The organism is Variovorax sp. CAN15 (assembly GCF_030462475.1).
In the GTDB taxonomy this organism is placed as follows: Bacteria; Pseudomonadota; Gammaproteobacteria; order Burkholderiales; family Burkholderiaceae_C; genus Variovorax.
Genome location: NZ_JASMRZ010000015.1, coordinates 1 through 106,251, shown reverse-complemented (window position 1 = coordinate 106,251; position 106,251 = coordinate 1). Strand labels below are relative to the sequence as shown.

The 106,251-nt window shown below is 66.9% G+C and carries 104 protein-coding genes, 1 tRNA gene and 3 pseudogenes; 57 read left to right on the top strand and 51 right to left on the bottom strand.

The window, feature by feature from the left end; all coding sequences use genetic code 11:
• Both QMO14_RS13405 and QMO14_RS13400 read left to right on the top strand, forming a co-directional pair.
• Positions 1-184 (top strand): hypothetical protein (locus QMO14_RS13405; RefSeq protein ID WP_301507700.1); only part of this gene is annotated, 184 nt, incomplete at its 5' end.
• Between the two features lie 214 nt (positions 185-398).
• Positions 399-3,707 (top strand): VPA1262 family protein, encoded by a 3,309-nt coding sequence (locus tag QMO14_RS13400; RefSeq protein WP_301507699.1) that lies wholly within the window; start codon positions 399-401, stop codon positions 3,705-3,707.
• 451 nt (positions 3,708-4,158) lie between these two features.
• Here the strand turns inward: QMO14_RS13400 and QMO14_RS13395 are convergent, their stop codons facing one another.
• The 6 genes from QMO14_RS13395 to QMO14_RS13370 all read right to left on the bottom strand — a co-directional run bounded on the left by QMO14_RS13395 (position 4,159) and on the right by QMO14_RS13370 (position 11,366).
• Entirely contained in the window at positions 4,159-4,512 is a 354-nt protein-coding gene (locus tag QMO14_RS13395; RefSeq protein WP_301507698.1) for a DUF4148 domain-containing protein, read from the bottom strand.
• A 183-nt stretch (positions 4,513-4,695) separates the two neighbouring features.
• Entirely contained in the window at positions 4,696-5,598 is a 903-nt protein-coding gene (locus QMO14_RS13390) for a LysR family transcriptional regulator (RefSeq protein ID WP_301507697.1), read from the bottom strand.
• A 38-nt stretch (positions 5,599-5,636) separates the two neighbouring features.
• Positions 5,637-6,443, bottom strand: a complete 807-nt coding sequence (locus tag QMO14_RS13385; RefSeq protein ID WP_301507696.1) for an oxidoreductase — start codon at positions 6,441-6,443, stop codon at positions 5,637-5,639.
• A 40-nt stretch (positions 6,444-6,483) separates the two neighbouring features.
• Positions 6,484-9,561 carry an efflux RND transporter permease subunit gene (locus QMO14_RS13380; RefSeq protein ID WP_301507695.1) on the bottom strand — a complete coding sequence of 1,026 codons (3,078 nt, stop codon included), beginning with the start codon at positions 9,559-9,561 and terminating at the stop codon, positions 6,484-6,486.
• Positions 9,558-10,667: an efflux RND transporter periplasmic adaptor subunit gene (locus QMO14_RS13375; RefSeq protein ID WP_301507694.1), complete on the bottom strand. Its 1,110-nt coding sequence runs from the start codon at positions 10,665-10,667 to the stop codon at positions 9,558-9,560. The genes QMO14_RS13380 and QMO14_RS13375 overlap by 4 nt, the downstream gene beginning before the upstream one ends.
• An 81-nt stretch (positions 10,668-10,748) precedes the next feature.
• Positions 10,749-11,366, bottom strand: coding sequence for a TetR/AcrR family transcriptional regulator (locus QMO14_RS13370; RefSeq protein ID WP_301507693.1), 618 nt, complete (start codon positions 11,364-11,366; stop codon positions 10,749-10,751).
• A 105-nt stretch (positions 11,367-11,471) separates the two neighbouring features.
• Here QMO14_RS13370 and QMO14_RS13365 point away from each other — a divergent pair, with 105 nt between their 5' ends.
• Together QMO14_RS13365 and QMO14_RS13360 are read left to right on the top strand one after the other, a co-directional pair.
• Complete coding sequence (locus QMO14_RS13365; protein WP_301507692.1) at positions 11,472-12,932, top strand: efflux transporter outer membrane subunit; 1,461 nt, start codon at positions 11,472-11,474, stop codon at positions 12,930-12,932.
• 31 nt (positions 12,933-12,963) lie between these two features.
• A complete protein-coding gene (locus QMO14_RS13360) occupies positions 12,964-13,158 on the top strand; it encodes a hypothetical protein (protein WP_301507691.1) in 195 nt (64 codons plus the stop codon).
• Positions 13,159-13,511: 353 nt separating this feature from the next.
• On the opposite strand, the gene QMO14_RS13355 is transcribed toward QMO14_RS13360, so the two are convergent.
• The 3 genes from QMO14_RS13355 to QMO14_RS13345 form a co-directional block, all read right to left on the bottom strand.
• Positions 13,512-14,486: an IS5 family transposase gene (locus QMO14_RS13355; protein ID WP_301507690.1), complete on the bottom strand. Its 975-nt coding sequence runs from the start codon at positions 14,484-14,486 to the stop codon at positions 13,512-13,514.
• A gap of 187 nt (positions 14,487-14,673) precedes the next feature.
• Positions 14,674-15,135 carry an isoprenylcysteine carboxylmethyltransferase family protein gene (locus QMO14_RS13350; protein WP_301507689.1) on the bottom strand — a complete coding sequence of 154 codons (462 nt, stop codon included), beginning with the start codon at positions 15,133-15,135 and terminating at the stop codon, positions 14,674-14,676.
• 225 nt (positions 15,136-15,360) lie between these two features.
• On the bottom strand, positions 15,361-16,254 hold the full coding sequence (locus QMO14_RS13345) for an NAD(P)/FAD-dependent oxidoreductase (RefSeq protein WP_301507688.1): 894 nt from the start codon (positions 16,252-16,254) through the stop codon (positions 15,361-15,363).
• 51 nt (positions 16,255-16,305) lie between these two features.
• On the opposite strand from QMO14_RS13345, the gene QMO14_RS13340 reads away from it, so the two are divergent.
• The 3 genes and pseudogenes from QMO14_RS13340 to QMO14_RS13330 form a co-directional block, all read left to right on the top strand.
• Positions 16,306-16,989 carry a TetR/AcrR family transcriptional regulator gene (locus QMO14_RS13340; RefSeq protein ID WP_367618157.1) on the top strand — a complete coding sequence of 228 codons (684 nt, stop codon included), beginning with the start codon at positions 16,306-16,308 and terminating at the stop codon, positions 16,987-16,989.
• A gap of 564 nt (positions 16,990-17,553) precedes the next feature.
• Positions 17,554-18,063: a DUF1993 family protein gene (locus QMO14_RS13335; RefSeq protein ID WP_301507686.1), complete on the top strand. Its 510-nt coding sequence runs from the start codon at positions 17,554-17,556 to the stop codon at positions 18,061-18,063.
• 54 nt (positions 18,064-18,117) lie between these two features.
• Positions 18,118-18,291, top strand: a pseudogene (locus QMO14_RS13330) (hypothetical protein); the annotation flags it as partial.
• Positions 18,292-18,348: 57 nt separating this feature from the next.
• Here QMO14_RS13330 and QMO14_RS13325 read toward each other — a convergent pair.
• The gene (locus tag QMO14_RS13325) at positions 18,349-18,912 is read right to left on the bottom strand and encodes a hypothetical protein (RefSeq protein WP_301507685.1); all 564 of its coding nucleotides are present in this window, start codon (positions 18,910-18,912) and stop codon (positions 18,349-18,351) included.
• 514 nt (positions 18,913-19,426) lie between these two features.
• Here QMO14_RS13325 and QMO14_RS13320 point away from each other — a divergent pair.
• From QMO14_RS13320 to QMO14_RS13305, 4 genes and pseudogenes are all read left to right on the top strand, one after another.
• A pseudogene (locus tag QMO14_RS13320) lies at positions 19,427-19,495 on the top strand (SEC-C metal-binding domain-containing protein); the annotation flags it as partial.
• A gap of 87 nt (positions 19,496-19,582) precedes the next feature.
• Entirely contained in the window at positions 19,583-21,043 is a 1,461-nt protein-coding gene (locus QMO14_RS13315; RefSeq protein WP_301507702.1) for a hypothetical protein, read from the top strand.
• Positions 21,044-21,940: 897 nt separating this feature from the next.
• Positions 21,941-22,813 carry a site-specific integrase gene (locus tag QMO14_RS13310; protein ID WP_301507684.1) on the top strand — a complete coding sequence of 291 codons (873 nt, stop codon included), beginning with the start codon at positions 21,941-21,943 and terminating at the stop codon, positions 22,811-22,813.
• 9 nt (positions 22,814-22,822) lie between these two features.
• The gene (locus tag QMO14_RS13305; protein ID WP_301507683.1) at positions 22,823-24,019 is read left to right on the top strand and encodes an IS91 family transposase; all 1,197 of its coding nucleotides are present in this window, start codon (positions 22,823-22,825) and stop codon (positions 24,017-24,019) included.
• Between the two features lie 765 nt (positions 24,020-24,784).
• Here QMO14_RS13305 and QMO14_RS13300 read toward each other — a convergent pair.
• Both QMO14_RS13300 and QMO14_RS13295 read right to left on the bottom strand, forming a co-directional pair.
• Positions 24,785-24,859, bottom strand: a tRNA-Arg gene (locus QMO14_RS13300).
• A gap of 43 nt (positions 24,860-24,902) precedes the next feature.
• Entirely contained in the window at positions 24,903-25,574 is a 672-nt protein-coding gene (locus QMO14_RS13295) for a TetR family transcriptional regulator (RefSeq protein ID WP_301507682.1), read from the bottom strand.
• A 178-nt stretch (positions 25,575-25,752) separates the two neighbouring features.
• On the opposite strand from QMO14_RS13295, the gene QMO14_RS13290 reads away from it, so the two are divergent.
• The 4 genes from QMO14_RS13290 (at position 25,753) to QMO14_RS13275 (ending at position 32,432) form a co-directional block, all read left to right on the top strand.
• Positions 25,753-27,012: an efflux RND transporter periplasmic adaptor subunit gene (locus tag QMO14_RS13290; RefSeq protein ID WP_301507681.1), complete on the top strand. Its 1,260-nt coding sequence runs from the start codon at positions 25,753-25,755 to the stop codon at positions 27,010-27,012.
• Positions 27,013-27,030: 18 nt separating this feature from the next.
• A complete protein-coding gene (locus QMO14_RS13285) occupies positions 27,031-30,198 on the top strand; it encodes an efflux RND transporter permease subunit (protein ID WP_301507680.1) in 3,168 nt (1,055 codons plus the stop codon).
• Positions 30,191-31,636 carry an efflux transporter outer membrane subunit gene (locus QMO14_RS13280; protein WP_301507679.1) on the top strand — a complete coding sequence of 482 codons (1,446 nt, stop codon included), beginning with the start codon at positions 30,191-30,193 and terminating at the stop codon, positions 31,634-31,636. Before QMO14_RS13285 ends, QMO14_RS13280 begins: the two co-directional genes overlap by 8 nt.
• 175 nt (positions 31,637-31,811) lie before the next feature.
• Positions 31,812-32,432, top strand: a complete 621-nt coding sequence (locus QMO14_RS13275) for a cytochrome c5 family protein (protein ID WP_301507678.1) — start codon at positions 31,812-31,814, stop codon at positions 32,430-32,432.
• Positions 32,433-32,488: 56 nt separating this feature from the next.
• Here QMO14_RS13275 and QMO14_RS13270 read toward each other — a convergent pair whose 3' ends face one another.
• From QMO14_RS13270 to QMO14_RS13260, 3 genes are read right to left on the bottom strand one after another with little or no spacing between them, the layout of a single operon-like run.
• Positions 32,489-33,052, bottom strand: a complete 564-nt coding sequence (locus QMO14_RS13270; RefSeq protein ID WP_301507677.1) for a DUF2946 family protein — start codon at positions 33,050-33,052, stop codon at positions 32,489-32,491.
• 4 nt (positions 33,053-33,056) lie between these two features.
• Positions 33,057-34,079 (bottom strand): YheT family hydrolase, encoded by a 1,023-nt coding sequence (locus tag QMO14_RS13265; protein WP_301507676.1) that lies wholly within the window; start codon positions 34,077-34,079, stop codon positions 33,057-33,059.
• 59 nt (positions 34,080-34,138) lie between these two features.
• Positions 34,139-34,591, bottom strand: coding sequence for a nuclear transport factor 2 family protein (locus QMO14_RS13260; RefSeq protein ID WP_301507675.1), 453 nt, complete (start codon positions 34,589-34,591; stop codon positions 34,139-34,141).
• 217 nt (positions 34,592-34,808) lie between these two features.
• On the opposite strand from QMO14_RS13260, the gene rutA reads away from it, so the two are divergent.
• Genes rutA through rutF form a run of 6 tightly spaced genes read left to right on the top strand, consistent with a single transcriptional unit; the run spans position 34,809 to position 39,133 of the window.
• The gene (gene rutA / locus QMO14_RS13255) at positions 34,809-35,921 is read left to right on the top strand and encodes a pyrimidine utilization protein A (RefSeq protein ID WP_301507674.1); all 1,113 of its coding nucleotides are present in this window, start codon (positions 34,809-34,811) and stop codon (positions 35,919-35,921) included.
• A gap of 13 nt (positions 35,922-35,934) precedes the next feature.
• Positions 35,935-36,726, top strand: a complete 792-nt coding sequence (rutB, locus tag QMO14_RS13250) for a pyrimidine utilization protein B (RefSeq protein ID WP_301507673.1) — start codon at positions 35,935-35,937, stop codon at positions 36,724-36,726.
• Positions 36,727-36,763: 37 nt separating this feature from the next.
• Positions 36,764-37,156, top strand: a complete 393-nt coding sequence (gene rutC, locus QMO14_RS13245; RefSeq protein WP_019657601.1) for a pyrimidine utilization protein C — start codon at positions 36,764-36,766, stop codon at positions 37,154-37,156.
• Between the two features lie 5 nt (positions 37,157-37,161).
• Positions 37,162-37,968 (top strand): pyrimidine utilization protein D, encoded by an 807-nt coding sequence (gene rutD, locus QMO14_RS13240; RefSeq protein WP_301507672.1) that lies wholly within the window; start codon positions 37,162-37,164, stop codon positions 37,966-37,968.
• Positions 37,965-38,561, top strand: coding sequence for a malonic semialdehyde reductase (locus tag QMO14_RS13235; RefSeq protein WP_301507671.1), 597 nt, complete (start codon positions 37,965-37,967; stop codon positions 38,559-38,561). The genes rutD and QMO14_RS13235 overlap by 4 nt, the downstream gene beginning before the upstream one ends.
• A 14-nt stretch (positions 38,562-38,575) precedes the next feature.
• A complete protein-coding gene (rutF, locus tag QMO14_RS13230) occupies positions 38,576-39,133 on the top strand; it encodes an NADH-dependent FMN reductase RutF (RefSeq protein ID WP_301507670.1) in 558 nt (185 codons plus the stop codon).
• A 107-nt stretch (positions 39,134-39,240) separates the two neighbouring features.
• On the opposite strand, the gene rutR is transcribed toward rutF, so the two are convergent.
• Complete coding sequence (gene rutR / locus QMO14_RS13225) at positions 39,241-39,945, bottom strand: HTH-type transcriptional regulator RutR (protein ID WP_301507669.1); 705 nt, start codon at positions 39,943-39,945, stop codon at positions 39,241-39,243.
• A 209-nt stretch (positions 39,946-40,154) separates the two neighbouring features.
• On the opposite strand from rutR, the gene QMO14_RS13220 reads away from it, so the two are divergent.
• The 12 genes from QMO14_RS13220 (at position 40,155) to QMO14_RS13165 (ending at position 51,984) form a co-directional block, all read left to right on the top strand.
• Positions 40,155-41,156, top strand: coding sequence for an isopenicillin N synthase family oxygenase (locus QMO14_RS13220; protein ID WP_301507668.1), 1,002 nt, complete (start codon positions 40,155-40,157; stop codon positions 41,154-41,156).
• Between the two features lie 4 nt (positions 41,157-41,160).
• A complete protein-coding gene (locus QMO14_RS13215) occupies positions 41,161-41,547 on the top strand; it encodes a VOC family protein (RefSeq protein WP_301507667.1) in 387 nt (128 codons plus the stop codon).
• Between the two features lie 117 nt (positions 41,548-41,664).
• Positions 41,665-42,732: a BMP family ABC transporter substrate-binding protein gene (locus QMO14_RS13210; RefSeq protein ID WP_301507701.1), complete on the top strand. Its 1,068-nt coding sequence runs from the start codon at positions 41,665-41,667 to the stop codon at positions 42,730-42,732.
• A gap of 18 nt (positions 42,733-42,750) precedes the next feature.
• Positions 42,751-44,277 (top strand): ABC transporter ATP-binding protein, encoded by a 1,527-nt coding sequence (locus QMO14_RS13205; RefSeq protein WP_301507666.1) that lies wholly within the window; start codon positions 42,751-42,753, stop codon positions 44,275-44,277.
• Positions 44,270-45,412 carry an ABC transporter permease gene (locus QMO14_RS13200; protein WP_301507665.1) on the top strand — a complete coding sequence of 381 codons (1,143 nt, stop codon included), beginning with the start codon at positions 44,270-44,272 and terminating at the stop codon, positions 45,410-45,412. Before QMO14_RS13205 ends, QMO14_RS13200 begins: the two co-directional genes overlap by 8 nt.
• Positions 45,409-46,341 (top strand): ABC transporter permease, encoded by a 933-nt coding sequence (locus QMO14_RS13195; protein ID WP_301507664.1) that lies wholly within the window; start codon positions 45,409-45,411, stop codon positions 46,339-46,341. The genes QMO14_RS13200 and QMO14_RS13195 overlap by 4 nt, the downstream gene beginning before the upstream one ends.
• The gene (locus tag QMO14_RS13190; RefSeq protein WP_301507663.1) at positions 46,338-47,066 is read left to right on the top strand and encodes a cysteine hydrolase family protein; all 729 of its coding nucleotides are present in this window, start codon (positions 46,338-46,340) and stop codon (positions 47,064-47,066) included. The genes QMO14_RS13195 and QMO14_RS13190 overlap by 4 nt, the downstream gene beginning before the upstream one ends.
• Positions 47,067-47,079: 13 nt before the next feature.
• Positions 47,080-48,054, top strand: coding sequence for an isopenicillin N synthase family oxygenase (locus QMO14_RS13185; RefSeq protein ID WP_301507662.1), 975 nt, complete (start codon positions 47,080-47,082; stop codon positions 48,052-48,054).
• Between the two features lie 36 nt (positions 48,055-48,090).
• A complete protein-coding gene (locus tag QMO14_RS13180; RefSeq protein WP_301507661.1) occupies positions 48,091-49,137 on the top strand; it encodes an ABC transporter substrate-binding protein in 1,047 nt (348 codons plus the stop codon).
• Complete coding sequence (locus QMO14_RS13175) at positions 49,134-50,249, top strand: ABC transporter ATP-binding protein (RefSeq protein WP_301507660.1); 1,116 nt, start codon at positions 49,134-49,136, stop codon at positions 50,247-50,249. The genes QMO14_RS13180 and QMO14_RS13175 overlap by 4 nt, the downstream gene beginning before the upstream one ends.
• Positions 50,246-51,169 (top strand): ABC transporter permease, encoded by a 924-nt coding sequence (locus QMO14_RS13170; RefSeq protein WP_301507659.1) that lies wholly within the window; start codon positions 50,246-50,248, stop codon positions 51,167-51,169. Before QMO14_RS13175 ends, QMO14_RS13170 begins: the two co-directional genes overlap by 4 nt.
• A complete protein-coding gene (locus QMO14_RS13165) occupies positions 51,166-51,984 on the top strand; it encodes an ABC transporter permease (RefSeq protein ID WP_301507658.1) in 819 nt (272 codons plus the stop codon). The genes QMO14_RS13170 and QMO14_RS13165 overlap by 4 nt, the downstream gene beginning before the upstream one ends.
• Positions 51,985-52,000: 16 nt before the next feature.
• On the opposite strand, the gene QMO14_RS13160 is transcribed toward QMO14_RS13165, so the two are convergent.
• Positions 52,001-52,774 carry a hypothetical protein gene (locus QMO14_RS13160; RefSeq protein ID WP_301507657.1) on the bottom strand — a complete coding sequence of 258 codons (774 nt, stop codon included), beginning with the start codon at positions 52,772-52,774 and terminating at the stop codon, positions 52,001-52,003.
• A gap of 46 nt (positions 52,775-52,820) precedes the next feature.
• On the opposite strand from QMO14_RS13160, the gene QMO14_RS13155 reads away from it, so the two are divergent.
• The 3 genes from QMO14_RS13155 (at position 52,821) to QMO14_RS13145 (ending at position 54,977) form a co-directional block, all read left to right on the top strand.
• Positions 52,821-53,420 carry a LemA family protein gene (locus QMO14_RS13155; protein ID WP_301507656.1) on the top strand — a complete coding sequence of 200 codons (600 nt, stop codon included), beginning with the start codon at positions 52,821-52,823 and terminating at the stop codon, positions 53,418-53,420.
• Positions 53,421-53,508: 88 nt separating this feature from the next.
• A complete protein-coding gene (locus QMO14_RS13150) occupies positions 53,509-54,423 on the top strand; it encodes a YgcG family protein (RefSeq protein WP_301507655.1) in 915 nt (304 codons plus the stop codon).
• A 5-nt stretch (positions 54,424-54,428) separates the two neighbouring features.
• Positions 54,429-54,977, top strand: a complete 549-nt coding sequence (locus tag QMO14_RS13145; protein WP_301507654.1) for a TPM domain-containing protein — start codon at positions 54,429-54,431, stop codon at positions 54,975-54,977.
• Positions 54,978-55,092: 115 nt separating this feature from the next.
• Here the strand turns inward: QMO14_RS13145 and pdeM are convergent, their stop codons facing one another.
• Positions 55,093-55,770: a ligase-associated DNA damage response endonuclease PdeM gene (gene pdeM, locus QMO14_RS13140; RefSeq protein WP_301507653.1), complete on the bottom strand. Its 678-nt coding sequence runs from the start codon at positions 55,768-55,770 to the stop codon at positions 55,093-55,095.
• 65 nt (positions 55,771-55,835) lie between these two features.
• Here pdeM and trxC point away from each other — a divergent pair, with 65 nt between their 5' ends.
• Positions 55,836-56,285 carry a thioredoxin TrxC gene (gene trxC, locus QMO14_RS13135; RefSeq protein ID WP_301507652.1) on the top strand — a complete coding sequence of 150 codons (450 nt, stop codon included), beginning with the start codon at positions 55,836-55,838 and terminating at the stop codon, positions 56,283-56,285.
• Positions 56,286-56,293: 8 nt separating this feature from the next.
• On the opposite strand, the gene QMO14_RS13130 is transcribed toward trxC, so the two are convergent.
• From QMO14_RS13130 to QMO14_RS13035, 20 genes are all read right to left on the bottom strand, one after another.
• The gene (locus tag QMO14_RS13130) at positions 56,294-59,062 is read right to left on the bottom strand and encodes a ligase-associated DNA damage response DEXH box helicase (RefSeq protein WP_301507651.1); all 2,769 of its coding nucleotides are present in this window, start codon (positions 59,060-59,062) and stop codon (positions 56,294-56,296) included.
• On the bottom strand, positions 59,059-60,714 hold the full coding sequence (locus QMO14_RS13125; protein ID WP_301507650.1) for an ATP-dependent DNA ligase: 1,656 nt from the start codon (positions 60,712-60,714) through the stop codon (positions 59,059-59,061). The genes QMO14_RS13130 and QMO14_RS13125 overlap by 4 nt, the downstream gene beginning before the upstream one ends.
• Positions 60,711-61,829: a ligase-associated DNA damage response exonuclease gene (locus QMO14_RS13120; protein WP_301507649.1), complete on the bottom strand. Its 1,119-nt coding sequence runs from the start codon at positions 61,827-61,829 to the stop codon at positions 60,711-60,713. The genes QMO14_RS13125 and QMO14_RS13120 overlap by 4 nt, the downstream gene beginning before the upstream one ends.
• A 100-nt stretch (positions 61,830-61,929) precedes the next feature.
• Complete coding sequence (locus QMO14_RS13115; protein WP_301507648.1) at positions 61,930-62,469, bottom strand: DUF3617 family protein; 540 nt, start codon at positions 62,467-62,469, stop codon at positions 61,930-61,932.
• Between the two features lie 77 nt (positions 62,470-62,546).
• Positions 62,547-63,263, bottom strand: a complete 717-nt coding sequence (locus tag QMO14_RS13110; protein WP_301507647.1) for a phosphatase PAP2 family protein — start codon at positions 63,261-63,263, stop codon at positions 62,547-62,549.
• 25 nt (positions 63,264-63,288) lie between these two features.
• Complete coding sequence (locus tag QMO14_RS13105; protein WP_301507646.1) at positions 63,289-64,455, bottom strand: Gfo/Idh/MocA family protein; 1,167 nt, start codon at positions 64,453-64,455, stop codon at positions 63,289-63,291.
• 149 nt (positions 64,456-64,604) lie between these two features.
• Positions 64,605-65,567 carry a substrate-binding domain-containing protein gene (locus QMO14_RS13100; protein ID WP_301507645.1) on the bottom strand — a complete coding sequence of 321 codons (963 nt, stop codon included), beginning with the start codon at positions 65,565-65,567 and terminating at the stop codon, positions 64,605-64,607.
• A gap of 43 nt (positions 65,568-65,610) precedes the next feature.
• Entirely contained in the window at positions 65,611-66,621 is a 1,011-nt protein-coding gene (locus QMO14_RS13095; protein ID WP_301507644.1) for an ABC transporter permease, read from the bottom strand.
• Positions 66,622-66,788: 167 nt separating this feature from the next.
• Positions 66,789-68,309, bottom strand: a complete 1,521-nt coding sequence (locus tag QMO14_RS13090) for a sugar ABC transporter ATP-binding protein (protein WP_301507643.1) — start codon at positions 68,307-68,309, stop codon at positions 66,789-66,791.
• Complete coding sequence (locus QMO14_RS13085) at positions 68,306-69,475, bottom strand: ROK family protein (RefSeq protein WP_301507642.1); 1,170 nt, start codon at positions 69,473-69,475, stop codon at positions 68,306-68,308. The genes QMO14_RS13090 and QMO14_RS13085 overlap by 4 nt, the downstream gene beginning before the upstream one ends.
• Positions 69,476-69,710: 235 nt before the next feature.
• Positions 69,711-70,130, bottom strand: a complete 420-nt coding sequence (locus QMO14_RS13080) for a F0F1 ATP synthase subunit epsilon (RefSeq protein ID WP_125952254.1) — start codon at positions 70,128-70,130, stop codon at positions 69,711-69,713.
• A 12-nt stretch (positions 70,131-70,142) separates the two neighbouring features.
• The gene (gene atpD / locus QMO14_RS13075; protein ID WP_301507641.1) at positions 70,143-71,543 is read right to left on the bottom strand and encodes a F0F1 ATP synthase subunit beta; all 1,401 of its coding nucleotides are present in this window, start codon (positions 71,541-71,543) and stop codon (positions 70,143-70,145) included.
• A gap of 149 nt (positions 71,544-71,692) precedes the next feature.
• Entirely contained in the window at positions 71,693-72,079 is a 387-nt protein-coding gene (locus QMO14_RS13070) for a hypothetical protein (RefSeq protein WP_301507640.1), read from the bottom strand.
• An 88-nt stretch (positions 72,080-72,167) separates the two neighbouring features.
• Positions 72,168-73,043, bottom strand: a complete 876-nt coding sequence (gene atpG, locus QMO14_RS13065; protein WP_301507639.1) for a F0F1 ATP synthase subunit gamma — start codon at positions 73,041-73,043, stop codon at positions 72,168-72,170.
• A 33-nt stretch (positions 73,044-73,076) separates the two neighbouring features.
• On the bottom strand, positions 73,077-74,630 hold the full coding sequence (gene atpA / locus QMO14_RS13060; protein ID WP_301507638.1) for a F0F1 ATP synthase subunit alpha: 1,554 nt from the start codon (positions 74,628-74,630) through the stop codon (positions 73,077-73,079).
• Between the two features lie 48 nt (positions 74,631-74,678).
• Positions 74,679-75,209: a F0F1 ATP synthase subunit delta gene (locus tag QMO14_RS13055; RefSeq protein WP_301507637.1), complete on the bottom strand. Its 531-nt coding sequence runs from the start codon at positions 75,207-75,209 to the stop codon at positions 74,679-74,681.
• Between the two features lie 8 nt (positions 75,210-75,217).
• Positions 75,218-75,688 (bottom strand): F0F1 ATP synthase subunit B, encoded by a 471-nt coding sequence (locus QMO14_RS13050; protein WP_301507636.1) that lies wholly within the window; start codon positions 75,686-75,688, stop codon positions 75,218-75,220.
• 82 nt (positions 75,689-75,770) lie between these two features.
• The gene (atpE, locus tag QMO14_RS13045) at positions 75,771-76,037 is read right to left on the bottom strand and encodes a F0F1 ATP synthase subunit C (protein ID WP_170855569.1); all 267 of its coding nucleotides are present in this window, start codon (positions 76,035-76,037) and stop codon (positions 75,771-75,773) included.
• Positions 76,038-76,094: 57 nt separating this feature from the next.
• The gene (gene atpB, locus QMO14_RS13040) at positions 76,095-76,964 is read right to left on the bottom strand and encodes a F0F1 ATP synthase subunit A (RefSeq protein ID WP_301507635.1); all 870 of its coding nucleotides are present in this window, start codon (positions 76,962-76,964) and stop codon (positions 76,095-76,097) included.
• Between the two features lie 4 nt (positions 76,965-76,968).
• On the bottom strand, positions 76,969-77,454 hold the full coding sequence (locus tag QMO14_RS13035; RefSeq protein WP_301507634.1) for an ATP synthase subunit I: 486 nt from the start codon (positions 77,452-77,454) through the stop codon (positions 76,969-76,971).
• Between the two features lie 157 nt (positions 77,455-77,611).
• Between QMO14_RS13035 and QMO14_RS13030 the strand changes: the two genes are divergently transcribed.
• Genes QMO14_RS13030 through QMO14_RS12995 form a run of 8 tightly spaced genes read left to right on the top strand, consistent with a single transcriptional unit; the run spans position 77,612 to position 84,850 of the window.
• The gene (locus tag QMO14_RS13030) at positions 77,612-78,520 is read left to right on the top strand and encodes a D-amino acid aminotransferase (RefSeq protein ID WP_301507633.1); all 909 of its coding nucleotides are present in this window, start codon (positions 77,612-77,614) and stop codon (positions 78,518-78,520) included.
• A complete protein-coding gene (locus tag QMO14_RS13025; RefSeq protein ID WP_301507632.1) occupies positions 78,517-78,828 on the top strand; it encodes a YbeD family protein in 312 nt (103 codons plus the stop codon). Before QMO14_RS13030 ends, QMO14_RS13025 begins: the two co-directional genes overlap by 4 nt.
• 31 nt (positions 78,829-78,859) lie before the next feature.
• On the top strand, positions 78,860-79,561 hold the full coding sequence (gene lipB / locus QMO14_RS13020) for a lipoyl(octanoyl) transferase LipB (RefSeq protein WP_301507631.1): 702 nt from the start codon (positions 78,860-78,862) through the stop codon (positions 79,559-79,561).
• 7 nt (positions 79,562-79,568) lie between these two features.
• Entirely contained in the window at positions 79,569-80,573 is a 1,005-nt protein-coding gene (lipA, locus tag QMO14_RS13015; RefSeq protein ID WP_301507630.1) for a lipoyl synthase, read from the top strand.
• Entirely contained in the window at positions 80,570-81,970 is a 1,401-nt protein-coding gene (locus QMO14_RS13010; RefSeq protein ID WP_301507629.1) for a glycosyltransferase, read from the top strand. Before lipA ends, QMO14_RS13010 begins: the two co-directional genes overlap by 4 nt.
• A gap of 8 nt (positions 81,971-81,978) precedes the next feature.
• Positions 81,979-82,773 (top strand): hypothetical protein, encoded by a 795-nt coding sequence (locus QMO14_RS13005; protein WP_301507628.1) that lies wholly within the window; start codon positions 81,979-81,981, stop codon positions 82,771-82,773.
• Entirely contained in the window at positions 82,770-83,714 is a 945-nt protein-coding gene (locus tag QMO14_RS13000; RefSeq protein ID WP_301507627.1) for a Gfo/Idh/MocA family protein, read from the top strand. Before QMO14_RS13005 ends, QMO14_RS13000 begins: the two co-directional genes overlap by 4 nt.
• Positions 83,711-84,850, top strand: coding sequence for a DegT/DnrJ/EryC1/StrS aminotransferase family protein (locus tag QMO14_RS12995; RefSeq protein ID WP_301507626.1), 1,140 nt, complete (start codon positions 83,711-83,713; stop codon positions 84,848-84,850). The genes QMO14_RS13000 and QMO14_RS12995 overlap by 4 nt, the downstream gene beginning before the upstream one ends.
• A 33-nt stretch (positions 84,851-84,883) precedes the next feature.
• Here the strand turns inward: QMO14_RS12995 and QMO14_RS12990 are convergent, their stop codons facing one another.
• Both QMO14_RS12990 and QMO14_RS12985 read right to left on the bottom strand, forming a co-directional pair.
• Complete coding sequence (locus QMO14_RS12990; protein WP_301507625.1) at positions 84,884-85,375, bottom strand: hypothetical protein; 492 nt, start codon at positions 85,373-85,375, stop codon at positions 84,884-84,886.
• A gap of 40 nt (positions 85,376-85,415) precedes the next feature.
• Positions 85,416-85,658: a GlsB/YeaQ/YmgE family stress response membrane protein gene (locus QMO14_RS12985; RefSeq protein WP_301507624.1), complete on the bottom strand. Its 243-nt coding sequence runs from the start codon at positions 85,656-85,658 to the stop codon at positions 85,416-85,418.
• Positions 85,659-85,890: 232 nt separating this feature from the next.
• Here QMO14_RS12985 and QMO14_RS12980 point away from each other — a divergent pair, with 232 nt between their 5' ends.
• The 10 genes from QMO14_RS12980 to QMO14_RS12935 all read left to right on the top strand — a co-directional run bounded on the left by QMO14_RS12980 (position 85,891) and on the right by QMO14_RS12935 (position 96,468).
• Complete coding sequence (locus QMO14_RS12980; RefSeq protein ID WP_301507623.1) at positions 85,891-87,423, top strand: class I adenylate-forming enzyme family protein; 1,533 nt, start codon at positions 85,891-85,893, stop codon at positions 87,421-87,423.
• 52 nt (positions 87,424-87,475) lie between these two features.
• Positions 87,476-88,957, top strand: a complete 1,482-nt coding sequence (locus tag QMO14_RS12975; protein ID WP_301507622.1) for a HAMP domain-containing sensor histidine kinase — start codon at positions 87,476-87,478, stop codon at positions 88,955-88,957.
• Positions 88,942-90,303 (top strand): sigma-54 dependent transcriptional regulator, encoded by a 1,362-nt coding sequence (locus tag QMO14_RS12970; protein ID WP_301507621.1) that lies wholly within the window; start codon positions 88,942-88,944, stop codon positions 90,301-90,303. Before QMO14_RS12975 ends, QMO14_RS12970 begins: the two co-directional genes overlap by 16 nt.
• Before the next feature lie 175 nt (positions 90,304-90,478).
• Entirely contained in the window at positions 90,479-91,189 is a 711-nt protein-coding gene (locus QMO14_RS12965) for a hypothetical protein (protein WP_301507620.1), read from the top strand.
• Positions 91,190-91,205: 16 nt separating this feature from the next.
• Entirely contained in the window at positions 91,206-92,471 is a 1,266-nt protein-coding gene (locus QMO14_RS12960) for an MFS transporter (RefSeq protein WP_301507619.1), read from the top strand.
• Positions 92,468-93,652, top strand: a complete 1,185-nt coding sequence (locus QMO14_RS12955) for an SLC13 family permease (protein WP_301507618.1) — start codon at positions 92,468-92,470, stop codon at positions 93,650-93,652. The genes QMO14_RS12960 and QMO14_RS12955 overlap by 4 nt, the downstream gene beginning before the upstream one ends.
• 43 nt (positions 93,653-93,695) lie before the next feature.
• Complete coding sequence (locus QMO14_RS12950; protein WP_301507617.1) at positions 93,696-94,247, top strand: hypothetical protein; 552 nt, start codon at positions 93,696-93,698, stop codon at positions 94,245-94,247.
• 50 nt (positions 94,248-94,297) lie between these two features.
• Positions 94,298-95,005, top strand: a complete 708-nt coding sequence (locus QMO14_RS12945; RefSeq protein ID WP_301507616.1) for an AraC family transcriptional regulator — start codon at positions 94,298-94,300, stop codon at positions 95,003-95,005.
• Positions 95,006-95,209: 204 nt separating this feature from the next.
• Positions 95,210-96,052: a DMT family transporter gene (locus QMO14_RS12940; RefSeq protein WP_301507615.1), complete on the top strand. Its 843-nt coding sequence runs from the start codon at positions 95,210-95,212 to the stop codon at positions 96,050-96,052.
• A gap of 98 nt (positions 96,053-96,150) precedes the next feature.
• Positions 96,151-96,468, top strand: coding sequence for a hypothetical protein (locus QMO14_RS12935; RefSeq protein ID WP_301507614.1), 318 nt, complete (start codon positions 96,151-96,153; stop codon positions 96,466-96,468).
• Between the two features lie 30 nt (positions 96,469-96,498).
• Here the strand turns inward: QMO14_RS12935 and QMO14_RS12930 are convergent, their stop codons facing one another.
• The 11 genes from QMO14_RS12930 to QMO14_RS12880 form a co-directional block, all read right to left on the bottom strand.
• Positions 96,499-97,542: an NADP-dependent oxidoreductase gene (locus QMO14_RS12930; protein ID WP_301507613.1), complete on the bottom strand. Its 1,044-nt coding sequence runs from the start codon at positions 97,540-97,542 to the stop codon at positions 96,499-96,501.
• A 120-nt stretch (positions 97,543-97,662) separates the two neighbouring features.
• On the bottom strand, positions 97,663-99,018 hold the full coding sequence (locus tag QMO14_RS12925; RefSeq protein ID WP_301507612.1) for a HAMP domain-containing sensor histidine kinase: 1,356 nt from the start codon (positions 99,016-99,018) through the stop codon (positions 97,663-97,665).
• A 62-nt stretch (positions 99,019-99,080) separates the two neighbouring features.
• Positions 99,081-99,776 (bottom strand): response regulator transcription factor, encoded by a 696-nt coding sequence (locus QMO14_RS12920; protein ID WP_301507611.1) that lies wholly within the window; start codon positions 99,774-99,776, stop codon positions 99,081-99,083.
• 50 nt (positions 99,777-99,826) lie between these two features.
• Positions 99,827-100,219 (bottom strand): hypothetical protein, encoded by a 393-nt coding sequence (locus QMO14_RS12915; protein WP_301507610.1) that lies wholly within the window; start codon positions 100,217-100,219, stop codon positions 99,827-99,829.
• On the bottom strand, positions 100,213-100,611 hold the full coding sequence (locus QMO14_RS12910) for a DUF4260 domain-containing protein (protein WP_301507609.1): 399 nt from the start codon (positions 100,609-100,611) through the stop codon (positions 100,213-100,215). Before QMO14_RS12910 ends, QMO14_RS12915 begins: the two co-directional genes overlap by 7 nt.
• Positions 100,612-100,705: 94 nt before the next feature.
• Positions 100,706-101,170 carry a Spy/CpxP family protein refolding chaperone gene (locus tag QMO14_RS12905; RefSeq protein ID WP_301507608.1) on the bottom strand — a complete coding sequence of 155 codons (465 nt, stop codon included), beginning with the start codon at positions 101,168-101,170 and terminating at the stop codon, positions 100,706-100,708.
• Between the two features lie 157 nt (positions 101,171-101,327).
• On the bottom strand, positions 101,328-101,702 hold the full coding sequence (locus QMO14_RS12900) for a DUF4148 domain-containing protein (protein WP_301507607.1): 375 nt from the start codon (positions 101,700-101,702) through the stop codon (positions 101,328-101,330).
• 219 nt (positions 101,703-101,921) lie between these two features.
• On the bottom strand, positions 101,922-103,724 hold the full coding sequence (ptsP, locus tag QMO14_RS12895; protein ID WP_301507606.1) for a phosphoenolpyruvate--protein phosphotransferase: 1,803 nt from the start codon (positions 103,722-103,724) through the stop codon (positions 101,922-101,924).
• A gap of 146 nt (positions 103,725-103,870) precedes the next feature.
• Positions 103,871-104,140, bottom strand: coding sequence for an HPr family phosphocarrier protein (locus tag QMO14_RS12890; RefSeq protein WP_301507605.1), 270 nt, complete (start codon positions 104,138-104,140; stop codon positions 103,871-103,873).
• Positions 104,109-104,564, bottom strand: a complete 456-nt coding sequence (locus QMO14_RS12885) for a PTS sugar transporter subunit IIA (protein WP_301507604.1) — start codon at positions 104,562-104,564, stop codon at positions 104,109-104,111. Before QMO14_RS12885 ends, QMO14_RS12890 begins: the two co-directional genes overlap by 32 nt.
• Before the next feature lie 148 nt (positions 104,565-104,712).
• The gene (locus tag QMO14_RS12880) at positions 104,713-105,267 is read right to left on the bottom strand and encodes a hypothetical protein (protein ID WP_301507603.1); all 555 of its coding nucleotides are present in this window, start codon (positions 105,265-105,267) and stop codon (positions 104,713-104,715) included.
• A 99-nt stretch (positions 105,268-105,366) separates the two neighbouring features.
• On the opposite strand from QMO14_RS12880, the gene QMO14_RS12875 reads away from it, so the two are divergent.
• Positions 105,367-105,864 (top strand): TlpA disulfide reductase family protein, encoded by a 498-nt coding sequence (locus QMO14_RS12875; protein ID WP_301507602.1) that lies wholly within the window; start codon positions 105,367-105,369, stop codon positions 105,862-105,864.
• A 196-nt stretch (positions 105,865-106,060) separates the two neighbouring features.
• Positions 106,061-106,251, top strand: a pseudogene (locus tag QMO14_RS12870) (IS5/IS1182 family transposase); the annotation flags it as partial.

Sequence of the window (106,251 nt, the reverse complement as noted above, 5' to 3'; positions counted from 1 at the left end):
CATCACCCTCGGCGCGATCCACCCGATCGAATGTGCAGCCACTGCTGCCGACGGCCACAACTGCGTGGCCATGCTCGTTCGTCGGGAAGGTGAAACGCTCAAAGCGCTACTCAAGCGGCTTGATCAAGCCATCGCACAGTTCTATGCCGATGGGGAAACCATCGACGAGATCAACGGCGCCTGACTCGATAGCTGTGGGTGTCAAGATGACATGCCCGAACGCTTACGGAGCCACGGCAGCTTCTGCGGCCCTAGCTGTCCATTTCTGGACGAGGCAGTCCACCCTGGCCACGACGTTTGACTGATGCTCCATGTCCCTCGCCCCTGTCGGGGACGTCGCGCTCGGCGCATCAGCGCGAGCATGAGGTTTGAAGATTTATTGAAAGGCGCCGAAATCAATGTCTCCTGTACTCGATGATCTCCTCAATGACGACAGATTGGCACGTCTTTTCTCGCGAGAGGCCCTCCCGTGTGCCCTACAGTTGTGGGTCTTGCAGATCAAGACGGACCAGTCCATCGAGAACCGCGTGATTTATGGCCGCTTGCTGCCTTACACCTATGCAAACGAGCAATGGGCTGCAGGGCACAAGGACTATTTTGAGAAGTTCGAGGGTTTCCAAGCGCAGATTGCTCGGCTCACCCTCTATGTCAGCAGCACCCAATGTCCAGAACTCTTGCGGCAGCTGAGCGCTGGCCAGCCTGTCACCGCGATCAGCGAAGAACTCAAGCTCGAATTGTCCGATCAGCTTAAGAAACGGTTCGGAACGACTGCGCTCGAGGCCTCCGGACTGGTTTACCGACCGGTGGCATATTTGCTCAACAAAGACGCCTACAAACGGGGGGCGCCGTCGAGCCCGCATGGCGGATCGGGAGCCCTCAGCGCTTCAATCACTCAAACGACCAAGCAGGCGTTGTTTCGCATTGGCCAGGACTACGATGCCGCTCTGACGGCATTGGTGGCGAAGCAACTAGACACCGATACAGGCTTGGATTTTGGAGGAACCGACATTAGTCGACTCGGCGACCTTGAACTGCTGGTCTTCCCTGCCCTGGACGAAGAAGAGCGGCAACTGCTCGACGTGAGCTGGATTGATGTTCCGCCTACGCTGGTCGTGCGGTTCAACCCGGCGCAAGTGCCGAACTTCAAAGGCTTTCAATTCAAGCTGAGTATCACGAACGGCAACCAGCTCATTTACGCCAGCCTCACGTCGGCACAGCAAGATGCAGAAGGAGCGTTCGAAGGGCGGTTCGAACTGAGCGAACAAATTCGAAGCAGGACAGACAGCACTGAGCTGGAGATCTTCGGCTTCAATGTCGAGAACCCACGCGAGAGTCTCTTGTGCTGTCGTTGGCGTGTTTCATACGTCCGGGAGATCCATATTCAAAGCCACGCGCTGGGGCATAGCAGGAATGCGGTCAAGTTCGACTGGCTCGAGAGAGCCGTTAGGCCTTCTGCCGCTGACCGTGTGAAGGCCGCCTTGACGATCAATCGCGGCAGCTTGGGATTCGCCAACCGTATCGGTGAACGCAAAGCGGACCCCTGGGTCCCAGTCAACCGCGATCTTGCATCGCTTTTTGCGCGACTCAGTCCCCCCAGGTCGGAAGGACAGTTCTTTCTGCGTCGGAATCAGGGTGACGGCGATGGAAAGTTGCAGTTCGTGGAGTGGTTCAAGGCACTGCTGCAGAAGTATCGAGAGCATCAGGTCGTGATCTTCGACCCCTATTTTGAAGCGGCCGGGCTGGGCTTGATCACGATATCTGCAGCACCGGACGCCGACTACATCGTCTTCACCTCCCTGCCCAAGGCATCCAAGGACAAAGAGGAGACCTCCGATGAGTCCAAAGATCGAGCTCTGGGGCGGATCAACAACTTGATGATGGGTTGCGAGCAGAGCCGACCTTTGCTCAGAAGCATCAAGCTGCGCATCTTCGGCCTGACGGCAGGCCGGCTGCATGATCGTTATATCCTGGTACTGGGGCAGGACGGGCTACCGGTCGCGGGTTTCAACCTGTCGAACTCACTCCAAAAGGCGACCGAAAACCATCCGTTGCTGGTAACTCCAATTCCCGCAGATGTTCTGCTCGAGGTCGAGCAATACAAGTCAGGATTGATGCGGGAAGCCCAGGCTAAGCAGTTCGACAGTGAAGCCGATGGCCCCGCCATACCTCTTCTCTTCGACTCAGCGCTGCCGCCTACTGCGATGCGGCGTTACGAACCTCTGCGCTTTCTCGAGATGCGCCAAGCAGGCGATGTGCTCGGCGCGTGGGCCGGCGAGCCGTCGCTCAAGGGTTTGAGCGGTGATCTCTTGAAGGAAAAGATGGATGCGCTGGGGCTGCTCAAGGAAAACTCGCTCGCACTTCCCCAGGCGGACGGTCTGCGCAACTGCTTGCGCCACGATGCCGGCGCCTTCGCAGATTTCTCTGCGAACTGGGGAGTTATCGGCGAGGTGCTCGCTCACTCACACGTAGAGGACTCGCGATTCCCCGAACTCGCGTTGGAGCATGAATTCCTGAACTTCCTGGCGCAATTCCTTGAGGCATCCTTCAATCGCACGCATGATGAAGTGGAAAAAGAACTGGCCGTGGCGAGAGCTTGGTTCTTTCGAGTACCCATCGAGTCTCTGCTATACAGCTCTTATCGCCCAAATGACTTGATCCATGCGACAAAGTATGCAGCTCTGACATGGGCGGAGTTCTACGCCATCAAATTTCTATGGTGGTTTGCTCCAGACGCACTGCAGGCGATCTTCGAGACCCAAGGCGTTGCTGTTCCAGCAGAGGCCGAAGCCGCGGACGTTGTAAGACTATCCCTTTTGGGCCAGATCGCCAGTGAAGTTTCGTTGTCGATTCAATTCGACATCAGTTCGGTGCAGCTGAATCACCTCACTCGCAGTAGCAGCGGCCTGCTGCAATGGATGGGTCTGAATGCGATCAAGCGGCAACTTGAAGCACCGAACGGGACAACCACCGTGGTTCAGTCCCTTGCCACCTTTCCGGCCTCCGAGAAGATACGGGCCTTGGGCTGGATGCTCAATCATGCTGCGGGAGATCCGGCGGAAGCTGAAACCTACAAGGACTTGGTCACTGCAGTGCACGAGGCGTTGCCGGCAGAAATACTTGCCCCTGATCTGAGCCGTCTGGTCGACTCCATGCGCGGTCATATGAAGAGATTGGCATGGGCCGAACCCTGGCTCTTCCGGGATGTAGTCTTACCTTTGCTCGAGGGTGAGCGCGCCAAGAACGACGACGCATGCGAGATCTGGATTCAGGAACTTGATGTCTTGCTGGAGCCGGATCCGAAGCACAGGCCTCGGCTGTTTGTTGCGGCACGCGAGGGTCAGACAACCAATGTCGCCGCATTCCTGTTTGCGTACAGCAGCCCCCCTCGACAGCGAGAGAGTCTCAGCTTGATGCGAGCACACTTGGCACGACAGAAGCGGATCTTGCATCAGCCCCTCGCAAGCACGTCAAACTGGGCTCGATGGGACGACGCCTTGACGGTTTCGATGTGGGTTCTGAGCTTCGCCCGATGGGGGCAGTATTACCTGCAAGGGCGTGGTCTGGTTGATCAGCAGTTGGAGAAGCTATCAGCTGATGCTCGCCAACTTGCGATGGTCAGACCGATTGACGAATGGCGGTCAACGAGTACGGGCAAACAGGGCGAACTGGCGATTTTCCTCGACCAAATCGATCAGCTCTTGGCCTGAAGCGACGGATCGCATCTGGATTCTGATCATCCGTCGAGCCGGTTAACAAACCTCTATGACCTGTTGGCGCCGACCGGAATCTGAGCCACTTTTACTTCGGCGCCGACAGCTCTGCAGCGGTTGCGGTCAAAGACGCCAGCCGTCAAGCGCGCGGTCTCCATCGCATTGCGGTCATTGCGCAGTCCTGCTTCAACGGCCTCGACGAATGAAGGCCATCGGGACCGCTAGGCGAATTGCATCTGTTGATGCATGCGTCTGGCTTAGAGTTTCTTGATTGGCCGGTTGATTAGACCGACTCATCGTGCTGCCGCCCTACCCTCCAAGAGGCCTCGACCGAAGCGCAAGACGGCGTAACCGGTGCGGCCTGCATGGGGTACGCAAAGACAGAACAACTGAGCCGTGCCGGAATCAAGCTCTGAGGGGCGGTCCATCTTTGCCTGGCGAACGGTACTTAGTTGGCTTTTGCCCGTACGTCAGCAGGGTGGGGCATCGTCGAAATGACCTTGCTGTTCACGCGCGAGCCGGAACCCACGTTCTGATCGGGTGCCCAGGCCGCACGAATGGCTTCGGCTTCAACGATGGAACGATCCTTTGACATTGCCATCGTTTCAGCACCCCGCGAGCCTCTCACCACGTTCTGGTTCGGGGCCGAAGCAGTCTGCACGGCCTCGATATTCACCTCATCGCGTGTCTTGGTGGAGAGAGCGTTGTGAACGCCGTCATATGCTTCTGCATGCGCGCCAGCCGCGACCAGAAAGGAAAGAACGGGGACAGAAGCGATCTTCATGACTTTTGTGAATTGCATGGCGGTTCCAAAGAAAGGAGATTAAGGAGAGTGCAAGCCTCATCACAAGAACCTGCAACTCAAGTCTTGCGCAAGAAGTGACGTGGGAGATCACGCAATCGAGAGACACCGCGTTTCCGCTGCCGAAACCTTCACTTGATAGAGAACGGTTGACTCGCGCACTTGCTGCACGAACCGAAGCAATCAATCGTGTGTAGCCTTGTGAGGCTTGATCCGATCTTCCAGAAAATCAAGGAAAGCACGCTGCACCGCCGTACTGTGCCGCCGCTGTAAATAGACTGCCGAGAGCCACATGTCGCTGCGAGCAAATTCCGATAGAACGGGCACGAGACGCCCACTCTCAAGATACGGCTCGAGCATCAACGAAGGCAGATAGAGCACACCCGCTCCCAGCAAAGCCGCCTGAATCAAAGGGCTGGCTTCCGTTGCGTTCAGGCGTCCTCGCACCGTGACTTCCAATGGTTCGCCATCAACTTCAAAACGCCACTTCGACATCGGAGTGAGATGCGTGCTGACCAACGCGTTGTGGTCAGCCAGTTCGTTGGGATGGGCTGGAACCCCGTGCGCCTTCCAGTACATCGGTGCAGCACACACACTCAGGTTCATCAGGAGCAGTTTTCGAACAATGAGATTCTCATTTGCCGTGGGCGCAAAACGTAGGGCGATGTCAATGCCATCCTCCGCCAGATCGACGATGTGGTTGGTGAGGACAAGGCTAATACTCACCTCCGGATAGTGGCCAAGGAAGGTATTGATAAGCGCTGGAAGTTGTGTCTGGTCTATGCCATGCGGCGCGGAGACGCGCAGGCGCCCACGGGGATTCGACGCTCGATCCTGGAGTTCTGCTTGAGTTTCTTCCACCAGTTCTAGCATGGGCTTGCTTCTTTCGAGCAGCAATATGCCAGCGTCCGTCAGACTGACAGCGTGGCTGGTGCGGTTCAGCAAGCGGACACCGAAGCGACTTTCCAGCGTCGCGATGTACTTGCTTACGGTTCCTCTCGACAGCTTCAGTTGACTCGCGGCGCGAGAGAAGCTGCCGGAGCCTGCAACTTCGCTGAATGTTCTCAAGAGTTCCAAGCTATCCAAGGGCTCCTCCCGGCTGTACAAACCGCAAAACGACTTCTTCAGATGAGGCCAAGTTTTTTTCTAAGGCTTGCATCGACGGGCCCTGCGGGCATGAAGCGACGCAGCTTTGTCAGGAGCGACGCCTGCCCCGGCGGCGTGCAACGCATGCGCCAGGGGCCGAGGGCCGCCTCGACGATGGTGTTGGCCACGCTCTGCGGTGGCGGCGCGTTGTTGACGCCGTCGGCTACCGCGCGCTCGACCAAGCCACGTTCGCGATCGTAGGCCGCGATCGGCGCCTTGGCGCGCGGCGCGTTGGCGTCGAGGTTCGTCCGGGTGAACGCCGGCTGCACCAGCGTCACGCGAACGCCGAACTGGCGCACCTCGTGGTCCAGCGACTCCGAGAGCCCCTCGAGCGCATGCTTGGCGGCCGCATACATGCCCATGTAGGGCGCCGGCATCACGCCGAACAGCGAGCTCACATTGACGATGCGCCCGCGATGCTGCTTGCGCATGGAGGGGAGCACGGCGCGCGTGACGCGCAGCACGCCGAAGACATTGGTGTCGAACAGCGCCGCGGCTTCTGCCGTCGCCGTCTCTTCGACCGCGCCGAGCATCATCATTCCCGCGTTGTTGACCAGCACATCGATGCGCAGGCCCTGCTCGAAGATGGCGTCGATGCCGGCCTGCACCGACTCCTCCTCCCGGACGTCCATTTCGACGAACTCCACACCGGGCACCACGGGCGCCTTGCGCAGGTCGCGCACGGTGCCGAACACCCGGCAGCCGCGCGCGACGAAGATTTCCGCGGCAACGCGCCCGATGCCCGATGACGCGCCGGTCACGACGACAACCGATGAACTCGACATGATGTTTTCCTTCGATCCAAATGAGTGATGAAAAGCGTTGTCAGTGCGCAGCGGCTGCGGCGTCGTCGGGCCTGATCCTGAACCAGATGGAGTACATCGCCGGCAGGAATACCAGCGTCAGGACCGTGCCCGCCAGGGTGCCGCCGATCAGCGTGTACGCGAGTGCCCCCCAGAACACCGAATGGGTCAGCGGAATGAACGCCAGGATCGCCGCCAGCGCGGTCAGAATCACCGGTCGCGCACGCTGCACGGTGGCCTCGACGACCGCGTGGAACGGATCGAGCCCTTCCTGCTGGTTGTGGTGGATCTGACCGATCAGGATCAGCGTGTTGCGCATCAGGATGCCCGAGAGCGCCACGAGGCCGACCAGCGCATTGATGCCGAAGGGCTGCTGGAAGACAAGCAGCGTCGGCACCACGCCGATCAGCCCCAGCGGGCTCGTCAGAAAGACCATGACCATCGCAGAGATCGAGCGTACCTGGAAGATGATGATGAGCAGCGTGGCCGCCAGCATGATCGGGAACAGCGGCAACATGGCTTTGGTTGCCTTGCCCGACTCCTCGATGGAGCCGGCCTGGTCGATGCGGTAGCCGGCGGGCAGCTTGTCCATGAGGGGCTGCAGTTGCGCGGTGATGGCAGTCGACACGTCGGGAGGCTGCAAGCCATCGGCGATGTCTCCGTGCACGGTGATCGTCGGCACGCGGTCACGCCGGCGCATGACCGGCTCTTCCATGCGCACCTCGACCTCACCCACCTGCGACAACGGAATGCGCTGCCCGTTGGCCCCCGACAGTGTGAAGTCCGCAATCCTCGCCGCGTCGAGGCGGGCGGTGCCGGCCGAGCGCGCCACCACCTGCACCGTGCGGATGTCCTCGCGCACGGCGGTGACGGGCACACCGCTCAGGAAGAACTGCAACTGCTGCGCCACCGCGCTGGAGCTCAGCCCCACGGCCTGCAGGCGGTCCTGGTGCAGGGTGAAGTGCAGCGTGGGCGTGCGCGTACCCCAGTCGGTGTTGACCGTGCGCATCATCGGGCTGGCCTCCATGACCTGCTGCACCTGCGCCGCGATGTCGCGCAGCTTGTCGGGGTCCGGGCCCGTGACGCGGTAGGCGACGGGGAACGGCGAGTACGGGCCGAACACGAGCTGGGTGACGCGCACCCGCGCTTCGGAGGCCAGACCGTCGGCGATGGCCTCGCGCAGCCGGTGCTTCAGGACTTCGCGCTCTTCCTGGCTGTCGGTGCGTACCACGATCTTGGCGAACGACGGATCGGGCAACTCGGGGCCCATCGCGAAGAAGAAGCGCGGCGCGCCCTGGCCGATATAGGACGTGACGATGTGGGCCTCCTTCTGTCCGGCCAACCAGGCCTCCACCTTCGCCGTGGCCTCGCTGGTCCGCGTGATCGAGGTGCCATAGGGCATCTGCACCTCCACCAGGACTTCGGGCCGGTCCGAGATCGGGAAGAACTGTTTCTTGACCAGGCCCATGCCGAGGACGGCCGCCACGAGAAGGCCGACCACCGCACCGGCCACCGCCCATTTGCGTGCGATCACACGGCCGAGTATCCCGCGCAGGCGGTTGTAGCGCGGCGTGCCATAGATCGCGGCGTGACCGCCTTCGATCTTCTTGAAATCGGGCAGCAGCTTGACACCGAGGTAGGGCGTGAAGACGACCGCGACCACCCAGGACGCGATCAGCGCAATGCCGACGATCCAGAACATGTTGCTGGTGTATTCGCCTGCGCTTGATGGCGCGAAGCCGTTGGGCATGAAGCCGACGGCCGTGACCAGCGTGCCCGAGAGCATCGGCGCGGCGGTGTGACTCCAGGCATAGGCGGAGGCGGCGACGCGACTGTAGCCCTCCTCCATCTTCACCACCATCATCTCGATGGCGATGATGGCATCGTCCACCAGCAGGCCCAGCGCGAGGATCAGGGAGCCGAGCGTTATGCGATCGAAGTCCTTGCCTGTCGCGGCCATCACCACGAAGACGATCGCCAGCGTCAGCGGCACTGCGGCGGCGACGACAAGGCCTGCGCGCCAGCCCATGCTCAGGAAGCTCACGAGCATGACCACCAGCAGCGCGGCGAAGAACTTGACCATGAACTCATCGACCGCGGCGCTGATGTTGACGGCTTGGTCCGTGACCTTGGTCAGGCTCATGCCCAGCGGCTGCTCGGCATTGATCGCCCCCACCTCGCGCTCCAGCGCCTTGCCCAGGTCGAGCCCGTTCTGGCCTTCTCGCATGACCACCCCCAGCAGCAGGGCCGGCTCGCCGCCGTTGCGGATGATGAAGCTCGCCGGGTCTTCGTAGCCCCGCTTGACCTCGGCGATATCCGACAGCTTCAGCGTACGGCCCTGCGCCGTAACGGGCGTATCGCGGATCTTCTTCAGTTCATCGAAAGGCCCGTCCAGGCGAATGAATACCTGCGGACCTTTGGTTTCCACGGAGCCAGCCGGCGTCAGGGCATTCTGGCCATTGAGCGCGGCAAACACGTCCTGCGCACTGATGCCGAGGGTCGCCAGGCGCTCGTGCGAGAACTCGACGTAGATGCGCTCGGACTGTTCCCCGGCGATGTTGACCTTCTTCACGCCCGGCACATGCAGCAGGCGCTGGCGCAGCGTCTCGGCGTCGCGCACCAGCAGGCGCTGCGCCTCGCCCTTCGCCTTGAGGGCGTACAGCGCGAAGGTGACGTCCGCGTACTCGTCGTTGAGCATCGGCCCGATCACGCCGGCAGGAAGATTGCCCGCCTCGTCGCCGACCTTCTTGCGAGCCTGGTAGAACTGCTCCTGCACCTGCGAAGGCGGTGTGCTGTCAAGCAGGGTCAGCGTCGTGAAGGCCAGACCGGGCCGGGTGTAGGTCTCGGCGCGGTCGTAGTAGCGCAACTCCTGCAGGCGCTTCTCGATCTTCTCCGCGACCTGATCCTGCATTTCCTGCGCGGTCGCGCCGGGCCAGGCGGTGACGATCGTCATCACCTTGACGGTGAAGGCGGGATCTTCCGCCCGACCCAGTTTGAAGAACGCGACCAGACCCGCCAGCGAGATCAGGCAGATCAGGAACAGGGTGATGGAGCGCTCGCGCACGGCGAGCGCCGACAGGTTGAAACGGCCTTCGCTCACGGGCGGGCTCCGTCAGCAGCAGCCTGGCCAGCCACGCGCACCGGCTCGCCTTCGCGCAGCAGGTGGGCGCCGAGAGCGACGATCCGGTCGCCTTGCTTGAGTTGGCCGGCGCTGATGCGCGCGCCATCGTCATCTAGGTGCTCGACCACGACCGGCCGCCAGTTGACCTTGGCCGGCTCGCCGCTGATGACCCACACGCCCGGGCCCTTGCCGGCATCGAACAGGGCGCCGATCGGCACCTGCAGGCCGCCTTGCGCAGAGGAAAGCCCCTCCGGAATCCGGATGGTGACGGTGGCGCCCAGCGGCGCGTTGGCGAGTTCGCCCTTCAATACATAGCGCGCCTCGAAGGTGCGTGTCTGCCGATCCGCGGCCTCCGAGAGCTGGCGCAGCGTGGTCGATACCGTCACACCCTCCTTGCCGAAGAGCGTGGCCTGTCCGGCGGAGCCGACCGCCGGGCGCAGGGTTTCCGGCAACTGGACAACCGCTTCGCGGGCTCCGGCGCGGGCCACGCGCACCACGACCTGGCCGGCGCCCACGACCTGCCCCGGCTCGGCGAGCGTTTCCATGACGACGCCATCAGCATCGGCCACGAGCTCGGCATAGCGGCTCGCGTTGCGGGCCACGTCGGCCTGGGCCTCGGCCGCGCTGAGCTGGGCTTTGGCGGCGTCCGCGGCGGCCTTGATCTGGTCGTAGGCCGACGCCGATATCGCGCCGGTGCCGCGCAGATCGCGGTAGCGGGCTTCATCCTCCGCCGTTTGCTGCGAGCGCGCCCGCGCGGCGGCGACCACCTCCTGCTGCGCATGGGCAGCGAGCTTCAGATCGGCGGGGTCGATGCGCATGAGCAACTGGCCGCGCTTGACGGCCTGCCCCGCGTCCACCAGCCGCTCCAGCACCTTGCCGGAAACCCGGAATCCCAGGTCGCTCTGGACCCGGGCGGCTACGGTGCCCGTGAAGGCGCGCGACGTGGCACCAGCCCCCTGGACGGTGGCAGCGCGCACTTGCGGCGCCTGGGTGCGCGGATCGGAGGGGGGTTTTTCGCCGCAAGCGACCAGCGCGAACGGCAATGCACAGATGACTGCAGAGGTAGCAAGGCGGCGCCAAAGCATGAGGGTCCCAGTGACGAAGTGATCAGGACCCGCATTTTGATTATTGTGACCAATTCAGTCAATAGTCACATTTATTTTTTCTCATGGCGACAGGCTACGCAACACCAGACCGGACAACTGCCCCGGCGCTTCGGCCGCATGCTCGAAGCTGTGCTGCAGGAGCAGCGGATTGATGTAGGGGTGCATGACGAGGTAGATAGCCCCTGCCGCTTCGTCCAGCGGCGTCTTGCGCTCGAACTCGCCCATCTCCCGGCCTTCGCGCAAGATGTCCTGGAGCAATTGCCGAATGCACTCTTCATAGGCGACCACAGTCCGCCAGCGCTCGGTGGCGGCCGAGATCGCGATTTCGTAGAGCTTGCGATCCTCGGAGAACAGCCGAAGGCTTGCCTCGACCGCCGACTTGAACATCCGACGCAGCTTCTCGGACGGACGATCGGCGGCCTCGACCGCCGCTCGGACCTCGGCCTCGATCTCGCGCAGGCAGTTTGCGCAGATCATTTCGCCGATGGCCTGCTTGGACTCGAAGAACTTGTAGATGTAGGCCTTGGAAAACCCGATGGCCTTGGCGAGGTCGGAGACAGTCGTCTTCTCGTAGCCGTACCGGCTGAAGTGTTCAGTGGCCGCGGCAACGATCTGGTCCCGCACGTCGTGGTCGGCGGGGCCACGCGCCACAGCCGGAGAAAGAGTTGCATTGCTCATGCACGGCAGCTTACCGCGAGCAGGGAAAATCGACAACAAGTGACCAATTTGAATTATAGTCACATCAATTCGACGTTTTCTTTCCCCTCTTTCTGAAAGAAGCCCATGCTCAGACGCCCCCTTCTTGCCACGCTCATCGCAGCCAGCCTCGCCGCGGGCTGCGCCGTCGGCCCCGACTACGTCCGGCCCGAAACGCCCCTGCCCGGGCAGTACCTGGGCCAGCCAGCCATCGACGCACGGTCTGCCACCGCCAATGCCGACCTGCTCGCTTGGTGGACAGGTTTCGGCGACCCGCAATTGGCTCGATTCGTCACGCTGGCGCTGGCGCAGAACCTCGATCTTGCGCAGGCGTCCGCGCGCGTCGCTCAAGCGCGCGCGGGGCTGGGCGCGGCGAATGCCGCCTTGCTGCCTTCGGGAAACATCAGCGGACAAGCAGCCCGGGCCTACCAGTCCGTGGAAACGCCGTTGGGACAGGTGCTGAACTCCAGACCCGGCTTCGATCGCTACGGCAATGCCTACGAAACGAACCTCGGTGCAAGCTGGGAAGTGGATGTGTTCGGTGGCCTGCGCCGTGGGCGCGAAGCGGCGCTTGCCGAGTACCAGGCTTCGGAAGCAGGTGCCGCCGCCACAAGATTGACCGTGGCGGCGCAAACCGCCGACATCTACATCAGCATCCGCGGCCTGCAGACCCGGCTCGACGTGACGCGCCATCAAGTGCGCACACAGCAAGAGTTGCTCTCCATCGTCAATCTCCTCTACGGCAAAGGGCTGGCAGCCGAACTTCAAGTGCGACAGGCCGAAGGCGCGCTGGCCCAGGTTCGGGCATCCGTCCCGGTCCTCGAGGCGGGGCTGGAGGCGGCCATGAACGCACTGGATGTGATGCTGGGCTCGTTCCCAGGCACACACCGGGCGGAACTGGCCGATGTCGGAGCCATTCCAGTCGCCCCGCGGATCACGGACGCGGGAACACCGGGCGACTTGCTCAGGCGACGGCCCGATCTGATCGCGGCCGAGCGTCGCCTCGCCGCATCGAACGCCCGCATCGGCGTCGCCATTGCCGAGTACTACCCCAAGCTCTCCCTGAGCGGCCTGATCGGCAGTGCGACGTCGGCGTCCAGCGGCAACCTGTTCACCAGCGGTGCCAGCCAGGCCGCCGGCGTGCTGGGCCTGCGCTGGCGCCTGTTCGATTTCGGCCGCATCAACGCGCAGATCGATCTTGCCAAGGGGCAGGACGCAGAGATGCTTGCGGCGTATCGACTGGCCGTGCTGCGCGCGACGGAAGACGTGGAAAACGCCTTCTCGGCGCTGGTCAAACGCGAGGAGCAGGCTCGCGTGCTCGCCCAGGGCGTGGACTCGCTCGGCCGCGCGCGAGGCGCCTCATTTGAGGCCTACCAGAAAGGCGTCGTCAGCCTGATCGAAGTCTTGCAGGCAGACGAGAACCTGCTGCGCGCCTCAGATGCCCGAGTGCAGGCACAAACCGAGTCGGCCCGGGCCGCGGTCGTTGCCTTCAAGGCACTGGGGGGTGGCTGGCAGCCCAGCGGGGTCGACGCGGTAGCAAGCCGATAGGTCCTCCCGGGGACTCAATTGGAGAACGAAAATGAACGATGAGCGCGGCACCATCGACAAACCTGCCCAAGGCTTCTGGCAGAAACTGAAGCTGGCACTCGAAGGCATGGACGAGTCCTATGTGGCGGGCTTGGAATCTCGCATTCGTCTGCTTGAACTCGAGGTAGCGCGGCTCAGTGAACTGGAAAGAAAGCGTCACGGCGTCTGCGAGCCTGGCGTTGCCTGAATCGCGTCCTTCCACTCAGGCCATCGAACAGCGCAGACGCCTCACATCGCGTGTTCGCGCGCGTACAGCCACAGACCATCCAGGTTCAGCACGTCGATGCTGCCGCACCTCGGTCAACGTGCAAACGCTCCGACTGCTCCTTGAACACGATCAGTGCATCAGGGCGGCGATGGCGGGTGAAGTGGGGGCAAAAAGCCAAGCGGTGAACTTTTGGGGAAAGTACTTGCAGACCCGCTAGGGAACGTCTGATCAAGTCGTAAATTGGCCGGCTGACGAGGCTGCGTTTGGGCCCGCCGCACTCGCAGGCTTGTCGCACTGGACATTCCGCGCGTTCCAGAGCCTCTGCGGCCCCTTCACGCTGCCTGCGAGCGCACCTGTCCCATCGCAATCAGCTTCCTTCTGACCATCCACAGGTTCGACAGCGCAAACAGCGTGATCACATGAGCAGTGTTTTTGGCCAGGCCCTTGAACCTCACCTTCGCCAGGCCGAACTGCCGCTTGATCACCCGGAACGGATGCTCGACCTTTGCTCGGATGCTGGCCTTCCGGTATTCCTGCTTGCGCGCCTGGGCCTTGGCGCGGCCCTCCGGCATCTTCGCCATATCGCTGGGCCGGCCGGCAATGTGCCATTGCACGCTGCGCTTCACTCGGCTCTGTGCTCCGCGATAGCCTGAGTCTGCCCACACCTCGTCCTCTTTGCCGTGCAGCAAGTCAGTCACCTGTTCCACGTCGGCCTCGTTGGCCGCCGTGGTCGTCACCGTGTGCACCAGCCCCGAGTCTGCATCCACGCCGATGTGCGCCTTCATGCCGAAGTGCCATTGGTTGCCCTTCTTCGTCTGGTGCATCTCGGGGTCTCGCTCGCCCGTGCTGTTCTTGGTGGAACTGGGCGCGGCGATGATTGTGGCATCCACGATGGAGCCGCGCTTCAGCAGCAGCCCCTTCTTGGTCAGGTGGGCGTTGACCTGCTTGAAGATGTCCTCGGCCAAGTCGCTGGCCTCAAGCAGGTGGCGGAAGTTCAGGATGGTTGTCTCGTCGGGGATCGCCTCCAGACCGAGTCCGGCGAAAGTGCGCAGCGAGGCGATCTCATACAAAGCTTCCTCCATCGCCGGGTCGCTCAGCGCGAACCAGTTCTGCATCAGGTGCACGCGCAGCATGGCTTGCAACGGGTAGGGCCGACGGCCTCGGCCTGCCACTGGATAGTGAGGTTCGATGACCTTGAGCAGTGCCTTCCACGGCACTACAAGCTCCATCTCGCCAAGGAAGACTTCGCGCCTGGTCTTCTTCCTCTTGCCCGCTTGCTCCGCATCCGCAAAACTGATCTGGCTCATCGCTCGTGCTCCTTTGCAGGGTTCAGTCCTTCATGCAAGAAACGTGCTCTTGATCAGACCTTCCCTAGGTGTGATGTTTCAGTAGGTTGTTCATCCGTTCGTGATTTGGGATGCTGTGGTTACCAAGACACCGCAACTCAACTCAGGAGAACGGATGAACAGCCTACTGAAACTCGACAGCTAGGCCTCATACCCATCTGCGGACCCGCCCTTTGTAAGCCTCGTACTCTGTCCCAAATAGATGCGCCAAAACGCGTTCTTCCGGGATGATTTGGAACCGCGTGATGTAAAGCACGTACACGACAATCCATAGGACAGCGAGCGGATTCGCCAGAAACACTGCCCACGCCAACAAGGTAAGCAAGAGCCCGACATACATGGGGTTGCGCGTATAGCGGTACATGCCACGGATGACCAACGAGGACGCCAAGCTTGCCTTGACCGGGCTTACAGTGGTCTTGGCGCGCCGAAACGCAACCATTCCGGCAATGCTGATGCCTTGACCGACGCACACCAAAACGACGGCGCAGAGCACGCGGACCGGATAGGGAATCGGCACAAGGCCGGCGACTGCTGGCGTCAGCCACATAAGAAGCGCCAGGACAAGCGCCACGACGGGGGGAGGAACCTTCAGTTCAAGCACGCTCATATGGCTCCTTGATGAGGCCTAGCGCCCGGCATCACCCGTCGCGCGCACAACCTGATCTGCGGCAAGTCTGCGGATGAGGGCAACGCTATTCGCAGCCGCATGATCGACGCGGTGGCATGGCGATCATCCTCTGCCGGCGCGGCCGCAGCAATTGCGCGGATCGCCCCTCTCCGGGATCACCCTACCGGCGACAGCCCTCGGCAACCGGAGAAGAGAATCTGTGTCTTAAGCCAGCATCGACTGCTGGGCGAAGATACCCGCCATCGCGCCTTGCGATGATGCCTGGGTGACCGAGGGCAAGAAGGGCGTCGCGAGGTCGCCGGCGGCGTAGATGCCGGGCATGCTGGTTTGGCGGCGCTCGTCGACCTTGAGGACGATACCAGTGGGCGTATCGACCGTGGCGAGGCCTAGCGATTCATGCAGGCTTGCGGACGGCTTGTTGCGCGGATGGGCGAACAGGACGTCGACCGCGACATTGCGGCCCGTATCGAGATTGACGGCGGAGATATGGCCCTTGTGATGGGCGATCTCGATGATCCGGCCATCGACGACAGGTATGTTGCGATTCGCCAGATCGGCCTGGATATCGGGCGGAATGTCGTGACCATCGACGAAGACAGTCAACTTGTCGGTCCAATCAAGGAACAGCCTGACCTGATTGTGTGACTGTGGGCCGGACCAGACGACGCCCCAATGCTGGCCGGCGACTTCAAAGCCATCGCAATAGGGGCAGGGCACGATGGACGTGCCCCAGCTTTCGGCGAAGCCTGGGACATCAGGCATCTGGTCGGCGACGCCGTAGCTCAGGATCACGCGGCGCGCTCCGAGGCTTTCGCCATCGGCAGTGAGAACGGAGAAATCGTCGATAACGCCGGAGACGTTGTCGGCCCGTGCATTGACCAGCTTGATCGCGGGATACCGCGCCAGCTGCTGCCGCGCCTCGGCGAGGATGTCCAGCGGTGGCTTGTGATCATGGCCGAGCAGGCCATGCGAATGGCCTGCGAAGCGATTGCGCGGCAGGCCGGTATCGAGAACGGTGACCTTGCGGCCGGCACGGCCGAGCTGCAGGGCCGCCGCGAGGCCGGCAAAGCTGCCGCCGATGATGATCACGTCATTCATGGTGATGGGCTCTGTTTGAGTGGGTTGATTATTGTACTTTCAAGTACAGTAATGTGCAATAAATATAATGGACTGTCAAGTACACCAAATATGCCCATGACCCGACCTCCAGTTCCTGCTCCGAAGCCTCAGCGCGGGCGGCCACGCGATCCAGAGCGCGGCCGGCGCATCCTGGAAGCGGCGCAGATGCACTTCAACGAGCATGGTCTGGAGCGTGCCAGCGTGGATGCCATCGCCGCGGACGCAGGCGTCTCCAAGATGACCGTGTACAGCAACTTCGGCTCCAAGGAGGGGCTGTTCGAGGCGGTCGTGCGCGACAGGACGGTAGCCGTGATGGCTGGCTTCCCCGGCGCCGGCACGCTGGACCCGAACCAGCCGGAGAAGGTGCTGCTGGTGATTGGCGAGCGGTTTCTCGCGCTGGCGCGCGGGGATGCCCTGGGCGCGCTGCGCGCTGTCTATGGCGTCGCGGGGACGCAGCCGGAAGTCTGCCGCTCGTTGTACAAGGAGGGGCCAGAGCGTGTGATGGACGAGCTGGCTGCATATCTGCGTCTTGCCAGCTCGTCGGGCACGCTGAAGGTGCGGAATCCGCTTCAAGCGGCGGATCTGTTCCTGTCGATGTTCCTGGGCTCCGGCCACATCCGCGGAATGCTGAAGCTCGAAATGCCGGATACCCGGGAAAACAAGGCTCTTCTGCGAGAGGCCGTTCGGGTCTTCATGGTGGGCTACGGCGCGTAGGCTCCACAGAGTAGCGCTGAGGTCGCGAGCACGAGGCGGAAGCGAAGATCTCTGCATGTGCGCGGCTGACCTTGCGCGATGGCAAGCGGCCTGCTAGTGCTCCCGTGCACGCCGGGCTTTCGGCGCAGCGGGTCCGTCTGCGTAAAGACGCGGCCGCCCGGGCTCCGGACGGCACCAACACGCCACCTTGTACACGATCGAAACTTCCGTGCGATCCAATCGCTGACTCTGTCAACCCGACGTGACCGGGAACGTCCTTTGGCCGGTCATGCTCGAAGCCGCCGCTCAAGCTGTTTGCCGCGAATGACGCTGACCAGTCTGAAGAGGGCCCAGTGGAAAGCTGCTACGCAGCGATCGCGGTCCGTCGTGCGTCTGCAATTGACGTCCGCTTCTTGCTAATGAACCGCCCTTCAACGCGGCTGCTCCGACTACCAGCGGGAAGAAAAGCTAGCCACAAAAGCCGGGGCGATTCAGTTCGCCCTGTGCTGTTAGCCTTACATGGTCGGCAGGGCCCCTGCCACGCCAACTCCGGCCATCGTGCCCAATTTTTGAAGTGAACTCACCATGACTAGCCCGCTGTACAACGCCTCCGTTCCCGTCATGCAGCAGATGCTGCGCGCCCTGTCCGACGTGCTCAAGAAGGCCGAAGGCCAGGCGACGCAAAGAAATATCGATCCAAATGCGCTGCTGCAGGCGCGGCTGTTCCCTGACATGTTTCCGCTGGTACGTCAGGTACAGATCGCCGCAGACTTCTCCAAGGGCATTGCCTCCCGCCTGGCTGGTGCCGAGGTGCCGTCCTGGCCCGACACCGAGGTCAGCTTCGCCGACCTGCAAGCGTTGATCGCCAAAGCTTTGGCCCATATCGGCTCCTTCAAGCCTGAGCAATTTGATTCCAGCGAAAGCCGCGAGATCGTATTGCGCCCCGGCACCCCCAAGGAAAAGAAGCTGACTGCAGGCGCATATCTTCTGCACTATGGACTGCCGCAGTTTTTCTTCCACGTGACCACCACCTATGCCATCTTGCGTCACAACGGTGTTGAGATCGGCAAGCGCGACTACATGGGTGCCTACTGACCCAAGACAGACAGGCGTTCAGCCACTCTGACCACTGCCGCTCGAAGTGCAAGCGTGCACGGCAACCCCAATGTGTTGACGCGCGACATCGGCACCTCATCGCTGGCGCAGGGTTGCGCGGGGCAACTCACTGCGGTGCAGGTCGCGCGCTACGACGGCGTGCTGCCACCGATTCGCGCCTTTGAGCCGCCAATGACGGTCCTCCGAGGGGCCGTCATCACCCGATGAAGGCCCCCTGAAGGCGCCGCCCTAGAGCCTGGGCCTGCCGGCACTCGAACGCGGTGTTCAACGGCCAGCGTACGGCAGCGACGAGTGATGCACGACGATGCGCAGCTTGCCGGCACCGTCCTTCACGAAAGTCCAGGTCTTGTCGACCGTGGTGACCTTGCCGTCCGGGTCAGTGAACAGCACGTTACCCAGCGTGCTGGCCACGTCGCCGTGGATGAGCACGGCACTGTTGGCAATCTCGCATTTAGTCCAGCCCTTCAGGGCGAAGCCGGTGTCGTTGGGAAAGGCAGGGTTGCCGCCCACGAAGTACGCCAGCGCACCGTCGCGAGCGGTGCGGAAGGTCTGCGGCGATGTCGTGAGCGTCGGCTTGAACAGCACCGCGCCCAGTTGGTAGGCGTAAGCGCTGTCGATGACCTTCTCGGCCAGCGCCCTGGCGGCCGGCTGCCCTCCGCTGGAATTCGCAGCGCTGATGTCGACCAGCGCCTTGCACCAGGCCTGCTGGGCCCCCAGGACTTCCGCTTCCGTGATGCTCCAGTCGACGACTTTCTCCTTGGCGGCGGCCGGCAAGATTGCCCCGGCGATCAGGAGGCTGGCGATGGCGCTGGGAATGAATTTTTTCATTTGGGTCTCCAATTGAAGTAGTTGGATACCGGAGCGGCCGGTGGGTCGAGCCGAGACCCAAAGTGCATCAATACGACATGCACAAGGCATGATGCGCCGGCTGATTTGCTCTGAGTAAAAGATGCAAATGAAATGAATGGTTGTGCATTCGCGAGATAGCCAGGCGTGTAGCCCGGTCTCGCAACAGTCTGAAGCGGGCGCACACGAAGGACGGCTATGCAGGGCGGATTCAACCGGTCGATGCAACCTGCGAATGGCCGCTGAAGGCGGGAAGCTGAGGTGCAGCAAAGCAACCAGTTGGGTGTGCAGATCGCCTCAAGCCTCACGACCACTTCCGGTCAGCCGCACATAGCTGATCTGCCGTGACAGACTACGCCTCAGTGCTGAACCGCTGCCGGTGGTTTCACCCCTAAGGCATGATGTGAATCTATCTGCCGCGCCGCGAGCAGGTTCCTAACTCGCCGCGTGCGTGCATGCGTCGCATGGCGCGGCGTGGTGCTTTCTAGGAGCGCTTATGCCGAAGGTTGGGCGAAACGATCCGTGCCCCTGCGGCAGCGGGAAGAAATACAAACGGTGCCACGGCGCACTGGGTAGCCTAGATCGCCTTCAGGCGGCCATGACGATAGTGCCGCAACTCCGAGCCAGGCACGAGGCAAACGAGCACCAGCGCATGATTCAGCAAGGTCTTGGGAGGCCCATCGTTGCCACCAGGACTGACAGCGGACACCAAGTGGTCGCCGTGCGCAATCGCATTCTTGCATCCACGAAGTGGAAAACCTTTCACGATTTTCTGGTGGACTACCTAAAGGACGCGCTTGGGTCAGAGTGGGGCACCGCCGAACTGAAAAGGCCGATGGACGAGCGCCATCCCATCCTAGTTTGGTATCACCTCCTGTGCGATCAGCAACGGCAGTTCATTAAGGAACCAGGCACAGTTGCCACGGCATCGGCCACAGGGGCTTTCGCCGCCTACCTGCACTTGGCGTATGACCTGTATGCCCTCGACCACAATGCCGACCTTCAAAGCAAGCTGATCCAGCGCCTTCGCAGCAAGCAGATGTTTCCCGGGGCGCGGTACGAAGTGCGGGTCGCAGCACTGCTCGCTCGTGCCGGCTTTACGCTTGAATTTGAGAACGAAGACGACCGCACATCGTCGCATTGCGAGTTCGTTGCAACCTACGCAAGCACGGGTAGGCGCTTCTCGGTGGAAGCAAAGAGGTCCGAGAGCGGGCGCGTGCAACGTCAACTCGTTCGGGCGCTTCGCAAGTCAGCTGACCATCCGCGTATCGTCTTCATTGACCTCAATGCCCCAGATCCCTCGACTGAAGAAGCCATACCGCTCTATGCGCAGCGCGGATTTGAGCTTCTTCGTCGCTTCGAGGAGTTCGATCCAGAAGCTCAACGCCTCCCGCCGGCCTACGTATTCCTCACCAACACGCCCTGGGAGCACCATCTGAATGAAACGAAATGGCGTTGCATCACATTGGGCGACAGTTTGCATATCGAAGAGTTTAAGAACGACCACCAGTACCATTCATTACGCGCTGCGATTGAAGCGAGGCGCGCGCATCTCGAGATGCACGCCCTCCTTCGCTCGATGCGTCAACATTCAACGATTCCCGCAACCTTCGACGGCGACATACCGGACTTCGCTTTTTCGACGGTCGACCGCAGTTTGATGATCGGAAGCAGATTGCTCGTACCGGGTCCTGACGGTGAAGAAGTTGAGGGCGTTCTGACATCCGGCGTAGTGGTAGAGCAAGAAATGTCGGCCACATGTGCTGTCCAGTTGGACGATGGGCGCTCGTTCATCGTGAGCTGCCCTCTGTCCGATGCAGAAATGGCTGCGTGGCGTCAGCATCCTGAGACCTTCTTTGGCGAAGTCTCCCGTGAAGGCAAGTGCGACACGGCCCTTGACCTCTACGATTTCTTGATGGCGACGTATACGAAAACGCCTAAGGCCAAGCTGCTGGAGTTCATGGCTGGTGCGCCCGACATCGCCCGGTTGCGCGAGCTTGACCATGGTGATCTGGCAAGCATCTACTGTGAACGCGTGGCAGCTGCCGCGTTCGCCCAGTCTGGGACGAAGGCAACGCCGCTTTTGCAACCACGCCGAAGACGTGGTTCCTGAATCCACGGAAGCTCTCAGAAGCGACACCATTCTTGAAACGCCACTTCGCCCTCGATCGGTTGCGCATCCACGGATGACAGTCGCCAGCGAATCGGCATCTCTGTCTCGCGCACCTTGAGCCAAGATCCCCTCTCGACTACGGTCCTCACTTGATACACAACGCCCAGGTTCACCTCGGCTAGTCTTCAAAGCCCTGCCGCAACGTCTGCTTTGGGCGCGCCAGCTGATGTTCCACAGAGCGCCGCGGATGGCTCATCCATCTCTGCAGCGGTCCTGCAGGCCAGACTTCCGCAATACGTCAAGGATGCCATTGCCTACGTTACAGAGCCTTTGGATGTCGCAGACGGCACAGTGACAGGCGCCTCTCCAGCCACAGCCACCGGCACTGCCGCCGTGGCTCCTGCTACGGCGGAGGCCTTGACAGCGCGCGCCGCTAGCGCTCCGGTCAACGAAGCGCCCGTGCCCCCCGGGGGCGCCGTTGACTGACGCCGCATCTTTCGAGATTTCGCGCATCACAGATGAGCATGTCCACTGGGCCTGCCACGTCATGGGACTACGCGAACGCACCGCGACCAGTTTCCGGTGACGCTGTCATTAACGGATAGCGCCTCGAGCGGCAGCTCCCAATCTTGACCGGGGGCCGCCGTTGTGCGTACGGCGACTCGCAGGCATAGACCGACTGCCAGCATTGGGGACCACCGCGACCTAGGACCTTCAAGGGCAGCTTCTGACAACAGCGGTCGCTTATCTTTAGCGCATGAGCGACCGCAATCAGTCTACGGACTAAACCGCTCGCGCGGTAGCCCGCCGCAATGGCCGCGGTGCGGATAGGCATTGCGCCCCTGTCTATGTTGAGAACCGAGGCAATCGGCCTCGTTCTTCGACAGGAGCACGATCATGATCCCTTCCACACCGGCGGTTTCACCGCTGCGCCAGCGCTTGCTCGACGACATGCGCATGCGCAAGCTCGGCCCCAAGACGCAATCTGCCTACATCCGTGCCGTGCGCTACCTCGCGAGCTTCCTTCAGCGCTCCCCCGACACAGCCACCGAGGAGGATCTGCGGCGTTTCCAGCTGCACCTGGTCGATCGGGGCGTCTCGCCGATCACGCTCAACGCCACCATCACCGGCCTGAAGTTCTTCTTCGACGTCACGCTCAATCGCGGCGAACTGGTCGAGAGGATGAGCTACGTGCGTGTGCCCCAGAAGCTGCCGGTGGTGCTCAGCCGCGATGAGGCCGCACGCCTTATCGCAGCAGCTACCAACCTCAAGTACCACACGGCACTGTCCATCGCCTACGGCACCGGCCTGCGGGTCAGTGAGATCGTTGCGCTGAAGGTCGGCGACATCGACAGCGAGCGCATGACCCTGCGCGTCGAGCAGGGCAAGGGTCGCAAGGATCGCTATGCGATGCTCTCGCCGGTTCTGCTGGAGCGGCTGCGGGCCTGGTGGCGATATGCAAATGCGATGGGCAAGATGCTGCCCAACGGTTGGCTGTTTCCCGGGCAGAACCCGGTCGATCCCTTGACCGCGCGCCAGCTCAACCGGGCAGTCCATGACGCTGCCGAAGCGGCCAAGATCGACAAGCGCGTCACCATGCATACGCTGCGCCACAGCTTCGCCACGCACCTGCTGGAGCAGAAGGTGGACATCCGCGTGATCCAGGTGATGCTCGGCCACAAGAAGCTGGAGACCACGTCGGTCTACACGCACGTGGCTACCGAAGTCCTGCGCGACGTCGTCAGCCCGCTGGAGAAGCTGTCTGCGTAGATCGTCTTCATGGCGCACTGCGCCCTGGAAGTCGCCGACATCTTCCGCACCCACGGTCCTGGCTGGCGCAACGCGCAGCGTGGTCACCTGAGCCTGGGTCAACTCAAGGTCATGTCGGCCATCGAGCAGTGCCGCAGCGCGGCGCTGGGGGGCCACGTGTTGCGTTGCGAAGGCTGCGGGCAGGATCAGATCGCCTACAACTCATGCCGCAACCGGCATTGCCCGAAGTGCCAGGCGAGTGCGGCGCAGCGCTGGCTCCAGGCGCGCCAGGCCGATCTGCTGCCGGTTGACTACTACCACGTCGTCTTCACCCTGCCGGCGCCGATCAGTGCCATCGCCTACTACAACAAGGCCCAGATCTACGCCTTGCTGTTCGATGCGGCCGCCGAGACACTGTTGACCATCGCGGCCGATCCCAAGCACCTTGGCGCGAGCATCGGCGCGACCCTGGTGCTGCACACGTGGGGATCGGCACTGACGCACCATCCGCATGTGCACGGTATCGTGCCGGGCGGAGGTCTGTCACCGGATGGCGAGCGCTGGGTCGCCTGCAAGCCCGGCTTCTTCCTGTCCGTGCGGGTGCTGTCGCGCCTGTTCAGAAAGCGATTCCTCGAAGCGCTCGGGCAACTGCATCGCGCGGGCCGCCTGCGGTTCTTCGGCGAGTTCGCCGCGCTGACCGACGCGCGCGCCTTTGCGCACTGGCTCGCACCGCTGCGCAAGTGCGAATGGGTCGTCTACGCCAAACGACCGTTCGCCGGACCCGAAGCGGTGCTGGCCTACCTGTCTCGCTACACGCACCGCGTCGCCATCTCCAACAGCCGGCTTGTAGCGATGGACGAGCAAAGCGTCACCTTCCGTTGGAAGGACTATCGGGCCAAGGGCCGCACCCGGCGCAAGACGATGACGCTCGATGCCGATGAGTTCATGCGCCGCTTCCTTTTGCACGTCCTGCCGAGTGGCTTCCATCGCATCCGGCACTACGGGATCCTGTCCAACGGCAATCGCACAGCCAACCTGATGCGCATCCGCGAACTACTGGGGCAGAAGGCTGACGCCGTCCCCCAAATCACGAGCCTGGATGCCGAGCCATGCCGTCCTCAACCGACCTTCGTCTGCATGCACTGCGGCGCTGCGATGATCGTCTTGCTGACGTTGGTTCGCGGGCAGCCGATCCGTGCGCCGCCACCACAGGTCCGAGCGCCATGACGACGCAGTTGCTCAGCCAACCTTCGACCCTTGTTGCCATCGGGCCGATGAGAGGAAGTCTGGTCTTCGAGTCCGGTGATGCCCTTCGTCGACCGTCCTGGCGTCGAGCAATGCGAACGATGGCCTGGATTTACTGCGCTTCGGCAACGCCATCGGAGCCGTCTCTCGGGCTCTGCGTCGGAGCCAACTTGGGCCACGCGTTCCGAATCCCCATAGGCCCGTAGCCTTCCCCGTCCCCAGCAGAGCATTTCGCGGTTTCCTCCTTAGAGGCTTGTCCAACACCTGCCCTCAGGCCGTTGTCGTGCTCGGGCTTGTGGTGTTGCACGGGCAGGTATCGGACAACCCTTAACCGAAGCCGCCGTCGCTAGCGTGTGCAACGCGGTGGCACTGGACATCCTGAGATGCGGTGCGAGAGAAATCGAGAGCGCCCCCATGGCTGATGCAGGTCGTCATGCACTACACCTTCTGAAGGACAGCCAGCGCGCGCCTGAATACCCATGCGTACAGCCCTCTAGAAGCAGATCGGCTGTTCACCTTGGGACAGTCGCACGTGAAAAATACGGCTGCCTGTGCCGCTCTAACCAAGGGGTACCCGAGCCGGTTTTCGCATACCCCCAAACCGCCATTTCGATACCCCTCCAGATACCCCCAACATACGTCGGATTGAGGCATACTTCTTCGGACCTTATCGGACCGAAGAATAGCGCTCTCCAGAGGAGAAAATAAAAAAAGCCGGACACCTTTGGATGTGTCCGGCTTGGTAGCTGGTCCCGCCGCCAGGAATCGAACCTGGATCTCAGCCTTCGGAGGGCCGAATTCTATCCGTTGAAATACAGCGAGGAATCGGTGTCCGGTTTGCGCCGGAATTCGACATTATCGCCTATCAGGCGGCGGCTGTTTCGGCCTCGGCCGCGGCGGGGGCCACCGGCTGCGGCCGGGCGAAGCCGAGCCCCGCCAGATAGACCCTGAAGGTGCGCCTGCCGGTGGGCACGAGGTCGAAGGCCTCCGGGTCGAGCAGCCAGTTCTGGATGAGCCCGCTGATCAGCGCATGCAGCCCCTGCGCCGCCACGTGGCCCGGCACCGGCAGCTTGATGCGGCCGCGCCGCGCGGCCAGGCGCAGCGCCTTCTCGAAATCGGTCACGCAGGCGTTGCGTGCGTCCAGGTGGCGCTGCTGCACAGACGCCATGTCGTGCGTGTACTCGACCTTGTGGGTGGCGACGTCGAACACGCGGCGCACCTGCGGATCGGTGGTCATGAGGGTCAGCGCGTGGACCATGCCCTCCTCGATCTCGGCCAGCGGATCGTCGACGCCGGGCGCGGCGGCCGCCCTCGGCGCGGCCTCCAGCGGCAGGATGACGCGCTCCATCATCGCGTTGAAGAGGTCGGCCTTGTCCTTGAAGTGCCAGTAGATGGCGCCGCGCGTCGCGCCGGCCCGCTGCGCAATCTGCTGCAGCGTGGTCTGCGAGACACCCTGCGCCTGAAACAACAGCTCCGCCGCATCGAGCAACCGATGCCGCGTGGCCAATGCTTCTTCCTTCGTACGACGTGCCACCAAGTCTCCTGATTTGTAAAGACAACGCCCTCTATGTATCGTGGGGCCATTGCTCGGCTGTCACTATACATCCATGAATGTATGTAAACTAGCCGGCTTCCCCGATGGCCTCCCTGGCTGTACAGGTTTACGGCTCACGCCGCGAACGCGCCATCTCCCGTCTTCGCTTCAAAGGAATCGCATGCCTCTCCTGCATGTCTCGCGTCAATCGTCCTTTTCGCCGCGCCTCGCGACCGTGGCCGCCGTCGTCCTGCTGGTCCTCGCGGGCTGTGGCAAGAGCGAGGCGCCCGCAGGCGCGGGCGGTGGCGGCGGCGCTCACCCGGCTCCGGAAGTCGGCGTGATCGTGGCCACGCCGACCGACGTCGGCCTCGTTACCGAACTGCCCGGCCGACTCGAAGCCTCGCGCATCGCCCAGGTCCGCGCCCGCGCATCGGGCATCCTGCTCAAGCGCGAATTCCGCGAAGGCAGTGACGTGAAGGCCGGCCAGTTGCTGTTCCGCATCGATCCGGCGCCGCTGGTGGCCGCCGCCCAGAACGCGCAGGCGACGCTCGCGCGCGCCGAAGCCAACGCCGTGCAGGCCAAGGCCCTGGCCGATCGCTACAAGCCGCTGGTCGAGGCCAACGCGGTGAGCAAGCAGGAATACGCGACCGCCGTGGCTTCGCAGAAGACCGCCGAAGCCGACGTGGCGGCCGGCCGCGCCGCCGTGCAGACGGCCAGGATCAACCTCGGCTATGCCGACGTGACATCTCCCATTGCGGGCCGCATCGGCCGCGCCCTCGTGACCGAAGGCGCGCTGGTGGGCCAGGGCGATGCCACCGAGCTTGCCGTGGTCCAGCAGATCAACCCGATGTACGTCAACTTCACGCAGTCGGCCACCGACGCGATGAAGCTGCGCCGCGCGGTGGCCGCCGGCCAGTACAAGCGCGCCAGCGGCGAGGACGCCGCGACCATCCGCGTGGTGCTCGAAGACGGCACCGACTACCCGCTCGAAGGCAAGCTGCTGTTCTCCGACCTCACGGTCGACTCCACCACCGGCCAGGTCACGCTGCGCGCCGAAGTGCCCAACCCCAAGGGCGAGCTGCTGCCCGGCCTGTACGTGCGCGTGAAGCTCGAGCAGGCCCAGGCCACCAACGCCATCACGGTGCCGCAGCAGGCCGTCACGCGCACCCAGCAGGGCGACACGGTGTCGGTGGTCGACAAGGACGGCAAGATCAGCAAGCGCACCGTCAAGATCAGCGCCGCCAAGGACAACCAGTGGGTGGTGCTCGACGGCCTGAAGGCCGGCGAACAGGTGATGGTCGACGGCTTCCAGAAGCTGCAGATGATGCCGCCGGGCACGCCGGTGAAGGCCGTCCCGTGGACCAAGCCGAACCCCAACGGCGGCGCAGCCAAGCCCGCGGCTGCCGCCTCCGCCGAGAAGACCCCGGCCGAGAAGAAGTAATCAGGAGCGCGCCCGCAAATGGCCAAATTCTTTATCGACCGACCGATCTTCGCCTGGGTGATCGCACTGTTCATCCTGGTGGTGGGCGGTGTGTCAATCACCCAGCTGCCGATCTCGCAGTACCCGCCGGTGGCGCCTCCCGCCATCGTCATCAATGTCGCCTACCCCGGTGCCTCGGCGCAGACGCTCGAGGACAGCGTGCTGTCCGTCATCGAGCGTGAAATGAACGGCTCGCCGGGCCTGATCTACATGGAATCGGTGGCCCAGGCGGATGGCACCGGCTCCATCACGATCAGCTTCGAGCCCGGCACCAACGACGACCTCGCGCAGGTGGACGTGCAGAACCGGCTGTCGCGCGCGACGCCGCGCCTGCCCTCCGCCGTGACGCAGCAGGGCGTGCGCGTGGACAAGTCGCGCAACAACTTCCTGATGTTCGTGATGCTGTCTTCGGACAACCCGAACTTCGACCCGGTGGCGCTCGGCGACTATGCCGCGCGCAACGTCGTGCCCGAGCTGCAGCGCGTGGTCGGCGTGGGCCAGGCCCAGCTCTTCGGCTCCGAGAACGCGATGCGCGTGTGGATCGATCCGGCCAAGCTGCAGGGCTTCAACCTGTCGGCGACCGACGTCAACAACGCCATCCGCGCGCAGAACGCGCAGGTGTCCTCGGGCACGCTGGGCGACCTGCCCAACATCCCGGGCCAGGCCATCGCGGCCACGGTGACGGTGAACGGCCAGCTGGTCAATGTCGAGCAGTTCAAGAACATCGTGCTGCGCGCCAACACCGACGGCTCGACCGTGCGGCTGAAGGACGTGGCCCGTGTCGAACTCGGCGGCCAGTCGTACGCCACCTCGGCGCGCCTGAACGGCGTGCCCGCGGTCGGCGTGGGCGTGCAGCCCACGCCCAACGGCAACGCGCTGCAGTCGGCCAAGGCGATCCGCGCCAAGATGGCCGAACTAGAGCGCTACTTCCCGCAGGGCGTGAAGTGGGCGATTCCGTACGACAGCTCGCGCTTCGTGCAGATCTCCATCACCGAAGTGGTCAAGACGCTGCTGGAAGCGGTGGCGCTGGTGTTCATCGTGATGTTCCTGTTCCTGCAGAACTGGCGCTACACGATCATCCCGACCATCGTGGTGCCGATCGCGCTGCTGGGCACCTTCGCCTCGCTGCTGGCGCTGGGCTTCTCGATCAACGTGCTGACCATGTTCGGGATGGTGCTGGTGATCGGTATCGTGGTGGACGACGCCATCGTGGTGGTGGAGAACGTCGAGCGCATCATGAGCGAAGAGGGGCTCTCGCCGCTCGAGGCGACGCGCAAGGCCATGCGCCAGATCTCCGGCGCCATCATCGGCGTGACGGTGGTGCTGGTGTCGGTGTTCGTGCCGCTCGCGTTCTTCGCGGGCTCCACCGGCAATATCTACCGCCAGTTCTCGGCGGTGATGGTGGCGTCGATCGGCTTCTCGGCGTTCATGGCGCTGTCGCTCACGCCGGCGTTGTGCGCCACGCTGCTCAAGCCGGTCGAAGCAGGCCACCATCACGAGAAGACCGGCTTCTTCGGTTGGTTCAACCGCGGTTTCACGCGCACGGCCAAGGGCTACGAGAGCCTCGTCGCCCGCGTGCTGCGCCGCGCCGCGCGCTACCTCGTCATCTACGCCGCGATCATCGGCGCGGTGGTGTTCACCTACACCCGCCTGCCGAGCTCGTTCCTGCCGCAGGAAGACCAGGGCAACATCATCGTGAACGTGCAGCTGCCCCCGGGCGCCACGCAGGAACGCGCGCTGTCGGTCATGCAGCAGGTCGAGGGCTTCATCCTGAAGCAGCCCGAAGTGCAGAGCATGGTCGGCGTGATGGGCTTCAGCTTCTCGGGCCAGGGCCAGAACGCGGGCCTCGCCTTCGTGACGCTGAAGGACTGGGAAGAACGCAAGGACCCGGCCCACTCGGCCAGCGCGCTGGCCGGCCGTGCCTTCGGTGCGCTCTCGGGCATCCGCGACGCCTTCATCTACCCGCTGAGCCCGCCGCCCATTCCCGAACTGGGCAACGCCAGCGGCTTCAGCTTCCGCCTGCAGGACCGCGCGGGCGCCGGCCACGACGCGCTGATCGCCGCGCGCAACCAGCTGCTGGGCATGGCCTCGCAGAGCAAAGTGCTGGCGCAGGTCCGTCCCGACGGCCTCGAAGACGCGCCGCAGTTGCAGATCGACATCGACCGCGACAAGGCCAACGCGCTGGGCGTGAGCTTCGACGCGATCAACGCGACGCTGTCGACCGCGCTGGGTTCGAGCTACATCAACGACTTCCCGAACCGCGGCCGCCTGCAGCGCGTGGTGGTGCAGGCCGACGCCCCGGCGCGGATGCAGCCCGACGACCTGCTCAAGCTGAACGCCAGCAACACGCAGGGCCAGCCGGTGCCGCTGTCGGCCTTCGCGACCACCAAGTGGGTCACGGGCGCCACGCAGACGGTGCGCTACAACGGCTACCCGGCGATCCGCATCAGCGGCGACGCGGCTCCCGGCTACAGCACGGGCGCGGCGATGGCCGAGATGGAGAAGCTCGCATCGCAGCTGCCCGCCGGCTTCGGCTACGAATGGACCGGCCAGTCGCGCGAAGAGAAGCTCGCCGGCTCGCAGGCCATCATCCTTTACGGCTTCGCGATCCTGGCGGTGTTCCTCTGCCTGGCCGCGCTGTACGAGAGCTGGTCGATCCCGCTGTCGGTGATCCTGGTGGTGCCGCTGGGCGTGCTGGGCGTGCTGGTGGCGACGATGCTGCGCGCCTATTCGAACGACGTGTACTTCCAGGTGGGCCTGATCACGATCATCGGCCTGTCCGCGAAGAACGCGATCCTGATCATCGAGTTCGCGAAGGACCTGCAGGCGCAGGGCAAGGGCGTGATCGAATCGGCGCTGGCCGCCGCGCACCTGCGCTTCCGCCCGATCGTGATGACCTCGCTGGCCTTCGGCCTGGGCGTGCTGCCGCTGGTGCTCGCCTCGGGCGCCGGCTCGGCCAGCCAGCGTGCCATCGGCACCGGCGTGCTGGGCGGCATGGTGACGGGCACGGCGCTGGCCGTGATCTTCGTGCCGGTGTTCTTCGTGGTGGTGCGCAGCCTGTTCAAGGGCAGCGCGCGCCAGCGTGAAGCCGACAAGCGGCACGCCGAAGCCGCCGGCATCTCCGCCGAGGAAACGAAACATGACTAAGAAATTCATTCCCACAGCCCTGGCCGCAGCGATGCTGCTGGCCGGCTGCTCGCTGATCCCGACCTACGAGCGCCCCGCGGCGCCGGTGCCCACCACCTACCCGGGCGACCCATCGCAGCCGCCGGGCCAGGCCGCGGCCAACCTGCCGTGGCAGGACTTCTTCACCGACCCTCGCCTGGCGGGCCTGATCCGCACGGCGCTCGCGAACAACCGCGACCTGCGCGTGTCGGTGCTCAACATCGAGCAGGCGCGCGCGCAGTTCCAGATCGAGCGCTCGAACCTGTTCCCCGCGCTCGGCCTGACGGGCACGGGCTCGCGCTCCAGTCCCAACGCCTACCAGGCGATCGACCCGAGCCAGGGCAGCGTGGCCTCGCAGTACAGCGTCAACTTCGGCTTCACCTCGTGGGAGATCGACTTCTTCGGCCGCATCCGCGCGCTGAAGGACCAGGCGCTGGCGCAGTACCTCGCCACGGACGAGACCCGCAAGGCGGTGCAGATCAGCCTGATCGCCTCGGTCGCCAACGGCTGGCTCACCCTGCTGGCCGATGACGAGCTGCTGGAGATCACGCGGCAGACGATGGTCACGCGCGAGGAGTCGGTGCGCCTCACGAAGCTGCGCTTCGACAACGGCGTGTCCTCGGAACTCGACTTCCAGTCGGCGAACTCGGCACTGGAAACCGCGCGCGCCGCCTATGCGCAACAGCTGCGCACCCGCGCGCAGGACGAGAACGCCCTCGCCCTGCTGCTGGGCGCGCCGGTACCGGCCGATGCCACCGCCGGTGGCGTCAAGGGCCTGGACGGCATCAAGCCGATGCCCGACGTGCCGGCCGGCCTGCCTTCGGACCTGCTGGCCGAACGGCCGGACATCCGCTCGGCGGAGCAGCAGCTGATCGCGGCCAACGCCAACATCGGCGCGGCGCGCGCGAACTTCTTCCCGCGCGTGTCGCTGACGAGTTCCATCGGCACCGCGAGCAGCGAGTTCTCGGGCCTGTTCGACCGCGGCTCCAAGGCCTGGTCCTTCGCGCCGACGGTCACGCTGCCGATCTTCGATGCCGGCCGCAACTTCGCGACGCTCGGCTCGGCCAAGGCCGGACGCGAGATCGCGGTGGCGCAGTACGAGAAGTCGATCCAGACTGCGTTCCGCGAAGTGGCCGACGCGCTCGCGGGCCGCGCCACGCTGGGTGAGCAGGTGCGCGCGCAGCGTGCGCAGGCCGACGCGGAAGCCGTGCGCTTCAAGCTCTCCGACCTGCGCTACCGCAACGGCATCGCCAGCGCGCTCGACCTCCTCGACGCGCAGCGCTCGCTGTTCGCGGCGCAGCAGTCGGCGGTGACGACGCGCCTGCTGCAGCTGCAGAACCAGGTCACGCTGTACAAGACGCTGGGCGGCGGCTGGGCCACGCGCGACGGCGGCAACGACGCCTCGGCCAGCAAGGGCTGAGAAGTAAACCTTGGCGTCTCGACGGGAACGAGAAGCCAAGGCGTCCCGAACAGGGCTGAGACGCCAAGGCGTCCCATAAGGGTGCTCCCTTGCCCCGGCGGGCAAGGGCTCTCTCTATAATCGCCGGTTGGTTAGGAAAAGCCCCCCGACGAGCCCCCGATAATTGAGGACGCGAATGAGCGCAGACCCGCATTACCAGGCCACAGAAGAAGCCCACACCGGGCCGATCAAGAACCCGAAGCAACTGCTGCTCGCGGTATTTTTTTCCTTCATTGCCCCGATCCTGATCATCGTGGGCCTTGTCTCCTACGTGGTCTCGGGCAACAAGCCCGCCGGCACCGCCGAAGGCGACAGCATGGCGCTATACGGCGTGACCAAGGAAGCGCGCGACCGCGAAGTGGCCGAACGCCTCAAGAAGGTCGGCAGCATCGAGATCCGTGACGCCAACCGCCCGCTGGCAACCGGCGAGGCCGTGTTCAAGGCCCAATGCGTCACCTGCCACGGCGCGCCCGGCATTCCCGGAGCCCCGCACCTGAACGACGCAGCAGCCTGGGGCCCGCGCATCGGCCAGGGCTACGCAACGCTGCTCGAGCACGCACTCAAGGGCAAGGGCGCCATGCCTGCGCAGGGTGGCGGCGACTTCGAAGACCTCGAAGTGGGCCGCGCCGTGGTCTACATGGCCAATGCCGGCGGCGCCAAGTTCCCCGTGCCGGATCGCCCTGCCGCTGCGGCGGCGCCTGCAGAAGGCGCTTCGGGCGCGGCGCCTGCCGCACCGGCGAGCGCGCCAGCCAAGTAAGCGTTTTCCCTGATCAGCAAAAAGAAAGAAGCCGGCCCAGCGCCGGCTTTTTCCATTCAGGCTTGCGGGGCCGCAGCAGCAACGGCCGCGTGGCGTTCGGCCGGGCTCAGCACGTGGCCGAAGCGCGAGGGCAGTTCGCTGGCCTGCGCAGCCTCCGGCGTCCAGATGCCCCGTTCGACGGCCTCGGCCGCGATGCCCACGTCCTGCGTGTGCACCAGCCCGAGCCCCAGCGGCGACGCCAGATAGAGCCGGCCGTCCTCGTCGAGCAGGCAGTCCGACACCGTGACCACCGCGCCCGTATGGGCTGTGACGGCGAAGCCGCCACTCGCATCCTCGGCAACACGCCACACCAGTGGCGCGGCCTCCAGTTCCACGTAGACCCGCTGCGGTCCGTTCTGGAAGAACCACTGCCCTTCGTCGTCATGCTCGTAGTTGCGGTGGATGAATTCGATCAGCTTGTCGTGCCGCAGCATCGAGCCCTTGGCGTTGCGGAACGGGCCCTGCGCCTGGGTGCGGTCGTCGCGCATGTACCAGTTGCCGCGCGCGTCCAAGCCCAGCCAGCCGTAGCAGTGCGGCACGTTGGGCCATTTGGCGAGCGCTTGCTTGACGATGTCATCCATAACGTCATTCTCGTTCCGACGACAAGCCCCCACCGTCAGCGGAAGCGCCGCCATGAAGCTGCAGCCAGCCGCCGACGCGCTCCGGCATGCCCCTCACATGCCCCGGCGGCAGCCCCATCGGAAAGCCGACGTGCCCGCCGTGCTCGGGCTGCCACAGCGTGACGTGCGAGCCGACCTCGCCGGGCCCGGGCAGGCTTCGCGCCGGAATGAAAGGATCGTTGCGCGCATTCACCACCAGCGCGGGCACGCGGATCGAGGCCAGGTGCGGCTTGGCCGAGCCCCGCGTCCAGTAGTCGTCGGCATCGCGAAAGCCGTGCAGCGGCGCGGTGAAGACGTTGTCGAATTCGTAGAGGTTGCGCGACGACACCAGCCGCTCGCGGTCGAACAGGCCCGGAAACTGCGCCAGCTTGGCCAGCGCCTTGGGCTTCATGGTCGAGAGGAACATGCGCGTGTAGACCAGCTTGTTGAAGCCCTTGCCGATGGCTTCGCCGCCCGCCGCGAGGTCGAGCGGCGCGCAGACCGAGGCCACCGCGCTCACCACGCCCGAAGCCGTTTCGCCCGCTTCGCAGGCCCATCGCATCAGCGCATTGCCGCCCAGCGACACGCCCGCCGCCAGCACCGGGCCGCCGCCCTTTTGCGCGTGCTGCTCGCGCATGCGCGTGAGAATCCAGCCGATCTCCTCGAAGTCGCCGGAGTGGTAGGCGCGCGGCGCGAGGTTCATCTCGCCGCTGCAGCCGCGGAAATGAGGCACCGCGAAGGCCATGCCGCGTGATGCCGCGAAGGCCGCGAAGGCTTCGGCATAGTGGCTGCGCGACGAGCCTTCGAGCCCGTGGAACAGCACCAGCAGCGGCCGCGCGCCGGGCATCGGCGCGTCGATGAAGTCGACATCGATGAAGTCGCCGTCCGGCGTGGGCCAGCGCTCGCGCCGGTACACCGGTGCCGGCCCGTCGAAGCGACGGGCATAGAGTGCCGCCCAGATGGTCTGCAGGTTGCCGCCGGGCAGCCATCGCGGCGCGGCGTAGCCCATCCCCTGGAGGGATGTTCCGGCAGGAGCAGACGGGGAGAAGGAAGCGACCTGAGAAAGCATCAGTGCAGCGTCTGGGGCGGATCGTTCGCATCGTCCGGCTCGCGCGCGCTGCCGGGGCTCGCATGGTGCGCCACCATGCGCCAGCCCTGCGCGGTCTTGTGATAGACGTTGGTGGCCAGCACGAAGGCATGGCGCGGGCCCTCGGCGGTGAGCACTTCGATGCGCTCCAGCACGTTGTGCACGGCGCTGGCGAGCGACTCGATCTTGCGCACCCGCSCGGGCATGGCGTGGATCGCGCCGTTGCCGAACATCTGCTCGAAGGCCGCGCGGATCGCCACGGCCCCCACCAGCCTCGGGCCGCCGGGGTGCACGCAGAAAACCTCGTCCTCGTCGGCCCAGCAGGCCATCAGCGCGTCGATGTCGCCGCGCTGCAGCGCTTCGTAGAAAGCCGCCTCGACGTCGTCGGCAGTGCCGCCGATGGCCGCGGCGGCGCGGAGTGGAGTCTTGGGCATGGCGTGATTCTGCCGTGCGCTCCGTGACGCGGGCACTGCACCGGTTTGGCTCCGGCCGCACCGCGGTGCCGCAGCCCGGCCGAATCTTCTGCTCCGTTTTGGACCAAATGGTCAAAAGAAAAACACGGAATTTCCGTAAGCCGTTGATCTGAAAAGACTTATTCAACTGGCACGGTGCATGCAAGGAGCCTCCCAACCCGCAACAGGAGCCCTTCCAATGAACGTCGGCATCTTCATTCCCATCGGCAACAACGGCTGGCTGCTTTCCGAGAACGCACCGCAGTACAAGCCCAGTTTCGAACTCAACAAGCAGATCACACTGTCGGCCGAGCGCTACGGCGTCGACTTCGCGCTGTCCATGATCAAGCTGCGCGGCTTCGGCGGCAAGACGGAGTTCTGGGACCACAACCTGGAGTCCTTCACGCTCATGGCCGGCCTTGCAGCCGTCACCAGCAGGATCAAGCTCTTCGCCACCGCCGCCTCGCTGGTGATGCCGCCGGCCATCGTGGCGCGCATGTCGTCCACCATCGACTCCATCTCCAACGGCCGCTTCGGCCTCAACCTCGTCACCGGCTGGCAGCGGCCCGAGTATTCGCAGATGGGCATGTGGCCCGGCGACCAGTTCTTCGGCACGCGCTACCAGTACCTGTCCGAATACATCCAGGTGCTGCGCGACCTCTGGGGCAGCGGCCAGTCCGACTTCAAGGGCGAGCATTTCAAGATGGACGACTGCCGCCTCAGCCCCCGCCCGCAGGCCGACATGAAGGTGATCTGCGCCGGCCAGAGCGACGCCGGCATGGAGTTCTCGGCGAAGTACGCCGACTACAACTTCTGCTTCGGCAAGGGCGTGAACACGCCCAAGGCCTTCGCACCCGCGGCCGACAAGCTCATCGAGGCCACCGCGAAGACCGGCCGCAAGGTCACGACCTACGTGCTGATGATGGTGATCGCCGACGAGACAGACGAGGCCGCGCGCGCCAAGTGGGAGCACTACAAGGCCGGCGCCGATCACGAAGCCATCGCATGGCTGGGCCAGCAGGGCGCGGCCGATACCAAGTCGGGCGCCGACACCAACGTGCGCCAGATGGCCGACCCGACCTCGGCCGTGAACATCAACATGGGCACGCTCGTCGGCTCTTATGAGAGCGTCGCGCGCATGCTCGACGAAGTGGCCGAGGTGCCCGGCACCGAAGGCGTGCTGCTGACCTTCGACGACTTCGTGCAGGGCGTGGAAGCCTTCGGCGAGCGCATCCAGCCGCTGATGAAGAGCCGCGCGCACGTGCAGAGCCCCGTGCCAACGCAGGCAGTGCCCGAGCGCCTCGCGGCCTGAGGAGGAGCGCCACATGACCACTCCGGCACGCAACACCACCCTCACCTCGAACACGCCCGTCGGCGCGCCGCGCGCCCCCGGTGCGCCCGCGCCGCTGATACTGCCCGCGCGGCCCGAACCGCTGGCGCTGCACGCCACCGACTCCGCGCTGATCGTCGTCGACATGCAGAACGCCTACGCCTCCATCGGCGGCTACGTCGACTCGGCCGGCTTCGACATCTCCGGCGCGCAGGGCACCATCGCCAGCATCTCGCGCAGCATCGCGGCGGCGCGCGCGGCCGGCATGCTGGTCGTGTTCCTGCAGAACGGCTGGGACGCGAACTACGTGGAAGCCGGCGGCCCCGGCTCGCCCAACTGGCACAAGTCGAACGCGCTCAAGACCATGCGCGCCAGGCCCGAGCTGCAGGGCAAGTTCCTCGCCAAGGGCGGCTGGGACTACGAGCTCATCGAAGAGATGAAGCCCCGGCCCGGCGACATCGTCGTGCCCAAGACCCGCTACAGCGGCTTCTTCAACAGCACGCTCGACAGCACGCTGCGCTCGCGCGGCATCCGCCACCTGGTGTTCACCGGCATCGCCACCAACGTGTGCGTCGAGTCGACGCTGCGCGATGCCTTCCACCTCGAATACTTTGCCGTGATGCTCGAGGACGCCACGCACGAGCTCGGCGGCCCTGCGATCCAGACGGCATCGGTCTACAACGTCGAGACCTTCTTCGGCTGGGTGTCCACGACGGAGCACTTCTGCAGCACCTTCGCGCCTTCGCTTGCAAACCAGTCCGCTCCAGCCGAAGCGGCCATTGCCTGATTTCCCTTCCCATCTTCTTCACCAAAGACTCTGCACCATGCCCAAGCAAGCCATCATCCCTCCCGGCACCGGCGTTCCCATCGCCCCCTTCGTTCCCGGCACGCTCGCCGACGGCGTGCTCTACGTGTCGGGCACGCTCCCCTTCGACAAGGACAACAACGTGGTGCACGTGGGCGACGCGAGTGCGCAGGCAAGGCACGTGCTCACCACCATCAAGGGCGTGGTCGAGGCCGCCGGCGGCACCATGGACGACGTGACCTTCAACCAGATCATGCTCAAGGACTGGGCCGACTACGCGAAGATCAACGCGGTGTACGCCGAGTTCTTCCCCGGCACCAAGCCCGCGCGCTATTGCATCCAGTGCGGCCTTGTGAAGCCGGACGCACTGGTCGAGATCGCGTCGATCGCGCACGTCGGCAAGAAGGCCTGAGCTTCATGAGCGCGCTGCACTACGAGGTGCACGGGCCGTCCGATGCAGCGGCCACCGTGCTGCTGTCCTCGGGCCTCGGCGGCTCGGCCGGGTTCTGGCAGCCGCAGCTCGGTGCGCTCATCGGCGCAGGGCACCGCGTCATCGCCTACGACCAGCGCGGCACGGGCCGCAGCCCCGCCGCGCTGCCCGAGGCCTACGCCATCGCGCACATGGCGCAGGACGTGCTCGAGATCCTCGACGCCACCAGCACCTCGCGGTGCCACTTCGCGGGCCATGCGCTCGGCGGCCTCGTCGGCCTGCAGCTCGCGCTGGATGCGCCTTCGCGCATCGCGAGCCTCGCGCTAGTCAATGCATGGTCGAAGCCCAACCCGCATTCGGCGCGCTGCTTCGATGCACGACTTGCCTTGCTCGGCGCCTGCGGCCCGCGCGCATACGTCGAAGCGCAGCCGATCTTCCTGTACCCCGCCGCATGGGCGGCCGAACACGCCCAGCGCGTGGCCGATGAAGTCGACCATGCCTTCGCGCACTTCCCCGGCGAAGCCAACATGCGCGCGCGTATCTCCGCCCTGCGGGCCTTCGACGTGGACGCGCGCCTCGCCGACATCGCCGCGCCCACGCTCGTGGCCGCCGCCAGGGACGACGTGCTCGTGCCCTGGACCTGCTCCCAGCGCCTGGCCGACGGCCTGCGCGACGTCACGCTCGACTTCGTGCCGCATGGCGGCCACGCGCACTGCGTGACCGAGGCAGAAGACTTCAACCGCAGCCTGCTCGACTTTCTTTCGCGGGTCAGCGCACCCGCCGTTCCTGCATGACCTCCACCAATACCCTCGACGACGCCGCGCTCTCGCTGCTCTTCACCGGCGCGCGCAGCCACAACGGCTGGACCGACGAACCCGTCACCGATGCCCAGCTGAAGCAGGTCTACGCGCTCGCGAGCCTGGGCCCCACCTCGGCCAACTGCTCGCCCGCACGCTTCGTCTTCGTGCGCACGCCCGAAGGCAAGCAGCGCCTCGCGCCCGCGCTCTCCAAGGGCAACCTCGACAAGACCATGGCCGCGCCCGTCACCGTCATCGCCGCGTGGGACCGCAAGTTCTACGACAGGCTGCCCACGCTGTTCCCGCACGCCGATGCGCGCAGCTGGTTCACCGGCAGCCCCGAGGCCGCGCACGAGACAGCTTTTCGCAACGCCAGCCTGCAGGCGGGCTACCTGCTGCTCGCGGCGCGCGCGGTGGGGCTCGACGCCGGCCCGATGTCGGGCTTCGACAAGGCGAAGGTCGACGAGGCCTTCTTCGAGGGCACCGACTGGACCGTCAACTTCCTCATCAACCTCGGCCACGGCGATGCGTCGAAGGTGTTCGGCCGCCTGCCGCGGCTGTCCTTCGACGAGGCCTGCCTGCTGGCCTGAAGGAGTCACTCGAGATGCTGCAGAACGCCATGGCCCCGCCCCCCGCTTCACCGTCACCGAATCCCGCCGTGCTGGCGCAGGGCCTGCAGAAGGCCGACTACCGCAACGCGATGGCACGGCTGGGCGCGGCGGTGAACATCATCACCACCGACGGCCCGGCCGGCCGGGCCGGCTTCACCGCATCGGCGGTGTGCAGCGTGACCGACGAACCGCCGACGCTGCTGGTGTGCCTGAACCGCTCGGCCTCGGTGTATCCGGCGTTCAAGGCCAACGGCGTGCTGTGCGTGAACGTGCTGGCCGCGGGGCACCAGTCGCTGTCTGCGCTATTCGGCGGCAAGACGCCGATGGACGAGCGCTTCGCCGCCGCGCGCTGGAGCAGCAAGACCACCGGCTCACCGATGCTCGACGACGCGGCCGTGTCCTTCGATTGCCGCGTGGTGCACGCGACGAGCGCGGGCACGCACGATGTTCTTTTTTGCGAGGCCGTCTCCATCGCCATCGGGGGTGCGGCGCAGGGGCTGATCTACTTCGACCGGCGGTATCACGAGATCGCCGCGCCGCCGCAGCACTGACCCGTCTTTGCTCCTTCCCCCTTTGGGGGAAGGCTGGGATGGGGGCAGGCAGAGCGCTCGATGGACACGCTGCTTGCCCCCACCCCACCCCTCCAGCAAGGCAAGGCTCAGCGCGGCGTGATGCCCTGAAGAACGATTCGCTGCACGTTCTCGACGGTCTGCTCGAAGAACCCTTCGTCCTCCAGCGTGTGCCCCGACAGCGCCTGCACCTGCACCCCGAAGTCCGCGTAGTGCTGCGTCATCGCCCACAGCGCGAAGATGAGATGGTGCGGATCGACCGGCGCCAGCTTGCCCGCCTCGATCCACGCACGGATCACTTCCGATTTCTTCTCCACCAGCGTGCGCAGTTCGCGGTCCAGCTCGTCGCGCAGCAGCGGCGCGCCCTGGATCATCTCCAGGCAGAAGAGCCGCGATGCATCGGGCCTGTCGCGCGAAACCACCAGCTTGCGGCGGATGTAGTCGCCGATGGCCTCGGCCGGGTCCTGCTCGGCGCTGAAGCCGCGCAGCGGTTCGAGCCACAGCGCGAGCAGGTCGCGCAGCACGTTGACGTAAAGCTCTTCCTTGTTCGCGAAGTAATAGAGCAGGTTGCTCTTCGACACGTCGGCGCGCGCGGCCACCTGGTCGATGGAGGTGCCGTGCAGGCCGAAGCGCGAGAACAGCCCCAGCGCGGCGCCGAGGATCGCGCTGCGCTTGTCCTCTATCTGGCGCAACCGGCGGTTCACTGCGGACGCGCTTCGCACCGCGGGCTTCGCGCGCTTGCGCGCCGGGCTCTCCTTGCCGGCATTCGCAGCCAGCGCTTTTGTCTTCGGCATCTTCCCTCGCTCTTGATTGATCTGATCGTGAATCGGCAAACGGCAAACGGCGCACCACTGTAAGGCCACGGTGCATCGCCTTGCGCCGCGACCGCCTTCGCAACGCATTCCTGCGCACCATGCTGACGCGAAGGATGCTGTTTGTCCATTTGGTCCAACTGGCACAGACGTTGCATGGCGAAAGGCATGCCAAGCATGAGGAACCTGCCATGACCCTGCTGTCCGTGCCCATCATCGATCTCGCGCCCTACTTCGCCGGCACCGCCGAAGGCAAGGCCGAGGTCGCGAAGAAAGTCGACGAAGCCTGCCGCAGCATCGGCTTCCTCGTCATCACCAACCACGGCATCTCGCCGGAGCTGATCTCGCGCGTGTCCTCGCTCTCGCGCAGGTTCTTCGACATGCCGCTGGCCGAGAAGCGCAAGGTCGACCGCCCGCGCGAGGACGCCGTGCGCGGCTACAGCGCGGTAGGCGAGGAAGGCCTCTCCTACAGCCTCGAGGAGGCCGCGCCCGGCGACCTGAAGGAGTCTTTCTCCATCGGCCCCTCGAACGTGCCCGACGACGACTACCACCGCGGCCCCGCCGCCGGCCCGCACTTCGAGCCCAACAGCTGGCCGCCCATCGAGGGCTTCAAGGAAGCGTACGAGGGCTACTTCGAGGCGATGAGCGATCTCTCGCGCTCGCTGATGCGCGTCTTCGCGCTCGGCCTCTCGCTGCCCGAGACCTTCTTCGACGACAAGATCGACAAGCACATCAGCATGTTCCGCGTGCTGAGCTATCCGCCGCAGCGCGAGCAGCCGCTGCCCGGCCAGCTGCGCGCGGGCGCGCACAGCGACTACGGCAGCCTCACCATCGTGCTGCCCGACGACAAGGGCCTGCAGGTGTTCAACAAGGCCGGCCAGTGGGTGGACGTGCCGCAGGTCGAGGGTGGCCTGGTGGTCAACATCGCCGACCTCATGATGCAGTGGACCAACGACCAGTGGGTGTCCACGCTGCACCGTGTGATCAACCCGCCCTTCGAGGTGGCGAGCATCAACCGCCGCCAGTCGCTGGTGTTCTTCCACCAGCCGAACTACGACGCGATGGTCGAGTGCCTGCCGAGCTGCCTCGCGCCGGGCGAAGAGCCGAAGTACGCACCCATTTCCTCGGGCGATCACCTCACCTCGAAGTTCGTCAAGCAGACGACCTTCGGCGGCACCAAAGTGACGGCCTGAACGCATGGCCCACCTGTCCTACGTCAACGTCTTCGCGAAGGACGTGGTCGCGCTCAGCGGCTTCTACCAGCGCGTGTTCGGCTTCACAGAGATCGAGGCGATCCGCTCGCCCATCTTCCGCGGGCTGGACACCGGCAAGTCGAGCCTTGGCTTCAACGCGCTCGATGCCTACGAGCTGCTGCACCTGAGCGAGTTCTCTGACACGCGCGGCGTGAAGTTTTTGCTGAACATCGACGTCGACAGCCAGGCCGACGTCGACCGCATGGTGCCCCTCGCGCTCGAAGCCGGCGCCACGCTCGTCAAGCCGCCCTACGTCACCTATTACAACTGGTACCAGTCGGTGCTGCTCGATCCCGAGGGCAACGTGTTCCGCATCAACTTCATGATGTGACGCGCACCGCGCCGCTCGCTGCTCTCTCTTTCCCCTTCCCGCTTCCCTTCTTTAACGCCTCCCTTCAAAGGTAGTTCCATGCAGTTGCGCACCCTCACTCCCGGCCTGGGCTTCGCGATGACCATCGCGGCCGCAGGCGCGTCCTTCACCACGCTGCCCGCTGCCGCCGCCGACGGCTTCACTCTGAAGGACAAGCCGAAGATCGCGATGCTCTACTTCGGCCCGAAGAACGACGGCGGCTGGACGCAGGCCTTCGACGAGGCCCGCGTGAAGATCGAAAAGGAGATCGGCCAGAAGATCCAGTTCGTGGAGAACGTGCCCGAGGACGCCTCGGCCATCAAGCCCGCTGCGGAGAAGTTCATCCAGCGCGGCGCCAACATCGTGATCGGCACCGCCTTCGGCTACTCCGACAGCTTCAAGGACCTGGCCGCGAAGTACCCCGACGTGGCCTTCCTCAACGGCTCGGGCACCACCAACGGCAGCAACCTCGAGTCGTTCTACGGCCGCACCTACGAGAGCCAGTACCTCTGCGGCATGGCCGCCGGGGCGGCATCGAAGACCGGCAAGCTGGGCTTCGTCGCGGCCAACCCCTTCGGCGTGGTGAACTGGACCATCAACGCCTTCGCGCTCGGCGCGCAGAAGATGAACCCGAACGCCACCGTCAACGTGATCTACACCGGCGCCTGGAACGACCCGGTGAAGGAGCGCGCCGCCGCGGCCGCGCTCATCGACCAGGGCGCCGACGTGATCGGCCAGCACGTGGACAGCCCCACGCCGCAGATCGTCGCGCAGGAGCGCGGCGTGTACGGCACCGGCCACCACCGCGACCTGCGCCAGTTCGCGCCCAAGGCCACGCTGTGCTCGTCGGTGTGGGTGTGGGACCGCTTCCTCACGCCGGAACTCAAGAAGATCATGGCCGGCAACTGGAAGCCCGCGCCCTACGGCGCCTTCATCGAGATGAAGGACGGCGGCACCGACATCGCCGGCTTCGGCCCGGCCGTGCCCAAGGACAAGGCCGCCCTCATCACCGCCGAGCGCGACGCGATCATGAAGGGCAAGCAGATCTACGCCGGCCCGCTCGCCGACCGCGACGGCAAGGAGCGCGTGGCCAAGGGCGCGGTGCTGTCGGACGCCGACCTCTGGAAGATGGACTGGTTCGTCAAGGGCGTGGTCACGCAGAAGTAAGCCGGAGCCACGCACCTCATGCCCAATGCGCTCGAACTCACCGGCATACGCAAGTCCTTCGACGGCTTCGCGGCGCTGACCGATGCCCACTTCTCCGCGCGCTGGGGCGAGGTGCATGCGCTCCTGGGCGAGAACGGCGCGGGCAAGTCCTCGCTGATGAACATCGCCGCCGGGCTCTACGCGCCCGAGGCCGGGCAACTGCTGGTGGACGACAACGCGGTGCGCTTCGCCGGCCCGCGCGACGCGGCGAAGCACCGCATCGGCATGGTCCACCAGCATTTCAAGCTGGTGCGGCCTTTCACCGTGGCGCAGAACATCCTGCTCACCGCACCGGCGTCGGCGGAGTTCCAGAGCCACGGCGAGCGGCTGCGCGAGATCACGCGCGACATCCGCAACAAGGCGGCGGAGCTGGGCTTCGACATCGATCCGTCGAAGCGCGTCGATGCGCTGTCGGTCGCCGAGCAGCAGCGCGTGGAGATCCTCAAGGTGCTGCTGGCTGGGGCGCGCATCCTGATCCTCGACGAGCCCACGGCCGTGCTGACCGACCAGGAAGCCGCGCGCCTGCTGCAGACGGTGCAGGGGCTGGCGCGCAAAGGCGCGGCGGTGGTGCTGGTCACGCACAAGATGGCCGACGTGAAGACCTACGCCGACCGCGTGACGGTGATGCGCGGCGGCCGCACCGTGGCCACGCTGCAGCCCGGCGAAACCTCTGTCGCGGAGCTGGTGAAGCTCACGGTGGGGGAGTCGATCGCCGCGCAGGGCTTCCAGCCGCCGGCCGCGCCACGCGGCCCGGTGCGCCTTTCGGTGCGCGGGCTGCGCACGCCCGCATCGCCCGAGGGCCGCCGCGTGCTCGACGGCGTCGACCTCGAACTGCATGCGGGCGAGATCTACGGGCTGGCCGGCGTGGGCGGCAACGGACAGGGCGAACTGGCGGGCGCGATCATGGGCCTGCAGGGCGAGCCGACCGAAGGCGAGATACGGCTCGAAGGCCACGGCGACCTGAAGACCATGGCCGCATCGGTGCGCCGGGGCATCGGCATCGCCGCGATTCCGGCGGACCGCTACGGGCTCGCGCTCGCGGGCGGCCTCTCGGTGGCCGAGAACTACGCCATCGGCCGCGTGCACACCGGCCGCTACGGCCCCGTGTGGCGGCTGCGCCGCAGCCGCATCCAGAGCGACACGCAGGAAGCGGTGCGCGCCTTCGACGTGCAGGGCGTGCGCTCGGTTGCGCAGAAGGCCGCGCTGCTCTCGGGCGGCAACGCGCAGAAGCTGGTGCTGGCGCGCGAATTCGGCAAGTCGCCCACGCTGGTGCTCGCGCACAGCCCCAGCCGCGGGCTCGACGTGCGCGCCAGCGCCGAGGTGCATGCGCGGCTGCGCGCCGCGCGCGACAGCGGCGCGGCGGTGCTGCTCATCAGCGAGGACCTCGACGAGGTGCTGCAGCTCGCGGACCGCGTGGGCGTGATGACGCGCGGGCGCATCGCCGGCGAGTTCGCGCAGCCCGCCGACCGCCAGGCCATCGGACAGGCGATGGTGGACCATGGCTGAAGCATCGCTCTCCGCCGACATGGCCCCATCGCGCAAGACACAGGCGGCGCAACAGCCCCAGCCGCTTGCCGGCCGCCGCTATGCACTGGAGATCCGCCAGCACATGGCCTGGCACTGGCAGGCGCTGATCCTCGCGGCCGCGCTGCTCGCGGGCTTCGCCATCTCGGCGGCGATCCTCATCGCGGCGGGCGTGCCGGCCGACGAGCTCGCCAACGAGTTCGTGATGCAGACCTTCTTCGACGGCCAGAACTTCCGCGCCGTGCTGTTCCAGGCCGCGCCGATGATCCTCGTCGGCCTCGCGGGCTGCGTCGCCTTCCGCGCGCGCTTCTGGAACCTCGGGCTCGAAGGCCAGATGATCTGGGGCGCCATCGGCGCCACCGCCATCTCGATGTGGCAGATCGGCCCCGAGAACCTGCGCCTGCCGCTGATGTTCATCGCGGCCATCGGCTGCGGCCTGCTGTGGGTGCTGGGCCCCGCGTGGCTCAAGTTGAAGCTCGGCGTGAACGAGATCATCTCGACGCTGATGCTCAACTACATGGCGGCCAACTTCCTGCTGCACCTGGTCTACGGCAGCTGGAAGGACCCGAAGGACAACTTCCCCTACTCGCCGCAGTTCCGCGTGTTCGAGCGCCTGCCCGAGCTGGGCGCGGGCATCGGCAGCTCGATCCTGCTGGCGGGCGTCGTCGCGCTGCTGGCGTGGTGGCTGGCGAGCGTGAGCCGCATGGGCCTGTACCTGCGCTTCGTCGACGCCAACCCGCGTGTGGCGCATGCCAGCGGCGTGCCGGTGCGGCGCACCATCTACGGCGCGGTGCTGCTGTCGGGCGCGATGGCCGGGCTCGCGGGTTTCGCGGTGGCGGCGGGGCAGGAAGGCCGGCTCACGCAGGCCTTCTACCAGGGCTACGGCTTCTCGGGCATTCTCATCGCCTTTCTCGCGCGCAACAACCCGCTGGCGGCCACGGTGGTGGCGCTGCTGGTGGCGGCGCTCTTCGTCACCGGCCGCAGCCTGCAGGTGTTCTACCAGGTGCCGTTCTCGATGGTGCAGCTGATCCAGGCGGTGATCGTGGTGTGCGTGGCGTCGAGCGACTTCTTCATCCGCCACCGGCTGCGCCGCGTGGGCGGGGAGGCTGTGGCATGAACAGCGGCATCGTCCTCAACTGGTTGGCGAGCACGCCCGACTTCGCCGTACCCTATGCGCTCGCGGCGCTCGGTCTCATCATCTGCGAGCGCGCGGGCGTGCTGGCACTCGGTGCCGAGGGGCTGATGCTGGTCGGCGCGCTGGCCGGCATCGGCGCGCAGATCGCCATCGGCCAGCCGGCCGTGTCGCTGGTGCTCGCGATGCTGGCGGCAAGCCTGGTGTCGGTGCTGTTCGCGGTGATGGTGATCTGGCTGCGCGTGAACCAGGTGATCGCCGGGCTCGCGCTGGTGTTCTTCTGCCAGGGGCTCACCGCGCTGGTCGGCTCCATGGCCGAGTGGACCAACCATGCGACCGAGGGCATCGGCGCGATGGGGCTGTGGCCGCTCTCGCTGCTGCCGGGCATGGGCAAGCTCTTCGAGCAGAACGCGATGGTGTGGCTCACGCTGCCGATCTTCGGCGCGGTGGCGTGGTTCTTCGCGCGCACCTCGGCCGGCCTGCGGCTGCGCGCCGTGGGCGAGAACCCGCAGGCGGCCGACGCAGCCGGCATCCGCGTGACCGCATGGCGATTCGCGGCGGTGCTCGCGGGCTCGGCGCTGGTGGGGCTGGCGGGTGCCTACATCTCGGTGGTCAGCACCAAGCTGTGGATCGCGGGCATGACCGGCGGGCGCGGCTGGATTGCGGTGGGCCTGGTGATCTTCGCGCGCTGGTCGCCGTGGAAGGCACTCGTCGGCGCGCTGCTCTTCGGCTGCATCGAGGCGCTGATTCCCCAGCTGGCCGCTGCCGGCGTGCAGCTGCCGCAGTACTTCGTGATGATGACCCCGTACGCGGTGACGCTGGGCGTGATGGTGTGGGTCGCGCTCTCGCGGCGCGGCGCCGACGAAGAGCCCGGCGCGCTGGGTCAACCCTATGTGAGAGAAGAGCGCCGATGAAGGCCTGGGTCTACAACGAGGAGCGCGAGCTCGACGCGGCGCAGTTCGCCGACTACCTGAATCCGGCCACCACGGCTGTCGTCTCCATCGACATGCATCGCGGCCACCTCGACGACAGCCCCGACTGCCCCTGCCCCGCGCCGCGCGCACGCGACGTGGTGGCGCCCATCGACGGCTTTCACGACGCGGTGCGCGCGCTGGGCGTGCGCATCGTGCACGTACGGTCGGTGCTGCGGCCCGGCGGGGTGGACGACATCAACGGCATTCCGTCCGCGTGGCGGCGCACCTTCCCGCTGCACGTGGGCGAGATTCCGAACGCCGACGCGCACGCCATCGAAGGCTCGAAGTGGACCGAATGGGTCACACGCGTGGAGCCCGGCGACATGCGCGTGGACGGCAAGCGCCGGCTCTCGGCCTTCTACCCGACCGACCTCGACTTTCTGCTGCGCAACCAGCGCATCGAGACCGTGGTGCTCGATGGCGGCTTCACCGACTGCTGCGTGCTCAACACCGCCTTCGACGCCAGCAACCGCAACTACCGCGTGATCGTGCTGCGCGACCTCGTGCGCGGCACCGATCCTCATCTGGAAGGGGCAGCGCTCGCGATGGTGTCGCTGCACCTGGGGCTGGTGATGGACTCGCGCGAGTTGCTCGACCAATGGCGCGGCGCGCCTCGCCATGGCTCCTCTCCTTCCCCGTCTTCTCCTTCTCCATCCCTTCCCTGACATCCGACGCCAGATGCCGAACTCCATCCCCCTCGTCGATCTCGGCGGCAACCTCGACCCGAGCCACCCCGCGGCCAGGACCTCCGCCCTGCAGTTGCACGAAGCGCTGAGCACCATCGGCTTCGCCTACATCTCGGGCCACACCGTGCGGCGCGCCACGCGGGACGCGGCCTTCGCGGCTTCCCGCGAATTCCACGCCTCCACGCTGGATCAGAAGCGCTCGCTTGCGATCAACGCCTTTCATCGCGGCTACATGGGCATGGCCACCTCGACCATCGTGACCTCGTCGGTGGCCAAGGTCACGCGGCCGAACATGAGCGAATCGCTGATGCTGATGCACGAGCTGCCGCCCGACGACGCAGGCCTGCTCGCCGGCCTGCCGATGCAGGGCCCCAACCAGTGGCCCGGGTGGCTGCCGGGCTTCAAGCCCGCGATGACCGCATACGTGAGCGAGGTGGACGCGCTGGGCCGCTATATCGTGCGCCTGATCGCCTTGAGCCTCGGCCTGGAGGCGCATGCGCTCGACCACCACTTCGAGCGCCCCACCACCTTCCTGCGCGCGTTGCACTACCCCCCGCAGCCGCCCGTGGAGGACGACCAGATGGGCTCGGCGCCGCACACCGACTACGGAATCATCACGCTGCTCGCGCAGGACGATTCCGGCGGCCTGCAGGTACGCCCGCGCGGCGGCGACTGGATCGAGGCGCCGCCGATTCCGGACACCTACGTGCTCAACGTCGGCGACATGCTGGCACGCTGGACCAACGACCGCTTCGTCTCCACGCCGCACCGGGTCATCAACCGCTCCGGGGGCGACCGCTACTCGCTGCCCTACTTCCTCGACCCCGCGATGGACGCGCTGATCGAGTGCCTGCCCACCTGCACCGACGCGCAGCATCCCCCGCGCTACGAGCCCGTCACCTACGGCGAGTACCTGCTCGAGCGCCTCGACAAGAACTACGCCTACCGCAAGCAGGCCAACGCCTGAGCAGTTCCTTCTTCCATCTTCCCCAGGATCTTCACCATGAAAAATTTCTCACGCCGTGACTGTCTGCAAGCCATGGCGGCGGCGGCCGGCATGTCCGCGCTGGCAATGCCCGGCATGTCGCTCGCCGCGCAGAACCTCGTCGTGAACACCTACGGAGGCCGATGGGAGAAATTCTGGCGCTCCGACCTGATGCCGATGTTCACGAAATCGGCCGGCGTGGACACCACGCTCGACGTCGGCCTGGGCAAGAACTTCGTCGCCAACCTGCGCGCGGCCGGTGTCGCCAAGCCCCCCTACAGCATCCTGATGGTCAACGAGAACATCGCAAGCCTGGTGCGCGCCGAAGGCTACTTCGAGCCCATTCCCGCCGCCAAGGTGCCCAACCTCGCGAACGTGTACCCCATCTTGCACAACCCCGGCGACAACGGCGTGCGCGGCATCGTCTCGACCATCGGCATCGGCTACCGCAAGGACCTCGTGAAGACGCCGCCCAAGTCATGGTCGGACCTGTGGAGCAACCCCGAGTTCAAGGGCAAGATCGGTCTCTACCAGATCGGAAACACGGCCGCGATGCTGTTCCTGCTGATGACGGCCAAGCTCTACGGCGGCTCGCAGGACGCGATCGACCGCGCCTTCGCGGAGATAAAGAAGCTGTTGCCGTTCACTCAGGCCGACTGGAGCGGCACGCTGTCGACCATGCTCACGCGCGGCGACGTGACGGTGGCGGTGATCGACTTCCCCGAGATCGTGGCGCTGCAGAAAAAGGGCGTGCCGGTGGAGATGGTCGTGCCTTCCGAGGGCGTGCTGGCCTTCGAGCAGTCGTTCAACGTGCTGAAGAATGCGCCGGCCAAGGAAGAGGCCTACAGGTACCTCGACTTCATCCTGCGCGCCGACGTGCAGGAAATGATGGCCAGGGAGTTCTTCACTTCGCCGACCAATGTGCGCTCGAAGCTCCCGCCCGATCTCGCCAAGGACGTGCCAGTGAGCGGAGAGCGCATGAAGTCGATCTTCCAGTTCGACTGGACCAAGGTCAACCCGCAGGTGGCGGCCATCACCGACCGCTGGAACCGGGAGATGAAGTGAGCGCATCCGCCCCCACCCGCACGGCGGCCGGCCGGCGCACCACGCGGGTGTCGCTCGACGGCCTGCGCAAGCGCTTCGACAACGCGCCGGCACCGGCCATCGCGCACCTCGACCTGAAGACCGAGGAAGGCGAATTCATCTCGCTGCTGGGCCCGAGCGGCTGCGGCAAGACCACCACGCTGCGCTGCGTGGCCGGGTTCGAGTTTCCCGACGAAGGCCGCGTGCGCCTGAACGACGAGGACATCACCGACCTGCCGCCGGAGAAGCGCGACATCGGCATGGTGTTCCAGAACTACGCGCTGTTCCCGCACCTCACGGTGTGGCGCAACCTGGCGTTCGGCCTGGAGATGCGGGGCATCGGCAGGGCTGAGTGCAGGCGCCGCATCGACGACGTGCTCGCGATGGTGCAGCTCACCGCCATGGCCGACCGCTACCCGCGCCAGCTCTCGGGCGGCCAGCAGCAGCGCGTGGCGCTGGCGCGCGCACTGGTCATCGAGCCGCGGCTCCTTTTGCTCGACGAACCGCTGGCCAACCTGGACGCGGTGCTGCGCGAAGACATGCGCGTGTTCATCCGCGAGCTGCAAAAGCGCGTGGGCATCACCACGCTGTACGTCACGCACGACCAGTCGGAGGCGATGGTGATGTCAGACCGCGTGGCGGTGATGCTTGGCGGCCGGCTGCTGCAGTTCGACGTGCCCGAGGCGATCTACATGCGTCCGCGCAGCGTGGAGGTGGCGCGCTTCATCGGCCGCTCGAACCTCATCGAAGGCCGCATCGAGGGACTCACCGACGAACCCGGCCCGTACCCGACCTACCGCGTGAGCACTGCGCTCGGCAGCGTGCCGGCAAGCCACGACCAGCCGCTGGCAACGGGACAGCCGGTGCACGTGACGATCCGCCCCGAGGCCATCCGCTGGCGCAACGACGGCCCCTACGCGGGGCTGGTGCAGTCGGCCTATTTCCTCGGCAGCACGGTGGAGCACACGGTGCAGTGCGCCGGCGGCCAGAGCCTGCTGGTGCAGACCTCGCCGGGCCAGCGCGCGGAGGCCGGGGCCGAGGCCGCCTTCGCCTTCGACCCGGGCCACGCCTGGATCATCGCGGCCGCGCCATGAATGCCGTGATGACGGCCGAGGCGCCGGTGCGCGGCACCGACCGGATCGATGGACGCAGGGCACGCAAGGGACGCCCAGGCCGCGGTGCGTTCTGGCTGATCGCCCCCGCGCTGGTGCTGATCGGCGTGTTCCTGGTGCTGCCGTACCTCAACATCATCGGCATGAGCCTGCGGCCCACCGCGGTGGGTGCGCCCTACGGCGCGGGCTTCACGCTCGCCAACTATGCCAACGCGCTGGGCGACGGCTACATCCTCGGGGTGCTTGCCGACACGCTGCTGCTCGGCGTCACCACGGTGCCGATCTGCCTGCTGCTGGGCTACCCCGTCGCCTACCACCTGGCGCGCACGCGTTCGCGCTGGGGCAGCCTGCTCTACGTGCTGGTGCTGTCGCCTTTGCTGGTAGGCGTGGTGGTGCGCAGCTTCGGCTGGCTGATCCTGCTGTCGGGCAACGGCGTCATCAACCGGGCGCTGATGGATCTCGGGCTGATATCGACGGCACTGCAGCTCATGAACAACCGGCTGGGCGTGACGATCGCGCTGGTGCACGTGTTCCTGCCCTTCATGATCCTGCCGCTGGTGGGTGTGATCCAGAGCATCGATCCGACGCTGGAACAGGCCGCACGCTCGCTCGGCGCCTCGCGGCTGAAGGTGTTCTGGCGGCTCGTTCTCCCGATGTCGTGGCCCGGCATCCAGGCCGGCACCATCCTCGTCTTCGTGCTCACGCTGAGCGCCTACGTGACGCCGGTGATGCTCGGAGGCGCCCAGGTCAAGACGATGTCGGTGCTGGTGGTGCAGAACCTGATCGACAACTTCCAGTGGCCCGCCGGAGCGGCTCAGGCACTGGTGCTCTCGGCCTGCGGCATGGTGGCCGTGTGGCTGTACACCCGCCTCACCGGACGCTTCATGAAAGGCCTGCAATGACGACGAAGCGCAAACCCCTGGCCGCGCGCATGGCCGACGCCATGGGGCTGGCCTACGTCGGCGCGGTGTATGTGTTCCTGCTTCTGCCGATCGCGGTGATCGTGCTGATGTCCCTCAACGCGGGCGAGTTCCTGACCTTTCCACCACAGGGAATCTCGCTGCGCTGGTTCGGCGCGCTTTTCACCAACGAAGCCTTCATGCGCGCCATCGGCACCTCGCTGCAGGTGGCGGCCATCGCGACGGTGTGCTCGAGCGTCATCGGCGTGGCCGGCGCGCTCTACGTGGTGCGCCATGCCACGCGGCTGCGCGAGGGGCTGCGCACGATGCTGATGCTGCCGCTCATGCTGCCCGAGATCCTCACGGCGATCGCGCTGCTGTTCTTCCTGTACGCGAGCGGCATCGGCACGCGCACGATGTTCGGGCTGGTGGTGGGCCACGTGCTGGTCACGCTGCCCTATGTGTTCACCAACGTCGCGTCGTCGCTCTACAACCAGGACGGCACGCTGGAGCAGGCCGCCCGCAGCCTCGGGGCTTCCCCGTGGCGTGCATTCGTGCGTGTGACGCTGCCGCTGATCAAGCCGGGCATCATCACCGGCGCCCTGTTCGCGTTCGTGATCTCGTTCGACCTGTTCAACATGTCGCTGCTGCTCAAGGGCATCGGCATGACGACGCTGCCGCTGCAGCTGTTCGACTACCTGCGCTGGGACTTCGACCCGACTGCGGCGGCCGTGTCGACGGTGAGCATCGTGGTCACGCTGGTGGCGGTGGTCTGCGTCGATCGCACCGTGGGGTTGCGCTCGCTGCGTTTCGGTTGAGTCAGGCCAAGGCCGGTCAGGGCAGAGGGGGCAGGGCCTCGGGCCGCAGCCACGCGCGCGCCCCGGCCTCCATGTCGCCCTGGGAAGCGCGCCACACCATCTCGGGCGCCGCCACGTGCACGCCCGGCGGCGCGATGCGCAGCGCCACGTCAACCAGCTCGGCCACCTTGGCCGCGCGCACCGGCTGCTCGCTGCTGGGCACCATGAAGCGCACCACCGAAAGCATCCACGCGGCCAGCCGCTCGAAAGGGTTGGCGAGTTTCGCGTTCGCCGGCTTGCGCGCCGAGCGCACGAGGATCACGCGCTCGAAGCCGCAAGCCACCACCGCCTGCTCGTCGAGGCTCGCGAGCCCGCGCTTGAGCGCCTCGGGCAGCCGGCCCTGGTCATGCGGCAGCACGATGGCCAGCGTCTGCACGCCGCAGGCGCGCAGCCAGCGGGCCAGTTCGGGCAGGCCGGAAGGTTCGGGCACCCACAGCGCGCGCTCGCGGTCGTGGTACAGGCGCGGCGGGTCGAAGGCGACGATGGCGGTGTGGGCCGAGGTCGGCGGCCACTGCGCGATGGGCAGGCCGGGGCTCAGGTAGGTCTCGACGCCGCGCAGCCCGTCGCGGATCGGCTCCTTCGCCAGCACGCGGGTGTGGGCATGCCGGTGGCTGCCCGCCAGCCGGCGCAGCAGCTCGGCGCCCAGCGCGCCGGTCGCGCCGGCGATCAGCAGCGTGCCGAAGGCGGAAGATGCAACGGGCAATACCGCACGATTGGCAGCTTGCAGGGCTTGTAGAGGATCGACGGCCATGGAGCCGTCTATGCTACCTTCCGCATCTTCTGCGGAGGTAATGCAAATGATGATGAAGCGCTGGTTCCTGATTCTTGCCGCGGTCGTGTCCCTGAGCGGGTGCGGCTACAACCAGTTCCAGTCCCTCGACGAGGCCAGCAAGTCGGCCTGGAGCGAGGTCCTCAACCAGTACCAGCGGCGCGCCGACCTCGTGCCGAACATCGTGGCCACCGTGAAAGGCGAGGCCAGCTTCGAGCAGGACACGCTCACCAAGGTGATCGAGGCGCGCGCCAAGGCCACCTCGATCCAGGTGACGCCCGAGACGCTCAACAACCCCGAGGCCTTCAACAAGTTCCAGCAGGCGCAGGGCGAACTCTCCTCGGCACTGTCGCGGCTGATGGTGGTGTCGGAACGCTACCCCGACCTGAAGGCCAACCAGTCGTTCCGCGACCTGCGCGTGACGCTGGAAGGTACCGAGAACCGCATCACCGTGGCGCGCAACCGGTATATCGAAAGCGTGCAGGAGTACAACGTGCTCGCGCGCAGCTTCCCGACCAACCTCACGGCCAAGATCTTCGGCTACGCGCCGAAGCCGAACTTCTCGGTGCAGAACGAGGCGCAGATCTCCGCGCCTCCCACTGTCGACTTCAGCACCCCGAAGAAGTAGCTCTCCCCCAGGCTTCGTGCACTTCGTGTCACTGCGCCTCCCCCCTCACCGGGGGCAACACCCGCGGCCCGGCAAAGCCGGTTCCGCGGTGTTCCCGGACTGGTGCGCGCTATTTCTCCAGGCACTTGCGGCACTCTGGGTGCTGCTGGCGATGGGCAACGCAACCGCCCAGGGCCTGCTCCCGATCCCCACGCTCACCGCGCGGGTGATGGACCAGACCGGCACGCTCGACAGCGCACAGCGCAACGGCCTCGAAGCCAAGCTCGCGGCCTTCGAGCAGCGCAAGGGATCGCAGATCGTGGTGCTGATGGTGCCGACCACCGCACCCGAGGACATCGCCAGCTACACGCAGCGCGTGGGCGATGCCTGGAAGATCGGCCGCAAGGGCGTCGGCGACGGCCTGCTGGTGGTGGTGGCAAAGGACGATCGCAAGATGCGCATCGCCACGGCCAAGACGCTGGAAGGCGCGGTGCCCGACCTGGCGGCCAGCCGCATCATCGACGAGGAGATGAAGCCGCGCTTCCGCAACGGCGACTTCGCTGGCGGCCTGAACGCGGCGGTGGACCGGCTCATCGGGCTGGTCGACGGCGAGCCGCTGCCGGAGCCCTCTCGCAACACCGGTGGCGGCGGCGGCAACGAGGGCTTCGACTGGGAGAACCTCGCGATCTTCCTGTTCGTGGGCGTCTTCGTCGGCGCGCCGATCGCACGCGCCATCTTCGGCAAGAAGCTGGGCACGATGTTCATCGGCGGCGGCGTGGGCGTGGTGGTGTTCTTCATCACCACCAGCATCGCCATCGCGGTGATCGCGGCGCTGGTGGCACTGATCGTCTCGCTGGTCGCGGGCACCGGGCGTCCGGGCGGTGGCGGGGGCGGCGGCTGGAGTTCCGGCGGCGGAGGCTGGGGCAGCGGAGGTGGCGGCTTCAGCGGCGGTAGCGGAGGCGGCGGTTTCAGCTCCGGCGGCGGCGGCAATTTCGGCGGCGGCGGCGCGTCGGGGGACTGGTGAACACGATGCAGACCACGCACACGAAGCCGTCAGGCGAAGCGGGCCTCTTCACGAAGCTCGGCCGCATCTGGCGCCATCGCTGGATCGACGAATCCGAGGTGCGCCGCGCGATTCCTGCGGCAGCGCTGGAGCGCCTCGCGGGCCGCGTGACCGCGAGCGAGCGGCGCCACAGCGGGGAGATCCGCATCTGCGTCGAAGCCGGCCTGCCGATGTCGTACCTCTGGCGCCACGCGCCGCCGCGCGAGCGTGCGGTGACGCTGTTCGGCAAGCTGCGCGTGTGGGACACGGCACACAACAACGGGGTGCTCATCTACCTGCTGCTGGCCGAGCACGCCATCGAGATCGTGGCCGACCGGGGAATCGACGCGCACGTGGATGACGCCGAATGGGCCGCGATGGCGCAGCGCATGAGCGCGGCCTTTCGCGAGGGCCGTTTCGAGGATGGGCTCACGCAGGCGCTGGAAGAGATCTCCGCGCTGCTGGTGGAACACTTTCCGCTGGCCGAGGGTGAGCTGGACGTGAACGAACTGCCGGACGAGCCCGTGGTGCTCTGACTTCTTTCTCCCTCCCCCGCTGGGGGAGGGCTGGGGTGGGGGCCAAGCGGCGTATCCACTTGGCGCTCTGCCTGTCCCCATTCCAGCCTTCCCCCAGAGGGGGAAGGAGCAAGCCTCACTCCTGCACGGGCAGCGCCCAGACGGCATCGCCGCCCACTGCATGGAAGCGCCGCCCCGGTGCCGACTCCATCAGCCATCCGCCGGTGAACTCGCCGAAGGCCGGCAGCACGGCCTGCTGTTCGTCGCTCGCGAAACACGGCAGCCGCACGCTGTCGCGTCCCCTGCCCTGGAGCCTGCAGACCGGGTGCAGATGCCCCGCGAGCACGAAGTGCGTGGGATGCGTCTGCGGATGGTGGCAGCAGGCGAAGGGACCGAGCAGGAAAGGCTCGTCGACCACCTCGATGCCGAGCTCCGGCGGCGGATCGCCCGCGCGGCTGTCGTGGTTGCCGCGCACCAGCGTCATGGCGACGGCCGCGTGGCGCGCGCGCCAGGCCTCGACGGCGGAGAGCACCGTGCGTGCCTGCGCAGCGTGCAGGAAGTCGCCGAGAAACACGATGCGCTGGGGCACATGCCTTTCGATCAGGGCATCGAGCCGCGCCAGGTTCTGCTGCGTGGTACCGCCCGGCACCGGCTGGCCGAGCGCGCGGTAGGTCGCGGCCTTGCCCAGGTGCAGGTCGGCCACGAACAGCACGCGCTGCCCGGGCCACCACAGGGCCCGCTCGGGCAGCAGGTGCAGCAGCTCGCCCGCCCAATCAACGGCGAGCGGCTTCGCGGATGTATCGGAAGAAGTCACGCAGCCAGTGTCGCAAAACCCGCGACCGCCTTGCAAAGGCCCTCCGCAGCCCCCATCTGCCGGCCATGACCGAATCGCCCCCGCTGCACATCGTCTGTCCGCACTGCCACACGACCAACCGCGTGCGCGCGGCGCAGCTGGGCAGCGCGCCCGACTGCGGCAGCTGCCACCGCCCGCTGTTCACCGGCCATTCGACGGCGCTGGCGGATGCCGCCACCTTCGACCGCCACATCGCCCGCAACGAGATCCCGGTGCTGGTCGATTTCTGGGCGCCCTGGTGCGGCCCCTGCCGCCAGATGGCGCCCGCCTACGAACAGGCTGCGGCCCAGCTGGAGCCCCACGTGCGGCTCGCCAAGGTCGACACCGAAGCTGTGCCTGCGCTGGGCGCGCGTTTCAACATCCGCAGCATCCCGACGCTGGCGCTGTTCCGTGGTGGCCGCGAAGTGGCCCGGCAGGCCGGCGCGATGGGCGCGGCCGATATCGTGCGTTGGGTGAAGGCGCACGGCGCCGGCTGACCGTCGCATCAGAGCGGCGGCAGCGGCCTTGACGGCCGCGACGGTCGCCTGCGGTCGCGCCGCTGGCCCACCGGCTTCGGCGGCTTGCCCGGCCCTTCCTGCCCGAAAGCCAGGGTCCCCCTCACCCGCTCCACGCCTCCGGCGGTGACCACGCCGCCCGCGGCCTTCTCGAGCTGCTCGACCATCCGCGCGATGCGGTCGGCCACGTTCTCGTTCGACAGTTTCTCGCGGAACAGCTCGACCATCAGCGGAAACGAGAAAGGCGTGGGCCGCGCGAGCGGCTTCAGCACCAGCTGCTGCGTGGCGATGCGTTCGAGGCTCGCGCGCAGGCGGCCGATCTCGAGCTCCTGCGCCAGCAGCTCCTGCTCGGCCTGCCGCAGCAGCCTGTTGCCGGGGTCGTACTTGCGGAACACCTCCCAGAACAGCGAAGACGAAGCCTGCAGCTGCTTGCCGCTGCGCTTCTCGCCCGGATAGCCCTGGTAGATGAGGCCCGAGACGCGCGCGATCTCGCGAAAGCGCCGCTGCGCGAGTTCGCTGGCGTTGAGCGAGGCCAGCACTTCGTGCAGCAGCATCTCTCGTGCGCCTTCGCCCTGCGGCAGCGTCAGCACCTGCGGCAACAGTGCCGGCCAGTCGACCTCGGTCGCGCTCAGCAGCTCGAAGCCGTAGTCGTTGACCGCGATGGAGAAAGTGCGCGCCTCGTGCTGCGCGACGCGCCACGCCAGCAGGCTCGCGAGCCCGAGGTGCACGTGCCGGCCCGCGAAGGGATACAGGAACAGATGCGAGCCCTCGCGCGTGCTCAGGGTCTCGGCCAGAAGCGTCTGCGGCGTGGGCAGTGCCGAGCACTGCTGCTGTATCTCCAGCAGCGGGCGCACGCACTGCAGCTCGGGCGAGTCGTAGCGTCCCTCGCCGGCCTGCGCGAGTTGCTGCACCACCGCGTCGGCCAGCGTGTTCGACAGCGGCATGCGACCGCCGCCCCAGCGCGGCACCGCGGCCCGCTTGCCGCTCGCGCGCCGCACCCAGGCCGTCATGTCGTGGATGCGCACCAGCTCCAGCATGCGCCCGCCGAACAGGAAGCAGTCGCCGGCCTTCATGCGCGCGACGAAGCTCTCTTCGACGCTGCCGATCTTCGAACCGCCGAGGTACTGCACCGAGATGCTCGCGTCGCTCACGATGGTGCCGATGTTCATGCGGTGCCGCCGCGCGAGCCGCGCATCGGGCACGCGCCAGACGCCCTCGGCGTCGGGCACCGCGCGCTTGTAGTCCGGATAGGCCGCGAGCGACGGACCGCCTTGCGCCACGAACTCCAGGCACCACTGCCAGCTCTCGCGCGAGAGGCCTTCGTAGGCAGCCGTGCCGCGCACCTCCTCGTACAGCTCGTCGGGCACGAAGCCGCCGCCCAGCGCCACCGTCACCAGGTGCTGCACCAGCACGTCGAGCGGCTGCTCGGGGGAATGGCGCGCCTCGATGTGCCCGGCCGCGATGGCGACGCGCGCGGCCGAGCCTTCCACCATCTCCACGCTGTGCGTGGGCACGAGCGTGATGCGCGAAGGCCGGCCCGGCGCATGGCCCGAACGGCCCGCGCGCTGCAGCAGCCGCGCGACGCCCTTGGGCGAGCCGATCTGCAGCACGCGCTCCACCGGCAGGAAGTCCACGCCCAGGTCCAGGCTCGAGGTGCAGACCACCGCTTTCAGCTCGCCGTTCTTCAGGCCCAGCTCCACCCATTCGCGCACCTCGCGGTCGAGCGAACCGTGGTGCAGCGCGATGAGGCCGGCCCACTCCGGCCTGGCCTCCAGCATCGCCTGGTACCAGATCTCCGCCTGCGAGCGCGTGTTGGTGAAGACCAGCGTGGTGCTGCTCGCGGCGATCTCCTCGATCACCTGCGGCAGCATCGTGAGGCCCAGATGGCCGCCCCAAGGAAAGCGCTCGGCGACGCCGGGCAGCAGCGAATCGATGACCAGCTTCTTCGGCACCTGCCCCTGCACCAGCACGCCGTCTTCACGGCCCAGCAGCGCATGCATCGCCTCGTGCAGGTTGCCCAGCGTGGCCGACATGCCCCAGACCGCGAGGCCCGGGTTCCAGCGCTTCAGCCGCGCGAGCGCGAGCTGCACCTGTACGCCGCGCTTGTTGCCCAGCAGCTCGTGCCATTCGTCGACCACCGCCATGCGCACATGCCCGAGCACTTCGCGCGCATCGGCCCGCGCGAGCAGCAGCGAAAGGCTCTCGGGCGTGGTGACGAGCACCGTGGGCAGGCGCTGGTTCTGCGCGCTGCGCTCGGCCGAGCTGGTGTCGCCGCTGCGGGCGCCGGCGCTCCACGGATGCACCTCGGCGCCGAGGGCTTCCAGTGGCTGCTGCAGGGCGCGCAGCGTGTCGGCGGCCAGCGCGCGCATCGGCGTGAGCCACAGCACGGTAAGCGGCTCGGCGACGGGCCTTGCGTTCGCGGACGCACCCGCCTTTCGCGCCCGCGCGAAGGCGAGCAGCGCACCGAGCCACACGGCGTAGGTCTTGCCCGCGCCGGTGGTGGCGTGCAGCAGGCCCGACCTGCCTTCGGCAATCGCCTTCCAGACCTCGCGCTGGAACTTGAAGGGCTTCCAGCCGCGTTCGGCGAACCATGCGTCGAGCGCTGTCTTGACGGCCTTGCTCCTTCCCCCTCTGGGGGAAGGCTGGGATGGGGGCAGACGGCCTTCAGCAGACCGCTCGCTCTTGGCAGGCCGCGTGCCCCCACCCCCGCCCTCCCCCAGAGGGGGAGGGAGCGAAGCGGGATCCTTCGGGCTGCTCATGTCGGCAGCAACGCCGCCAGCGTCTGAAGGGTATCGGCCTCTTCCACCGGCTTGTCCTCGCGCCAGCGCAGCATGCGCGGAAAGCGCACCGCGATGCCGCTCTTGTGCCGCGTGCTGTGCGCGATGCCCTCGAAACCCAGCTCGAACACCAGCGTGGGCTTGACGCTCTTCACCGGCCCGAAGCTCTCCACCGTGGTCTTGCGGATGATCGCGTCCACGCGCGCCATCTCGGCATCGGTGAGGCCCGAGTAGGCCTTGGCGAAGGGCACGAGCTTGCGGTCTTCCTGCTCCGGCGGGCCGTCCCACACGGCGAAGGTGTAGTCGCTGAAGAGGCTGGCGCGCCGGCCGTGGCCGCGCTGCGCATAGATGAGCACGGCATCGACGCTCAGCGGATCGATCTTCCACTTCCACCACACGCCCACGTCCTTGGTGCGGCCCACGCCGTACTGCGCGTCGCGGCGCTTGAGCATCATCCCTTCGACGCCCATGGTGCGCGCCGTTTCACGCTGGCGCGCGAGATCGGGCCAGTCGGGGCCTGTGAGCATCGGGCTGGGCAGCAGCGAGGGGTGGTCCATGCGCCCGACGAGTTCGTCGAGCAGCAGGCGGCGCTGCGACTGCGGCAGCGCGCGCAGGTCGCGCCCTTCCCATTCGAGGATGTCGTAGGCCAGCAGCACCACCGGAATGTCGCGCAGCAGCTTCGCGCCCAGCGTCTTGCGGCCGATGCGCTTCTGCAGCTCGGCGAAGGGCTGCACGCGGCCTTCACGCCAGACGACAATCTCGCCGTCGAGCACCGTGCCGTCGGGCAGCGCCTCGCCGAGCGCGGCGAGTTCGGGGAAGCGCTCGGTCACCAGCTCTTCGCCGCGCGACCACACCCATACCGTGCCGGCGCGCGTCACCAGCTGCGCGCGGATGCCGTCCCACTTCCATTCGACGATCCAGTCCGACGGCGGGCCCAGCACTGCGTCGAACTGCTCCAGCGGCTGGTTGAAAGGATGCGCGAGGAAGAAGGGGTACGGCTGGCCACTGGTCTTCTGCTCCTGCTCGGCGCCCGACTCGGCCGCGACCAGCGCGCGATAGTCGTCGGCCTGCGGCCGCCCGCCGATGTGCGTGTAGCCCATGAGCCGCTGCGCGACGCGCTTGGCGTCGATGCCTCCCACGGCCGCGAGCGCCTGCGTGACCTGCAGCTTCGACACGCCGACGCGGAACGCGCCGGTGATGAGCTTGAAGTACACCAGCCGCTCCTCGGGCGCGAGCTGCCGCCACTGCGCACGCAGGCGGTCGGCGAGCTGATCGGGCGCCGCCTTGGCGGCATCGCGCAGCGGCAGCAGGTGCTGCTCGACCCAGCCCGCGAGGCCAAGCTCGTGCGCCTCGCTCGGCGGAGGCAGCAGCAGCGCGATGGTTTCGGCGAGATCGCCCACCGCGTCGTAGCTCTCGTCGAACAGCCACTCGGGCAGGCCGGCCGCTTCCTGCGCGAGCAGTCGCAGCAGCTTCACGGGCACCAGCTGGCGCGGCTTGCCTCCCGCGAGAAAGTAGACGGCCCAGGCGGCGTCGGCTGCGTCGGCCTCGCGCAGGTAGCGCTGCAAGGCGGCCTGCTTGGCGAGGCTCGATGTGCTGGCGTCGAGCTCGTTGTACAGCGCGGCAAAGGCTTTCACGGTGCTTCTCCTTCCCCCGCTGGGGGAAGGTCGGGATGGGGGCTGCCGGCGTCTGCATCGCACGCCGTCTGCCCGCTCCCCGACCCTCGGGAAGTTTCCTGGTCGTCCTCGTCGCCGTACTCGGTCCTGAAGGCCTGTGCGTCGAGGCCGTTCTCGCCCAGCCACCGCACCATCACCTGCACGCTGCCGTGCGTGACGAAAACCCGCTCGGCGCCCGTGCCGGCAATGGCCTGCTGCAGGCCGGGCCAATCGGCGTGGTCGGACATCACGAAGCCCCGGTCCACGCCGCGCCGCCTGCGCGTTCCGCGCAGCTGCATCCAGCCGCTGGCAAAGGCGTCGGCGTAGTTGCCGAAGCGTCGCATCCACGGCGAGCCCTGTGCCGAGGGCGGTGCGAGCACCAGCGCGCGCTTAAGCAGCGCGGCGTCGACATCCGCGTCGTCGGCGCGCAGGGTGGGCGGCAGCGCCACGCCGGCCGCGCGGTACACGGCATTGAGCGGCTCCACCGCGCCGTGCACGACGATGGGCCCGATGCTCGCGTCCACGCCGTGCAGGATGCGCTGCGCCTTGCCGAAGGCATAACAGAACAGCACCGAGGCGCGCCCTGCTTCGGCATTGGCGCGCCACCATGCGTCGATCTGCGCGAAAAGCACGGCCTGCGCGGGCCAGCGGTAGATCGGCAGGCCGAAGGTCGATTCGGTGATGAAGGTGTCGCAGGGCACCGGCTCGAAGGGCGGGCAGGTGCCGTCGGGCTCGGTCTTGTAGTCGCCCGAGGCCACCCACACGCGCCCGCCGTGCTCGAGCCGCACCTGCGCAGAGCCCAGCACATGGCCAGCCGGGTGCAGGGAGACGCGCACGCCGTGGTGCTCGATGGCTTCGCCGTAAGGCAGCGTCTGCAGCGGGATGTCGCGGCCCAGGCGCGCGCGCAGCGTGCCGGCGCTGTCGACGTGGGCCAGGTAGTGCGCATGCCCAGGGCGCGCGTGGTCGGAGTGCGCGTGCGTGATGACTGCGCGCGCCACGGGCCGCCAGGGGTCGATGTAGAAATCGCCGGGCGGGCAATACAGGCCCTCGGGCCTGGCGACGACGAGGAGGTCTTCTTCCTGCTTTGCGGAGGGCATGGCACGCCATCGTAGGCGCTGCCGGGGTTTCGCGCCGCAGCGCAGCGGGCGCGAAACGTTGTGGGCGGGCGCCTACCGGCCGGCCGCCATCCGGTTCACGCTAGGGGCGTTTCGGCCGGTTGTTCATCATGTCCAGCACGTTCATCTTCATGCCGTTGGGCATGACCATGTCGCCCGGCTTCTGATCGGCCTTGCAGGGTCCGATCCATCGGGCTTCCATGGCGCTCGTGCCCTCGGCGCGCCCCATCAGCGGCGGGTTGTAGGTCGACTTGCTCTCCATGCGGTAGGCGGAGTTGAAGTCGCCGCTGATGACGGCGTGCGTGCTGGCGACCGTGTTGCCGATCTTGCAGACCGAATCCACGACCAGCTTGCCGCCGTCCGTGCGCAGCTCCTGCTTCGAGCACAGGTCCTTGCCCATGCCCTGGCCCATGTCGCGCAAGGCCTTGTCGGTGGCGGCGTCGATGCACTGCTGCACGGTGTGGGTGCCGCCGTGGCCCGCGCTCTTGCCAGTGGCTTCTCCGGTCTGGGTCTGGATTTCCCAGAGGCCAGGCTTGCGGGAAGGAAAGTCGAGCGCGAGCGCAGGGCACGCGGCAACACCGGCCGCGATGCATGCAATGACGGCGGACAGGCGAATTTTCATGGCGGGCTCCCGCTCCTTCGAATAGTGACGCCCGGGTTTTACCGCGCGCTCCGGCACGACGGAATACCGCGATCGGCCTACGCCCCCGGCGTTCCCGTCGCCGTGCGTTGCCGCGTGGCGAAGCCGAACGCCACGCCCAGGGCGAGCCCGCCGAGCACGTCGATCAGCACATGCTGGCGTACCGCCATCGTCGAATAGACGATGCCCGCGGCCCAGGCCACGTTGAGGGCGCGCAGCCAGAGCGGCGCCCCCACCGTTCGCAACTGCCGCGCCAGCACCACGCAGCTGAACACCGAGAACGACACATGCAGCGAGGGAAAGGCATTGCCGGCCGAGTCGACCATCTTGAGGAACTGCAGCGAGGTGCCCGGCGTGGTCTCGACCACGAAGTTGGGAATCGCCGTGGGCATGAACCAGAAGACAAGCAGCGCCAGCAGCGTCATGGCCGCGCAACCCAGCGAAAAGCCCGTCAGCTCGCGCATGTCCCTGGCCAGCAGCACCGGCAGCGCGATGTAGCCCCAAAGCGAGAGATACACCGGCAGCAGCCACGGCCAGAAGGCGATCAGCCGGTCGACGGGCGTGAGGGGCAGCACCCAGGCCTGGCCCGCGTTCTTCATGATCCAGAAGTACAGCGGGAAGAAGCCGAGCGTGGCGACGGTGTTGCCGACGAGCTTCAGGGGGAAGAGCGTGATGCTGCGCTTCCACAGGGCCGCGAGCCATGGCGGCACCGCCGATGGGGACGACGGGGCGGAAGAAGAGGCGGAGGATGTGGCGTCGGACGCTGGAGGTGTCATGAAGGCCCGGGCAGCGCACCGCGCGCTACCAGGGCGTCCACTTTAATTCGCTTTTCGCCGAAGCCACCGTGCGTTCGATGAAGCGCACGCCCCGCGCGCCGTCCTCCACGCGCGGATAGTCGGCGGCCAGCAGGTCGGCTACTCGCCCTTCGAGCCTTGCGCGGATGTCCGCCGCCACGCCCGCGTACACGTTCGCGAAGGCTTCGATGAAGCCTTCCGGGTGCCCCGCCGGCAGCCGGCTCGCGCGCTTCGCGGAATCGCACAGCCATGGCGCGCCGCGCGTGAGCACCTGCAGTGGCCCGTCGTGCGGCAGGTGCACCAGCCGGCTCGGCTGCTCCTGGTGCCATTCGAGCGTGCCCAGCGTGCCCGACACGCGCAGGCGCAGGTCGTTTTCCAGGCCGGTGTTGATCTGCGAGGCCACGAGCACGCCGCGCGCGCCGCCCTCGAAGCGCAGCAGCAGGCTGCCGTCGTCGTCGAGCATGCGGCCCGGCACCAGCGCGCCAAGGTCGGCGCAGAGGCTTTCGATCTGCAGTCCGGTGACGGTGGCCACGAGGTTCTCGGCGTGCGAGCCGATGTCGCCGATGGCGCCGGCCGCGCCGCTGCGTGCGGGGTCGGTGCGCCAGTCGGCCTGCTTGTTGCCGCCGCTGCCTTCGACGTGGCTCGCGAGCCAGCCCTGGTTGTATTCGACGACGACCTTGCGCACCTCGCCGATCAGACCCGAGCGCACCATCTCGCGCGCCTGCCGCACCATCGGATAGCCGGTGTAGTTGTAGGTGACGCCGAACACCGTGCCCTGCTTCGCCACGGTCGCGACCAGCGCGTCGGCCTGCTCGCGCGTGTGCACCAGCGGCTTGTCGCACACCACGTGGAAGCCCGCTTCGGCAAAGGCCTGCGCCACCGGGAAGTGCACGTGATTGGGCGTGACGATCGACACGAAGTCGATGCGCTCGCCCTGCGGGCGCTTCAGCTCGTCGGCCAGCAGCGCCTGCCAGTCGCCGTGGTTGCGGTCATCGGCCAGGCCGAGGTCGCGGCCCGAGGCGCGTGCCTTGTCCGGGCTCGACGACAGCGCGCCGGCCACGAGTTCGATCTGGCCGTCGAGCGCCATGGCCTTGCGGTGCACGGCGCCGATGAAGGCGTCGCGGCCGCCGCCGACCATGGCGTAGCGCAGTTTGCGGGGAGGTGTGTCGGTCATCAATCGTCTCGGTGTTCGTGGTAACTGTCCCCTCTCCCTCTGGGAGAGGGCTAGGGTGAGGGCATCGGCGGTTGCACGCACACAGCCTTTGCCATCGCCGTCGACCCTCACCCCAACCCTCTCCCCAAGGGGAGAGGGAGCAAGACGCCTCAGAACGGCGAATTCGGGTGATAGAACTCTTTGGCGTTTTCCTTGGTGATCAGCACCGAAGGAATGATCGTGGTCGCCGGCAGCTTCTCGCCCTTCAGGCGCGCCTCGGCCGTGAGCTTGATCGCGTCGTAGATGAACTTCGGCGAATAGCTCACGTCGGCGGTGATGCGCTTGTCCTTGCCGTCCATGATGGTCTTGACCATGCCCTTGGCGCCCGCGCCGCCGAAGATGATCTTGATGTCGTCGCGCTTGGCCTGCTCGATGGCCTTGAGCACGCCCACGGCCATGTCGTCGTCGGCGGCCCAGATGGCGTCGATGTTCTTGAAGCGCGTGAGGTAGTCCTGCGTGACCTTGAAGGCGTCGTCGCGGTTCCAGTTCGCGTACTTGGCATCCAGCAGCTTGATGTCGGGGCTGCCCTTGAGCACGGCGTTGAAGGCGTCCATGCGCTCGTTGTCGAGCGTGGTCGCGATGCCGCGCAGCGCCACCACGTTGCCCTTGCCGCCGAGCTGCTTCACGATGTATTCGGCCGGGATCTTGCCGAAGGCCGTGTTGTCGCCGGCCACGTACGCATCCTGTGCGCTGGTGTCGGTCAGGCCGCGGTCCACCACGGTCACGTAAGCGCCCTTGGCCTTGACCTGCGCCACCGGCTTGGTCAGCGCGGCCGACTCGAAGGGGAACACGACCAGCGCGTTGATCTTGGTGACGGTCGACAGGTCCTGCAGCTGGTTGGCCTGCTCGGGCGCGTTGGCCGCCGTCTTGATGGTGATCTTCAGGTCCTTGTGCTCCTTCTCCAGGTCCTTCTTCGCCTGGTTGGCCCAGTAGTTGATGCCGCCCATGAAGCTGTGCGTGGCGGCCGGAATCGAAACGCCGAGGTTGACCTTCTCCGCGGCGAGCGCGGGCAGGCTGGCGAACGCGGCGGCGGCAACCGCGGTGAGTGCGAGGCGTCGGGTGAAAGTCGTCATGCTGGATGTCTCCTCTTGGTTGATGGAACGGAACGGAAAAGAACTAGCGCCTGCCGCGTTGGAGGAACGCGACGATGATGATCACGAAGCCCTGCACCGCCGCGTTCAGGTACACGCTGATGATGCTGGTGAGGTTCAGGATGTTGCTGATGACCGAGAGCAGGATCGCGCCCACCACGGTGCCGGTGATGCTGCCCGCGCCGCCCTTGAGCGCGGTGCCGCCCACGATCACCGCGGCGATGGCTTCGAGCTCCCACAGCAGGCCGGTGGTCGGCGAGGCCGAGCCCAGCCGCGGCACGTACAGCAGCGTGGCAATCCCCACGCACACGCCGAGCAGCACGTAGGTGAGGATCTTCACGCGGTCGACGTCCACGGCCGCGTAGCGCGCCACCTGCTCGTTCGAGCCGATGGCCTGCACGTAGCGGCCGTAGGCGGTGCGGTTGAGGATCAGGCCGCCCACGATGGCGACGATCACGAACACCCATACCGGCACCGGAATGCCCGCGAGGCTCGCGTAGTACACGGGCGCGTAGAGGTCCGACAGATCGTTGTCGAGCGTGAGCGCGCCGCCATCGGCGAAGTACGTGAGATACGCGCGAAAGATGCCCAGGGTGCCCAGCGTCACGATGAAGGGCTCGATGCGCCCCTTGGTGATGAGCAGGCCGTGCGCGAGGCCGAACACCGCACCGAGCACCACCGCCAGCACCGCACCCATCACCACCGCCAGCAGCGGCGAGCCCGAGGCCGGGCCGGCCCAGTTGATGAACATGATCACGCTGCCCGCGATGAGCGCGGCCATGGAGCCCACCGACAGGTCGATGCCGCCGGAGATGATCACGAAGCACATGCCCACCGCGATGATGCCGATGAAGGCCGTGCGCGTGAGTACGTTCATCGCGTTGTCGACGGTCGCGAAGTCGCTGTTGAGCAGGGTGCCGGCGATGCACAGCAGCACGAGGCCGATGACCGGGCCGAGGCCGTGCAGGCGCTCGGTCCAGCGCGGCTTCGTCTCGGCACGGTGCGTTGTTTCGGCGGAATCGGAAGTGGAGGCCATGTCTTTATCGATTCGTGAGGGCGTGCAATTGCAGTTGCAACTCGGCAGCGAGCGCAGCGAAGCTCATTCGGGAAACACCGCGGAACCGGCTTCGCCGGGCCGCTGGTGTTGCTCCCTGCAAGGGGGTTGGCGCAGCGACACGAAGTGCGCGAAGCCTGGGGGTGAGCTCATCTGGTTCCGGTGGCATGAGCGATGAGCTCCTCTTCTGTCAAATGGTCCGCGTCGAGCGTGGCGACGATGCGGCCCGCGCGCATCACCGCGACGCGGTGGCACAGGCCGATCAGCTCCATCAGCTCCGACGAGACGACGATCACCGCGAGCCCTTCGCGGGCGAGTCGCTGGATCAGGAAATAGATGTCGCGCTTGGCGCCCACGTCGACGCCGCGCGTGGGCTCGTCGAGCACCACCACCTTGGGCTGCGGCTGAAGCACCTTGGCGAGCGCGAGCTTCTGCTGGTTGCCGCCCGACAGCGACGACGCCTTGACGTCGAGCGAGCCGGTGCGGATGCCGTAGTCCTTCACCGCCCCGGCCAGCGCACCGCGCTCGGCCTCGGGCCTGAGCCAGGGCTGGGCGTAGCGCTCGAGCGCCATCAGCGTGAGGTTCTGGCGCAGGCCGAAGTTGACGTGCAGGCCCTTACCCTTGCGGTCTTCGCTGAGGTAGGTGAGGCCGTGCTTCGCGGCATCGCGCGGGTTGCGCCAGCCCTTGTCGTGGGGCACGGGCTTGCCGAGCATCTCTACGCTGCCGCTCGCGGGGCGCAGGCCGAGCAGGCCTTCGAAGAGTTCGGTGCGGCCCGCGCCGACGAGGCCCGCGAAGCCGAGGATCTCGCCGGGGCGCACTTCGAAGCTCGCGTCCTGCGCCCAGCCGGGCACGCAGAAGCTGCGCACGCGCATGGCGGGCGCGTCGGCGGCGACGACCACGTCGCGTGGCGGGTAGAGGTCGGCCAGTTCGCGGCCCACCATGAGGTTGGCCATCTGCTGGCGCGTGACTTCGGCAGTGGGCGCACGCGCGACGAAGCGGCCGTCGCGCATGACGATGACTTCGTCCGTCACCTGTTCCACTTCGTCGAGCTTGTGCGAGATATAGACGATGGTGACGCCATCGCCGCGCAGCTGGGCGATGAGCTTGAACAGGCGCTCGGTCTCACCCGGCGTCAGCGTGGCCGTGGGCTCGTCCATGATGAGCAGGCGCGCGCGGCGAGCGATGGCTTTCGCGATCTCGACGAGCTGCTTCTCGGCGACGATGAGCTTTCGCACCTTGGTGCGGGGATCAATGTTCAGGCCCACTGCTGCAAGTGCGGTGGCGGCGTCGCGCTCCATCGAGGCGTCGTCGAGCAGCCAGCCCTTCTTTTTTTCGTGGCCGAGGAAGATGTTCTGCGCCACGCTCAGGTCTTCGGCGAGATTGAATTCCTGGTGGATCAGCACGATGCCGAGTGCTTCGGCATCGCGCGAGCTCGCGAACTGCTGCGGCTGTCCGTTGACGCGCAGCGTGCCTCCGCTCAGCGGCTCGTAGCCAGCCAGGATCTTCATCAGCGTGGACTTGCCCGCGCCGTTCTCGCCGAGCAGGCCGTAGACGCGGCCGGGCGCGAGCGCAAAGCTCACGCCGTGCAGCACCTGCACGGGGCCGAAGGCCTTCACCACCCCATCGAACTCGACGGCGACGCTGCCCTTGATGTTCTCGGCCGCGTTCATGGTGCCACTCCGCGGGCCTTCAGGGTCTCCTGCATCGCGAGCACGCCGGCGCCGATCAGGCCGCCCTGCATGCCCAGCGGCGTGTACTGAATTTCCAGATGCCGCGTGGAGAGCGCCAGCGAGCGCTGGTAAACGCTCTGCCGCACGGCCGCGAGGAACAGCGGGCCGATGCGCGTGATGCCGCCGCCGATGAACACATGCGACGGGTTGAAGAAGTTGACGACCGACGCGAGCATCTGTCCGATCAGGCTGCCCGCGCGCTGGATGATCGCGTTGGCGGCCGTGTCGCCGCCACGGCTGGCCTGGCCCACGTCGATCGCATCGATGCGGCCGTGCTGGCGCAGCACTTCCGCCAGTGCGGCGCTCTCGCCGGCCTCGGCCGCCTGCATCGCCATGCGCGTGATCGCCGGGCCGGCGGCCATCGCCTCGACACAGCCGAGGTTGCCGCAGTGGCAGCGCGGGCCTTCCTGATCGACGCAGATGTGGCCCACGTCGCCGGCCGAACCGGCGGCGCCGCGGTACACCTGGCCGTGGCAGACGATGCCGCAGCCGATGCCGGTCCCGATCTTGATGACGAGGAAGTTCTGCAGCGAACGCTTGAGGCGCCACAGCTCGCCGAGCGCCATGAGGTTCACGTCGTTGTCGACGAAGACGGGCGCGGCGTAGTCCTCGCGCAGGTAGTCGCGGATCGAGAAGCTGTCCCAGGCGGGCATCAGCGGCGGGTTCACGAGCTGGCCGATCTCGAAGTTGACCGGACCAGGCACGCCGATGCCGATGCCGAGCACGTCCTTGGGGCCGTGGCCGCACCGGGCCAGCAGTTCGCGCATCAGCGCGCGCACGCGTGCCAGCACCACGGCCGGGCCTTCGCGCACGTCGGCGGGTTCGTCGTGCTGGGCAAGAACGCTGAGGTCGGGCCGCAGCACGGCCACGTCGAGGCTGGTGGCGCCGATGTCGACGCCGATGAGCACGCCGAGCCCGGCATGAAGCTGGAGGTTTTCGGGGCGGCGTCCGCCCGAGGAGCGCTGCAGGCCGGCTTCGGCGAGCAGGCCCTGGTCGACGAGGCCGGCGATCAGCCCGTTTGCCTTGCTCTTCGAAAAGCCCAGCTGCTCAGCCATGGCATGGCGCGAGCCGCCGGCTGACCAGAAGGTCGTTTCCAGCAAACGCATTTCGTCCGCAGTGATGCCACTCCAGGGTGCCACGCGCCGTCCTTGTCTCCGGTGTTCTTTGTCTTGCGTCCGCAACCGTGGCTGCTGGACGAAGGCGAATACTAGGCGGCGGGCTTCAGCCGGACAAGGCCGAACTTCGGCCTAATTCAGGCCAAATGGAGATACGACAAAGAACAGAGCAGACGGAAAAAAGCCGCCTCGCGGGCGGCTTTCCTTTGTGCTCCGGGAGGGGAGCTTATTTCTTCTGACGATACTTGCGCAGCGCGGCGATCTGGGCGGCCATCACGGCCAGCTCGGATTGGGCCATCGCGATGTCGATGTCGCTCTTCGCGTTCTTCAGCGCCTCTTCGGCTGCGGCCTTGGCCTGATTGGCCTTCTCGTCGTCGAGGTCCTTGCCGCGGATCGCGGTGTCGGACAGCACGGTGACGGCGTTCGGCTGCACTTCGAGAATGCCGCCGGCCACGAAGACGAACTCTTCCTTGCCGTCGGCGGTTTCGATGCGCACGGCGCCGGGGCGGATGCGCGTGATCAGCGGGGTGTGGCGCGGATAGATGCCGAGCTCACCGGCTTCACCGGGCAGCGCGACGAACCTGGCTTCGCCCGAGAAGATCGACTCTTCCGCGCTGACCACGTCCACATGAATGGTGCCTGCCATGGTGATTCCTTCTTAAGCGACCTTCTTGGCCTTCTCGAACGCTTCGTCGATGCTGCCCACCATGTAGAACGCTTGTTCCGGCAGGTGGTCGGCTTCGCCGTTCACGATCATCTTGAAGCCACGGATGGTTTCGGCCAGCGGCACGTACTTGCCGGGCGAGCCCGTGAACACTTCGGCCACGTGGAACGGCTGCGACAGGAAACGCTGGATCTTGCGGGCGCGGGCCACGGCCAGCTTGTCTTCGGGAGCCAGTTCGTCCATGCCCAGAATGGCGATGATGTCGCGCAGTTCCTTGTAGCGCTGCAGCGTGCCTTGCACGGCGCGGGCCACGTTGTAGTGCTCTTCACCGACCACGTTCGGGTCGAGCTGGCGCGAGGTCGAGTCCAGCGGGTCCACGGCGGGGTAGATGCCGAGCGAAGCGATGTCACGCGACAGCACCACGGTCGAGTCCAGGTGGGCGAAGGTGGTGGCGGGCGACGGGTCGGTCAAGTCGTCGGCGGGAACGTACACGGCCTGGATCGAGGTGATCGAGCCGACCTTGGTCGACGTGATCCGCTCCTGCAGGCGGCCCATTTCCTCGGCCAGCGTCGGCTGGTAGCCCACGGCGGAAGGCATGCGGCCCAGCAGAGCCGACACTTCGGTACCGGCCAGCGTGTAGCGGTAGATGTTGTCCACGAAGAACAGAACGTCACGGCCTTCGTCGCGGAACGACTCGGCGATGGTCAGGCCGGTCAGCGCCACACGCAGACGGTTGCCCGGGGGTTCGTTCATCTGGCCGTAGACCATGGCCACCTTCGAGTCCTCGAGCTTCTCGAGGTTCACGACGCCGGAGTCGGCCATCTCGTGATAGAAGTCGTTGCCTTCGCGGGTACGTTCGCCCACGCCTGCGAACACCGACAGACCCGAGTGAGCCTTGGCGATGTTGTTGATGAGCTCCATCATGTTCACGGTCTTGCCCACGCCGGCACCGCCGAACAGCCCCACCTTGCCGCCCTTGGCGAACGGGCACACCAGATCGATCACCTTGATGCCGGTTTCCAGCAGGTCCTGCGAGGGCGACAGTTCGTCGTAGGCGGGAGCCTTGCGGTGGATGGAAGCGGTGAGCTCCTGGCCCACGTCGCCGCGCTCGTCGATCGGGCGGCCGAGCACGTCCATGATGCGGCCCAGGGTGGCCTTGCCGACCGGCACGGTGATGGGAGCGCCGGTGTTGGTCACGATCAGGCCGCGACGCAGGCCGTCGGACGAACCCAGTGCAATGGTGCGCACCACGCCGTCGCCGAGCTGCTGCTGAACTTCGAGAGTCAGGCCACCGCCTTCGAACTTCAAGGCGTCGTACACCTTGGGCATCTGGTCACGCGGGAACTCCACGTCGACCACGGCGCCGATACATTGGACAATTTTTCCTTCAGCCATGGCGTTTCCTTCTGGATGGATCTCAATAAATTTGCGACAGGTTCTTGCAGAAGCGTCCTGCTGCCAAGACGGGCCGCTTTTGCAAGAAGGCCGGACGAGCCGGCATCCTTGAGTTTCTCTTTGCCGTCGTTGCCTTCAGCTCTTCTTCATCAGCACTTCATGGCCGTCGCCTGTGCGGCGAAGGCGTCCGAAGCAGCCTTGCAGGCCTGACCCAGCGCAGCCTTGTCGGCGCCCATCGAAGCCCAGGTGGCCTTCGTCTGGTCGAGGCTCGCCTTCATGGCGTCGGCAGCGGCACCGCTTTGCGAAGCAACGCAGGTCTGCACCTTGGCCAGGTAGTCGTTGCATTCCTGCGGCAGATCGGCGGCGGATGCCGTCGGAGCTGCGGCGGGAGCAGCCGCCGGCGCTGCTGCAGGAGCGGGCGCCGGGGCCGCAGGTGCAGCGGCGGGAGCCGGTGCAGCAGGCGCGGGCGCCTCTTCCTTCTTCGAGCAGGCGGTCAGAGCGGCCGCAACAACCACCAGAGCAAGCATCTTTTTCATTTTGCGCAGAGTCCCCTAAAAAATGCCTTGGGTTATCAGGGGCGCGGAACGCCCCTGATCAGCAACGCGGCCTGTTGCATTGCTTCAATCAAACGCCCGCCGCGGCGGCGGCGCCGGACACGATTTCCGACAGTTCCTTCGTGATGCCGGCCTGGCGGGTCTTGTTGTAGACCAGCTTCAGCTCGTTGATCACGTTGCCTGCGTTGTCGGTCGCGGCCTTCATGGCCACCATGCGCGCCGAATGCTCGGACGCCATGTTCTCGGCCACGGCCTGGTACACCAGCGATTCCACGTAGCGCACCAGCAGCTCGTCGATCACGCTCTGCGCGTCGGGTTCGTAGATGTAGTCCCACGAATGATGGCCCGGCTCGGTCTGCAGCGTCTCGGCCTTCAGCGGCAGCAGCTGCTCCACCATCGGCTCCTGCTTGATGGTGTTGATGAACTTCGTGTAGCACAGGTACACCGCCGACAGCTTGCCTTCGGCGTAGGCATCCAGCAGCGTCTTGACCGGCCCGATGAGCTTGTCCAGATGCGGCGTGTCGCCCAGCTGCGTCACATGGGCCACCACGCGGGCGCCGATGCGGTTCAGGAACCCCAGGCCCTTGTTGCCGATGGCGACCGACTCGACCACGTTGCCCGCTGCCTGCGCTTCGCGCAGCTTGCCCGTGACGGCACGCAGCAGGTTGGTGTTCAAGCCGCCGCACAGGCCCTTGTCGCTGGTCACGATGATGAAGCCGACGCCCTTGGCATCGGTCGTCTTCATGAAAGCGTGGGTGTACTCCGGGTTCGCCTTGCCGAGATTGGCCGCGATGTTGCGGATCTTTTCGCTGTAGGGGCGAGCGGCGCGCATGCGTTCCTGCGCCTTGCGCATCTTGGAAACCGAGACCATTTCCATGGCCTTGGTGATCTTCTTGGTGTTTTCCACCGATTTGATCTTGCCGCGGATTTCCTTACCAGCTGCCATGAGAGCTCCTTCTTGCGTCGGTCAAGGCGTCGATCAGGCGAACGACTTCTTGAACGAGGTAACGGCGGCCAGCAGTTCGGCTTCCGATTCCTTGTCGAGAGCCTTGGCCTTCTCGATCTTGTCGAGCAGTGCGGCGTGGCTGGACTTCAGGAACTGATGCAGGCCGTGTTCGAACGGCAGCACCTGCTTGATTTCGAGGTCGTCCATGAAACCCTTGTTCACGGCGAACAGCGACGCGCCCATCAGCGAGATCGGCAGCGGGCTGTACTGCGGCTGCTTCAGCAGTTCGGTCACACGGGCACCGCGGTCGAGCTGCTTGCGGGTGGCTTCGTCGAGATCGGATGCGAACTGCGCGAACGCAGCCAGTTCACGGTACTGCGCCAGGTCGGTACGGATACCGCCGGACAGGCCCTTGATGATCTTCGTCTGGGCCGACGAACCCACGCGCGACACCGAGATACCGGCGTTGATGGCGGGACGGATACCTGCGTTGAACAGGTTGGTTTCCAGGAAGATCTGGCCGTCGGTGATCGAGATCACGTTGGTCGGAACGAAGGCGGACACGTCGCCGGCTTGCGTTTCGATGATCGGCAGCGCGGTCAGCGAACCGGTCTTGCCCTTGACTTCACCCTTGGTGAAGGCTTCGACGTAGTCGGCGTTCACGCGGGCGGCGCGCTCGAGCAGACGGCTGTGGAGATAGAACACGTCGCCAGGATAGGCTTCGCGGCCCGGCGGACGGCGCAGCAGCAGCGACACTTGACGGTAGGCAACAGCCTGCTTGGACAGGTCGTCATAGACGATCAGCGCGTCTTCGCCGCGGTCGCGGAAGTATTCGCCCATCGTGCAGCCCGAGTAGGCCGACACGTATTGCATGGCCGCCGATTCCGAAGCGGAAGCCGCAACCACGATCGTGTAGTCCATGGCACCGGCTTGTTCCAGCGCGCGCACCACGTTCTTGATCGACGAAGCCTTCTGGCCGATCGCAACGTAGACGCAGGTCATGTTCTGACCCTTCTGGTTGATGATCGCGTCGATTGCCACGGCCGTCTTGCCGGTCTGGCGGTCGCCGATGATCAGCTCGCGCTGGCCGCGGCCGACGGGCACCATCGAGTCGATGGACTTCAGGCCGGTCTGCATCGGCTGGTCGACGGACTTGCGTGCGATCACGCCGGGCGCGACCTTCTCGATCACGTCGGTCATCTTGGCGTTGATCGGACCCTTGCCGTCGATCGGCTGACCCAGTGCGTTCACCACGCGGCCGATGAGCTCGGGACCCACGGGCACTTCCAGGATGCGGCCCGTGCACTTGACGGTGTCGCCTTCGGAGATGTGCTCGTACTCGCCCAGAATCACGGCGCCGACGGAGTCGCGCTCAAGGTTCAGCGCCAGGCCGAACGACGGGGTGCCGTCTGCCGTGGGCGGGAACTCGAGCATTTCGCCCTGCATCGCGTCGGACAGGCCATGCACGCGCACGATGCCGTCCGTCACCGACACCACGGTGCCTTCGTTGCGGATGTTGGCGCTGACCCCGAGGCCCTCGATGCGGCTCTTGATCAGTTCGGAAATTTCTGCGGGATTGAGTTGCATGACTCTTTCCTTCTTTCTTTGAGGCTACAAGTAGAGGACTGGAAACCGTCAGGCCGCCAGCGCAACTTTCATTTGTTCAAGGCGCGCTTTGACGGAGGTGTCGAGCACCTCGTCGCCGACCACCACACGGATGCCGCCGATCAGTTCGGGTTCTTGACGAACCGAGACCTGGAGCTTGCGACCGAAGCGCTTCTCGAGCGCGGCCGACACGTTGGCCAGTGCCGCGGCTTCGATCGGGAAGGCGCTGTAGACCACGGCGTCGGACGAACCGCTCTTCGCGTTGGCGAGCGCCCGGAACTGCTTCGCAATTTCCGGCAGCACCGAAAAGCGCCCGTTCTCGAGGAGCGCGGACAGGAAGTTCTGGGCAGGGGCGGCCAGCGGTGCACCGAATGCACCGGCGACCACGCCGACCACCTGTTCGGCCGTGGCCTTGGGGTTGTCGGCGAACTGCTGGAGCTCCGGATTGGCCGCGATGGCGGCAATCTGTTCGAGCCAGGCGCTGGTTCCGGCGACGTCGGACGACGACGCCTTGAAGAGCGCCTCGGCGTAGGGGCGTGCAATGGTGGCGAGTTCTGCCATGGCTTCTATCAGAGTTCGGTCTGCAGACGGGCGAGCAAATCGGCGTGAACGCCCGCATTCACTTCCTTGCGCAGAATCTGCTCTGCGCCCTTGACTGCCAGTGCCGCGACCTGCTCGCGCAAGGCTTCACGGGCCTTCAGCGCCTGCTGGTCGGCTTCGGCGCGTGCGGCTGCAACGATCTTGTTGCCTTCCTCGGTCGCGCGGGCCTTGGCCTCTTCAACGATGGCCTGGGCGCGACGTTCGGCGTCGGCAAGACGTTGCGCGGACTCGTTGCGCGCCTGACCCAGTTCGGCTTCCACGCGCTTGTTGGCGGCGGACAGCTCGGACTTGGCCTTGTCGGCGGCAGCGAGGCCTTCGGCGATCTTCGCGGCGCGGTCGTCCAGCGCCTTCGCGATCGGCGGCCACACGTACTTCATCGTGAACCCGACCAGGATCAGGAACACGATCATCTGAACGATCAGGGTACCGGTAATGCTCACTTTTCACCCTCTCTATGGGATTGAATCGAAGCCATTCGCTAGCAGGGCCAGGGAACGACGACGCAGGTCCGACGAGAAAGACTTACTTCGGCAGGTTGGCGATTTGCGACAGGAACGGGTTGGCCGTTGCGAACCACAGGGCGATACCGGTGCCGATAATGAACGCGGCGTCGATCAGACCAGCCAGCAGGAACATCTTGGTTTGAAGTTCACCCATGAGTTCGGGCTGACGTGCGGCCGACTCGAGGTACTTGCTGCCCATGATGCCGATGCCGATACATGCGCCCACAGCGCCCAGACCGATGATCAGGCCGGCGGCCAGTGCAACAAAGCTAATAACTTCCATGATGACTCCTAGAGGACTTTGGTTGAAGAGAAAACAGAAAACAAGAACGAAAACTGATGATCAGTGGTGATCGTGGGCCTGGCCGATGTAGACCAGCGTCAGCATCATGAACACGAAGGCCTGCAACGTGATGATCAGGATGTGGAAGATGGCCCAGGCCGTGCCCGCGATGATGTGGCCGATGGCCAAGCCGATGCCGGTGGCCGACATGGACCAGGCTCCGCCCATCAGGGCGATCAGCAGGAAGATCAGTTCGCCGGCATACATGTTGCCGAACAGACGCATGCCGTGCGAGACCGTCTTGGCGACGAACTCGATCATCTGCATGGCGAAGTTGAAGGGGTACAGCGCCCAGTGGTTGCCGAAGGGGGCGGTGAACAGTTCGTGGACCCAGCCGCCCGCGCCCTTGATCTTGATGTTGTAGTAGATGCAGATCAGCAGCACGGCCACCGACATGCCCATGGTCACCGAGAGGTCGGCGGTGGGCACGACGCGAAGGTAGGCGTGGTGCGGGTCTTCACCGGCGAGATGGAAGATCTTGGCCCAGATCGCCGGGAACAAATCGACCGGGAACAGGTCCATTGCGTTCAGCAGGAAGATCCACACGAAGATGGTGAGCGCCAGCGGGGCGACGAACTTGCGGCTGGTGGCGTTGTGGACGATGCCCTTGGCCTGCTGGTCGACCATTTCGACGAGCAGTTCGACAGCCGCTTGAAAACGGCCGGGAACACCCGAAGTGGCCTTGCGGGCAGCCAGCCAGAGCAGCCAGCAACCAAGGATACCGAGCGTGATCGAGAAGAAAAGAGAGTCGAAGTTGAAAACCGAGAAGTCGGCCACACCTCCGGGCTTGGAGCTTTGCAGGTGCGTCAAGTGGTGAACGATGTATTCACCCGCGGTCTGACCATGTTCCGCAGCGTTTTCAGCAGCCATTCCGTTACTCGTCTCTCAGTTTCCGGCGCCGGGGCGAGAACATCACCGCCAACCAGGCCGCCTTCATTGTCACCACCAAACCGATCAGCATTGCTGGCCAGCTCAGCGCCGTTATCAGCCTCGGCGCGGCGATCAGCATCGCCACGGACAAGGCCATCTTGACCATTTCCCACAGGAAGAACCCGAACACCGCAGTACCCGGATTCAGGGAGGAAAACCGGCCGGTCAGCCCGCGCGCGAAGACCGCCGATGGAACAACCACCGCGATCGCGCCATATGCGGCGGACCAGCCCAGATTTTGCCTCCCCGTCAGTCCCCAGGCGGCCAAAGCCACCACCAGACCGACAACCAACTGACCCGCGATCACCCGCCACGGGGAGATCGATGGGTTCTTTGCTCGCAGTTCACGCGCCTCATCGGCGGTCAACGGCTTGAATTCTGCGTCGAGACCTTCTGCGGTCTCCGGGTCATGACGGGCGATTGTTTTCATTTCGAATGAAGCCCGGATGACGACCCAGAATTTCTACAAAGCCATTGATTATAAGTAAAAACCCAGCCAGTCCCGCCACCCGCGCTGTCCCGCACGCAAATCCGCGCTGCATTCCCTGACGGGAGCCCGACACGGCGAGCGCAACCATAATTCCTTCATGCACCCTATCACCGACGCCCTGCCCGCCACTCTTTGTTACCTCGATGGCGAATACACAGCGCTGCGCGACGCGAAGATCAGCGTCCTCGATCGCGGCTTCATTTTCGGCGACGGTGTCTACGAGTACGTCCCCGTCTACTTCGGCCAGCCCTTCTGCTTCGAGGAGCACATGGCCCGCCTCGATCGCTCGCTCGCCGAGTTGCAGATCGAGAACCCGCTCTCGCTCGCGCAGTGGCGCGAGATCGTGATGCGCCTCGTCGCACCCGCAGGCGATGCGCCGCAGTCGGTGTACTTCCAGGTGACGCGCGGCGTGGCTCCGCGCGACCACGCGATGGTGCGCGGCCTGCGCCCCACGGTGTTCGTGATGGTGAACCCGCTGCCGCCCATCTCCGACGCCATCCGCGCCAAGGGCGTGGCCTGCGTCACCGCGGCAGATTTCCGCTGGCAGAAGGCCCACATCAAGAGCACCAGCCTGCTGGGCGCCGTGCTCGCGCGGCAGATCAGCGTGGAGGCCGGCGCGGCCGAAACCATCATGTTCCGCGACGAGTTGCTCAGCGAGGCCTCGTCGAGCAACGTGTGGATCGTGAAGGACGGCACGCTGATCGGCCCGCCCAAGAACAACCTCGTGCTCACCGGCATCCGCTACGGCCTCTTCGAGCGCATGAGCAGGACGCTCGGCATTCCCTTCGCGCTGCGCCCCATCTCGCGCGAAGAAGTGTTCGCCGCCGACGAAGTGCTGATTTCCTCGGCCAGCAAGGAGCTGCTGCCGGTCGTCATGCTCGACGGCAAGCCTATTGGCAACGGCCGGCCCGGCCCCATCTATGAAGCCTTGTTCAAGGCCTACCAGGAGGCCAAGGTCCACAACGCGCAAAAGCAGAAGCAGCAGAAACACGGAGTCACGGCATGACCGACAGCAACACGACCACCACCGAAACCACCTCGATCCCCGATCCGCGCAAGGAATCGCTGATCGAGTACCCCTCGCAGTTTCCGATCAAGGTGATGGGCGCCAAGGTCGACGGCTTCGTGCATGCCATCACGCAGATCGCCGAGCGCTTCGACCCCACCTTCGACGCCACCACCGTCGAGCTGCGCGACAGCAAGGCCGGCAACTACCTCGGCGTGACCATCACCGTCACGGCCACCAGCCGCGAGCAGCTCGACGACATCTACCGCGCGCTGTCCTCGCACCCGATGGTCAAGGTCGTGCTTTGACCCGCGAGCTGTCCGCGCGGCAAGCCATGCAATGACAGGCACCGCAGCCATCGCCAGTCCCGCCATCGAGCTGCGCCCGCTGGGCCGCGTCGACTACGCCGGCACCTTCGCGGCGATGAAGCAGTTCACGCTCGAGCGCACGCCCGATACGCCTGATGCGCTATGGATTTGCGAGCACGGCCCGGTCTTCACGCAAGGCATAGCGGGCAAGCAGGACCACATCCTCAACCCCGGCGCCATCCCCGTCGTGCAGACCGACCGCGGCGGCCAGGTCACCTTCCACGGCCCCGGCCAGGTGGTGGCCTATCCGCTCATCGACCTGCGCCGCGCGGGTTACTTCGTCAAGGAATACGTCTACCGCATCGAGGAATCGGTGCTGCGCACACTGGCCCACTTCGGTGTCACGGGCCACCGCGTGGCGGGCGCGCCGGGCATCTACGTGCGGCTGGACGACCCGTTCTCCCACGCCGCGCTGACCGGCCCCATGCCTGCGGTCGACCCGTTCCGCGGGCTCGGAAAGATCGCCGCGCTGGGCATCAAGGTGAGCCGCCACGCCACCTACCACGGCGTGGCGCTCAACGTCCGGATGGACCTCGAACCCTTCTCGCGCATCAACCCTTGCGGCTATGCAGGGCTGCAAACGGTCGACCTTTCTACAATCGGCATCCAAACCACATGGGAAGAAGCCGCCGCGGTACTGAGCCAGAAACTCGGTACCTTCCTGGCGCCTTGACACATCGATGAGCACCACAGAAGTCGTCCGCGACGCGCAAAGCGCCGAAACCTACAACCCCCTGGCAAAGCAGAAGGCGGCAGCCAAGCTGTCGCGCATTCCCGTCAAGGTGGTGCAAAGCGGCGAAGTGCTCAAGAAGCCCGACTGGATCCGCGTCAAGGCAGGCAGCCCCACCACGCGCTTCTACGAGATCAAGCAGATCCTGCGCGAGAGCAACCTGCACACCGTCTGCGAAGAAGCCTCGTGCCCCAACATCGGCGAATGCTTCGGCAAGGGCACGGCCACCTTCATGATCATGGGCGACAAGTGCACGCGCCGCTGCCCCTTCTGCGACGTGGGCCACGGCCGTCCCGACCCGCTCGACAAGGACGAGCCGATCAACCTCGCGAAGACCATCGCCAATCTGCGTTTGAAGTACGTGGTCATCACCAGCGTGGACCGCGACGACCTGCGCGATGGCGGCAGCCAGCACTTCGTCGACTGCATCAGGAACATCCGCGAGCTCTCGCCCACCACGCAGATCGAGATCCTCGTGCCCGATTTCCGCGGCCGCGACGACCGGGCCCTCGAGATCCTCAAGGCCGCGCCGCCGGACGTGATGAACCACAACCTCGAGACCGCGCCGCGCCTCTACAAGGAAGCGCGCCCCGGCAGCGACTACCAGTTCAGCCTGAACCTGCTCAAGAAGTTCAAGGCGCTGCACCCCAGCGTGCCCACCAAGAGCGGCATCATGGTCGGCCTCGGCGAGACCGACGAGGAGATCCTGCAGGTCATGCGCGACATGCGCGCCCACGACATCGACATGCTGACCATCGGCCAGTACCTGTCGCCGTCGGGCTCGCACCTGCCGGTGCGCCGTTACGTGCATCCCGACACTTTCAAGATGTTCGAGGAAGAGGCCTACAAGATGGGCTTCAGCCATGCGGCGGTGGGGGCGATGGTTCGGTCGAGCTATCACGCGGACCAGCAGGCAGGACACGTTCTGGCCGGCGCCGCGCCGGCGCTCGATTGACCTTTCCGGAGGCCCTCTCCAACCCGGACTCCACGAAGCCCGGCAAGCCCCTGCACATCCTGCTGGCGATGTGCTATCTGCTGCACCGCACAGGCGCGGAGATGTTCACGCGCGACCTGGCGATGTGGCTGCGCCGCCGCGGGCACGCCGTCACGATCTTCGCGACGGCTTTCGGCGACATGGCGAACGAACTGCGCTTCGCCTCCATAGCCTGCGTCACAGACCTGGCCGACATGGCGGCGCGGCCGGACGTGATCGTCGGCAACACGCACCAGGAAACTGTGCGTGCCCTGATGCACTTCCATGACATACCAGTCGTCACGATCTGCCACGACCGTAGCGACGATCATGGGCGACCCGCGCAGTTTGCGCAGGTCGTGCGCCATGTGGCGGTCGACGAGAACTGTGCGGAACGGCTGGTGCACGAATTCGGCATCGCGCGCGAACGCATCGAGCTGATACAGAACGGTGTCGACCTTGCGCGCTTTCCCAGGCGAGGTGAGCTGCCCGCAAAACCACGGACGGCGTTGGTCTTCAGCAACTATGCCTCGCACAACTCGCAGCTGGAGGAAATCCGCGCCGCCTGCGTGCAGCGCGGTCTCTCGCTGGACGTGATCGGTAGCGGCACGGGCAATCACCTGCCCGATCCGGCCGAGGCGCTCGGACGCTACGACATCGTCTTCGGCAAGGGCCGCTGCGCGACCGAGGCGCTGTGCACCGGCAATGCGGTGGTAGTTCTCGATCCGGTCTGGGGCATGGGAGAAATGGTGACGGCGGCGAACGTTGCTCACTCACGCCGCTGGAATTTCGGCCGGGCGTTGCTCGTGCGACCCATCACGCGCGAAACCGTGGGCGCCGCACTCGACCGTTACGACTCACAGGACGCAGCCCGGGCCGCGAGCTGGATGCGTGCCACGGGCGGGCTGGATGTCACGCTCGGTGCACTCGAAGACTGCATGCGGAGCGCGGTGCTGCAGCACCCTGTGATCGAAGTGCCCGCGGGCCAACGGGCGGAGGAGGCTTCGCGCTACGTGGCGGACTGGATCCGCCGCGGCTATCCGTCGGCAGCGCACGTGAACATCGCGTCGCTGCATCAGCATGTTGCGGGGCTGCAGCAGTCCTTCAACGAACATCAACACATGTACCAGGCGCGGATCGAACAGCTTGAAGCTCAAGCCATACGACAGCAGGCGGAGACCCGGCTGCAGATAGAGCAGGCGCGCGCCGACGCGGACGCGCGCATCTCGGAAGCCGAGCACAAGACCCATCAGGCACGCGCCGAACTCGCGCAACTCCAGGCGCAGCTGCGCGAGGTCTACGCCAGCCGTTCATGGCGCGTGACGAAGCCGCTGCGCCGGATATCGACCCTCGTGCAATTCAACGCCCCTCGCTCATGAAATCGCTGGTGATCGCCGCACATTCTGGCCACGAGCTGCTGCTATGGAAGTGGCTGCGCAACGAACGGCCCGACTTCGTGGTGCTGACCAATGGCGCCGGTTCCTCCGGCGTTCCGCGGCTCGAACCCACTGTGGACAACCTCGCGCGCGCAGGTGCCAACTGGATACCCGGCGTCGTGCAGCCGGTCGCGGACGCCGACATCTACCGCTCGCTGCTCGAAGGCGACACCGGCCTTTTCGCGCGATGGGTCGAAGCATTGACCGGGCATGTCGTCGAGCAGGGCATCGAATGCATCGTTGCCGACGAGGCCGAGGACTACAACCCGTCGCACGACTTGTGCCGCCTGCTGGCCAACCAGGTCGCCGCGCGCGCAACGGCGCGCGGCCGGATGGTGGCTTCGTTCGGCTACCCCACGGTGGGGCACCCGAGTCCGCCGGCACGCCTTAGTTGCGAGCGCCACGTCGTGGTCGAACTCGACGAACGCGAGCTGCAGGCCAAGCTCGATGACATGCACGGCTACGCACGCAGCTTCGGCGGCCAGCTCGAAAAGGAGCTGGCCGGCTTCATCGCCGAGTTCGGGGCCCGGGCCTATGGCCGTGAATGCCTGTTCGCCGCCCAGCCCACCCGCTACGAGCAATCGCAGCCGCCCGCGACCAAGCCGGCCTTCGAGCTCTTCGGCGAGGAGCGCGTGGCTGCCGGCGTCTACAAGCACGTGATCCGGGGCACCCACCTGCAGGTCGTGGCGGACCGGCTGCGCGGCCCGGTGCACCGACACGACAGTCCCCCGCCGACGCCTCGATGACCTTCACCACGCTTGCCAGCGACGACAGCGTCGCAGCCATTGCCACCGATGCGGCGGGCTCGCTCGACAACGCCGCACTGGCCCACGCAGTGATCGGCCTCGGCCGCTTCGGCTGCGTGCACGCGCGGAAGCTGCTGGCGCTCGACGGATTCCGGTTGTCCGCGCTGGTGGACTGCTCGGCGTCGGCCCGAGTTGCCGACGAGCTTGCCAAGCTGCCGCTGATGTCCGGGCTTGAGGAGCTGCCGCCCGGCATCGAATCGGCCACCATCGCCGCCAGCGACGAGGCGCATGCCGGCCTCGCGCTGGCCCTGATGCGCAGGGGCTGCCACGTCCTTGTCGAAAAGCCGCTTTGCGTGGACCGACACGACGGCCTGCTGATGATCCAGACCGCACATCAATGCGGCGTCACGCTGGCCACCGGCCACATCGAACGCTTCAACCCGGTGTTCGACGCCGCGATGCTCGGCCGGCTGCGAAATGCGATGACGAGCCATCGCCAGGGCTCGGGTCCGCTCATGCGATTCAGCCGCTGTTCGACCCGCGTCGGGTCGGCCACGGAGAGCGTGCTCGACCTGATGGTGCACGACCTGGACCTGTTCGCCTGGCTTTGCGCCGCTCCATCCGAGGCGCCGCTGGAAGTGCTCGAGCGGCACGTCGGCGGGCAGAGCGTGCGCGCTCGCGTGCGGCTGGGGGCGCTGGTTGCCGAGTTCGAAAGCGGGTATGGCAGCTCGGCGAGCGCCCGGCTGCAGTTTCTCGAAGGAGGCCAGGAGCATCGGCTCGACCTGCGCGACGACGCGCGTGCTCAAGGGCACGCCGACGACGCGCTGGCGCGCCAGTACCGGGCATTCAGGCAAGCCATCCTGGGCCGGCCCAGCCGCATTGCCTCGGGCGCAGACGGTCTTGCTGCGGTGACGCGCGCCTGCCAGGTGCTGCGCGCATGAAGATCCCGCTGTTTAGGCCTGCTGGATCCTGCGAGCCGGAGGCAACGCGGCTGGCGGAGGCACTGACCGCGGTGCTGCGCAGCGGCGTCTACGTGCTGGGCCCGCAGGTCAGGGCTTTCGAGACGCGCCTTTCCGGCTTGCTGGACGGCCGCGAGACAGTGGCAGTGGGATCGGGCTCCGATGCGTTGCTTCTGGCCTTCAAGAGCCTCGGCATTGGGAGCACGGGCGGAGGCGAAGCGTTCGATGAGGTGCTGCTGCCTTCCTACACCTTCGTCGCGTGCGCGGAGGCAGTGATCGCCGCCGGCGCGCGGCCGGTCTTCGTCGACAGCGCGCCCAGTGACTTTCCGCCAGCGCTCGCGGACTTCTGCAATGCCCGCACACCCCGCACGCGCGCGCTCCTCGCAGTCGGCCTCTTTGGCGACGCGAGCGGCCTGCCCGAGCTGGCGGCCTATTGCCGGAACGAAAACCTGCTGCTGGTCGAGGACGTGGCGCAATGCCTCGGCGCTCATGCCACCGACGGCGCGCGCACGGGCAACGCGGGCACCTGGGGCGATGCCGCGGCGATGAGCTTCTACCCCACCAAGACGCTGGGCGCGGCCGGCGATGCCGGGGCACTGGCCTTCAGGAATCCGGAGCACGCGGGCAAGGCTCGTCTGCTGCGCAACCACGGCTACGACGACGGCCTGCACCGCTGCCTGGGTCACAACAGCCGCATGGACGAGCTGCAAGCCTGCCTGCTCAATGCCGCGATGGACGGGTTCGCGCAGCACATCGCACGGCGCCGCGAAATCGCCGCGCGCTACCTCTCGGCCTGGGCGGATCTGCCGCTGCACCTGCCTCCGGCTACGACTGGCCACGCGTGGAATTACTTCGTGGTCGGGCTCGGAAGTTCGGACGAACGTGCGTCCTTTGCGACGCGGCTGGCCGGAGCCGGTGTCGCGAACCGCGTCTACTACGAGCAGCCGCTTCACCATCACGAGGCGCTGCGGCCCTGGCACGGCGGCGTCAGCCTGCCGCATGCCGAGCGGCTGGCCGCGTGCTCGATCGCACTGCCGCTCTATCCGACGCTTGGCGACGACGAGGTCGAGTATGTCATCGACGCGGTGCGGCAGGCCGTGCTAGATCCAGCGAGCTGAAATGGCCAAGCCAAGCCGGGCCGAGTGAACAGCTCAGCCCCGCGTCGCGTTCTCCTTCATCTTCGCCAGCGCGATGGCGATCGCAGCGCCGCCCAGCGTCTTGATGAGCCCCGAGTGCTGCGCGTAGAACTGGCTCACCTCGTCGATCACGCCCGCGTGCTGCTCCTCGGCATGCGCGGCGATCTCGGTCACCAGGGCCGGCGAGAGTTGCGAGGCCTGGTCGGGCGTGATCTGCGTCTGGCCCGGCTGCAGCATGCGTCCGAGCACGCCGCCGGCCAGCGCCGAGGCGGCAGCGGGGCCGAGCGTGGCCAGGATCTGGTTGAGCACGCCGGCCTGCTGCGCCGGCGAGGACTGGCCGAAGAGCTGGCCGACCGTGTCGCCGAAAGGCGGCGTCTGGTCCGAGCGCATGGCCGCGGCGAGCCCCGCGCCCAGTTCACCCGGAGAGGCGTGCTGCGCGACCTGGTCGAGGTGGGCTTCAGCGTTGTTGTTGCCGATGGCCTGCTGGAGGATGTCGAGTAAGCCCATGGATAGCTCCTTGTCTGTGGTGGAGGTCGGATCGCCCGCCTCAGCGGCTCAAGAGGTGCCAGCCCCCGAGCAGCACCGCCGCGCCGACCACCGAGGCGATGAAGCCGGCGCCGGCACCCGCGGCATACCAGCCCATGGCCTGCCCGGCATAGGTCGCGACCAGCGAGCCGGCGATGCCGAGCACCGCCGTGAGGATGAACCCCATCGAGTTGTTACCCGGCAGCACGGCGCGGGCCAGGAGCCCGGCGATGAAGCCGATCAGAATCGTCCAGATGATGTGCACGGAAACTCCCTGTCGTTGGTGAGAACAAGCGCCGCCGCCGCTTGGCGTACAGCGCTCGGGGATCGTGTTCCCGCCTTCCTGAGCGCCAACTGACGGCACGCCGTCCGGCAGCCGCGCGGTCGCCAAGGCGCTGGCGGAAAGCGGGAGCATTTCGCTATCCTGCCGTTAGGCCAAGGTCTGGCCAGGAAGAAGGAAGACGACTTTGCAAACTCACCCAGCCGTCCAAGCCGCCATGGAACGCAGTTTCGGCGCCATCGCCGATCTGGTCCGCCTCCACGCGCAACGCATTCCCGATCACGCCGCCCTGTCGGACGCAACCCGCACGCTGGACTACCGCGCCCTCGACGCGCTGATGGACCGCGTCGCGGCCAGCCTGCAGCGCGACGGGCTCAAGGCCGGCGACGCCATCGCCATCTGCGCCTCGTCTTCAGTGAACTACGCGGCCGTGTTCCTGGGCGCGCTGCGCGCGGGCGTCGCGGTGGCACCGCTGGCGCCCGGCTCCACGCCCGCCAGCCTGGCGCGCATGATCGAGGACGCCGACGCGCGCATCCTGTTCAGCGACGCATCGGCCGCCGAGGTGATCGGCCCCGCGAAGGAAGGCGGCATTCCACGCGTGGCGCTCGACGGCTCACAGGTCGGCCGCAATATCGAGGAATGGCTGGCGCCGGTGGGCGCGCAGCCCGAGGCGATCGAGGTGCAGCCGGGCTGGGCCTTCAACATCATCTATTCGTCGGGCACCACGGGCGAGCCCAAGGGCATCGTGCAGGGCCACGGCATGCGCTGGGCCCATGTGCAGCGCGGCGCGAAGTACGAGTACGGGCCCGATACGGTCACGCTGCTGTCCACTCCGCTTTATTCCAACACCACGCTGGTGGTGTTCTTCCCCACGCTGGCCTTCGGCGGCTGCGTGGTGCTGATGCCCAAGTTCGACGCGCTGGGTTACCTGCAGCTCGCCCAGCAGCGCCGCGTGACCCACACCATGCTCGTGCCGGTGCAGTACCAGCGGCTGATGGCGCATCCGCGCTTCGACGAGCACGACCTGTCTTCCTACAAGCACAAGTTCAGCACCAGCGCCCCCTTCGGCGCGGCGCTGAAGGCCGACGTGCTCAAGCGCTGGCCCGGCGGGCTGGTCGAGTTCTACGGCATGACCGAGGGCGGCGGCACCTGCATCCTGGAGGCGCACCTGAACCCGACCAAGCTGCACACGGTGGGCCGGCCCGCCGAGGGCAGCGACATCCGCCTGATCGACGAGGAGGGCAAGGAACTCCCCAGCGGCAACACCGAAGTGGCCGGCGAGGTGGTGGGCCACTCGGCCGGCATGATGACCGGCTACCACCGCCAGCCCGCGAAGACGCGCGAGGCCGAGTGGTTCGACGCCACCGGCAAGCGCTTCATCCGCACCGGCGACGTGGGCCGCTTCGACGCCGACGGCTTCCTCACGCTGTTCGACCGCAAGAAGGACATGATCATCAGCGGCGGCTTCAACATCTACCCGAGCGACCTGGAGGCCGTGCTGCGCGGCCATGCGGCGGTGGCGGACGTGGCGGTGGTGGGCGTGCCCTCCGAGCAATGGGGCGAGACTCCGGCCGCCTTCGTGGTGCGCCGCGAGGGCGACGCCACCAGCGAGGACGAACTGCTGCAGTGGACCAACGCCCAGCTCGGCAAGACCCAGCGCCTGGCGCGGCTGGCCTTCATCGACGAGCTGCCGCGCAGCGCGATCGGCAAGGTGCTCAAGCGCGAACTGCGCGACCTCGCCGTTCGTTGACAGAGCCAGGACCGACGCGCCGCGACACGAAGACAAGGCAAGATCGCGGCGAATGAAATCCCTGCGCGGTCAACTTCTCTTCTTCTGGATGCTGCTCTTCGGCATGTGCACCGCGCTGGCGGTGGTGATGCTCACGCTCTACCGCAGCAGCGCGGGCGTGCAGATGTCGGCGGCGCGCGGCGCCACCGAGCAGTCCTGCCGGGCGATCGCGGCGCGCTATGCCAAGTCGGCCACGCCGTCGCCCTCGTCGCCCTCGTCGCCCGCCCCTGCGCAGCCGCAGGTCGACCTGCTCCAGGTGCTGCTGCAGCTGGTGCTGATCGAGGCGCCGCACGTCGAGGGCGGCGTGTGGCAGGCCGGCGGCGGCCAGCTGGCTTATGCCTACCCCACCTATGAAGGTGGCGGCGTCAAGCGCGACGTGCCCGCGGCCGAGCAGCCGCTGATCGCCGAGGTGGCGCAGCTGGCCGCCCGCACGCAGCAGTTGCAGACCGACGTGGTGCGCGGCAGCCGGGAGGCGCTGATCGTCGCGGCCTGCCCGCTGGCGGCGCCGGGCAACGACCTCGCGGCCTGGACCATGACCCGCACCACCGGCGGCGCGCTGGCCGCGCAGGACAGCCTGCGCACCGGGCTCGGCGTGCTGCTGTTGCTGGTGCTTGCTTCGGGCCTGTGGCTGGGCTTCATCCTGCTGCGCGGGCTGCGCCACGTGCAGCGACTGGAAAACCGGCTGGCCCGCAGCGATGCCGACGGCGGCGCCATGCCGGAGCTGCCCCGCACCGGCGTGCGCGAGCTCGACCGCATCGTCGACGGCTTCAATCACTACCGTGTGCGTTTCGAGGAAGCACGCGCGCGCCTTCGCGAAGCCGCCCAGCAGCGCAGCCGCGACCAGCGCCTGGCCGCGCTGGGCCGCATGACGGGGGGCATCGCGCACGAGATCCGCAATCCCATCGCCACCATGCGGCTGAAGGCCGAGAACGCGCTGGCCGCCACGCCCGAGAAGCAGGGCGACGCGCTGCGCGTGATCGTCGGGCAGATCGACCGGCTCGACGGCCTGGTGCAGAGCCTGCTGGCGCTGGTACAGCCGGTGACGCTGGCACCTGTGCAGGTCGACCTGCATCGCTGGCTCGAAGAACGCATCGCGACCGTGAGCGTCAAGGCCGGCGCAGCAGAGGTGCGCGTGGTGCTGCGGCACGACGAGCCGCCGCAGGCCGTGTTCGACCCCGTGCATCTGGCGCGCGCGGTCGACAACCTGCTCGACAACGCGGTGCGCCATGCGCCGCGCGGCGGGCAGGTCACGCTCTCGGCCTCGGCGAACGAGGCGCGCGCGCTCTTCATCCGGGTGGACGACGACGGCGGCGGCGTACCAGAAGCCCTGCAGTCCAGCCTCTTCGAGCCCTTCGCCACGGGCCGCGCCGACGGTACCGGCCTGGGCCTGGCCCTGGCGCGCGAGGTGGCGCTGGCGCACGGCGGCGACCTGCGCCATGCCGCGCTCGAACCCGGCACGCGATTCGAACTGGAGCTTCCATGGCGCGCTTCCTGATCGTCGACGACGACGACGCTTTCCGCGACACGCTGGCCGAGACGCTGCAGGGCCTGGGCCACGACGCGCAGAACGCCGCGAGCGGCGCCGAGGCGCTCGATGCGATGGCGCGCACGCGCTTCGACGCCGTGTTCCTCGACCACCGCATGCCCGGCATGGACGGCCTGCAGACGCTGGAGGCGATGCGCGCGCGGCTCGCGCGCGTGCCGCCGGTGATCGTGCTCACGGCCTTCGCGAGCGCGGGCAACACCATCGAGGCGATGCGGCTCGGCGCCTTCGACCACATCACCAAGCCGATCAGCCGCGACGCCGTGCGCGAGGTGCTCGGGCGGGTACTGCAACAGCAGCAGCAACAAGGCGTGGCATCGGCCGCCGCCGTGACGGAGGACGACGGCGACCTCGTCGGTCTCAGCCAGGCGATGCGCGAGGTGCAGAAGCGCATCGGCCTGGCATCGGCGAGCTCGGCGCCCGTGCTCGTGCTGGGCGAGACGGGCACCGGCAAGGAAATGGTGGCGCGCGCGCTGCACCGGTATTCGTCGCGCGCGGACAAGCCCTTCGTGGCGGTCAACTGCGCGGCCATTCCGAAGGAGTTGCTCGAAAGCGAACTCTTCGGCCATGTGCGCGGCGCGTTCACGGGTGCGACCGGCGAGCGCGCGGGGTGCTTCCGCGCGGCCGACGGCGGTGTGCTGCTGCTCGACGAGATCGGCGACATGGCGCTCGCGGTGCAGGCGAAGATCCTGCGCGTGCTGCAGGAAGGCGAGGTCACGCCGCTGGGCAGCCACAAGCCTGTGAAGGTCGACGTGCGCATCGTCGCAGCCACCCACCGCGACCTGGCCGCCGCAGTCGGCGAGGGGCGCTTTCGCGAAGACCTGATGTACCGGCTCGACGTGCTGTCGATACGCCTGCCGCCGCTGCGCGAGAGGCTGGCCGACGTCATCCCGCTGGCCGAGCACTTCCTGCGGCGCGCGGCCTCGCCCGATGCGCCCAAGGCGCTCTCGGCGGAGGCCGCGCAGTTGCTGCTGAGCCGGCCCTGGCCCGGCAACGTGCGGGAGCTGCGCAACGTGATGGAGCGCTGCCAGGCGCTGGTGCGGCATCGCGTGATCGGCAGCGCCGACCTGGGCCTGGCGATGGGCGAGGCGCGGCCCGCGCAATCCGCACCGTCCGTCGGGATGCTGCCGGCCGAGTGGCTGGAGGGCGACCTGCCCGGCGCGGTGGAACGGCTCGAAAGGCTGCTCATCGAGCACGCGCTCGCGCAGGCGCAGGGCAACCGCACCGAGGCCGCGCGGCGGCTGGGCATTCACCGCCAGCTGCTGTACCGGAAGCTGGCGCAGTACGGCATCGAGTAGTAGATAGGGCGATGAGGCGATAAGGCGTCCGGGGGTGTCCGCAAAGCGGACGCCTCCTGTCTCCGTACCGGACGACTGCCGCCGTTCGGCGCGCGCAAGTCGTTGATTTCAAAGGAAATGCGGGCTGGCACGTTGTGTGAGATGTCCATGGGGCATTCATCCACAAGGAGTCACCATGACACACCGCATCGCGTCCATCGCCACCGCCGTCTGCCTGCTCGCGGGCAGCACCGCTTTCACCCCGGCCTTCGCCCATCTTCCGCCGCCGCCGCCCGTCGCCGCACCGGAGGCGGAGACCGTCGCCACCGGCCGCGTCCAGCAATGGCTGCTCAACCCGAACGGCGAGGCCGACGGCCTGCTGCTGGCCGACGGTACGCAGGTCGCGTTTCCGCCGCACCTCTCGGCCGCGGTGATGCAGGCGCTCAGGCCCGGCGACACCGTGCAGGTCCGCGGCTGGCGCGCGCCCCAGGTGCCGGTGGTGCGCATGCAGTCGCTCAGCGCCAACGGCCGCGGCGTGATCGACGAGCCGCCCGTTCCCGGCATGCTCCCGCCGCGGCGCGACCCGGCCGCGCTGAGCGCCATGACGGCGGACGGGCGCATCGAGCGCCTTCTGTACAACGACCTCGGCGACGTGCACGGCGCGCTGCTGGCCGACAGGACCATCGTGCGCTTCCCGCCGCACATCGGCGCGGCGTACGGCGCGCAACTGCAACCCGGCGCGCAGCTTTACGCGCGCGGCTGGGGCACGCGCGGTGCGCAGGGCACGGCGCTGGAAGCCACGGGCATGGGCCCGACCGCATCCACCGTGCGCGAGGTGTTCGACGGCCCGCGCCGGGGACCGGGTCGCGGCCCGGCGGCGCCGCGTCCGCCGGTGCCGGCGTTCTGATCCGCGAGCCGCTGCGATGACCGCCCCGTCCTCCGCCCCCTCCCGCCGCAGCCTGCGCGCACTGGACGCGCTGGCCTTCTTCGCGCCAGACATCCAGGGCGGCGTCGGCCCGTTCCTGATCGTCTTCATGGCCGGCACGCTGGCCTGGGACCCGCAGCGCATCGGCACCGTGATGTTCGTCTCGGCGCTGGTCGGGCTGCTGGTGCAGGCGCCGGCCGGCGCGCTGATCGACAGCGTGCGGCACAAGCCGCGGTGGATCGCGGGGGCCATCGCGCTCATCGCGGTGTGCCTCGTGGTCATGGCGAACTGGCCGGGCTACGGCGTGATCCTGGCGGGCCAGTCGCTCATCGGCGCCGCGGGCACGCTGGTGGCGCCGGCCATCGCGGCCGTCAGCCTGGGCATGGTGGGCCGCGCCGGGCTGGATGCGCGCGTCGGCCGCAACGCCGCGATCACCGCGGCGGGCACGGTGCTGTGGGCGCTGGGCACCGGCTGGGTGGGCCACGCGTTCGGCCCGCATGCCATGTTCTTCTACGCGGTGGCGATGGCGCTGCCGACCATCGCGGCGGCCATGCTGATCCGCAAGCGCGACGTCGATCCGAAGCTGGCGCGCGGTGCCGATGCCGATCACGAGGAGGCCGACGCGCCGCGTTCCACCGCACGCTGGTACGACCGCCGTTTCATCGTGCTGCTGGTCTGCGCCTTCCTGTTCCACCTGGCCAACGCCGCCATGCTCACGCTGGTGGCGCAGAAGGTCGGCACGCAGGCCGGCACCTCGGCCACGCTGTGGCTGTCGGGCGGCGTGATCGTCACGCAGCTGGTCACCATTCCGATTGCCCTGGCGGCCGGGCGCTGGGCGCCGCGGCTGGCGCGCAAGCCCATTTTCCTGATCGGCTTCGCGGTGCTGCCGGTGCGAGGGCTGCTCTACCTGCTGGCCGACAGCCCGGCCGCGCTGCTGTCGCTGCAGGTGCTGGACGGCATCGGCGCGGGCATCTTCGGCGTGATGCTGACCTTGACGATCGGCGACATCACGCGCGGCAGCGGGCATTTCAACTTCGCGCTGGGCATCGGCGCGGCCTGCGTGGGGCTTGGCGCGGCGCTCAGCAACCTGGTGGCGGGCACGGTCGCGCACCTGGCCGGCTACGGCACGGCCTTCGTGATGCTGGCGGGCATCGCGGCCGCTGCGCTGACGCTGTTTGCGCTCGCAATGCCGGAAACTCGCGACCGGCGCCGTTCGATGGCGAACACGCCGGCCGCCTCCGCACTGACCACCGCAGCTCCATGACCAAAGACACCGTGTCCCCCCTGTCGTCCTCGTCCTCGTCCTTGTCCTCGTCCGCCACTTCCGCCGATTCCGGGGCCGCAACTCCCGCGACCCACGAAGGCGGCGGAAACGGCCTGCTCTGGGTGCTGGTGGCGGTGGCGGTGCTGTTCGCCTTCGTGCGACCGCGCGCGCCGATGGACTGGCTCAAGCTGGTCGACTGGCAGACCGTGGGAGCCCTGGCCGGGCTGCTCGCCATCACGCAGGGCGTGGAGAAGAGCGGCATGCTCCAGTCGGCCGCCCAGCGGCTGCTGGCGCGCACCACCGATCTGCGCCAGCTGGCGCTGCTGCTCACCGCCACGGCCGCCGTGCTGTCGGCACTGGTCACCAACGACGTGAGCCTGTTCCTGCTGGTACCTCTCACGCGCGTGCTGGCCACGCAGGCGCACCTGCCGCTGGCGCGGCTGGTGGTGCTCCAGGCCCTGGCGGTGAACGCGGGCTCCGCGCTCACGCCCATCGGCAATCCGCAGAACCTGTACCTGTGGCACCGCACCGGCGAGAGCTTCGGCGGCTTCATGCTGATGATGGCGCCCACGGTACTCGTCATGCTGTTCTGGCTGTTCGTGGCCGTGTGGCTGCTGGTGCCTCGCACGGCCATCGCGCTCAAGCCGGCGGCCGAGGCCGCGCCGGTGCAGCCGAGGCTGCTGGCGCTGTCGGGCGTGCTGTTCGTGGGTTTCGTCGTCGCGCTCGACCGGCACTGGCTGCTGGCGGGCCTGGCGGTGGTGTTCGTCTCCTACCTGCTGTTCCAGCGCCGCGTGCTGCTGGGTGTCGACTGGGCGCTGCTCGCCATCATCGCGCTGATGTTCGTCGACCTGCGCCAGCTCGCCGAACTGCCGGCGGTGGCTTCGCTGGTGGGACAGTGGCCGATTGCCGAGGGCTGGCGCGCGTACCTCGCGGCCATCGTCACCTCGCAGTTCATCAGCAACGTGCCGGCCACCATCCTGCTGGACCGCTACGTGCACGACCTGCCCGCGCTGGCGGCGGGCGTGAGCGTGGGTGGCTTCGGCTGCGTGCTGGGCTCGCTGGCCAACCTCATCGCCCTGCGGCTGGCGAAGGTGCCGCACGGGCTTCGCGAGTTCCATCGCATCAGCATTCCATTCCTGATCGTGTGCGCGGCATCGGCGGTGCTGCTGCGGCTCGGTTGATCGCGCTTTCCGGTTCACAACCACACTCAAGGAAGGACATTCCGTGCCACATCCTCATGACACCCTCGACGTCTGGTCGGTCGAAGGCCGCTTCCAGCACCTGGTCTACAGCCCCAAGGGCCACATCGAAGGCGTGCTGATCGACACCGACGGCGTGCCTACGCAGTTCGTGTTCGATCGCCACGACGAATGCGCCGCGCACGCGTTTGCCGGCCTGCAGGCCGGCCAGGCGCTGGTGATCGAGGGCATCGAACAAGACCCCTCGCCCAAAGGCGATGCCGAACACACGGTCTACCGCTTCGAGCGGCTGGCCTCGATCGACGGCAAGGCGCCGCGCCAGATGGATGCCGGTGAACGCATCGACGGCACGGTAGTCCGCTTCAACTACGCGCGCCACGGACAGGCCAATGGCGTGGTGCTGGACACCGGCGACTTCGTCCACACAAAGCCCGACGGCCTCGCGCGGCTGGCCCTGAAGGTCGGCGACAAGGTGCGGGCCGAGGGCCGCTCACAGCCGCTGGCGACGGGCCAGGGGCGCGTGGTCGAAGCGGTGCGCGTCAACGGGCAGGCGCTGCAGGACGTCGACGGAAGCTGATGCTGCCTGTGGCATTGCCGGGGCGCTGCGCGGACAATCCATGACATCCCATGCCTGTCCCCGGTTCCTCCCCGTCGCCCCACCATGAACTCGCCCTGCGCGACTACGGCCACTCGCACGGCAGCCATGCGCACGACCACTTCCAGGTGCTGATCGGCCTCGACGGCGTGCTTGAAATCGAAGTGGAAGGCCGGGGCGCCGGCATCGGCGTGGGCGAGGCGCAGGTGGTCGCCCCGGGCGACCGGCACGACTTCAGCGCGCGCAAGCACGGCAGCCTGTGCCTGGTGCTCGACACCACACATCCGGCATGGGCCCGCTGCGCCGAGCGTGCACCGCCCGGCGCGCCGCAACTGCACGCGCTGGCGCGCTACCTGGCGCAATGCATGAGGCAGCCGCAGGCCTCGGCCCTGGCCTTGCAGCACGGCCCCGCGCTGCTGCTGGAGGCCTGGAGCCCCGCGCCGGCATCTGCTGATTCACGCCGTCGACGCATCGACTGGACCTTGCTCGCCGACTGGGCGCGGGCCCGCTGGCACGAACCGCTGGGCGTGGCCGACCTGGCTGACGTTGCCTGCCTGAGCCCGAGCCAGTTCGCGCAGCGCTGCCGCGACGAGCAGGGCATGGGCGCGATGCAGTGGCTGCGCTCGCTGCGGCTGGCGCATGCGCGCGAGCTGCGGCTGGGCGGCATGAGCGTGGCGGAGACGGCGCGGCGCACGGGCTACCGCTCGCCATCGGCGCTGACGGCGGCGCTGAGACGCTGACTCCGTTTCCGCATTTCTCCCGCCCCCGCKGGGGGAGGGCCGGGGTGGGGGCACGACGGCGTCAACAAAGAACACGGCGCTCGATCAACGGCCTGCCTCCATACCAACCTTCCCCCAGAGGGGGAAGGAGCAGGAGAGCGAACCGTCGTTTCGCGACGACGGACCGTCATTGCGCGACGACCGCATCGCGTAGCCTCGCCGTCCATGCCGTCGACCGCCTACGCCCTGATCGCCATCGCCCTGTGGACCACGCTCGCCTCGCTGGGCACGGCCCTTTCCCACCTGCCGCCCTTCCTGCTCACCGGGCTGGCGCTCATCATCGGCAGCGTGCCGAGCTGGCCGCTGGTGCTGCGCGACCGAGCCGCCTGGAGGGTGCCGCCGCGCACGCTGGCGCTGGGCATCTACGGGCTCTTCGGCTACCACTTCCTGCTGTTCATCGCGCTGCGCTACGCGCCGCCGGTGGAGGCCAACCTGGTCAACTACCTGTGGCCGCTGCTGATGGTGGTGCTGGCGCCGGTGCTGCTGCCGGGCGTGTCGCTGCGGCCGCTGCACCTGGTAGCGGGACTGCTGGGCTTTGGCGGTGCGGCAGCGGCGATCCTGGGCGCAGGCGGGAGCGGTGGCGCTTCCGCCGCGGGGTACTGGGGCTTCGTGCCGGCGCTGGCCTCGGCCTTCGTCTGGGCCAGCTATTCGCTGTGGACGAAGCGCGTGCCGGCTTTCCCGACCTCTGCGATCGGCCTGTTCGGGCTGGTCTCGGGCGCGCTATCGCTGGTCTGCCATGCGGTGCTGGAGCCCTCGGTGGCGCTGTCGGGCCGCGACTGGCTGCTGCTGGTGCTGTGCGGGCTCGGCCCGCTGGGCGCGGCCTTCTTCGTGTGGGACATGGCGCTCAAGCGCGGCGACGCGCGGCAGATCGGCATCCTGAGCTACATCACGCCACTGGGCTCGACGGCGCTGCTGCTGCTCGTGACGGGGCGTCCGCTGACCTGGACCATCGTGCTGGCGGCCTGGCTGATCATCTCAGCGGCGATCCTGGGCACGCGAGCGCGGTGATCGTGGTGATGTTTGCGTGCTGAATCAGGCTGTATCCGACGGCGCGCCTTCATCTTTTCTGGCTAGAGTGGAGGCTCAGGAAAAAGGAGCCAACCCACATGGACGACAAGAACAGGGATTTCGAGATCACGCCCAAGCTGGTGTTCGACCTGAACCTGGCGCTGTACCTCGACCTGGTGGCCGCGCTGGAGGGCGCGGGCGCCGTCACCTACCGCCAGATGGCGGCTCGGGTGCTCAACATCAGCATGGATGCGCGCAGCGACGGCGAAGCCGGCCTGTCGACGGTGCTCGAGGGCATCGCCCGGGGCTTCGCCGGCCACGGCGACGGCCTGTCGATCGAACTGCTGAAGGCCGCGCGCGGCCTGCGCGAGGACGACGCGCTGGGCGACATCCCGATGCGCCCCGACGAAGGCTGAGGCGGGGCAGCCCCCTCCTTCGGTCCGGCCTCAGTCTTCGGCCACCTGCAGCACCAGCTTGCCGAAGTTCTCGCCCGCGAAGAGCTTGTTGAGCGACTCGGGGAATGTGTCCAGTCCCTTCACCACGTCTTCCTTGCTCTTCATGCGGCCATCTTTCAGGTAGCCGGCCATCTCGGCGATGGCGATGTGATAGCGGTCGGCATAGTCGAACACCACGATGCCCTCCATGCGCGCGCGGTTCACCAGCAGGCTCAGGTAGTTCTTCGGGCCGGCCGCCGGCATGCTGTTGGCGTTGTTGTACTGGCTGATGGCGCCGCAGATGATGATGCGGGCCTTGCGCGCGAGCCGCGCCAGCACCATGTCGAGGATCTCGCCGCCGACGTTGTCGAAGTAGATGTCCACGCCCTTCGGGCAATGGGTCTTCAGGCCCTCGCGCACCGCGGCGGCGCCGGCCTTGTAGTCGATGCAGGCGTCGAAGCCCAGCTCCTTGACCACCCAGTCGCACTTGGCTTCGCCGCCGGCGATGCCGACCACGCGGCAGCCCTTGATCTTGGCCAGCTGGCCCACGGTCTGGCCGACGGCGCCGGCCGCGCCCGAAACCACCACCGTCTCGCCCGGCTTGGGCATGCCCACGTCCATCAGGCCGAAGTAGCCGGTCATGCCGGGCATGCCCAGCACGTTGAGCCACTGGGTGATGGTGCCCACGCGCAGGTCGATCTTCACCAGGCCGTTGCGCTTGATCTGGTCTTCGGGGATGAGGATGTATTCCTGCACGCCCAGCGTGCCGTAGACCGTGTCGCCCACCGCGAACTGCGGGTTCTTCGAGGCGATGACGCGGCCGACGCCGCCGGCGCGCATCACTTCGTCGATGCCCACGGGCGGGATGTAGCTCTTGGCGTCGTTGAGCCAGCCGCGCATGGCGGGGTCCAGCGACAGCGACAGCGTCTTGACGAGCACGCCGCCCTCGGCCGGCTCGCCGACGGGCTCGGTGGTGAACTTCCAGTTCTCGCGGGTGGCCGCGCCCTCGGGGCGCTTGGCGAGGCGGACCTGATGGTTGGTGAGTGGGGTGCTCATGGTGGCTGTCTCCTTGACCTTGAATGAGGGGCGCTGGCGCGCAGGCGCATCGTAGCGGCGCCCTCCCGGCGGGCAGGTAGCGCAGGCGACAGCGGCGCCTGGCGCTTCCTTCGACCCAATCTAGGCCAGCCTGACGACGATCTGCAGCCCCGGCTGCCCGTTGCGCACCGTGAGCTTGCCGCCGTGCGCCTCGGCGATCAAGCGGCACAGGTACATGCCCAGGCCCACCCCGCCGGTGGCGCGCGCCCGGGCGCCGTCGGTGCGGTAGAAGGGCTCGGTCAGGCGCTCGAGCTGCGCCTCGTCCACGCCGGGGCCGTGGTCGCGCACCTCGATCTCCACGCCCTGCCGGCTGCTGTCGCCCTCGATCACCGCGCGCAGCGACACGCACGGCGGCCGGGGTGCGTCGGCGCTGTAGCGCAGCGCGTTGTCCAGCAGGTTGCGCACCAGCAGGCGGATGCGCATGCGGTCCACCGCATGCGCCGGCAAGCCCTCGGCCAGGTCGAGGTGAACGTGCTCCGCGCCGGGCATCTCGGCGGCGATCTCCCGGATCAGCGCCGCCAGGTCGACCGGCTCGCGCTGCAGCGCCACGTGCGGGCTTGCCAGGCGCTCGCTTTCGAGCAGGTCGCTGATGAGATCGCGCATCTCGTTGAGGTCGCGCAGCAGCGCGTCGCGCTCGGCCTGCCCCTCGGGCGTGGTCGGCAGCAGTTCGGCGTTGAGCCGGGCGCGCGTGAGCGGCGAGCGCAGCTCGTGGCTCAGCGCCAGCAGCAGCCCGCGCTTGGCGTCGAGCATGGCCTGGATGTCCTCGGCCATGGTGTTGATGCGCTCGGCCAGGTCGCCCAGGTCGTCGTTGCGGCGGATCGGAATCGGCTGCGTGAACTCGCCGCGGCCGAAGCGCTGCGCGCCCTCGCGGATGTCGATCAGCGGGCGCAGCAGCCGGCTCACGTAGGCGTAGCCCAGCAGCACGCACGACAGCAGCAGGCCCAGCGTGGCCCAGCCGATGACGCGCGGCGCCAGCTGCCAGAGCTTGGGCGACCAGCCGAAGATCACGCGGTGCCCGTCGGCCGTGGGGCGGATGAACCACTTGTCGCCGCCGAACACGTCCTCGCGGTCGTGCATCCAGCCGCCGGGACTGTTCGCGCCACCGGGGTTGGAATCCCAGTTGACCCTGGGGCCGACGATGCGGATGGTGATGGGCAGCCGCGCCACCAGCGCCTGCGCGCGCGCCACGTCGGGCGGCGTGCCGATCTCGGCGACCAGGCGGTCGGCGTAGTCGGTCAGCATCGGCTTGGCGGCCTCGGCCCAGCCGGTGGAGAACGACTTCTTCATGCCGCCCATGAACACCGCCGCCATCACCAGCGCGAGCAGCACGAACATCAGCACCAGCCGCACGCGCAGCGAACGCCGCCAGCGGCGCTTGCCCTGAACCTTCTCGTTCCAGCGCGCGTGCCACTTGGCGTGCCAGTCGCTGCGCGTCATCTCGTCGCGGCATTCCTCGCCGCGCCACCGCATCCTGCGGGACTCCCTGCTTCGGCCGAGGTTCATGCAGGCTCGCTGCGCGCGACGGCCAGCGCATAGCCGGCGTTGCGCAGCGTCTTGATGCAGTCCAGGGGCTCCAGCTTCTTGCGCAGGCGGCTCACCACGATGTCGACGGCGCGCGTGTAGAGCTCGGCCTCGTGGCCGCGCAGGCGGTTGAGGATGTCGTCGCGGCTGAAGACCTTGCCCGGCTCGGCCGCCAGCAGCGCCAGCAGCTCGAACTCGGTGCCGGTGAGTTCCACGCGCTCGCCGTGGCGCAGCACCTGGCGCCGGTCGAGGTCAATCGACAGGCCGTCGAACACGCGGTACTGCGTGCCGTTGGCGGCGGCCTGCGGCACGCTGCGCTGGCGGCGCAGGATGGTCTGCACGCGCGCCACCAGCTCGCGCGGCTCGAAGGGCTTGGGCACGTAGTCGTCGGCGCCGAGTTCGAGGCCGACCACGCGGTCCATCACCTCGCCGCGGGCGGTGAGCATCACGATGGGAATGTCGCTTTCCTTGCGGATCTCGCGGCACAGCGCGAAGCCGTCCATCTCGGGCAGCATCACGTCGAGGATGGCCGCGTCGTAGGTGCCCGCGCGCAGCCTGGCCAGGCCTTCGCTCGGACGCACTGCGCTTTCCAGCGTGCAGCCGAAGCGTGCGAAGTAGGTGGTCAGCGGCGCGGCGAGGTGCTCGTCGTCGTCGATCAGCAGGATGCGCGGCATGGCGGGATTGTGCCTCCGGACGAGAAAGTGGCGGATGACCTCGCTGACCATCAGCCCCGCCGGCATCGCACCGCCCAGGTCAGGCCCGTCACGAGAGCTGAAAGCAGCAGCGCGTGGTAGACCACGTCGGGCACCGTGCGCGGGCCGATGCCCGCGATGATGGTGCCCAACCCGACCAGCGTGCCCAGCAGCGCGAAGCCTTGCCCGAAGATGGCCGCGCGGCGCGCATGGTGCGGGCGCAGCCAGGTCTCCACCGAGGCGAGCACCAGCACCGCGGCGATCACCGCCTCGGCGGTGCGTGCCGCCGGGTGCGCGTAGCCGGGCACGAGGAACCCGGCATGCACCATCGACGCAATGCCCAGCGTGAGCGCCTCGGTCAGCATCCATGCGCGCGCGGCAGGCGCGTGCACGGCATGGGAAGCGGTGTTGTCGTGGCTCACCATGGATCAGCCTTGCCGATGCGGCCCAGGTGCGTCGCGGCGAAGCCGCTCACGTACTTGAGCCCGTAGCCCAGCGTGTGGTCCATGCCGATGTGGGCCAGCCAGATCAGGCTGCCGGCCACCGCCCAGGGCATGGCCGCGAGCACGCCGAGCGCCAGCAGCAGCACCGGGCCGACGTACGAGTGCGCCGCGTTGTAGAGCGCCGCCCCCGTACGCGAGCCCGCGAGGTAGCCGAGCAGCGAGAGATCCGGCGCGAGCAGCCAGAGCGCGAACACGCCCCAGCCCGCGCCGAACTGGGCGTAGGCGGCGAGCGCCACGCCGAGCACCACGGCGCCTTCGAGGCGCAGCAGCGTGCGCACGCCACCGGTCGCCGATACGGCCCCTTCGGGAGACACCGTGGAACCGGCTTCGCCGGGCCACTGGTGTCGCCCCCGGAGAGGGGGGAGGCGCAGCGACACGAAGTGCGCGAAGCCTGGGGGTGAGCCCGGTTCAGCCACGATGGCTCCAGCGGCGGCCGCCGCGTTCCATGAAGTCGCGCACCTTCTGCTGCTGCGCGGCGTTCAGGCTGTCGAAGAAGTCCGCTGCGGCAGCGATGACCTCGGGGCTGCCATTGCGCACCGCCGTGGTCTTCTCTTCGATCAGTCGGGCAGCGCCGGCCTGGTCGAGCTTGTTGCCCGCGAACAGCGCCTTGAACTGCGAGCGCGGGTCGCCCGAGCCACCGGCACCGCGCATGGCCTCGCGCTGCGCCTGCAGTTTCTCGGCCAGCACGGCGAGCTTCTGCTTCTGGCTCGCGTCGAGCTCGAGCTTGCTGCCCACGCGCTCGACCATCTTCGTGCGGAACTCGGCGCTGTCGCCACCCCAGCCGTGGCGGTAGCTGCTGCAACCGGCGATGCTGCCCGCGACCATGGCGGCGCCGGCGAAGCCGAAGAGAGTGCGTTTGATCCAGTGTTTCATGGCGATGTCCTTGGTTCGCCCCCAGGCTTCGCGCACTTCGTGTCGCGCGCGCCAACCCCCTACCGGGGGCGACACCAACGGCCCGGCAAAGCCGGTTCCATGGTGTCTCTGACAAGGAGAGGGGCTTCGTTGATGAAAAAGGGGGCTTGCCTGTTGCTTACAGGCGGCTGCTCTTGGCATTGGCCGCGGCGGCGCGTGCGTCCACGGGGTTGGGCATGGTCGAGATGACCTGGCTGTTCACGCGCGAGCCGGCCGACACGTTCTGGTCGGGCGCGGCCGCCGCACGGACGGCTTCGGCGACGATGCGCGAGCGTTCGGCCGAGACGGCCATGATCTCGGGACCGCGCGAGCCGCGCACCACGTTCTGGTCGGGTGCCGATGCGGTGCGCATGGCTTCGGCGTTGACCTCGGCGCGGCTTTTGGCCGACACGGCGGGCTGCACGCCTTCGTAGCTCTCGGCCTTCGCGCCGGCTGCGGCGAGCATGGCGAAGGATGCGACTGCGACGATCTGCGTGAAGGAGATGGAATTCATTTCAGGCCTTTCTTTCAGTGGTGATAGAGAAGGCCTGATCGTGCTTGCGGGGCTCCCGCAAGTCCTTTCGCCGCAGTTTCGGCGTGTTTCGTTATATTTCAGCTCGCCCCGGGCTGCGCGCACTTCGTGTCGCTTCGCCACCCCTATCGGGGGCAAGGCCAGCGGCCCGGTAAAACCGGTTCCGCAGTGTTTCCCGAGGGAGCAGCCTGATCAGCCCGGTCAGTCCGCCATTGCGGCGGCAGGGTCGTCGGAATCGAGCACGCCCTTGGCCCAGGCTTCGAGCTTGCCGGTGTCGGCGCGCAGCACTTCCTGCTTGACCGCGAGGATGCGCGAGGGATGCATCGAGAAGCTGCGCAGGCCCAGGCCCAGCAGCAGGCGCGTGAAGGCCACGTCGCCCGCCATCTCGCCGCACACGGCCACGCCCTTGCCCTGTCGGCGGCACTCGGCGATGGTGTCGGCCACCAGGCGCAGCACGGCCGGATGGGCCGGGTCGTAGAGATGCGCCACCGATTCGTCGGCACGGTCGATCGCCAGCGTGTACTGGATCAGGTCGTTGGTGCCGATCGACAGGAAGTCGAAGTGCTTGAGGAAGATGCGCAGCGTGAGCGCGGCCGCCGGGATCTCGATCATGGCTCCGAGCTTCACGTGGCCGTACACCGCACCGCGGCTGTCGAGCTCGGTGCGCGCGAACTCGATCAGCGAGAGCGTCTGCCTGATTTCGCTCGCGTGCGCGAGCATGGGAATGAGCAGATGGATCTCGCCGTGCGCCGCCGCGCGAAGAATGGCGCGCAGCTGCGTGAGGAACATCGCCGGGTCGGCCAGGCTCCAGCGGATGGCGCGCAGGCCCAGCGCGGGGTTCAGGTGCTCCTGCTTGTTGGCGGAGATGCTGTCCAGCGGCTTGTCGGCGCCCACGTCGATGGTGCGGATGGTGACCGGCATGCCCTGCATGCCCTCGACCGCGCGCTTGTAGGCCTGGTACTGCTCTTCCTCGTCGGGCAGGCGGGTCTGGGGCGAGCCGGTGTCGCGGCCCATGAAGAGGAATTCGCTGCGGAAGAGGCCCACGCCCACCGCTCCGGCCTTGACCGCACCCACGGTGTCTTCCGGCATCTCGATGTTGGCAAGCAGCTCCACGCGCTGGCCGTCGAGCGTGACGGCGGGCTTGTGGCGCAGCCGCGCGAGCCGGCCGCGTTCGAGGTCGCCCTGGCGCTGCTTGAAGCCGTACTCGGCCAGGATGATCGGCGACGGATCGACGATCACCACGCCGGCGTCGCCGTCGATGATGACCCAGTCGTCCTGGCGCACCAGCTGGCTCGCGGTGCGCGCGCCGACCACGGCGGGGATGTCCATGCTGCGCGCCACGATGGCGGTATGCGAGGTGCGCCCGCCCACGTCGGTGACGAAACCGGCGAACACGCTCTTCTTGAACTGCAGCATGTCGGCCGGCGAGAGGTCGTGCGCGATCAGCACCAGCGGCACGTCGATACCGTCGCCCGCGGTGGGGTCGTCGTTGTCGTCGTCCGTGGAGGCTGCGCGCTTGCGGCGCGGCGGGCTCGGCGCCAGCACGGCGGCCGTGCCCTTCATGCGGTGCAGCAGGCGCTCGACCACCTGCTCGAGGTCGGCCTTGCGCTCGCGCAGGTACGGGTCCTCCATCTCGTCGAACTGCCGCGCGATGATCTCGAGTTGCGTGGTCAGCGCCCATTCGGCGTTGTAGAGCCGCTCGCTGATCCAGTGCTTGACGCCGCCGCTCAGGGCCTCGTCCTGCAGCAGCATCTGGTGCACCTCCAGCAGCGCCGCGAGCTCGTGCGGCGCGTCGTTCGGGCCCATCTGCGCGACGTTGGCCTGCAGCTTGGCGAGCTCGTCGGCCACCGCGTTGCGCGCGGTGCGCACGCGGTCGATCTCGGTCTCGATCTCTTCGGGCTTGATGAAGTAGTGGGCGACGTCGATGCGGCTCGACACCACAAGCACGGCGCGCCCGATGGCAATGCCACGGGCAACGGGGAGGCCGTGGACTGCGAAGGTCATGTCTTCAGTCCCCAGCTGCGCTACGGGCGCGATGCTTGCACGAATCTACGGGATGCCGTCGAACCGGCTTTGCCGGGCGACTGGCATCGCCCCCGGCGAGGGGGATGGCGTTTACACGAAGTGAAAAGGCCTGGAGGTGGACCATTTCATTCGCCTTCGCCGAACTTGTCGTCCATCAACTGGACGATGGCGTTCATCGCTTCTTCTTCCTGCGGCCCGTTGGTTTCGAGCTCGACGGTGGAGCCCAGGCCGGCGGCCAGCATCATCACGCCCATGATGCTCTTCGCGTTGATGCGGCGGTCGCCGCGGGAGAGCCACACCTCGCAGGGAAAGCTGCCTGCGAGCTTGGTCAGCTTGGCCGATGCGCGCGCATGCAGGCCCAGCTTATTGCTGACGGTCACGGATTTCTTGATCACTGTGCTTTCTTTTCGCCTGGTTCTGGGGAGCCGCCACCGCCACCTGCATCACGCCCGCGGTGCCGCCCGCGAGGGCGCGCTGCACCAGCGTCTCCAGGGGCTCGTGCCGGTAGGTGACGGCCCGCAGCAGCATCGGAAGATTGACCCCCGCCACCAGCCGCGACCGCACGCCGTCCACCAGCTTCTGCGCCACGTTGCAGGGCGTGGCGCCGAACACGTCGGCCAGCACCAGCACCTGCGAGCGCGGCGCGTGCAACTGCTGCGCGAGCGTGATTCGCGCGGCCGCCAGCGTTTCTTCGGGCGACACATTGGGCAGGACATCGAGCGCGACGATGGCCTGCTCGCAGTCGGGAAACACATGCAGCGCGCACTGCCGCATCGCGTGCGCGAACGGGGCGTGGGCGATGATGAGGATGCTGTTCATGCAAAAGGGAGGACGACGCGTCGATTATGCGGGGGCGCCCCGGGGATGTAGATATGCGACATAACGCGGCAGCCCCGGAAAACGGACAGCACCGCCCGAACGGGCCACCGCGGGCAGCTATCAGAACCATAGCAAACGAGGCCGCCACTCATGGAAGCCTCAGACCCTCGAAGAAGGTCTTCGACGCCTCGACGGACGACGGCCGTCCCAGCACCGTGGCCTGGTAGAGCGCCACCGAACCGTCCTTCTGCGACTGGGCGAACCACAACACCTGTAGCGGCGTGGCGGAAGCACCTTGCGGCGGCGGAGCAACCTCCAGGCGGAGCGGCGCCGGCACTGCCGTGGCGCGCGGCAGGCTCGCCGAAGACTCCGCCACCTCTGCCTCGCCCAGTTGGCCGCGCGTGGCCGAGTGCCACGCGCGCAGCCAGGCTTCGGCTTGTTCGGGACCATTCGCGGAGGCGTGCGCGATGGCGAAGGTCGCGCCGCCGGCTTCGCAGCCCGTCATGTCGACCTGCACCGACTCGGCGCCCAGCGGCAACGCCCGCGTCGCACGGTCGGCCTTGCAGGGCAGCATCGCGACCAGGCCCGCACCGGCGATCGGCACCTCGCGCCAGTTGAAGGCGGGGCTGCAGGCTGCGAGCAGGGCGGCCACGGCCAGAGCTGCGAGCCGGGAGCGGGGACGGGCGAGAAACGGCGATGGCATGGGGCAGCGATTATCGAACCGCGCGGAACGGGCGCGATGTCGCCAGCACGATCCGGCACGCGGAACTAAAATCGCAGCGCCCTTGTCTTGCACGAAGCCATGAAAAAATACCTCGCCGCAGCCGCCGTCATCGTCGCACTGGCCACCGGCGTGGGCGTGTACCTCGGCTCCGGCGCCACCGCCGCCCCTGCTTCCACCTTCGTACTGCTGGACGGCACGCAGAAGAGCACGGCGGACCTGAAAGGCAAGGTCACCCTGGTCAACTTCTGGGCCACAAGCTGCGTGACCTGTGTGGGCGAGATGCCCAAGGTCATCGCCACCTACGACAAGTACAAGGCGCAGGGCTACGACACGCTGGCGGTGGCCATGAGCTACGACCCGCCGAGCTACGTCGTCAACTTCGCCCAGACGCGCAAGCTGCCGTTCAAGGTTGCGATCGACAACACCGGCAGCGTGGCGCAGGCCTGGGGCGACGTGAAGCTCACGCCGACCACCTACCTGGTCAACAAGCGCGGCGAGATCGTGAAGCGCTACGTGGGCGAGCCCGATTTCGCCGAGCTGCACAAGCTCATCGAGAAACTGCTGGCCGAAGCCTAGAACCGGCTCTTCCCCAGGCTACGCGTACTCCGTGCCGCTTCGCCGCCCCCTTTCCGGGGGCGATACCGGCGGCCCGGCGGAGCCGGTTTCGCAGTACCTCTGGATGAACAAAAGGGCGCTCCATGGAGCGCCCTCAGGCTGCTGACAAACCCTCAAGCCCTCGCGTTGCGAGGGTTTTGTGCTTTTTAATGGCGGGATGCTCAAGAGCCCGACACCTGCGCAGCAGGAACTGGAGATGGTGACGCTGGAGATGCTGGTGCCGCAGGATCACCTGCTGCGCAAGATCGATGCGGCGGTGGATTTCGAGTTCATCCGAGCGAAGGTTTCGCACCTGTACTGCGCCGACAACGGCCGCCCGGCGCTCGATCCGGTGGTGATGTTCAAGCT

Bases quoted from the DNA above. Each gene is read 5' to 3' on its own strand.
- QMO14_RS12945 (WP_301507616.1), top strand. From the start codon at position 94,298: ATGCCTGTCCCCGGTTCCTCCCCGTCGCCCCACCATGAACTCGCCCTG.
- QMO14_RS13315 (WP_301507702.1), top strand. From the start codon at position 19,583: ATGATTCAGCAAGGTCTTGGGAGGCCCATCGTTGCCACCAGGACTGAC.
- QMO14_RS13360 (WP_301507691.1), top strand. From the start codon at position 12,964: ATGAACGATGAGCGCGGCACCATCGACAAACCTGCCCAAGGCTTCTGG.
- QMO14_RS12955 (WP_301507618.1), top strand. From the start codon at position 92,468: ATGACCAAAGACACCGTGTCCCCCCTGTCGTCCTCGTCCTCGTCCTTG.
- QMO14_RS13120 (WP_301507649.1), bottom strand. From the start codon at position 61,829: ATGCCCTCCGCAAAGCAGGAAGAAGACCTCCTCGTCGTCGCCAGGCCC.
- QMO14_RS12880 (WP_301507603.1), bottom strand. From the start codon at position 105,267: ATGCCATCGCCGTTTCTCGCCCGTCCCCGCTCCCGGCTCGCAGCTCTG.
- QMO14_RS12975 (WP_301507622.1), top strand. From the start codon at position 87,476: ATGAAATCCCTGCGCGGTCAACTTCTCTTCTTCTGGATGCTGCTCTTC.
- QMO14_RS13385 (WP_301507696.1), bottom strand. From the start codon at position 6,443: ATGTCGAGTTCATCGGTTGTCGTCGTGACCGGCGCGTCATCGGGCATC.
- QMO14_RS13155 (WP_301507656.1), top strand. From the start codon at position 52,821: ATGATGATGAAGCGCTGGTTCCTGATTCTTGCCGCGGTCGTGTCCCTG.
- QMO14_RS13170 (WP_301507659.1), top strand. From the start codon at position 50,246: ATGAATGCCGTGATGACGGCCGAGGCGCCGGTGCGCGGCACCGACCGG.
- QMO14_RS13070 (WP_301507640.1), bottom strand. From the start codon at position 72,079: ATGAAAAAGATGCTTGCTCTGGTGGTTGTTGCGGCCGCTCTGACCGCC.
- QMO14_RS13350 (WP_301507689.1), bottom strand. From the start codon at position 15,135: ATGAGCGTGCTTGAACTGAAGGTTCCTCCCCCCGTCGTGGCGCTTGTC.
- QMO14_RS12990 (WP_301507625.1), bottom strand. From the start codon at position 85,375: ATGGGCTTACTCGACATCCTCCAGCAGGCCATCGGCAACAACAACGCT.
- QMO14_RS13305 (WP_301507683.1), top strand. From the start codon at position 22,823: ATGGCGCACTGCGCCCTGGAAGTCGCCGACATCTTCCGCACCCACGGT.
- QMO14_RS13085 (WP_301507642.1), bottom strand. From the start codon at position 69,475: ATGCGTTTGCTGGAAACGACCTTCTGGTCAGCCGGCGGCTCGCGCCAT.
- rutA (WP_301507674.1), top strand. From the start codon at position 34,809: ATGAACGTCGGCATCTTCATTCCCATCGGCAACAACGGCTGGCTGCTT.
- rutB (WP_301507673.1), top strand. From the start codon at position 35,935: ATGACCACTCCGGCACGCAACACCACCCTCACCTCGAACACGCCCGTC.
- lipB (WP_301507631.1), top strand. From the start codon at position 78,860: ATGACAGGCACCGCAGCCATCGCCAGTCCCGCCATCGAGCTGCGCCCG.
- QMO14_RS13165 (WP_301507658.1), top strand. From the start codon at position 51,166: ATGACGACGAAGCGCAAACCCCTGGCCGCGCGCATGGCCGACGCCATG.
- QMO14_RS13285 (WP_301507680.1), top strand. From the start codon at position 27,031: ATGGCCAAATTCTTTATCGACCGACCGATCTTCGCCTGGGTGATCGCA.
- atpD (WP_301507641.1), bottom strand. From the start codon at position 71,543: ATGGCTGAAGGAAAAATTGTCCAATGTATCGGCGCCGTGGTCGACGTG.
- QMO14_RS13275 (WP_301507678.1), top strand. From the start codon at position 31,812: ATGAGCGCAGACCCGCATTACCAGGCCACAGAAGAAGCCCACACCGGG.
- QMO14_RS13055 (WP_301507637.1), bottom strand. From the start codon at position 75,209: ATGGCAGAACTCGCCACCATTGCACGCCCCTACGCCGAGGCGCTCTTC.
- QMO14_RS13025 (WP_301507632.1), top strand. From the start codon at position 78,517: ATGACCGACAGCAACACGACCACCACCGAAACCACCTCGATCCCCGAT.
- QMO14_RS12875 (WP_301507602.1), top strand. From the start codon at position 105,367: ATGAAAAAATACCTCGCCGCAGCCGCCGTCATCGTCGCACTGGCCACC.
- ptsP (WP_301507606.1), bottom strand. From the start codon at position 103,724: ATGACCTTCGCAGTCCACGGCCTCCCCGTTGCCCGTGGCATTGCCATC.
- QMO14_RS13030 (WP_301507633.1), top strand. From the start codon at position 77,612: ATGCACCCTATCACCGACGCCCTGCCCGCCACTCTTTGTTACCTCGAT.
- QMO14_RS13235 (WP_301507671.1), top strand. From the start codon at position 37,965: ATGACCTCCACCAATACCCTCGACGACGCCGCGCTCTCGCTGCTCTTC.
- QMO14_RS13220 (WP_301507668.1), top strand. From the start codon at position 40,155: ATGACCCTGCTGTCCGTGCCCATCATCGATCTCGCGCCCTACTTCGCC.
- QMO14_RS12960 (WP_301507619.1), top strand. From the start codon at position 91,206: ATGACCGCCCCGTCCTCCGCCCCCTCCCGCCGCAGCCTGCGCGCACTG.
- QMO14_RS13355 (WP_301507690.1), bottom strand. From the start codon at position 14,486: ATGAGCCAGATCAGTTTTGCGGATGCGGAGCAAGCGGGCAAGAGGAAG.
- QMO14_RS13340 (WP_367618157.1), top strand. From the start codon at position 16,306: ATGTGCAATAAATATAATGGACTGTCAAGTACACCAAATATGCCCATG.
- QMO14_RS13115 (WP_301507648.1), bottom strand. From the start codon at position 62,469: ATGAAAATTCGCCTGTCCGCCGTCATTGCATGCATCGCGGCCGGTGTT.
- QMO14_RS13110 (WP_301507647.1), bottom strand. From the start codon at position 63,263: ATGACACCTCCAGCGTCCGACGCCACATCCTCCGCCTCTTCTTCCGCC.
- QMO14_RS12885 (WP_301507604.1), bottom strand. From the start codon at position 104,564: ATGAACAGCATCCTCATCATCGCCCACGCCCCGTTCGCGCACGCGATG.
- QMO14_RS13180 (WP_301507661.1), top strand. From the start codon at position 48,091: ATGAAAAATTTCTCACGCCGTGACTGTCTGCAAGCCATGGCGGCGGCG.
- QMO14_RS13310 (WP_301507684.1), top strand. From the start codon at position 21,941: ATGATCCCTTCCACACCGGCGGTTTCACCGCTGCGCCAGCGCTTGCTC.
- QMO14_RS12980 (WP_301507623.1), top strand. From the start codon at position 85,891: ATGGAACGCAGTTTCGGCGCCATCGCCGATCTGGTCCGCCTCCACGCG.
- QMO14_RS13345 (WP_301507688.1), bottom strand. From the start codon at position 16,254: ATGAATGACGTGATCATCATCGGCGGCAGCTTTGCCGGCCTCGCGGCG.
- QMO14_RS13290 (WP_301507681.1), top strand. From the start codon at position 25,753: ATGCCTCTCCTGCATGTCTCGCGTCAATCGTCCTTTTCGCCGCGCCTC.
- QMO14_RS13090 (WP_301507643.1), bottom strand. From the start codon at position 68,309: ATGAACGCGGCCGAGAACATCAAGGGCAGCGTCGCCGTCGAGTTCGAT.
- QMO14_RS13375 (WP_301507694.1), bottom strand. From the start codon at position 10,667: ATGCTTTGGCGCCGCCTTGCTACCTCTGCAGTCATCTGTGCATTGCCG.
- QMO14_RS13325 (WP_301507685.1), bottom strand. From the start codon at position 18,912: ATGAAAAAATTCATTCCCAGCGCCATCGCCAGCCTCCTGATCGCCGGG.
- QMO14_RS13035 (WP_301507634.1), bottom strand. From the start codon at position 77,454: ATGAAAACAATCGCCCGTCATGACCCGGAGACCGCAGAAGGTCTCGAC.
- QMO14_RS13205 (WP_301507666.1), top strand. From the start codon at position 42,751: ATGCCCAATGCGCTCGAACTCACCGGCATACGCAAGTCCTTCGACGGC.
- QMO14_RS13280 (WP_301507679.1), top strand. From the start codon at position 30,191: ATGACTAAGAAATTCATTCCCACAGCCCTGGCCGCAGCGATGCTGCTG.
- QMO14_RS13210 (WP_301507701.1), top strand. From the start codon at position 41,665: ATGACCATCGCGGCCGCAGGCGCGTCCTTCACCACGCTGCCCGCTGCC.
- QMO14_RS13080 (WP_125952254.1), bottom strand. From the start codon at position 70,130: ATGGCAGGCACCATTCATGTGGACGTGGTCAGCGCGGAAGAGTCGATC.
- trxC (WP_301507652.1), top strand. From the start codon at position 55,836: ATGACCGAATCGCCCCCGCTGCACATCGTCTGTCCGCACTGCCACACG.
- QMO14_RS13185 (WP_301507662.1), top strand. From the start codon at position 47,080: ATGCCGAACTCCATCCCCCTCGTCGATCTCGGCGGCAACCTCGACCCG.
- QMO14_RS13400 (WP_301507699.1), top strand. From the start codon at position 399: ATGTCTCCTGTACTCGATGATCTCCTCAATGACGACAGATTGGCACGT.
- QMO14_RS12925 (WP_301507612.1), bottom strand. From the start codon at position 99,018: ATGACGCGCAGCGACTGGCACGCCAAGTGGCACGCGCGCTGGAACGAG.
- QMO14_RS12965 (WP_301507620.1), top strand. From the start codon at position 90,479: ATGACACACCGCATCGCGTCCATCGCCACCGCCGTCTGCCTGCTCGCG.
- QMO14_RS13195 (WP_301507664.1), top strand. From the start codon at position 45,409: ATGAACAGCGGCATCGTCCTCAACTGGTTGGCGAGCACGCCCGACTTC.
- QMO14_RS13270 (WP_301507677.1), bottom strand. From the start codon at position 33,052: ATGGATGACATCGTCAAGCAAGCGCTCGCCAAATGGCCCAACGTGCCG.
- QMO14_RS13145 (WP_301507654.1), top strand. From the start codon at position 54,429: ATGCAGACCACGCACACGAAGCCGTCAGGCGAAGCGGGCCTCTTCACG.
- QMO14_RS12930 (WP_301507613.1), bottom strand. From the start codon at position 97,542: ATGAGCACCCCACTCACCAACCATCAGGTCCGCCTCGCCAAGCGCCCC.
- QMO14_RS13095 (WP_301507644.1), bottom strand. From the start codon at position 66,621: ATGGCCTCCACTTCCGATTCCGCCGAAACAACGCACCGTGCCGAGACG.
- QMO14_RS12995 (WP_301507626.1), top strand. From the start codon at position 83,711: ATGAAGATCCCGCTGTTTAGGCCTGCTGGATCCTGCGAGCCGGAGGCA.
- lipA (WP_301507630.1), top strand. From the start codon at position 79,569: ATGAGCACCACAGAAGTCGTCCGCGACGCGCAAAGCGCCGAAACCTAC.
- QMO14_RS13215 (WP_301507667.1), top strand. From the start codon at position 41,161: ATGGCCCACCTGTCCTACGTCAACGTCTTCGCGAAGGACGTGGTCGCG.
- QMO14_RS13000 (WP_301507627.1), top strand. From the start codon at position 82,770: ATGACCTTCACCACGCTTGCCAGCGACGACAGCGTCGCAGCCATTGCC.
- rutR (WP_301507669.1), bottom strand. From the start codon at position 39,945: ATGCCGAAGACAAAAGCGCTGGCTGCGAATGCCGGCAAGGAGAGCCCG.
- QMO14_RS13365 (WP_301507692.1), top strand. From the start codon at position 11,472: ATGCTCAGACGCCCCCTTCTTGCCACGCTCATCGCAGCCAGCCTCGCC.
- QMO14_RS12900 (WP_301507607.1), bottom strand. From the start codon at position 101,702: ATGAATTCCATCTCCTTCACGCAGATCGTCGCAGTCGCATCCTTCGCC.
- atpA (WP_301507638.1), bottom strand. From the start codon at position 74,630: ATGCAACTCAATCCCGCAGAAATTTCCGAACTGATCAAGAGCCGCATC.
- QMO14_RS13105 (WP_301507646.1), bottom strand. From the start codon at position 64,455: ATGACCGACACACCTCCCCGCAAACTGCGCTACGCCATGGTCGGCGGC.
- atpB (WP_301507635.1), bottom strand. From the start codon at position 76,964: ATGGCTGCTGAAAACGCTGCGGAACATGGTCAGACCGCGGGTGAATAC.
- QMO14_RS13190 (WP_301507663.1), top strand. From the start codon at position 46,338: ATGAAGGCCTGGGTCTACAACGAGGAGCGCGAGCTCGACGCGGCGCAG.
- QMO14_RS12905 (WP_301507608.1), bottom strand. From the start codon at position 101,170: ATGAAACACTGGATCAAACGCACTCTCTTCGGCTTCGCCGGCGCCGCC.
- QMO14_RS13130 (WP_301507651.1), bottom strand. From the start codon at position 59,062: ATGAGCAGCCCGAAGGATCCCGCTTCGCTCCCTCCCCCTCTGGGGGAG.
- QMO14_RS13265 (WP_301507676.1), bottom strand. From the start codon at position 34,079: ATGGGCTACGCCGCGCCGCGATGGCTGCCCGGCGGCAACCTGCAGACC.
- rutF (WP_301507670.1), top strand. From the start codon at position 38,576: ATGCTGCAGAACGCCATGGCCCCGCCCCCCGCTTCACCGTCACCGAAT.
- QMO14_RS12915 (WP_301507610.1), bottom strand. From the start codon at position 100,219: ATGGTGAGCCACGACAACACCGCTTCCCATGCCGTGCACGCGCCTGCC.
- QMO14_RS13100 (WP_301507645.1), bottom strand. From the start codon at position 65,567: ATGACGACTTTCACCCGACGCCTCGCACTCACCGCGGTTGCCGCCGCC.
- QMO14_RS12970 (WP_301507621.1), top strand. From the start codon at position 88,942: ATGGCGCGCTTCCTGATCGTCGACGACGACGACGCTTTCCGCGACACG.
- rutC (WP_019657601.1), top strand. From the start codon at position 36,764: ATGCCCAAGCAAGCCATCATCCCTCCCGGCACCGGCGTTCCCATCGCC.
- QMO14_RS13370 (WP_301507693.1), bottom strand. From the start codon at position 11,366: ATGAGCAATGCAACTCTTTCTCCGGCTGTGGCGCGTGGCCCCGCCGAC.
- QMO14_RS12940 (WP_301507615.1), top strand. From the start codon at position 95,210: ATGCCGTCGACCGCCTACGCCCTGATCGCCATCGCCCTGTGGACCACG.
- QMO14_RS13395 (WP_301507698.1), bottom strand. From the start codon at position 4,512: ATGCAATTCACAAAAGTCATGAAGATCGCTTCTGTCCCCGTTCTTTCC.
- rutD (WP_301507672.1), top strand. From the start codon at position 37,162: ATGAGCGCGCTGCACTACGAGGTGCACGGGCCGTCCGATGCAGCGGCC.
- QMO14_RS13335 (WP_301507686.1), top strand. From the start codon at position 17,554: ATGACTAGCCCGCTGTACAACGCCTCCGTTCCCGTCATGCAGCAGATG.
- atpG (WP_301507639.1), bottom strand. From the start codon at position 73,043: ATGGCAGCTGGTAAGGAAATCCGCGGCAAGATCAAATCGGTGGAAAAC.
- QMO14_RS12935 (WP_301507614.1), top strand. From the start codon at position 96,151: ATGGACGACAAGAACAGGGATTTCGAGATCACGCCCAAGCTGGTGTTC.
- QMO14_RS13160 (WP_301507657.1), bottom strand. From the start codon at position 52,774: ATGGCCGTCGATCCTCTACAAGCCCTGCAAGCTGCCAATCGTGCGGTA.
- QMO14_RS13200 (WP_301507665.1), top strand. From the start codon at position 44,270: ATGGCTGAAGCATCGCTCTCCGCCGACATGGCCCCATCGCGCAAGACA.
- QMO14_RS12920 (WP_301507611.1), bottom strand. From the start codon at position 99,776: ATGCCGCGCATCCTGCTGATCGACGACGACGAGCACCTCGCCGCGCCG.